This is a genomic window from Streptomyces sp. NPDC052109, assembly GCF_040680195.1.
Lineage (GTDB): Bacteria > Actinomycetota > Actinomycetes > Streptomycetales > Streptomycetaceae > Streptomyces.
Genome location: NZ_JBFAWF010000005.1, coordinates 115344 through 230686, shown reverse-complemented (window position 1 = coordinate 230686; position 115343 = coordinate 115344). Strand labels below are relative to the sequence as shown.

96 protein-coding genes, 1 tRNA gene and 2 pseudogenes (2 of these 99 cut by a window edge) are annotated in these 115343 nt (G+C 73.1%); 52 read left to right on the top strand and 47 right to left on the bottom strand.

Going from position 1 to position 115343, the window contains the following annotated elements; genetic code table 11:
• The 11 genes from AB0L59_RS13940 to AB0L59_RS13890 all read left to right on the top strand — a co-directional run.
• On the top strand, positions 1–134 hold the final stretch of the coding sequence (locus AB0L59_RS13940; protein ID WP_365582533.1) for an NAD-dependent epimerase/dehydratase family protein. Its footprint begins 862 nt before the window's first position; 134 of the gene's 996 nt are visible here — the last part of the coding sequence; its start codon lies off the left edge, out of view; its stop codon occupies positions 132–134.
• Between the two features lie 26 nt (positions 135–160).
• Positions 161–1795: a carbamoyltransferase C-terminal domain-containing protein gene (locus tag AB0L59_RS13935; RefSeq protein ID WP_365582532.1), complete on the top strand. Its 1635-nt coding sequence runs from the start codon at positions 161–163 to the stop codon at positions 1793–1795.
• Positions 1792–2787 (top strand): glycosyltransferase, encoded by a 996-nt coding sequence (locus AB0L59_RS13930; protein WP_365582530.1) that lies wholly within the window; start codon positions 1792–1794, stop codon positions 2785–2787. The genes AB0L59_RS13935 and AB0L59_RS13930 overlap by 4 nt, the downstream gene beginning before the upstream one ends.
• Positions 2784–3338: an HAD family hydrolase gene (locus tag AB0L59_RS13925; protein WP_365582529.1), complete on the top strand. Its 555-nt coding sequence runs from the start codon at positions 2784–2786 to the stop codon at positions 3336–3338. Before AB0L59_RS13930 ends, AB0L59_RS13925 begins: the two co-directional genes overlap by 4 nt.
• Positions 3335–4342 (top strand): glycosyltransferase family 9 protein, encoded by a 1008-nt coding sequence (locus tag AB0L59_RS13920; RefSeq protein ID WP_365582528.1) that lies wholly within the window; start codon positions 3335–3337, stop codon positions 4340–4342. The genes AB0L59_RS13925 and AB0L59_RS13920 overlap by 4 nt, the downstream gene beginning before the upstream one ends.
• Complete coding sequence (locus AB0L59_RS13915; protein ID WP_365582527.1) at positions 4339–5301, top strand: glycosyltransferase; 963 nt, start codon at positions 4339–4341, stop codon at positions 5299–5301. Before AB0L59_RS13920 ends, AB0L59_RS13915 begins: the two co-directional genes overlap by 4 nt.
• The gene (locus AB0L59_RS13910) at positions 5298–6536 is read left to right on the top strand and encodes a glycosyltransferase (RefSeq protein WP_365582526.1); all 1239 of its coding nucleotides are present in this window, start codon (positions 5298–5300) and stop codon (positions 6534–6536) included. The genes AB0L59_RS13915 and AB0L59_RS13910 overlap by 4 nt, the downstream gene beginning before the upstream one ends.
• Positions 6533–7132 (top strand): SIS domain-containing protein, encoded by a 600-nt coding sequence (locus tag AB0L59_RS13905; protein WP_365582525.1) that lies wholly within the window; start codon positions 6533–6535, stop codon positions 7130–7132. The genes AB0L59_RS13910 and AB0L59_RS13905 overlap by 4 nt, the downstream gene beginning before the upstream one ends.
• Positions 7129–8547: a PfkB family carbohydrate kinase gene (locus AB0L59_RS13900; RefSeq protein ID WP_365582524.1), complete on the top strand. Its 1419-nt coding sequence runs from the start codon at positions 7129–7131 to the stop codon at positions 8545–8547. The genes AB0L59_RS13905 and AB0L59_RS13900 overlap by 4 nt, the downstream gene beginning before the upstream one ends.
• A complete protein-coding gene (locus AB0L59_RS13895) occupies positions 8544–9611 on the top strand; it encodes a glycosyltransferase family 9 protein (RefSeq protein WP_365582522.1) in 1068 nt (355 codons plus the stop codon). Before AB0L59_RS13900 ends, AB0L59_RS13895 begins: the two co-directional genes overlap by 4 nt.
• Positions 9612–9699: 88 nt before the next feature.
• Positions 9700–10464, top strand: a complete 765-nt coding sequence (locus tag AB0L59_RS13890; protein ID WP_365582520.1) for a GAF and ANTAR domain-containing protein — start codon at positions 9700–9702, stop codon at positions 10462–10464.
• A gap of 196 nt (positions 10465–10660) precedes the next feature.
• Here AB0L59_RS13890 and AB0L59_RS13885 read toward each other — a convergent pair whose 3' ends face one another.
• Positions 10661–12196 carry an FAD-dependent oxidoreductase gene (locus AB0L59_RS13885; protein ID WP_365582519.1) on the bottom strand — a complete coding sequence of 512 codons (1536 nt, stop codon included), beginning with the start codon at positions 12194–12196 and terminating at the stop codon, positions 10661–10663.
• A 237-nt stretch (positions 12197–12433) separates the two neighbouring features.
• Entirely contained in the window at positions 12434–13255 is an 822-nt protein-coding gene (locus tag AB0L59_RS13880; RefSeq protein WP_365582518.1) for a helix-turn-helix domain-containing protein, read from the bottom strand.
• Between the two features lie 192 nt (positions 13256–13447).
• Here AB0L59_RS13880 and AB0L59_RS13875 point away from each other — a divergent pair, with 192 nt between their 5' ends.
• Entirely contained in the window at positions 13448–14800 is a 1353-nt protein-coding gene (locus AB0L59_RS13875; RefSeq protein ID WP_365582516.1) for a S53 family peptidase, read from the top strand.
• Positions 14801–14858: 58 nt separating this feature from the next.
• Here AB0L59_RS13875 and AB0L59_RS13870 read toward each other — a convergent pair whose 3' ends face one another.
• The 4 genes from AB0L59_RS13870 to AB0L59_RS13855 all read right to left on the bottom strand — a co-directional run bounded on the left by AB0L59_RS13870 (position 14859) and on the right by AB0L59_RS13855 (position 20694).
• Positions 14859–17036 (bottom strand): transglycosylase domain-containing protein, encoded by a 2178-nt coding sequence (locus AB0L59_RS13870; RefSeq protein ID WP_365582514.1) that lies wholly within the window; start codon positions 17034–17036, stop codon positions 14859–14861.
• A gap of 160 nt (positions 17037–17196) precedes the next feature.
• Positions 17197–19425 (bottom strand): bifunctional polysaccharide deacetylase/glycosyltransferase family 2 protein, encoded by a 2229-nt coding sequence (locus AB0L59_RS13865; RefSeq protein ID WP_365582513.1) that lies wholly within the window; start codon positions 19423–19425, stop codon positions 17197–17199.
• Between the two features lie 14 nt (positions 19426–19439).
• Entirely contained in the window at positions 19440–20156 is a 717-nt protein-coding gene (locus tag AB0L59_RS13860; RefSeq protein WP_365582512.1) for a hypothetical protein, read from the bottom strand.
• A gap of 70 nt (positions 20157–20226) precedes the next feature.
• Positions 20227–20694: a DUF1877 family protein gene (locus AB0L59_RS13855; protein WP_365582511.1), complete on the bottom strand. Its 468-nt coding sequence runs from the start codon at positions 20692–20694 to the stop codon at positions 20227–20229.
• A gap of 277 nt (positions 20695–20971) precedes the next feature.
• On the opposite strand from AB0L59_RS13855, the gene AB0L59_RS13850 reads away from it, so the two are divergent.
• Both AB0L59_RS13850 and AB0L59_RS13845 read left to right on the top strand, forming a co-directional pair.
• Complete coding sequence (locus AB0L59_RS13850; protein WP_365582509.1) at positions 20972–21604, top strand: RNA polymerase sigma factor; 633 nt, start codon at positions 20972–20974, stop codon at positions 21602–21604.
• A gap of 118 nt (positions 21605–21722) precedes the next feature.
• Entirely contained in the window at positions 21723–22610 is an 888-nt protein-coding gene (locus AB0L59_RS13845) for a hypothetical protein (RefSeq protein WP_365582508.1), read from the top strand.
• 127 nt (positions 22611–22737) lie between these two features.
• On the opposite strand, the gene AB0L59_RS13840 is transcribed toward AB0L59_RS13845, so the two are convergent.
• Entirely contained in the window at positions 22738–23925 is a 1188-nt protein-coding gene (locus AB0L59_RS13840) for an FAD-dependent oxidoreductase (protein ID WP_365582506.1), read from the bottom strand.
• A 113-nt stretch (positions 23926–24038) separates the two neighbouring features.
• Positions 24039–24983: an RNA polymerase sigma factor SigJ gene (gene sigJ, locus AB0L59_RS13835; protein WP_365582504.1), complete on the bottom strand. Its 945-nt coding sequence runs from the start codon at positions 24981–24983 to the stop codon at positions 24039–24041.
• Positions 24984–25071: 88 nt separating this feature from the next.
• Between sigJ and AB0L59_RS13830 the strand changes: the two genes are divergently transcribed.
• Complete coding sequence (locus AB0L59_RS13830) at positions 25072–27072, top strand: protein kinase (RefSeq protein WP_365582502.1); 2001 nt, start codon at positions 25072–25074, stop codon at positions 27070–27072.
• A gap of 61 nt (positions 27073–27133) precedes the next feature.
• Here the strand turns inward: AB0L59_RS13830 and AB0L59_RS13825 are convergent, their stop codons facing one another.
• Together AB0L59_RS13825 and AB0L59_RS13820 are read right to left on the bottom strand one after the other, a co-directional pair.
• Positions 27134–29194: a cell wall-binding repeat-containing protein gene (locus AB0L59_RS13825; protein ID WP_365582501.1), complete on the bottom strand. Its 2061-nt coding sequence runs from the start codon at positions 29192–29194 to the stop codon at positions 27134–27136.
• Between the two features lie 430 nt (positions 29195–29624).
• Positions 29625–29870: a hypothetical protein gene (locus tag AB0L59_RS13820; protein ID WP_365582500.1), complete on the bottom strand. Its 246-nt coding sequence runs from the start codon at positions 29868–29870 to the stop codon at positions 29625–29627.
• A gap of 194 nt (positions 29871–30064) precedes the next feature.
• Between AB0L59_RS13820 and AB0L59_RS13815 the strand changes: the two genes are divergently transcribed.
• Complete coding sequence (locus AB0L59_RS13815; RefSeq protein WP_365582498.1) at positions 30065–31192, top strand: hypothetical protein; 1128 nt, start codon at positions 30065–30067, stop codon at positions 31190–31192.
• Here AB0L59_RS13815 and AB0L59_RS13810 read toward each other — a convergent pair.
• Entirely contained in the window at positions 31179–31370 is a 192-nt protein-coding gene (locus tag AB0L59_RS13810) for a hypothetical protein (protein ID WP_365582496.1), read from the bottom strand. The genes AB0L59_RS13815 and AB0L59_RS13810 overlap by 14 nt on opposite strands.
• Before the next feature lie 224 nt (positions 31371–31594).
• Here AB0L59_RS13810 and AB0L59_RS13805 point away from each other — a divergent pair, with 224 nt between their 5' ends.
• Positions 31595–32179: a DUF2269 domain-containing protein gene (locus AB0L59_RS13805; protein WP_365582495.1), complete on the top strand. Its 585-nt coding sequence runs from the start codon at positions 31595–31597 to the stop codon at positions 32177–32179.
• 13 nt (positions 32180–32192) lie between these two features.
• Here the strand turns inward: AB0L59_RS13805 and AB0L59_RS13800 are convergent, their stop codons facing one another.
• Entirely contained in the window at positions 32193–32966 is a 774-nt protein-coding gene (locus AB0L59_RS13800) for a VOC family protein (RefSeq protein WP_365582493.1), read from the bottom strand.
• 229 nt (positions 32967–33195) lie between these two features.
• Here AB0L59_RS13800 and AB0L59_RS13795 point away from each other — a divergent pair, with 229 nt between their 5' ends.
• The gene (locus AB0L59_RS13795; RefSeq protein ID WP_365582491.1) at positions 33196–34035 is read left to right on the top strand and encodes a hypothetical protein; all 840 of its coding nucleotides are present in this window, start codon (positions 33196–33198) and stop codon (positions 34033–34035) included.
• A gap of 170 nt (positions 34036–34205) precedes the next feature.
• A complete protein-coding gene (locus AB0L59_RS13790; protein WP_365582489.1) occupies positions 34206–34751 on the top strand; it encodes a hypothetical protein in 546 nt (181 codons plus the stop codon).
• 114 nt (positions 34752–34865) lie between these two features.
• Here AB0L59_RS13790 and AB0L59_RS13785 read toward each other — a convergent pair whose 3' ends face one another.
• Entirely contained in the window at positions 34866–39668 is a 4803-nt protein-coding gene (locus AB0L59_RS13785; protein WP_365582487.1) for a DNA repair ATPase, read from the bottom strand.
• 178 nt (positions 39669–39846) lie between these two features.
• Positions 39847–42036: a flotillin family protein gene (locus AB0L59_RS13780; RefSeq protein WP_365582486.1), complete on the bottom strand. Its 2190-nt coding sequence runs from the start codon at positions 42034–42036 to the stop codon at positions 39847–39849.
• Positions 42037–42310: 274 nt separating this feature from the next.
• Here AB0L59_RS13780 and AB0L59_RS13775 point away from each other — a divergent pair, with 274 nt between their 5' ends.
• From AB0L59_RS13775 to AB0L59_RS13765, 3 genes are all read left to right on the top strand, one after another.
• Complete coding sequence (locus AB0L59_RS13775; protein ID WP_365582484.1) at positions 42311–43390, top strand: helix-turn-helix domain-containing protein; 1080 nt, start codon at positions 42311–42313, stop codon at positions 43388–43390.
• A 204-nt stretch (positions 43391–43594) separates the two neighbouring features.
• Positions 43595–44059, top strand: coding sequence for a hypothetical protein (locus AB0L59_RS13770; RefSeq protein WP_365582482.1), 465 nt, complete (start codon positions 43595–43597; stop codon positions 44057–44059).
• A complete protein-coding gene (locus tag AB0L59_RS13765; RefSeq protein WP_365582480.1) occupies positions 44056–44406 on the top strand; it encodes a transcriptional regulator in 351 nt (116 codons plus the stop codon). The genes AB0L59_RS13770 and AB0L59_RS13765 overlap by 4 nt, the downstream gene beginning before the upstream one ends.
• A gap of 28 nt (positions 44407–44434) precedes the next feature.
• Here AB0L59_RS13765 and AB0L59_RS13760 read toward each other — a convergent pair whose 3' ends face one another.
• The 3 genes from AB0L59_RS13760 to AB0L59_RS13750 all read right to left on the bottom strand — a co-directional run bounded on the left by AB0L59_RS13760 (position 44435) and on the right by AB0L59_RS13750 (position 46914).
• On the bottom strand, positions 44435–45382 hold the full coding sequence (locus AB0L59_RS13760) for an MIP family channel protein (RefSeq protein ID WP_365582479.1): 948 nt from the start codon (positions 45380–45382) through the stop codon (positions 44435–44437).
• Positions 45383–45464: 82 nt separating this feature from the next.
• Positions 45465–46130 (bottom strand): SDR family NAD(P)-dependent oxidoreductase, encoded by a 666-nt coding sequence (locus AB0L59_RS13755; RefSeq protein ID WP_365582478.1) that lies wholly within the window; start codon positions 46128–46130, stop codon positions 45465–45467.
• A gap of 82 nt (positions 46131–46212) precedes the next feature.
• Positions 46213–46914, bottom strand: a complete 702-nt coding sequence (locus AB0L59_RS13750) for a DUF4328 domain-containing protein (protein ID WP_365582476.1) — start codon at positions 46912–46914, stop codon at positions 46213–46215.
• A gap of 200 nt (positions 46915–47114) precedes the next feature.
• Here AB0L59_RS13750 and ctaD point away from each other — a divergent pair, with 200 nt between their 5' ends.
• Positions 47115–48833: a cytochrome c oxidase subunit I gene (ctaD, locus tag AB0L59_RS13745; RefSeq protein WP_365582475.1), complete on the top strand. Its 1719-nt coding sequence runs from the start codon at positions 47115–47117 to the stop codon at positions 48831–48833.
• Positions 48830–49174 (top strand): cytochrome C oxidase subunit I, encoded by a 345-nt coding sequence (locus AB0L59_RS13740; RefSeq protein WP_365582473.1) that lies wholly within the window; start codon positions 48830–48832, stop codon positions 49172–49174. The genes ctaD and AB0L59_RS13740 overlap by 4 nt, the downstream gene beginning before the upstream one ends.
• 29 nt (positions 49175–49203) lie before the next feature.
• Here the strand turns inward: AB0L59_RS13740 and AB0L59_RS13735 are convergent, their stop codons facing one another.
• Positions 49204–49890, bottom strand: coding sequence for a DUF6445 family protein (locus AB0L59_RS13735; protein WP_365582472.1), 687 nt, complete (start codon positions 49888–49890; stop codon positions 49204–49206).
• 207 nt (positions 49891–50097) lie between these two features.
• On the opposite strand from AB0L59_RS13735, the gene AB0L59_RS13730 reads away from it, so the two are divergent.
• Positions 50098–50838 carry a DUF4142 domain-containing protein gene (locus AB0L59_RS13730; RefSeq protein WP_365582739.1) on the top strand — a complete coding sequence of 247 codons (741 nt, stop codon included), beginning with the start codon at positions 50098–50100 and terminating at the stop codon, positions 50836–50838.
• A gap of 9 nt (positions 50839–50847) precedes the next feature.
• On the opposite strand, the gene AB0L59_RS13725 is transcribed toward AB0L59_RS13730, so the two are convergent.
• The 3 genes from AB0L59_RS13725 to thrS form a co-directional block, all read right to left on the bottom strand.
• Positions 50848–52494: a glycoside hydrolase family 13 protein gene (locus tag AB0L59_RS13725; protein WP_365582471.1), complete on the bottom strand. Its 1647-nt coding sequence runs from the start codon at positions 52492–52494 to the stop codon at positions 50848–50850.
• 86 nt (positions 52495–52580) lie between these two features.
• Positions 52581–53549: a nucleoside hydrolase gene (locus AB0L59_RS13720; protein ID WP_365582469.1), complete on the bottom strand. Its 969-nt coding sequence runs from the start codon at positions 53547–53549 to the stop codon at positions 52581–52583.
• A 40-nt stretch (positions 53550–53589) separates the two neighbouring features.
• Positions 53590–54816, bottom strand: a complete 1227-nt coding sequence (thrS, locus tag AB0L59_RS13715; RefSeq protein ID WP_365582467.1) for a threonine--tRNA ligase — start codon at positions 54814–54816, stop codon at positions 53590–53592.
• Between the two features lie 376 nt (positions 54817–55192).
• On the opposite strand from thrS, the gene AB0L59_RS13710 reads away from it, so the two are divergent.
• Positions 55193–55984 carry a hypothetical protein gene (locus tag AB0L59_RS13710; RefSeq protein ID WP_365582465.1) on the top strand — a complete coding sequence of 264 codons (792 nt, stop codon included), beginning with the start codon at positions 55193–55195 and terminating at the stop codon, positions 55982–55984.
• A gap of 6 nt (positions 55985–55990) precedes the next feature.
• Here the strand turns inward: AB0L59_RS13710 and AB0L59_RS13705 are convergent, their stop codons facing one another.
• Positions 55991–57334, bottom strand: coding sequence for a tetratricopeptide repeat protein (locus AB0L59_RS13705; RefSeq protein WP_365582463.1), 1344 nt, complete (start codon positions 57332–57334; stop codon positions 55991–55993).
• A 412-nt stretch (positions 57335–57746) separates the two neighbouring features.
• Between AB0L59_RS13705 and AB0L59_RS13700 the strand changes: the two genes are divergently transcribed.
• Entirely contained in the window at positions 57747–58046 is a 300-nt protein-coding gene (locus AB0L59_RS13700; RefSeq protein ID WP_365582462.1) for a hypothetical protein, read from the top strand.
• Between the two features lie 119 nt (positions 58047–58165).
• The gene (locus AB0L59_RS13695) at positions 58166–59038 is read left to right on the top strand and encodes an AraC family transcriptional regulator (protein WP_365582461.1); all 873 of its coding nucleotides are present in this window, start codon (positions 58166–58168) and stop codon (positions 59036–59038) included.
• 62 nt (positions 59039–59100) lie between these two features.
• Here the strand turns inward: AB0L59_RS13695 and AB0L59_RS13690 are convergent, their stop codons facing one another.
• Entirely contained in the window at positions 59101–59289 is a 189-nt protein-coding gene (locus AB0L59_RS13690; RefSeq protein WP_365582459.1) for a DUF397 domain-containing protein, read from the bottom strand.
• Complete coding sequence (locus AB0L59_RS13685; protein WP_365582458.1) at positions 59249–60097, bottom strand: helix-turn-helix transcriptional regulator; 849 nt, start codon at positions 60095–60097, stop codon at positions 59249–59251. The genes AB0L59_RS13690 and AB0L59_RS13685 overlap by 41 nt, the downstream gene beginning before the upstream one ends.
• Before the next feature lie 75 nt (positions 60098–60172).
• Between AB0L59_RS13685 and AB0L59_RS13680 the strand changes: the two genes are divergently transcribed.
• Complete coding sequence (locus tag AB0L59_RS13680; protein ID WP_365582456.1) at positions 60173–61417, top strand: amidohydrolase; 1245 nt, start codon at positions 60173–60175, stop codon at positions 61415–61417.
• 26 nt (positions 61418–61443) lie between these two features.
• Here AB0L59_RS13680 and AB0L59_RS13675 read toward each other — a convergent pair whose 3' ends face one another.
• Positions 61444–62733 carry a hypothetical protein gene (locus AB0L59_RS13675; protein ID WP_365582454.1) on the bottom strand — a complete coding sequence of 430 codons (1290 nt, stop codon included), beginning with the start codon at positions 62731–62733 and terminating at the stop codon, positions 61444–61446.
• 73 nt (positions 62734–62806) lie between these two features.
• The gene (locus AB0L59_RS13670) at positions 62807–63970 is read right to left on the bottom strand and encodes a PP2C family protein-serine/threonine phosphatase (RefSeq protein WP_365582452.1); all 1164 of its coding nucleotides are present in this window, start codon (positions 63968–63970) and stop codon (positions 62807–62809) included.
• A 143-nt stretch (positions 63971–64113) separates the two neighbouring features.
• Between AB0L59_RS13670 and AB0L59_RS13665 the strand changes: the two genes are divergently transcribed.
• The 6 genes from AB0L59_RS13665 (at position 64114) to metG (ending at position 72662) form a co-directional block, all read left to right on the top strand.
• Entirely contained in the window at positions 64114–64596 is a 483-nt protein-coding gene (locus AB0L59_RS13665; protein WP_365582450.1) for a hypothetical protein, read from the top strand.
• A gap of 239 nt (positions 64597–64835) precedes the next feature.
• Positions 64836–65777: a hypothetical protein gene (locus AB0L59_RS13660; protein ID WP_365582448.1), complete on the top strand. Its 942-nt coding sequence runs from the start codon at positions 64836–64838 to the stop codon at positions 65775–65777.
• 72 nt (positions 65778–65849) lie between these two features.
• On the top strand, positions 65850–66806 hold the full coding sequence (locus AB0L59_RS13655; RefSeq protein ID WP_365582446.1) for an endonuclease/exonuclease/phosphatase family protein: 957 nt from the start codon (positions 65850–65852) through the stop codon (positions 66804–66806).
• 59 nt (positions 66807–66865) lie between these two features.
• Positions 66866–68815: an FUSC family protein gene (locus AB0L59_RS13650; protein WP_365582444.1), complete on the top strand. Its 1950-nt coding sequence runs from the start codon at positions 66866–66868 to the stop codon at positions 68813–68815.
• 73 nt (positions 68816–68888) lie between these two features.
• Entirely contained in the window at positions 68889–70808 is a 1920-nt protein-coding gene (locus tag AB0L59_RS13645; RefSeq protein ID WP_365582443.1) for a VWA domain-containing protein, read from the top strand.
• Positions 70809–70952: 144 nt separating this feature from the next.
• On the top strand, positions 70953–72662 hold the full coding sequence (metG, locus tag AB0L59_RS13640) for a methionine--tRNA ligase (protein ID WP_365582441.1): 1710 nt from the start codon (positions 70953–70955) through the stop codon (positions 72660–72662).
• A gap of 182 nt (positions 72663–72844) precedes the next feature.
• Here the strand turns inward: metG and AB0L59_RS13635 are convergent, their stop codons facing one another.
• On the bottom strand, positions 72845–73192 hold the full coding sequence (locus AB0L59_RS13635; RefSeq protein ID WP_365582440.1) for a DoxX family protein: 348 nt from the start codon (positions 73190–73192) through the stop codon (positions 72845–72847).
• A 94-nt stretch (positions 73193–73286) separates the two neighbouring features.
• On the opposite strand from AB0L59_RS13635, the gene AB0L59_RS13630 reads away from it, so the two are divergent.
• Positions 73287–74018 carry a nucleotidyl transferase AbiEii/AbiGii toxin family protein gene (locus AB0L59_RS13630; RefSeq protein ID WP_365582438.1) on the top strand — a complete coding sequence of 244 codons (732 nt, stop codon included), beginning with the start codon at positions 73287–73289 and terminating at the stop codon, positions 74016–74018.
• A gap of 87 nt (positions 74019–74105) precedes the next feature.
• Here AB0L59_RS13630 and AB0L59_RS13625 read toward each other — a convergent pair.
• Together AB0L59_RS13625 and aspS are read right to left on the bottom strand one after the other, a co-directional pair.
• Positions 74106–74471: pseudogene (locus AB0L59_RS13625) on the bottom strand (dioxygenase); the annotation flags it as partial.
• A gap of 144 nt (positions 74472–74615) precedes the next feature.
• Positions 74616–76379 carry an aspartate--tRNA ligase gene (aspS, locus tag AB0L59_RS13620; RefSeq protein WP_365582437.1) on the bottom strand — a complete coding sequence of 588 codons (1764 nt, stop codon included), beginning with the start codon at positions 76377–76379 and terminating at the stop codon, positions 74616–74618.
• 234 nt (positions 76380–76613) lie between these two features.
• On the opposite strand from aspS, the gene AB0L59_RS13615 reads away from it, so the two are divergent.
• Positions 76614–78806 carry a SpoIIE family protein phosphatase gene (locus tag AB0L59_RS13615; RefSeq protein WP_365582435.1) on the top strand — a complete coding sequence of 731 codons (2193 nt, stop codon included), beginning with the start codon at positions 76614–76616 and terminating at the stop codon, positions 78804–78806.
• On the opposite strand, the gene AB0L59_RS13610 is transcribed toward AB0L59_RS13615, so the two are convergent.
• Positions 78698–79822, bottom strand: a complete 1125-nt coding sequence (locus AB0L59_RS13610) for an AI-2E family transporter (protein ID WP_365582434.1) — start codon at positions 79820–79822, stop codon at positions 78698–78700. The genes AB0L59_RS13615 and AB0L59_RS13610 overlap by 109 nt on opposite strands.
• Before the next feature lie 101 nt (positions 79823–79923).
• Between AB0L59_RS13610 and AB0L59_RS13605 the strand changes: the two genes are divergently transcribed.
• Positions 79924–80559: a MerR family transcriptional regulator gene (locus AB0L59_RS13605; RefSeq protein ID WP_365582432.1), complete on the top strand. Its 636-nt coding sequence runs from the start codon at positions 79924–79926 to the stop codon at positions 80557–80559.
• 34 nt (positions 80560–80593) lie between these two features.
• Here the strand turns inward: AB0L59_RS13605 and AB0L59_RS13600 are convergent, their stop codons facing one another.
• A complete protein-coding gene (locus AB0L59_RS13600; RefSeq protein ID WP_365582430.1) occupies positions 80594–81571 on the bottom strand; it encodes a pirin family protein in 978 nt (325 codons plus the stop codon).
• A gap of 605 nt (positions 81572–82176) precedes the next feature.
• Positions 82177–82650, bottom strand: a complete 474-nt coding sequence (locus AB0L59_RS13595) for an SseB family protein (RefSeq protein ID WP_365582429.1) — start codon at positions 82648–82650, stop codon at positions 82177–82179.
• 132 nt (positions 82651–82782) lie between these two features.
• On the opposite strand from AB0L59_RS13595, the gene AB0L59_RS13590 reads away from it, so the two are divergent.
• The 4 genes from AB0L59_RS13590 (at position 82783) to AB0L59_RS13575 (ending at position 87191) form a co-directional block, all read left to right on the top strand.
• On the top strand, positions 82783–83523 hold the full coding sequence (locus AB0L59_RS13590; protein ID WP_365582428.1) for an alpha/beta fold hydrolase: 741 nt from the start codon (positions 82783–82785) through the stop codon (positions 83521–83523).
• A gap of 132 nt (positions 83524–83655) precedes the next feature.
• A complete protein-coding gene (locus tag AB0L59_RS13585; RefSeq protein ID WP_365582426.1) occupies positions 83656–85482 on the top strand; it encodes an acyl-CoA dehydrogenase in 1827 nt (608 codons plus the stop codon).
• Positions 85483–85571: 89 nt separating this feature from the next.
• Positions 85572–86870 (top strand): M18 family aminopeptidase, encoded by a 1299-nt coding sequence (locus AB0L59_RS13580; protein ID WP_365582425.1) that lies wholly within the window; start codon positions 85572–85574, stop codon positions 86868–86870.
• Between the two features lie 66 nt (positions 86871–86936).
• Complete coding sequence (locus AB0L59_RS13575; RefSeq protein ID WP_365582423.1) at positions 86937–87191, top strand: DUF6458 family protein; 255 nt, start codon at positions 86937–86939, stop codon at positions 87189–87191.
• On the opposite strand, the gene AB0L59_RS13570 is transcribed toward AB0L59_RS13575, so the two are convergent.
• From AB0L59_RS13570 to AB0L59_RS13560, 3 genes and pseudogenes are all read right to left on the bottom strand, one after another.
• The gene (locus AB0L59_RS13570) at positions 87167–89023 is read right to left on the bottom strand and encodes a thioredoxin-like domain-containing protein (RefSeq protein ID WP_365582422.1); all 1857 of its coding nucleotides are present in this window, start codon (positions 89021–89023) and stop codon (positions 87167–87169) included. The two genes, AB0L59_RS13575 and AB0L59_RS13570, sit on opposite strands and share 25 nt — an antisense overlap.
• 90 nt (positions 89024–89113) lie before the next feature.
• Positions 89114–89206 (bottom strand): annotated as a pseudogene (locus AB0L59_RS13565) (calcium-binding protein); the annotation flags it as partial.
• Between the two features lie 172 nt (positions 89207–89378).
• Complete coding sequence (locus tag AB0L59_RS13560; RefSeq protein ID WP_365582420.1) at positions 89379–89774, bottom strand: cupin domain-containing protein; 396 nt, start codon at positions 89772–89774, stop codon at positions 89379–89381.
• Between the two features lie 52 nt (positions 89775–89826).
• On the opposite strand from AB0L59_RS13560, the gene AB0L59_RS13555 reads away from it, so the two are divergent.
• Both AB0L59_RS13555 and AB0L59_RS13550 read left to right on the top strand, forming a co-directional pair.
• Complete coding sequence (locus AB0L59_RS13555; protein ID WP_365582418.1) at positions 89827–90810, top strand: helix-turn-helix domain-containing protein; 984 nt, start codon at positions 89827–89829, stop codon at positions 90808–90810.
• Positions 90811–90841: 31 nt separating this feature from the next.
• A complete protein-coding gene (locus tag AB0L59_RS13550) occupies positions 90842–91336 on the top strand; it encodes an LURP-one-related family protein (RefSeq protein ID WP_365582416.1) in 495 nt (164 codons plus the stop codon).
• 55 nt (positions 91337–91391) lie between these two features.
• On the opposite strand, the gene AB0L59_RS13545 is transcribed toward AB0L59_RS13550, so the two are convergent.
• Entirely contained in the window at positions 91392–92186 is a 795-nt protein-coding gene (locus AB0L59_RS13545; RefSeq protein ID WP_365582414.1) for a carbon-nitrogen family hydrolase, read from the bottom strand.
• Positions 92187–92365: 179 nt separating this feature from the next.
• On the opposite strand from AB0L59_RS13545, the gene AB0L59_RS13540 reads away from it, so the two are divergent.
• A complete protein-coding gene (locus tag AB0L59_RS13540) occupies positions 92366–93190 on the top strand; it encodes a maleylpyruvate isomerase family mycothiol-dependent enzyme (protein WP_365582412.1) in 825 nt (274 codons plus the stop codon).
• Positions 93191–93344: 154 nt separating this feature from the next.
• Here AB0L59_RS13540 and AB0L59_RS13535 read toward each other — a convergent pair whose 3' ends face one another.
• Both AB0L59_RS13535 and AB0L59_RS13530 read right to left on the bottom strand, forming a co-directional pair.
• On the bottom strand, positions 93345–94655 hold the full coding sequence (locus AB0L59_RS13535; RefSeq protein ID WP_365582411.1) for an MFS transporter: 1311 nt from the start codon (positions 94653–94655) through the stop codon (positions 93345–93347).
• Positions 94652–95326, bottom strand: coding sequence for a GntR family transcriptional regulator (locus AB0L59_RS13530; protein ID WP_365582409.1), 675 nt, complete (start codon positions 95324–95326; stop codon positions 94652–94654). The genes AB0L59_RS13535 and AB0L59_RS13530 overlap by 4 nt, the downstream gene beginning before the upstream one ends.
• Before the next feature lie 189 nt (positions 95327–95515).
• Here AB0L59_RS13530 and AB0L59_RS13525 point away from each other — a divergent pair, with 189 nt between their 5' ends.
• Positions 95516–96427 carry a D-alanyl-D-alanine carboxypeptidase gene (locus tag AB0L59_RS13525; RefSeq protein ID WP_365582407.1) on the top strand — a complete coding sequence of 304 codons (912 nt, stop codon included), beginning with the start codon at positions 95516–95518 and terminating at the stop codon, positions 96425–96427.
• Between the two features lie 539 nt (positions 96428–96966).
• Here the strand turns inward: AB0L59_RS13525 and AB0L59_RS13520 are convergent.
• A complete protein-coding gene (locus AB0L59_RS13520; RefSeq protein WP_365582406.1) occupies positions 96967–97722 on the bottom strand; it encodes a hypothetical protein in 756 nt (251 codons plus the stop codon).
• 118 nt (positions 97723–97840) lie between these two features.
• Positions 97841–99409 carry a murein biosynthesis integral membrane protein MurJ gene (gene murJ, locus AB0L59_RS13515; RefSeq protein ID WP_365582737.1) on the bottom strand — a complete coding sequence of 523 codons (1569 nt, stop codon included), beginning with the start codon at positions 99407–99409 and terminating at the stop codon, positions 97841–97843.
• A gap of 316 nt (positions 99410–99725) precedes the next feature.
• On the opposite strand from murJ, the gene AB0L59_RS13510 reads away from it, so the two are divergent.
• The 3 genes from AB0L59_RS13510 to AB0L59_RS13500 all read left to right on the top strand — a co-directional run bounded on the left by AB0L59_RS13510 (position 99726) and on the right by AB0L59_RS13500 (position 102528).
• A tRNA-Arg gene (locus AB0L59_RS13510) sits at positions 99726–99797 on the top strand.
• A 2-nt stretch (positions 99798–99799) separates the two neighbouring features.
• On the top strand, positions 99800–102154 hold the full coding sequence (locus tag AB0L59_RS13505; protein ID WP_365582404.1) for a hypothetical protein: 2355 nt from the start codon (positions 99800–99802) through the stop codon (positions 102152–102154).
• Between the two features lie 86 nt (positions 102155–102240).
• Positions 102241–102528 carry a hypothetical protein gene (locus tag AB0L59_RS13500; protein ID WP_365582402.1) on the top strand — a complete coding sequence of 96 codons (288 nt, stop codon included), beginning with the start codon at positions 102241–102243 and terminating at the stop codon, positions 102526–102528.
• An 83-nt stretch (positions 102529–102611) separates the two neighbouring features.
• Here the strand turns inward: AB0L59_RS13500 and AB0L59_RS13495 are convergent, their stop codons facing one another.
• From AB0L59_RS13495 to AB0L59_RS13480, 4 genes are all read right to left on the bottom strand, one after another.
• On the bottom strand, positions 102612–104006 hold the full coding sequence (locus AB0L59_RS13495) for a dihydrolipoamide acetyltransferase family protein (RefSeq protein WP_365582400.1): 1395 nt from the start codon (positions 104004–104006) through the stop codon (positions 102612–102614).
• Between the two features lie 10 nt (positions 104007–104016).
• Complete coding sequence (locus AB0L59_RS13490) at positions 104017–104994, bottom strand: alpha-ketoacid dehydrogenase subunit beta (RefSeq protein ID WP_365582398.1); 978 nt, start codon at positions 104992–104994, stop codon at positions 104017–104019.
• 1 nt (position 104995) lies between these two features.
• A complete protein-coding gene (gene pdhA, locus AB0L59_RS13485; protein WP_365582396.1) occupies positions 104996–106186 on the bottom strand; it encodes a pyruvate dehydrogenase (acetyl-transferring) E1 component subunit alpha in 1191 nt (396 codons plus the stop codon).
• 735 nt (positions 106187–106921) lie between these two features.
• Positions 106922–108067, bottom strand: a complete 1146-nt coding sequence (locus tag AB0L59_RS13480) for a hypothetical protein (RefSeq protein WP_365582395.1) — start codon at positions 108065–108067, stop codon at positions 106922–106924.
• Positions 108068–108295: 228 nt separating this feature from the next.
• On the opposite strand from AB0L59_RS13480, the gene AB0L59_RS13475 reads away from it, so the two are divergent.
• Positions 108296–109339, top strand: coding sequence for a phosphotransferase (locus tag AB0L59_RS13475; RefSeq protein WP_365582393.1), 1044 nt, complete (start codon positions 108296–108298; stop codon positions 109337–109339).
• 88 nt (positions 109340–109427) lie between these two features.
• Here AB0L59_RS13475 and AB0L59_RS13470 read toward each other — a convergent pair whose 3' ends face one another.
• Positions 109428–111080 (bottom strand): protein kinase, encoded by a 1653-nt coding sequence (locus tag AB0L59_RS13470; protein WP_365582391.1) that lies wholly within the window; start codon positions 111078–111080, stop codon positions 109428–109430.
• 343 nt (positions 111081–111423) lie between these two features.
• On the opposite strand from AB0L59_RS13470, the gene AB0L59_RS13465 reads away from it, so the two are divergent.
• On the top strand, positions 111424–113052 hold the full coding sequence (locus AB0L59_RS13465; RefSeq protein ID WP_365582390.1) for a protein kinase: 1629 nt from the start codon (positions 111424–111426) through the stop codon (positions 113050–113052).
• 364 nt (positions 113053–113416) lie between these two features.
• Here AB0L59_RS13465 and AB0L59_RS13460 read toward each other — a convergent pair whose 3' ends face one another.
• Positions 113417–113959 (bottom strand): bacterial proteasome activator family protein, encoded by a 543-nt coding sequence (locus AB0L59_RS13460; protein ID WP_365582388.1) that lies wholly within the window; start codon positions 113957–113959, stop codon positions 113417–113419.
• Positions 113960–114111: 152 nt separating this feature from the next.
• Here AB0L59_RS13460 and AB0L59_RS13455 point away from each other — a divergent pair, with 152 nt between their 5' ends.
• Positions 114112–114903, top strand: a complete 792-nt coding sequence (locus AB0L59_RS13455) for a hypothetical protein (RefSeq protein WP_365582386.1) — start codon at positions 114112–114114, stop codon at positions 114901–114903.
• Between the two features lie 53 nt (positions 114904–114956).
• Here AB0L59_RS13455 and AB0L59_RS13450 read toward each other — a convergent pair whose 3' ends face one another.
• Positions 114957–115343, bottom strand: partial view of an NAD(P)H-quinone oxidoreductase gene (locus AB0L59_RS13450; RefSeq protein WP_365582384.1) — the end only. It continues 594 nt past the right edge of the window; the window shows 387 of its 981 coding nt (coding positions 595–981); the start codon falls outside the window, past its right edge; it ends in the stop codon at positions 114957–114959.

Below are 115343 nucleotides of genomic sequence, written 5' to 3'. Positions count from 1 at the left end.
GCCGCCCCGACACCCGCCTGGCCCGCGAACTGCTGGGCTGGGAGCCGAAGGTGCCCTGGGAGGAGGGGATCAAGCAGACGATCGCCTACTTCGCGGCGGCACGACCGGCGCGGGAGCACCTCCAGCAGGCCTGATCCGACGTCCGCCACGGAGGCACCGTATGCGCGTCCTGGGAATCAACGCCCTCTTCCACGACCCGGCCGCCGCCCTCGTCCTGGACGGCCGTGTCGTGGCCGCCGCGGAGGAGGAGCGCTTCAGCCGCCGCAAGCACGGCAAACGGCCCGTCCCGTTCTCCGCCTGGGAACTGCCCGAGCACTCCGCCCGGTGGTGCCTGGAACAGGCCGGCGTCACCCCGTCCGACCTGGACGCGGTCGCCTACTCCTATGATCCCCAACTCGCCCTGCCCGCAGCCGAGTTGGGCCTGCACGACCCCTGGGACCACCTGCGTCAGGAGTACGCGCGCCGGGCCCCGGAGTTCCTCGCCGAGGCCCTGCCCGGCCTCGACGCGGACAAGGTCCGCTTCGTCCCGCACCACGTCGCCCACGCCGCCTCGGCCGGACAGGCCTCCCCGTATCCGGACTGCGCGGTCCTCGTGCTGGACGGCCGCGGCGAGTGCGGCTCCCATCTCGCGGGGCGCTACGCGAACCGGGAACTCACCGTCCTGGGCACCCAGCGGCTGCCCGACTCCCTCGGCCTGTTCTACGAGGACCTCACCGAGCACCTCGGATTCCTGCGCAGCAGCGACGAGTTCAAGGTGATGGCCCTCGCCTCGTACGGCAGGCCGTGCCTCGTCGACCGGCTGCGCGAGTACGTCCGCCCGGACGGCCGCGGCGGATTCCGGGCCCGGCCCGTCCCCTGGCCGTCCCTCGTCCCGCCGCGCGCACCGGGCTCACCGTGGACGCAGGAGCACGCCGACGCGGCCGCGAGCGCGCAGGCGTGCCTGGAGGAGGTCCTGCTGGGCCTGGTGCGGTGGCTGCACGACCGTACGGGGGACGAGGTGCTGGCGCTCGCGGGCGGTGTGGCGCTGAACTGCGTGGCCAACACCCGGCTGCACCGGGAGGGGCCGTTCCGCCGGATCTGGGTGCAGCCCGCGGCGGGCGACGCGGGCACGGCGCTCGGCGCGGCCCTCCATGTGGCGAACGCCAAGGAGGCGGTGGAGGCGATGCCGACCGCCGCCCTCGGCCGGGGCTGGAGCGACGCCGAACTGCGGGCCTGGCTGGAGCGGGCGGCCGTACCGTACGAGGAGCCCGAGGACATCGCGGAGAGCGTGGCCGAGGAGCTGGCCGCGGACGGGATCGTGGCCTGGTTCCAAGGACGCAGCGAGTACGGGCCCCGGGCGCTCGGCCACCGGTCGCTGCTGGCGCACCCCGGACACGCGGGCAATCTGGAGCGGCTCAACGCGGTGAAGGGCCGGGAGGAGTTCCGTCCCGTGGCCCCCATGGTTCTGGCGGAGCGCGCCGCCGACCTCTTCGACGGGCCGCTGCCCAGCCCGTACATGCTGTTCGTGCACGACGTGGCCGACGAGTGGCGGGAACGCATCCCGGCGGTCGTCCACGTGGACGGCACGGCCCGTATCCAGACCGTGGACCGGGCGGACGAGCCGCTGGTGGCCCGGCTGATCGACGGCTTCGAGCGGCGCACGGGGCTGCCCGTCGTGGTCAACACCAGCCTCAACACCGCCGGCCGGCCGATGGTCGACGATCCCAGGGACGCCCTGGAGTGCTTCGGGTCGGCGCCGGTGGACCTGCTCGCACTCGGACCGTTCGCGGTCCGCCGCCGGGAGGTGTTCGCATGACCGCCGCCCCCGGCTACTCCGTGGTGATCCCGACGATCGGACGGCCCTGCCTCGCCGACTGTCTGCGCGCGCTCGCGGCGGCCGGCGGGCACCCGCCCGAGGAGGTCGTCGTGGTCGACGACCGTCCGGCGCCCGTCGGGCCGCTGCCGCTCGACGCGGCCGGCGTCCTGCGCGGGCGGACGCGCACGGTGCGGACCGGGGGCCGGGGCCCGGCGGCCGCCCGCAACGCGGGCTGGCGAACGGTCGGCACGCCCTGGACCGTCTTCCTGGACGACGACGTCCAGGTGCTGCCCGACTGGTCCCACCGCCTCGCCGAGGACCTGGCGACGGCCGGCGCGCGCACGGGCGGCATCCAGGGGCGGCTGACCGTCCCGCTCCCCGGCGATCGCAGACCGACGGACTTCGAGCGCGGCACGGCCGGGCTGGAACGGGCCGCCTGGGCCACCGCCGACATGGCCTACCGCACGGCCGCGCTGCGCCGGACCGGCGGTTTCGACGAGCGGTTCCGCCGGGCGTTCCGGGAGGACGCCGACCTGGCCCTGCGGGTACGGGGCGCGGGCTGGCGGCTGCGCCGGGGCAGGCGCACGACCCGCCATCCCGTCCGGCCGGCCGACCGCTGGGCGTCGGTGCGGGCCCAGCGCGGCAACGCGGACGACGTCCTGATGACCCGGCTGCACGGCCGCGACTGGTGGACCCGCGCCGAGGCGCCCCGGGGCCGGCTCCCCCGGCACGCGCTGGTCACCGCGGCCGCGCTCACCGCGCTCGGCTGCACGCTGACCGGCCGCCGCCGCGCCGCCGGGGCGGCCGGCGGGCTGTGGGCACTGGGCACGGCCGAGTTCGCGCTCGCCCGTATCGCGCCGGGCCCGCGCACCCCGCCCGAGATCGCCGCCATGCTCGCCACCAGCGTGCTCATCCCGCCGCTCGCCGTCCGCCACTGGATCGACGGCCTGGTACGCCACCGCCGGGCCCGTCCCCTGGGAGGCACGCCGTGACCCGGCCCGCCGCCGTGCTCTTCGACCGTGACGGGACCCTCGTCGAGGACGTCCCCTACAACGGCGACCCCGACCGGGTCCGTCCGCTGCCCGGCGCCCGGCGCGCCCTGGACCTGCTGCGGGCCGCCGGCGTCGCCACCGGAGTGGTCAGCAACCAGTCGGGCATCGGCCGCGGGCTGCTCACCGACGCGCAGGTCCGGCGGGTCAACGAGCGGGCGGACGCGCTGCTCGGCGGCCTCGGCACGTGGGTGTACTGCCCGCACCCGCCCGGCGCCGGCTGCGCCTGCCGCAAGCCCCGCCCGGGGCTGGTGACCGAGGCGGCACGGCGGCTGGGCGTGGCACCGGCCGACTGCGTGGTGATCGGCGACATCGGCGCCGACGTGCTGGCCGCCCGTGCCGCGGGCGCGCGGGGCGTGCTGGTGCCGACCGCCGCGACGCTGCCCGAGGAGATCGAGGCGGCACCCCGCACCGCGCCCGACCTGCTGACGGCGGTGCGCCTGCTTCTCGCGGAGAGCGCCACGGGACCGGAGAGCGGAGGTGAGCCGGGGTGAAAGCCCTCGTCGTACGCCTCGACAGCTTCGGCGACGTGCTGCTCGCCGGACCCGCCGTCCGCGCGGTCGCCGCGCACAGCACCCATGTCACCCTGCTCTGCGGTCCGCTCGGCGAACCGGCGGCCCGGCTGCTGCCCGGTGTCGACGAGGTGCTGGTGTGGGCGGCGCCCTGGGAGGGCTTCGACCCGCCCTCGGTCGACCCCGCGGACGTCGACGCGCTGGTGGGCCGGCTGCGCGAGGCCGCGTTCGACTCCGCGCTCGTGCTCACCTCCTTCCACCAGAGTCCGCTGCCCACGGCGCTGCTGCTGCGGCTGGCGGGCGTCGGGCGGATCGGTGCCGACAGCGTCGACCATCCGGGCCGGCTGCTGGACGTGCGCCACCGGCGACTGCCCGGCCGCCACGAGGCCGAGGCGGCGCTGGACACCGCGGCCGCCCTGGGCTTCCCGCCGCCCCCCGGGGACGACGGCAGGCTGCGCGTCGTACCGCCGCCCGACACCGTCTCACTGACCGGCAACGGCCCCTATGTCGTCGTCCACCCCGGGGCGAGCGCGCCCGCCCGCGCCTGGAGCCCCGAACGCTGCGCCCAGGCGGTGGCCCTGCTCACCGACGCCGGGCACCGGGTCGTCGTCACCGGCGGCCCCGGCGAGAGCGGCCTGACCCGGCGGGTGAGCGGTGACACGGCGGTGGACCTGGGCGGCAGGACCGACCCCCGCGCGCTGGCGGGCGTGCTGCGCTCGGCCGACGTCCTGGTGAGCGGCAACACCGGCCCGGCCCATCTGGCCGCGGCCGTCGGCACCCCGGTCGTGTCCCTCTTCGCGCCCGTCGTACCGGCGGAGCGGTGGGCACCCTACGGAGTGCCGAGCGTGCTCCTCGGCGACCAGAACGCGCCCTGCGCGAACAGCCGCGCCCTGCGCTGCCCCGTCCCGGGCCATCCCTGCCTGGAGGAGGTGACGCCCGACGACGTGGTGAGCGCGGTCGGCAAACTGGTCAAGGAGTGCGTATGAACATCCTCGTCTGGCATGTGCACGGTTCGTGGCTGACGTCGTTCGTCCAGGGGCCGCACACCTTCCTCGTCCCGGTGACGCCCGACCGCGGCCCGGACGGCCTCGGACGGGCGAGAACCTGGCAATGGCCCTCGTCGGTACGGGAGTTGAGACCCGACGAACTGCGCGAGGCCGACCTCGATCTGATGGTGCTGCAACGACCGCACGAGCTCGCGCTGGCCGAGCGGTGGACGGGCCGCCGGGCCGGTGTCGACGTGCCGGCCGTGTACGTCGAGCACAACTGCCCGCACGAGTCCGCAGTGGACACCCGTCACCCGCTCGCCGACCGCGGCGACGTACCCCTGGTCCACGTCACCCACTTCAACCACCTGATGTGGGACAACGGCCGCGCCCCGACCGAGGTGATCGAGCACGGCGTCATCGACCCCGGCCCGCTGTGGACCGGCGAGGAGCGGCGTGCGGCGGTCGTCGTCAACGAGCCCGTACGGCGCGGCCGTACGACCGGCACGGACCTGCTGGCGCGGTTCGCGCGCACGGTCGGGCTGGACGTCTTCGGCATGCGCACCGAGGGACTGGCCGGCCATCTGGGACTGTCCCCCGAGCGCTGCCGCAGCCGGGACCTGCCGCAGGGCGAACTGCACCCGGCGATGGCCCGCTGCCGCCTGTACCTGCACCCGGTGCGGTGGACGTCGCTCGGTCTGTCCCTGCTGGAGGCCATGTTCCTGGGAATGCCGGTGGTGGCACTCGACACCACCGAGGTGCGGGAGGCCGTGCCGGAGGGTGCCGGTGTGGTCTCCAACCGCCTCGACGTACTCGAGGACGCCGTCCGCACCTTCCTCGTGGATCCCGCCCACGCCCGGCGAACCGGGGAGGCCGCCAGGGCCGCGGCGCTGGCCCGCTACTCAGAACGCCGTTTCCGGGACGACTGGGAACGTCTGATCAAGGAGGTCACCCGATGACTGCCAGTCGCCCGTCCGCCGGCCGCGTCGCCATGGTCTCCGAGCACGCCAGCCCGCTGGCCGAGCTCGGCGGCCCCGACGCGGGCGGTCAGAACGTCTACGTGGCCCGGCTCGCCGGCCGGCTGGCGCGACGCGGTCACGAGGTCGTCGTCTACACCCGGCGCGACGATCCCGGACTTCCCGGACGGGTCGTCACGGACGACGGCGTGCAGGTCGTCCATGTGCCCGCCGGACCGCCTGCGCCCATTCCCAAGGACGAACTCCTGCCGTACATACCCGAGTTCGGCGCCTGGCTGGCCCGGCGGTGGGCGTTCGAGCCGCCCGACGTGGTGCACGCCCACTTCTGGATGTCGGGGATGGCGGCGGTGACCGGCGCGCGCGCCCTGGGCGTGCCCGTGGTGCAGACGTACCACGCGCTCGGCACCGTCAAGAGGCGCTACCAGCGGGACGCCGACACCAGTCCCCGGGAACGGATCGCCGTCGAGAAGGCCGTGGGCCTGGAGTGCGCCGGCATCATCGCCACCTGCGCGGACGAGGTGTCCGAACTCGTGGCCATGGGGCTGCCGCCCGAACGCGTCCACGTCGTGCCCTGCGGGGTGGACCCCGAGCAGTTCAAGCCGGTCGCCGGGGCCCGCCGGGCGCCGTCCGCGCCGCGCCGGCTGCTCACCGTCGGCCGGCTCGTCCCCCGCAAGGGCTTCGACCGCGCCATCCGTGCCCTGGCCGGCGTCCCCGACGCCGAACTCCTCGTCGCCGGTGGACCCGAACCGGCCCTGCTCGGCGCCGAGCCGGAGGCGGAACGGCTGCGGACGATCGCCGCCGAGTACGGGGTCGCCGACCGGGTGACCCTGCTGGGCGGGGTGAGCCCGGCGCGGATGCCCCGGCTGATGTCCGGCGCCGACCTCGTGCTGTCCGTGCCCCGCTACGAGCCGTTCGGCATCGTCCCGGTCGAGGCCATGGCGTGCTGCGCGCCCGTGCTGGCGACCGCCGTCGGCGGGCAGCTCGACACCGTCGTGGACGACGTCACCGGCGTCCTGATCCCCGCCGACGACGACCACCACCACCTGGGCGCCGCCGTCCGCGGCCTGCTCGACGACCCCGCCAGGCTCGCCCGCTACGGCGCCGCCGGACGGCGCCGCGTCCTGGCCCGCTACACCTGGGACCGCGTGGCCGACGGCGTGAGCCGGGTCTACGGCGCCGTCTCCGCCGTCCCCTCGCTCTCGGGAGTGGTCCGATGACACTCGCCACCGACGTCACGCACTGCGACGACCTGATGAAGGCGCTCGAGGGGTTCCGCGGGTACGCCACCCCCGTCCTCGAACGGTGGGGGTCCTGCCTCGCCGCCCGGCTGGGCGCGGGCTGCCGGCTCCTGGTCGCGGGCAACGGCGGCAGCGCGGCCCAGGCCCAGCACCTGACCGCCGAGCTGGTCGGCCGCTACCGCGACGACCGCCCGCCGTTCTCCGCCCTCGCGCTGCACGCCGACACCTCCTCGACGACCGCCATCGCCAACGACTACGGCGTCCAGGAGATCTTCGCCCGCCAGGTGTGCGCGCACGGCCGGGCCGGCGACGTGCTCATGCTGCTGTCGACCAGCGGGGCCAGCGCCAACCTGCTGGTCGCCGCGGAGGAGGCGCATCGCCTCGGGCTGAGCGTGTGGGCCCTGACCGGTCCGGCGACCAACCCCCTGGAGGGAACCGCGGACGACCGCGTGTGTGTGGACGCGGCGACGTCGGCCACGGTGCAGGAGCTGCATCTGGTGGCCGTGCACATGCTCTGCGAGTCCTTCGACCGGGCGGTCGAACGGGCGGGCCGGCTCGAGGAGGCGGGCCGGTGACCGCCCCGGCCCCGCTGCTCGTCGTCGGGGACGCGCTGCTCGACCACGACCTGTGCGGACGGGCCGAACGCCTCGCGCCCGACGCGCCCGTGCCGGTGCTCAGCGGGAACCGGCGCACCAGCCGGCCGGGCGGCGCCGCGCTCGCGGCCTGCCTCGCGGCGGCCGACGGCCGGCCCGTCACGCTGGTCACCGCCGTCGGCGAGGACGACAGCAGCACCTGCCTGGTCCGTCTCCTGGGCGACCGGGTGCGGCTGGTGCGGCTGCCCCTGCGCGGCGCCCTGTCCACCAAGACCCGCGTCCTCGCCGAGGGCAGGCCGCTGCTGCGCCTGGACGACGGCGACGGCCGGGCGCGGGAAGCCACGGCCGAGGCGTGCCGGGCGGTCGCCGACGCCGGTGCCGTACTCGTCGCCGACTACGGGCGCGGCACCGCCGACGAACTGCGCGAGGCGCTGGCGGCGGCGGCCGCGCGGGTCCCCGTGGTCTGGGACCCGCATCCGCGCGGCGGCCCGCCGGTGCCGGGCGTCCGGCTGGCCACGCCGTCCGCGGCCGAGGCACGTTCCCTCGCCGGCCGCCCGGTCACCGTCCCGGACGGCGACGGCTCCAGCGCGCTGCAGAGCGCGGCCCGGGACGCCGGCACCCTGGTGCGGGCGTGGCGGGCGGCCGCCGTGGCGGTCACGCTGGGTGGCCGCGGCGCCCTGCTGTCGCACGGGGAGACGCCGCTGCTCGTGCCGACGCCGGTCACGGCCGAGGGGGACGCCTGCGGCGCCGGTGACCGGTTCGCGGCGACCGCCGCCGGGCTGCTGGCGGACGGCGGGTTCACCGAGGCCGCGGTGCGGGCCGCCGTGCACGCGGCCACCCGGTGGGTCGCCGAGGGCGGCGTCCGCTCGCTGTCGTCGCAAGGGGATGCCCGGCCGGGTTCGGCGGCCGACGACGCCCTGGGCACGGTGGGCCGGGTCCGGGCGGCGGGCGGCACGGTCGTCGCCGCGGGCGGCTGCTTCGATCTGCTGCACGCCGGGCACGTCTCCCTGCTGCAGGCCGCGCGCCGGGCCGGTGACTGCCTGGTGGTGTGCGTCAACTCGGACGCCTCCGTGCGCCGCCGCAAGGGCCCCGGCCGGCCGCTCGTGCCGCTGGCCGACCGGATCCGGGTGCTGCGGGCGCTGGAGTGCGTCGACGCGGTCGCCGTGTTCGACGAGGACACCCCGGAACGGCTGCTCGGCGAGCTGCGCCCGCACATCTGGGCGAAGGGCGGCGACTACGCCCTCGGCCGGCTGCCGGAGGCCTCGCTGGTGGAGAGCTGGGGCGGCCAGGTGGTGCTCTTCCCCTACCTGGACGGCCGTTCCACCACGGGCATCGCCCGGCGTGCGGCCTCGGAGGCGGAGCCGGCGCGGCGCCCCTCGGAGCGGGAGCGCCGGTGAGCGGTACGAGCCCGCCCCGGGTGCTCGTGCTGCGCGCACTGGGGCTGGGCGACCTCCTGGCGGGGGTGCCCGCCCTGCGCGGCATCCGGCGCGCCTTCCCCGGTCACCGCGTCGTCCTGGCCCTGCCGGCGGCGCTCACCGAGGCCGCGCTGGCCACCGGCGCCGTCGACGCGGTCCTCCCGGCCGAGGCGCCCGGTCGGGGGGTGCCGCCCCTGACCGGATGGCCGGACGGGCCCCCCGACGTGGGGATCGACCTGCACGGCAACGGCCCGCAGAGCCGTGACGCGCTGGCCGCCCTGGCCCCCCGCCGCCTGCTCGCGTACGCCGGCTCCGGCCCGTCCCCCGCCCGCCCGCCCGTGTGGCGGCCGGACGAACACGAGCGGGACCGGTGGTGCGGCTTCCTCGCGGCCCACGGCATCGACGCCGACCCGGACGACGTACGGCTGCCCGTGCCGGCCACCGCCTCCCCGGCGCCCGGAGCCGTGGTCGTGCATCCCGGCGCCGAGTCCGCCGCGCGGCGCTGGCCCGCCGACCGCTTCGCCGCCCTCGTGCGACGGCTGCGAGGGGCGGGTCACCGGGTGGTCGTCACGGGCGGCCCGAAGGAGGACGAGCTGGTCCGGGAGGTCGCCCGCCGCGCCGGCCTGCCGGCCGGGGACGAGCTGCGCGGCGGGCTGCCGTTCGCCGAGCTGTCGGCGCTCGTCGCCCACGCCCCGCTCCTGGTCAGCGGGGACACCGGCCTCGCGCATCTCGCGGTGGCCCACGCGACCCCGTCCGTGACCCTGTACGGCCCCGTGTCCCCGCGCCTGTGGGGTCCGCCGCCCCTCGAACGGCACGTCGCCCTGTGGACACCGGGCCCGCCCGGCGACCCGCACGGCGACCGTCCGGACCCCCAGCTGCTGCGCATCGGCGTGGCGGAGGCGGCCGGCGCGGCGCTGACCCTGCTCGGCCCGCGCGGACGGGGCACCCTGCCCGCGTCTGGTTTCCCCCGGTACCCGGCGGAAACCCGGTCGGTGGCGACGGGGCCGACGCGGGCGGACGTCGGAAACGCCGTACGGCGGTGTTGACCGACCGCGTGCCGCGGCGGTGGCGCAGGCGGTCGGTGCCTCGTACCAAGATCGGACCGAGCCTTTTGCGGCGTGGGAGTTGAGAGTCATGACAGGCGACGACGTCCTGGGCGACGGAGACGCCGAACAGAAGACGGACGTCCAACGTGCGCACATCGCCCATGAACTCATCGCAGCGGTGCGGGGTCTGGCCCCGGCGAGAGTGCCCGAGGCACTGTGTCAGACCTGTGTCGCGCTGCTCCCGGTGGCCTCGGGGCTGTCCGTGTCGATCCTCGGCGGCGGCTCGGAGCTCGGGATCGTGCTGTGTGCCAGCGACAGCGTCGCCGCGCGGCTCGCGGAGATCCAGTACACCCTCGGCGAGGGTCCCTGCGCGGAGGCGGTCCGGCTGCGTGCGCCGGTGTTCGCGACGGACCTCACCCGGGCCCCCGACACCCGCCGCTGGCCCCTGTTCGCCGTGCAGGCGGCCCAGGCCGGGGCGCAGGCGTCCTTCTCACTGCCGCTGGCCGGTGCCGGGACCGCGCTGGGCACCCTCGACCTGTACCGCGAGCGGCCCGGCTCCCTGGACAGCGCCCAGGTCCGCACCGCCCTGCTGGTCGCCGACGCGCTCACTCTGGCCGTCATCGCCCTCGATCGCGCTTCTCCGGATCCCGAAGGAGTCGTGACGTGGCTCGCAGGAGCGGAGGCCGACCGGGAGGAGGTGCACCAGGCAACCGGCATGATCATGGTCCAGCTCGGGGTGAGCGCCGAGGAGGCCCTCCTGCGTCTGCGTGCCCGGGCCTTCGCCCAGGGCAGTACCTCTGTCGGAGTCGCGCGGGCCATCATCGGCCGCTCCTTGGACCTCCGCGACGACTGAGCGACCACGACTGAGCGACCACGCGCTGGTGGCGCAGGCCCTCGCGGACCGCGCGACGCCGGCTCTGATGCACCGGCCGACCGGGCCGGCCCCGCAGCGACGACGCCGGAGATCGCGAAGGGCAGGTGGCCGCGCGGCAGGGCTGAGGTTCCGGGCGGAGGCCGTGTGCGTCGCTCGTGGCCGGACACCGTGCGTGTCAGGGCGAGTGGATCTCGCGCTGCTCCAGCGGCCGCACGGCGGGGCCCTGGAGGATGCGGCCGTCGGGGGCGAAACGGGAGCCGTGGCACGGGCACTCCCAGGCCTGCTCCGCGCGGTTGAAGGCGACGAGGCAGCCGAGGTGGGTGCAGCGGGCCGAGACGGCCTGGAGCCGGCCACTGTCGTCCCGGTGGACGGCGCACTGGTGTCCGCCCACCCGGATGACGGCACCGTCTCCCGGGGCGAGGTCCTCGGGCGAGGGTGCCGTGACGGGCGGCAGCCGGTCGCCGACGAAGTGCTTGGCCACGTGGGCCTGGTGCTTGAGGAACGACATGCCCTCGCGGACCACGGAGGCGAGCCGGCGCGGGTCGTACAGGCCCGCCCACTCGACCGTGTGCCCCTCGACGAGGTCGCTGATCAGCCGGCCGGCCATGATGCCGCCGCTCAGCCCCCAGCCGCCGAATCCGGTGGCCACGTAGGTGTGACGACTGCCGGGGTGGAGCCGTCCGACCAGGGGCACCGAGTCGGTGGAGTCGTTGTCCTGGGTGGCCCACCGGTGGGTGACCGTCAGGCCCGGGAAGCGGCTGCCGGCCCAGGCGGTCAGCCGGTCGAACCGTTCCTCGACGTCGGCGGTGCCGGGGGTGAAGTGCTCGCCGGTGACGATCAGCAGACGTGTGCCGTCGCCGTACGGGGCGCTGCGGACGGACCGGGTGTTCTGTTCGGGCGTGATGTACATGTCCCGCGGCGCACTGCCGGCGTCGAGGGTGCCCGCGACGACCAGCTCACGGCGCGGGGAGAGCCGGGTGAAGAGCAGGGCACGGTCGAAGACGGGGTAGTGCGTGGCGACCACGACCTCGCGGGCGCGCACCGACACGCCCGCGTCGGTCGTCAGGACGCAGGGTTCGCCCTCGGTCAGGCCGGTGACGCGCGTCCCCTCGTACACGGCGCCGCCGCGTCGGCGCAGGTCGTCGGCCAGGGCGAGCAGGTACTTCACGGGATGGAACTGCGCCTGGCCGGTCACCCGCACCGCACCGGCCACCGGGTAGGGCAGCTCCGTCCCGGTGACGAACTCGGCCGGCAGCCCCGCCTCGCGCGCCGCCTCGGCCTCCGCCCGCAGCTGTGCGACACGCTGCGGACTCTCGGCGTACGTGCAGGCCGCCGCCTCCTCCCACTCGCACTCGATGCGGAGGTCGGCGACGATCTCGGCGGCACGGCGGAGCGCGGCCGACTGCGACGCGGCGTACAGCCGCGCGCCCTCACGGCCACGGGTGCGGCGGAGGTGGTCGTAGACGAGCGTGTGCAGAGCGGTCAGCTTGGCCGTCGTGTGGCCGGTGACCCCGGCGGCGATCCGGCCGGCCTCCAGCACGGCCACCTCGCGGCCCCGCCGGGCCAGCTCCCAGGCGGTGCTGAGCCCCGCCATACCGCCGCCGACCACCGCCACGTCGACGGAGAGGTCACCGGTCGGCGGGGGAGCGGGGTCGCCGCCCGGCGCGGTCTCGATCCAGTACGACCCCCGGGTTCCTCGCTCAGCGTTCATGACCGCCGAGTTCCCGCCACGAGAGGTGACACGCACGTCCGCGCCGGAGTGCCCGTGAACCGGCCGTGAGCCCCGCTCCCGATCACCGCACGGCCGACGACGCCGGCCCACGGCGCCGGCCGCGGGAAGCCACCCGCCTCGGCGGGCCCCGCCGGGCGCGCCCGCGGGGGCGGCCTCCGCGGACCGACCTCACCTCCCACCAACTGCTGTGTCAGCACGTGCAGTTGACATCCGCCGTCAGGGTGCCATGCCCGCTTCCGGGCCGGGTGCGGCCTCTTTCCACATGCTGTGGAAGGCCAGCCGCAGGCAGCCCGCGAGGGCCGGATGCTCGATGAAGAGGGTGGTGGTGGAGCCGGCACCGGCCACCGGGTCCGGCATGTCGCACAGGACGAGGGAGGCGTCGGCTATGACGAGTTTCAGCGGCAGTTCGGGGGCGAAGCGGGCCTCCTCCCCCGCCGCGGCGAAGCGCCGCACGTGCTCCACCGTCTCGGGGTCGCCGAGGGCGTCGTCGAGGTAGATCGCCCGGACGGTGCCGCCCGCCCGGTGGAGCCGGTGGACCACCGCCAGGCCCTCCGCGTTCTCCGCGGGGGCGACGAACGGCGGTTTGCAGAAGGTCAGCAGTTCGTGCCGTGCCTGCCGCTGGATGTCGGCGAAGCGCTCGGAGATCGCCCTCGGGTCGCGCAGGATCTCGATGTAGTCCAGCGGGTCGGTGTGGTCCCGCCCCTGGGACCACAGGGGCTGCAGCAGACCAGCCAAGCTCTGCGAGACCCGTTCCAGCCGGTCGACGGACTCCCGCTGGGCGGCCATCAGCCGGGCCAGGGCCAGTTCGGGGGTGACGGCGGAGTACGTGGCCACGCGCCCGGGATGGGTGGTGGCCAACTGCCGCCGCACGAGCGCGTCCAGCACGTCGTACACGCGCTGGCGCGGCACATCCGCCTCCCGGGCCACTTCGGCGGCCGTGTAGGAACCTCGCCTGACGAGGGCCAGGTAGACCCGTGCCTCGTACCGGGCCAGGCCCAGCGACATCAGATCGTTGATGGTTCCGACTTCAAGCTCCATGACCGCACAACGTACCGGGCGGGCCGGGGGCGTTGGAATCGAGGTTTTTACCAACTGCCCCTGTTCTCTTCGGCAAATTGTCCATAGCCTCAGGGATGGCCACCACTGACCGGGGTGGCAGCATCGGCACGATGCCCGACTCCGGACTCCACCCGGCCACCCCCAACGGAAAGCGATTGTCATGCACACGACATGCACATCGCCTCCGGCCGCCGGCGTGGAGCCACCCATCCCCCCACGGAGGGCAGTTCATTGCAGTCCCACCGCAGAAGGAACCCGATACGCCGCGCGGCGCCCGCGCTCCTGTCCGCAGCGGCTCTGATCACCGGCGGCCTGGCCGTCGGCGCCCAGTCGGCGGCCTTCGCCACGACCACCACCGCCTCGCACCCGACGGCCCACACCTCGTCCACGACGACCAGCGCGTCGGGCCCGGCCGCCGCCGTGCACACCCGCCAGCTGTGTTCGCAACCGAGCAAACCCGGCTACATGGCCTGCCAGGCGGTCGTCCGCACCGACCTGAAGGCGCAGAAGTCCCTGGGCCGCCACGACGCCCCCAAGGGCTTCGGGCCGGCCGACCTGCAGGCCGCCTACAACCTGCCCAAGGACGGCGGCAAGGGCGCCACCGTCGCGATCGTCGACGCGAACGACGACCCGAACGCCGAGAAGGACCTGGCGGCCTACCGGACCCAGTACGGCCTGCCGGAGTGCAGCACGGGCAACGGCTGCTTCAAGAAGGTCGACCAGGACGGCGGCACGAACTACCCGACGCCGGACTCCGGTTGGGCCGGGGAGATCTCGCTCGACGTGGACATGGTCAGCGCGGCCTGCCCCCAGTGCCACATCCTGCTCGTCGAGGCCAAGTCCGCCAACATGGAGGACCTCGGCGCGGCCGTGAACCAGGCCGTCAAGCAGGGCGCCAAGTACGTCTCCAACAGCTACGGCGGCAGTGAGGAGGCCAACGACACCTCCGCCGACGACACGTACTTCAAGCACCCCGGCGTCGCCATCACCGTCAGCTCCGGCGACAGCGGGTACGGCGTCGAGTACCCGGCCGCCTCGCCGTACGTGACCGCCGTCGGCGGCACCTCGCTCAAGAAGGACAGCAGCACCCGCGGCTGGTCCGAGTCCGTGTGGGGCACGTCCGCCGGTGGTGACGGAGCCGGCTCGGGCTGCTCGCAGTACGACGCCAAGCCGTCCTGGCAGAAGGACACCGGCTGCACCAGGCGCGCCGTCGCCGACGTCGCGTCCGTCGCCGACCCGGCCACGGGTCTCGCCGTCTACGACACCTACCAGGCGAGCGGCTGGAACGTGTACGGCGGCACCAGCGCCTCCGCGCCGTTCGTCGCCGGCGTCTACGCCCTCGCCGGCACCCCGGGCGCCGGTGACGTGCCGGCCTCCTACCCCTACGCCCACCCGGACAAGCTGAACGACGTCACCGACGGCTCCAACGGGACCTGCACCACCTACCTCTGCAAGGCGGGCAAGGGTTACGACGGCCCGACGGGTCTCGGCACCCCGAACGGCGTCGCGGCCTTCACCAAGTAACACGCGGAACGGAACGGATCACTTCGCCCCGTCGGCCTTCCGGCGGGGCGAAGTGCTGTCAACGGCACTTGTGCGGACGGCACTTGGGGTGACCGCCCGGCAGCCCCGGCCGGGGAGCGGCCGGAGCGGTCGTCCGCCTGCCCGGCCTGCCGTCGTGCCTGGCGTGGGCCGGGGCGGGCGAGGGGGAGGGGCTGGGGAGGCCGGGCTCGTCGGTTCCGTGGCCCAGGGACGGCGGGGCGGGGAACGGCAGGTCGGGCAGGCCGGCCAGGGCGTCACGCATGTACCGGGTCCAGATCTCGGTGGGGATGTCGCCGCCGAACACCTTCCGCAGCCCGCCGACACCGACCAGGGACCGGAGCTGGGGGTGGGCCGGGTCCTCCTTGAACAGGACGACGGAGGTGGCGAGTTGGCGGGTGTAGCCGATGAACCAGGCCGACCGGTAGTCGTCGGTGGTTCCGGTCTTGCCCGCCGCCGTACGGCCGAGGGCCTGGGCCCTGGTGCCGGTGCCCCGGGTGATGACGCCCCGCAGGACACCGGTCACGTTGTCGGCGACCGCCGCCGGCAGGGCCCGTACGGGCGCGGGAGCCGTGAATCCGGGCAGGACGGCCCCGTCGTGGGTCACCTTGGTCACCGAGTACGGCGCGGCCCGCATCCCGGAGGCGGCGAACGTCGCGTACGCGCCCGCCATGCGGATGGCGCTCGGGGTGGAGGTGCCGATGTAGAAGCCGGCGCTGGGCGCGGCGAGGCTCGCCGACCGCAGGCCCAGGGCCCTCGCGGTGCGGGCCACGTCACCGTAGCCGACGTCCTCGCCCAGCTGCACGTACGGCGTGTTGACCGACTGCTCCATCGCCTGGCGCAGGGTGATGTACCCCCACCGGTGCGCGGTGTCGTTGTGCTGGTGGAGGAGACCGGTGGGGTCCTTGTCGTCGGTGACGTAGTCGCCCTGCTGGTCCTTGATCCTGATGCCGTCGTCGCCGTCGAACCTGCTGCCCGGGGTGATCGGCGCCGGGGACGTGCCCGGTTTCAGGACGGCCCCGTAACGGAGCGCGGAGGCCAGGACGACCGGTTTGAAGGTCGACCCCACCGGGACGCCCGAGGTGTCGGCGTTGTCCGCGTAGTGGGCCCGCTGATAGCCGGGGCCGCCGTAGACGGCCAGGATCCGGCCGGTCGCCGGGTCCACCGAGGCGGCGCCGGCCTGGACGTCCCGGTCGGCCGCCCGGTGAGCCGGGTCGAGGCGCTCCGCACGCACCTCGGCGACGGCCTTGGCCAGCTGCGCCGTCCTCCTCCGGTCGAACGTGGTGTGGATCTGGTAACCGCCCCGGCTCAGACCGCTGTCGGTGATGCCGGGGTCGTGCTCCTGGACGTACGACCGGGCCAGCTGGACCAGATAGCCGCTCTGGCCGGTGAGCCCGGAGCCGGAGGTCCACTTCCTGGGCGCGGGGAAGCCGGCCGCCGCGATGCGGTCGTGCTTCTGCCGCGTCAGCCTGCCGGTCCCTGCCATCCGGTCGAGCACCCAGGACCAGCGGGCCTGCGCCCGCGCCCGGGCCCGGGGGTCCGTGTCGGCGTACTGGAAGAGGCTCGGCTCGTTGACCGCGGCGGCGAGGAACGCGCCCTGGCTCACGGTGAGCTTCTCCACCGGGAGGCCGTAGTAGACCCGGGCCGCGGCCTCGATGCCGTTGGCCTGCCGGCCGAAGTAGCAGGTGTTCAGATAGCCCTGGAGGATCCGCTGCTTGCTCATGCTCGCGCCGATCTTTGCGGAGATCAGCAGTTCCCGGAACTTGCGCGAGAGCGTCTGCGACTGGTCGAGGTAGGTGTTCTTGACGAACTGCTGGGTGATGGTCGAACCGGACTGGACGGAGCCGCCCCCGGCCATGTGCACGACGGCGCGCGCGATGCCCTGCGGGTCGATGCCGGGGTCGGTGTAGAAGGAGGCGTTCTCGGCGGCGATGAAGGCCCCCTGCACGTCCGGGGGCACCTGGGCCAGGGTGACGTTCTGCCGGTTGACGCTGCCGTCGGTGGCCAGCACCGTGCCGTCGGACCAGTAGTAGACGTTGTTCTGCAGCAGTGTCGAGGGGTTGGGGTCGGGGATGGTCACCGTGGCGTAGGCGTACCCGACGGCCGCGGCCACCGCGCCGACGCACGCCAGGAACGACCCCAGCACCTGACGCCACGACGGCAGCCAGCGGCGCGGGCCGGTCCGGCCCGCCCTCGGATAGTCGATCCGGCGTGTGCGCACGCCGGTACGGCGCGTGCCGCGGTGCCCCGCCGCGCGGCTGCCGGCGGTTGCGCGCCGCGGCGGTCGGCGCCGGGTTCCGCTCATGGCTCGGATCACTGTCCTTTCGGTACCACTGGCTGGTGTCGTGGGCGGTGGACTGCCACGCCCGCGTACGGGTCCGTCATGGGCCGGCCGGCGGGACGGCCGCGTGCGGGTCCGGTTGCCCGGGAGCCGGGGTGCCCTGGTCGCCGGGGGACCGCGTGCCCGCCGGGGCCCGCAGGCTGCCGTAGCGCTCCATGCGCTGCCAGCGCAGGCGGGAGCCGGACACGGCGGTGTAGACGGACTGGATCACCACCAGGTACATCAACTGGCGGTAGACGAACTGCTGGAGCGGCAGACTCCACAGCGGGCCGGGGCGTTCACCGTCCAGGCGGAAGGCGTACAGGCCCATGCCGAGCTGCAGCAGCAGGAAGGCCAGCCAGAGTCCGGTGATCCGCACCGGGTCGAGGAAGACCAGGCCGTACACGGCGAAGATGTCCACGACCGGCGCGAGCAGGGGCAGCAGGACCTGGAAGAGGAGGAGATACAGCAGGCCCCGGCGGCCCAGTTTGCCGGCGGCGCCGCGCTGGACCACCGCGCCGCGGTGCTTCCACATCGCCTGCAGCGTGCCGTAGCACCAGCGGTACCGCTGCCGCCACAGGGCGCTCAGGGACGCGGGCGCCTCGGTCCAGGCCACCGCGCCCTCCTCGTACACCACGCGCCAGCCGGCCCGGCACAGCGCCATGGTGAGGTCGGTGTCCTCGGCGAGGGTGACGTCGCTGACGCCGCCGAGGGCGAGCAGCGCCCGGCGGCGGAAGGCGCCTACCGCGCCGGGCACGGTCGGCATGCACTCGCCGAGGTCGAACAGGCGGCGGTCGAGGTTGAACCCGACCACGTACTCGATGTGCTGCCAACGGCCCAGCAGCCCGCCCCGGTTGACGACCTTGGCGTTGCCGGAGACGGCACCCACGCGCGGGTCCGCGAAAGGCTGCACGATCGTGCGGACGGTGTCCGGTTCGAAGACCGTGTCACCGTCGACCATGACCACCAGCTCGCAGGTGGCGGCGGCGAGCCCGGTGTTGAGCGCGGCCGGTTTGCCCGCGTTCTCCTGCCGGATCACCCGCACGCCCGGCAGGCGGAGCGACTCCACCAGGTCGGCGGTGCCGTCCGTGGAGCCGTCGTCCACCACGATGATCTCCACCGGATGGTCCGAGGCGAGCAGGGACCGCACGGCCGCCTCGATCCCCGCGCTCTCGTTGTACGCGGGGACGATCACGCTGACCGGCTCGGTCACCGGCGGCCCCCAGCCCCCGCGCCGGCGGCCCGACCGCTGCCGTCGGTGCCGGCGGGCCGCGACCAGCACGACCGCCGCCCGCAGCACGCTGAGCGCGCCGGCCGCGTACATCAGCGCATCCAGCAGCCGGACGGCCCCGTCGCCGGCCCGCAACGCGTCGATGAGGGCCATTCCCTGCAGGTGGTCGCCGAGGCCGGCACGCTGGACCGGCCCGGCCATGCCGACGGCGGCGCCGACCGTCTCGAACCGGAAACCCCGCGCCTTGAGCCGGGGGATCAGGGCGTTCAGCGCGGCGACGGTCTGGGACCTGTCACCGCCGCCGTCGTGCATCAGCAGGATCTGTCCGGCGTCGCCGCGCGGTGTCGCGTTCGCCAGGACGCGGTCCGCACCGGGGCGCTGCCAGTCCTCGGCGTCCTGGGTGGAGAGCACCGTGACGTAGCCCGCCGCGTCGGCCTGCCTCAGGACGGACCAGTCGGCGTCGTCCAGCGCGTCGTTCTCCGAGGAGTACGGCGGCCTCAGCAGTGCGGTGGTGACCCCGGCCGCGCCGGCCACGGCCAGCTGGGTCTCGCGCAGTTCCAGGGAACGCTGCCAGGGAGCGAGACGGGACAGGTCGGGGTGGGTGAAGGTGTGGATACCGATCTGGTGGCCGTCGGCGACGATCCGGCGGACCAGGTCGGGGTGGGCCACGACCTCGGTCCCGACGACGAAGAAGGTCGCGTGCACGTGGTTGCGGCGCAGCACGTCGAGGATGCGCGGCGTCCACACGGGATCGGGGCCGTCGTCGAAGGTGAGGGCGAGGGTACGGGGCTTCGGCCGGGCGGTGTGCGCGGAGGTCGCGGCGTCCGCGATCACGGGGCCGCCGTGGGCCACCCGGGCGGGCACCGTGCCGCTCCGGCCGCGGGCGCCGGTCACGTCGTCCGAGGTGATCCCGAACATGTGGTGCGTGTAGCCCTGCAGCAGCAGGGTCGTCGACAGGGTCACCGCGAGCACGCACAGCAGCAGCCAGTGGGCGCGGGGGGTGATCGGGCGGCTACGGCCGCGGCGGGCGGGAGCGGTGCGGCGGGAACGGTCGGTCACGTGGGGGCCTTGGATCACTTCACGGGTCGGTGGGACGCGCCGAGGGCGCGCCCCTTCGGAGAGCGGGCCGGGGTGGCGGCGGAGGACGCGGAGGCGGTCGTGGTCGGCGCCGCGGTGGGCCCGGGGGCGGCGGCGGTCGGGGCCGTGGAGGCGGTCGCGGCCGGCGAAGCGCTCGGGGCGGTCGGCCGGCCGGCCGGGCCGGAGGGCGCCTCGCGCCCGACGGGGCCGGAGGGCGCCTGCCCCGCGTGGGAGCCCCTGCTCCCCGCCGAGTGGCCGGTGCCGGAGCGGGAGCCGGGACTGCTCACGCGGTGCGTGGCCGGGTGTGCGGGGTCCGGCCGCGGGACGAAGGGGGCGCTGACGGTGGGGCCGCCCAGCATGGTGCTGACCAGCAGGGCGACATAGGCGACGGCGGGGACCACCAGCAGCCGGGCGGCGCGCAGCACATGGCGCTGGCGCTGCCCCGAGGAGTCCACGAAGACCGGCCGCACCGGCTCGCCCGCCGGCGCGGCCGGCTCCGTGCCGGAGTCCGGTTCAGGTTCCGGTGCCGCCACGACGGGGAGGGGTTGGGTGCCCTTCCCGGTGTCCGTCTCCGGGGACGGCACGGTGAGGACGTCACCGTGCGCGGCGGCAAACGACCTGCCGCTGTCCTGCCGGCCGCGGGCCTGCGCGTACCCGGTACCGCCGTACGGCCCCTCGCCGCACGCTGTGCCGTCTTCGTCCGTCCACTGCACGAGTCGTGTCCCCTGTCCCGGCCGACCGACGTGGTCGTCCGCAAGGAGAGAGCGCCGCGGGCCGGAACTGTTACACCTCACGTCCGGGCAGCCACTTCACCACCGCGTCACCGCGCTCGGCCGTGTGCGTGTAGAACGTCTTCAGCTCCTGGTGCGCGGCCGCGAACGCCCGCCAGATCTCGGGCTCCGCGGTCACGCCGCCGTAGTGCGGCAGCAGTGCGTCCCGGGCGGCGTCCCACAGCGCGGCGAAGTGGGCCGTCGCCAGGAACCCGGCCACCCGGCGGGCCTGGGCCGCCGTCAGCACCAGCAGCGGCGGTCGGTGCCGGTCGGCGCGGAACACCGGCCGGCCGCCGAGCACCACCTGGGTCTGGGGACGGTTCCGGGCGAGGGGGTGCGGGGAAGCGCCGGCGTAGATGCGCTCCTGGTCCCGGTAGTGCCGGACGGTCTCCGAGTCGCCCTCGAAGAGCCGTTCCAGCCAGGTCGAGCTGTTACGCAGCGCCGACGCCGGCACCGCTCGCAGACGGAGGTACGCGCTCATGCCACAGGCAGCGCACGGGGGCGCCGAAGCATCACGCGGGCCGGCCGGGACCCCGTGAGCGGGCGGGGTCCCGGCCGCCCCGTCGCTCTCGGTGCCGCTCACGGGGGGGGGAGGCGGCGAACGACACGGAGCCGGTCACGAGCGGCCCTGTGAAGGGCTTCCGCCACGTTGTGACATTTCTGTGAGGACAGACGCTGGTCACTGTGGGGCCGTCGATGCGACCGGAGCGCAGCGGACGGTACGAGCCCGCAACGGACCGGCGCGAACGAGGACAGTCTTGGCCCAGGCACGGCACCCCCGGCGCGCACCGGCGTACGACGGGGAACTCGGCGCGGCGGTCGCGCGGGCCCAGGAGGGCGACGAGGCCGCCTTCGCGGTCGCCTACCGGTTGGTGCAGCCGAGCCTGCTCGGCTATCTGCGCGGCCTCGTCGGCGACGACGCCGAGGACGTGGCCGCAGACGCCTGGCTGGAGGTCGCCCGCGACCTCGGGCGGTTCAGGGGCGACGGCGCCGGGTTCCGCGGCTGGACCGCGACCATCGCCCGGCACCGGGCACTGGACCATCTGCGCCGCCGGCGCGTGCGGCCCAGGGCGGCCGGGACCGAGCAGGACGTACTGGACCTGCCCGGTCCGCACAGCACCCATGACCAGGCCCTGGAGTCCCTCTCCACCGAGCGGGCCCTGGAACTGGTCCGCGGGCTGCCCCGGGACCAGGCCGAGGCCGTGCTCCTGCGGGTCGTGGTCGGCCTCGACGGTCCCGCCGCCGCACGCGTCCTCGGCAAGCGCCCCGGAGCGGTGCGCACAGCGGCCCACCGAGGCCTGAAACGCCTCGCACGCCAACTCGGCGTCGGCGGCGAGGCGGAGGAGAGTGTGACGGATGGGGCTTCCGGGACGCTGGGGGAGTCGACGTGAACGGCTCCGGCCACGGCGGCCGGCCCCGGACGGCGACGGACGGGACCGGACGACGCCGGGCCCGGTGCGCGGAAGGCATCGACACGGCCGGACGAACAGGACGGGAACGGAAGCGGACATGGGTGAACGGCTGAGCGGCGACGGAGCACCGGGCCGTCGGCCTGCGCAGCCCCGCACCGGGTCCGGCGCTTCGGATGCGACCGGGTCCGCCACGCTGGAAACGGCGCTGGCCGCCGTCCTGCGCGCCGGGGATGTCGACCCCGGGGCCGAGCGGCGGGCCGTGGCCGCGTTCCGGGCCGCTCGCGTCTCGGGCACGCACCGGGCGCGCACCCGGCGGCGGGACGACTGGCGGCCGGCCGCCGAGCGGCGCGTCCTGCGTCCCCTGAAGACGACCTTCGGTGTGGTGTTCGCCAGCCTCACCCTCGGCGGCGTCGCCGTCGCGGCCATCGGCTCCGCCGGCTCGTCGGCGGACGGTGCCGTCGCCGGCCGGCCAACCGCCCACCCGGCGACGGTCGCCCCGGACCGCGCGGGCGGGGCGGCGTCGTCGGCTCCCGCCGGCGGCTCCCGCCCGGTGGACCGCCCGGCGCCGGACCGGGGCACCGAGGCCCACTGCCGTGCCTACGAGCAGGCACGGCACCGGGTCAGGGCGCTCGACGCGAGAGCCCGGCAGCAGCTCGTCACGGCGGCCGGCGGCGAGGCCGGTGTCTCCGCGTACTGCTCCGAGCAGCTGGCGCGGGCGACCGCCACGCCGCACAGGCCGGCCGGCACGGGCAGGTCCGGCCAAGCCGGGGGCGTCGGCAACGGCAGGAAGGACAGGACCGGCACCTCGGGCGACGACCCGTCCGGGAAGGCGGGAACGCCCGGGAAGACCGGCACGCCCGGGAACTCCGGCACCTCCAGGAGGACCGGCACCTCCGGCAACGGCACTGCGAGCGACGGCCCCTCCGGCGGCACGGCCGGGAGCGGCCAGGTGAGCGACGGCCAGGGCGGCGGAAGGCACAGGTAGCCTCCGCCTGGCCCTGCTCGCAGGCCGCCCGTCCTCACGATGGTGCGCGCCCGGCCGCCGTCGAGGGCGCGGGCGCGGCGTGCGCCCCGAAGCGCGCCGCCGGCCTCCGAGCCCCGTGGGCCGGCCGTCAGTTGGGCGCCGCCTCGGCCCGGGCCGGCCGCCGTACGACGCGGCGGCGCCGGACCGGCATCCCGATCGTCGGGTTGGCGACGCCCCAGGCCGCCCCCTTGCAGACCAGCTCCTTGTAGAGGGCGGCGAGCCGTCCGGTCAGGGCCGCCCGGACGGCGCGGTCGTCGGCGGTGACGTACTGGATCAGACCTTCCCTTCGGCCCAGAGAGATGCACTGGTTGAAGTAGCGCAGCGGGGTCTTCGGCACCTTCGTGCCGGTCAGGCGGGCCGCGATGGCGTCGGCGGCCTGCCAGGCGGTGGGGACGCCCGAGGCGCACGACATCCGCAGCGGCTGGTCACCGGGGCCCATCGCCATCGCCGCGTCGCCGATGGCGTACACGTCGGGGTGCGAGACCGAGCGCATGGTCCGGTCGACCACGATCCGGCCCGTGTCGGTGACCTCCAGGGCGGTGGCCGCGGCGATCGGGTGGACGGCGAAGCCGGTGGTCCACACGGTGACCGCGGCCGGGACGGCCGTGCCGTCGGCGAGGGTGACGCGGTCGGCCTCGACTGCGGTGACGGCTGCGTGCTCGTGCACGGTGATGCCGAGCCTGCCGAATACCTTCCGCAGGTGCCGGCGGCCCTTGGGCGAGAGCCAGTCGCCGAGTCCGGCGCGGGCGGCGAGGGCGACGTCGAGGTCCGGGCGGGCCTCGGCGATCTCGGTCGCGGCCTCCACGCCGGTGAGGCCGCCGCCGACCACGACCACGGACCGTCCGGCGTCCAGGCCGGCCAGGCGCTCGCGCAGCCGGAGCGCTCCGGGGCGGCCGGCGAGCTCATGGGCGTGCTCGGCGGTGCCGGGGACACCCTGGTCGTTCCAGCCGCTGCCGAGGGCGTACACGAGGGTGTCGTACGCCAGTTCCTCCGTGCCGCCCGCGCCGACGACCGTGACGGCCCTGCGGTCCACGTCCACTCCGGTGACCTCGGCCGGCTTCAGTTCCACGCCGGTGCCCGCGAACACCTCGCTGAAGGGCCGGGACCTGAGGTCCTCGCCGGCCGCGAGCTGGTGCATCCGCACGCGCTCGACGAAGTCGGGTTCGGCGTTGACGACGGTGATGGCGGCGTCTTCGCGGTGCAGCCGCCTGGCGAGCCGCCCGGCGGCGGTCGCTCCGGAGTATCCGGCTCCGAGGACCACGATGCGGTGCTGCATGTCCGTTCTCCTGTCATCGAGCTCTTCAGCGGGTCGGCCCTTGAACCGGGCGGCCCGCCGATTCCTGACAGGAAGACGGTGTGAAGCAGCTCACATCGAGACCCGCATCGGGGTCAGAAGACACGGAGCAGGGGCTCGCCGTGGTCGGTGGCGGCCCACCGCCTGGTCGCGCGTTCGAGCTTGTCGGGGTTGACCTGGTTGCGGAACGCGGCGATGCCCTCGGCGGTGATCTCCAGGCACATGACGCCGACGACCCGGCCGTCGACGACCGCCACGACGGCGGGTCGGCCGTTGGCGGCCGTGACGTGGATCTCGGGCGAGCCGCCGGCGTACGCGCGCTTGGCCTCGCCGGGTTTGAACAGGCCCCGGATGAACGTCGCGACGGCAAGGGCGCCCTCGAAGGCCTTGGCGCGGGCCGGGATCTTGCCGCCGCCGTCCCCGACGGCGATGGCGTCCTGGGTGAGCAGCCGTACCAGCGGCTCGGTCCTGCCGCTGGTGGCGGCCGCGAGGAACTCGTCGATGACCCGCCGCGCGGCGGCCTCGTCGACCTCGGTACGGGGCTTTCCGTCCGCGACGTGCTTGCGGGCGCGGTGGAAGATCTGCTGGCTGGCGGACTCGGTGATGTCGAGGATCCCGGCGATCTCCCGGTGCGGGTAGTCGAAGGCCTCCCGCAGCACGTACACCGCCCGCTCGTTCGGGGAGAGGCGCTCCAGCAGCACCAGCACCGCGTACGAGACCGACTCGCGCTGTTCCGCGGTGTCGCCGGGGCCGAGCATCGGGTCCCCGGCGAGCAGCGGCTCGGGCAGCCATTGGCCCACATAGGTCTCGCGGCGTGCGCGGGCCGAGGTGAGCTGGTTGAGGCACAGGTTGGTGAGCACCTTCGTCAGCCAGGCCTCGGGGACCTCGACGCGGTCGACGTCGGCGGCCTGCCAGCGCAGGAACGTCTCCTGCACGGCGTCCTCGGCCTCGCTCGCGGAGCCGAGCAGACGGTAGGCGATGGCCTCCAGACGTGGCCTGGACGCCTCGAACCGGTCCACGTCGCTCAGGGTCAGGGCCATGGCCGGGATCCTAGCCCGCACGCCGTCGTACCGGCGGGACCCGTGATGCAATGGGGGGCGACGGAGTGGATTCGGGGCGGGGTGACGTGTGTTCAGCAACGGTGGGCCCGATGCGGGAAGTCTGGAGCCACTCGGGGAGGGCGATCCGCGAACCGTGGGCGGCTACCGGCTGGTGGCCCGGCTCGGGTCCGGCGGCATGGGCCGCGTCTACCTCTCGCACACCCCGGGCGGACGGGCCGTCGCGGTCAAGGTGATCCGGGCCGAACTGGCCGAAAGCACCGAGTTCCGGCTGCGGTTCCGGGCCGAGGTGGCCGCGGCGAGCCGGGTCCACGGGATCTACACGGCCGCGGTCGTGGACAGCGACACCGAGGGACCCGTCCCGTGGTGCGCGACCGTGTACGTGCCCGGGCCCTCCCTCTCCGACGCGGTACGCGACCACGGGCCACTGCCCGTCGACACCGTGCTGCGGCTGATCGCCGGGGTCGCCGAGGCACTGCAGGCGGTGCACCGCGAAGGCATCGTGCACCGCGACCTCAAGCCGTCGAACGTGCTCCTCGCCGCCGACGGCCCCCGCGTGATCGACTTCGGTGTGGCGCGCGCGGCGGACGCCACGTCGCTGACACAGAGCGGTACGGCCCTGGGCACGGTCGCCTACATGGCGCCGGAGCAGGTGCTCGGCGCGGAGGCCGCCCCCGCGGCCGACGTGTTCGCGCTGGGACAGACCGCCGTGTTCGCGGCGACGGGCGGCGCGGCGTTCGGGGACGGGGATCCGCACGCGGTGCTGTACCGGGTGGTGCACACGGAGCCCGACCTCGGCCGCGTCCCGGGCGAGATACGGGAGCTGGTGGCACGGTGCCTGCGCAAGCCCCCCGCGGAGCGGCCCACCGTCGAGGAGGTCATCCGCTCCGTCCAGGAGATCCAGGCGTACCGCGGTGACGAGGCGCGGTACGCGTCCGGGGCGTGGCTGCCGGGCGAGCTGGCCGCGGGCATCGAGGCGAGGGCCGCGGACGCGGACCAGGCCCGGGCGGGGACGGCGGCTCCGGCCGCGGCCCCCGCCACGCCCCCCGCGGGCACGTTCGGCGCCGCCGGTGCGTACGGGGCGGCACCGCCTGCCGCCGCTCCCGGCTACTTCGGCGCACCATCGGGCCCCTCCGGGACCCCCGGCGCTCCGGGCGCCCCCGGCGCGTACCCGCCGGCCGGTCCCGTCGGCCCCGGCGGCTTCGGACCGGCCCCGGACCACTACCCCACCTCGCCGTCCTCCCCTGCCGCGCTGCCCGGACCCTTCGTCATGGGGCCGGGGGCCGCACCGGGGACGTACCCGCCGGCCGGCGGGCCGCACGGTCCGGCCGGCGCACCGACCGCCCCGGTGGCCGCCGGCGGCCAGGGCCGCAGGGCGCGGCCCTGGCTGCTGTCCGCGGCCGCCGTCGTCCTCGTCGCCTGCGGTGCGGCCGTGACCCTGCTGTTCGTTCCGGGCAACGGCGACGACGGCGGCGCCCGGGCCCAGGACGTGGCCGCGTCGCGGTCGGCCACCTCGGCCGGGCCGTCGGCGTCGCCGTCCGCCTCACCGACCGCCCGGGCCTCGAAGAAGGCGAAGGCCACCAAGCCGGCCGTGCCGCCCGGCCCTTCGGGGCCGCCGACGCCCGGGCGGACCGCGTCCTCGGTCCCCTCGGCCACCGCGCCGAGCAGGCCCGCCGCCTCGCGGGTCCCGGTCCCGGTGACGTATGCCGGGATCCGGATGACCAAGAGCCACGACCTGTACCTGGCGGACACCCCGGTGCGGGCCAAGGCGGACACCGGCACCTCCGACGAGGACCTGACGTACGCCGTCTACTCCGCGGGCGCGCTCCTCGCCCCCGGCACCACCTCCGGCAGCTCGCTCGCCCTGCTGCCCGTGGGCCGGCAGGGCAGCCTGGAGGCCTGCAAGGCGGCGACCGGCTACAAGAGCTACATCTGGATCAAGGACCTGACCGTCGGCGAGCAGATGTGCGTCATCAGCGGGACGGGACACGTCGGACTGGTGACCTACCGGGGCTCGTCCGGGACGACGTACGCCACTTTGGACGTGAAGGTGTGGCGCGACGCCGCGTGAGGCCCGGTCGGACGCGAAACCCCCGGGTCGGCGACCCGGGGGTGTGCGTGACGCCGTCGCGTCAGTGGGCGGTGCTGTGTGCGTCGGGTGCGGGGAGGTGCTGTCCGGGGAGCACGCGGGAGGCTGCCGGGCGGGCGGGTGCCGCGGGGGCCGTCGGGGCGGCCAGGGCGGAGCGGGCCGCGGTGGCCGTGGCCGGAAGGTCGCCGTTCGCCGCCCAGTGGGTGGTCGTCCAGGCGCTGCTCGCGGCGATCGCCGAGGCGATGGCGGTGCGGTTGGCGGTCGGGTACGACGTGTTGCCGCCGAAGGTCTGCACGACCCAGATGCTCGCGGCCTCCTGGCCCAGGTAGGACGAGGCCGGTGCCGAGAGCGTGGACTCGGCGGACCAGAGCATCGGGCCGTACGTGGCCGTGGCGGCGCCGCCCGCGACGGCGTTCTGCCAGGTCCAGGTGTCCTCGACCGTGGCCTGCGTGGGCGAGGTCCACCAGAAGCGGGCCAGGTTGGCGGCGACGTCCTCATGGGTCTTGCCGCCGACGGTCCAGAAGCTCCACTCCTTGTTGAGAGTCACGTGCTCCATCGCCTGGGTGGCGTTGGAGCCGACCGTCACCATGTCGGTGGTCTTCGCGTTCAGGGTGTTGAGGTAGTTCTTGACCGAGGTGGGGACGGTCTTGCCGTTCGTCAGCAGGACCACGCCGGTGCCGTGGTAGCCCAGCGCGCCGGCGGCCGTGGAGGCGGCGATCGGGTCGTGGTAGTCGCTGCCGTCGGCGACGAAGATCCAGCTCGGGGTCGCGCTGACCTGCTTGGCGACCCGGACCGACAGCGAGGAGAGGTCGGGGGCGTCGAGCCGCAGCGGCTTGTAGCCGAGCGCCTGGACCTGGCTCGCCACCTTGGAGCCGAGGATGCGGGTGCCGCCGTTCAGGTAGACGGTGCTGCCCTTGGGCAGCGACCGCTTGAGCTCCTTGGCGGCGGACGAGTCCAGGCCGCCGGAGGAGGTCAGCAGGACCGGGGCCTGCTTCTCGGCGGCCAGCGCGATCGCCGGGGCCGAGTAGGTGGCGTTGCCCTTGTTCACCAGCACCGCGGACTTGGCGGTGAGGAGGCCGGGTACGTGCGTGACGCCGACGGTGTCGAACGTCCAGCGGGAGGCGGCGGCGTCGATGCCGGTGGAGCCGGTGCCGTAGACGCGGACCAGGGTGTTCTTGCGCAGCGGCTGCCAGGCCGGCCTGGCGCCCTTGCCGGCTCCGGTGACCTGCGCCGACGTGCCGCTCGCCAGGTCGAGGACGCGCACCGTCTGCACGTCGTCGGACCAGCCGGCGTGCGAGGTGTGGGCCTCGTAGGCGATCCGTCCGCCGGCCGGGTCCCAGGTCGGGGACCCGTGATCGGACGCGTCGGCGGTGACCTGCTTGACGTTGCCGCCGTCCGCGTCGGCGGTGAACAGCTGGGTCCAGCCGTCCACTTCGCGCGTGAAGACCAGCTGGGTGCCGTCCGCCGAGAACACCGGCGAGGAGCCGGAGGCGATGATGTTCTTCAGCGCCTTGGTGGACGGGTTGTAGGTCCAGATGCCCTGGCTGTCGTAGCAGCCGTAGTTGTGCCGCCGTTCGAAGGCGAGCGTGCCCGCCGGGCTCGCCGTCGGGTGGACGTCACAGACCGACGCCGGCTCCTGGGTGTCCGTCAGCAGCGGCACCGGCGCCCAGGAACCGTCCGAGGGCCCGTAGGCGAGCTGACCGCCCGTGCTGAACACCACGTACCGGCCGTCCAGCCAGTAGGCCGGGTCCTCGTACGACGCGCTGGAGCGCACCTTGGTCGCCCACGGCAGGGTGACGAGCGAGGTGGTGCCGGTGACCCGGCCGGTGGCGAGCTGGCTCCAGCCCGCCACCACCCGGCTGCCGTCCGGCGCCCAGTTCGGGGTGTAGCCGTAGTTGGGAATGTTGGGGACGGAACGCGGTCCGGTTCCGTCCGCGTTGACGGTCTCGATCCCCGTCGAGCCGCCGTACAGGCTGATCTGACCGGCCGTCACGTCATTCGTGGCGGCCTGCGCGCCCGGTGCCGCCGCACCGAGCAGGCCGGCCGCCGCCAGAGACGCGGCCGACGTGAGCGCCGCGAGACTGCGGCGCGTGCGAGATCTCAACGAGAAGCCCCCTGAAGTGTGCCTGCGTGTCTCCGCCGCGAGCGTCTCGACCCCTCCCGTCCCGGGGGCGTGTGCGCCCAGCCCGGCCGGTCCCGGCGCCCGCACGTACCGCGCGGCGCTCCAGTGCCAGTGGTCACTCGTCGGCAGCAGGACGCTATGTGATGACACGCCGGGGGCACCGGAAAGCAGGTTCGAACATTGGGTGAACAAATGGGCGGCGTGCGGCGGGCCGTTGCCTGCGGATGCGGGCGTCCGTGGCCACCGGCCCGCTGGTCAGCCCGGTCGACTCACCGGCCGCGCCGGCGAAGTCCTGGGCCGGCTGGGGCGTTTGGCGCATCCGGGCTTCCCGGCCCCGCCGGCCGGCCTCGGCGCGACGCTCGCCGCGACGCCGCTGACCGCCCACGGGCCGGCCCGGCGTCCGGCGCACGCGTCACCGGGACCCGGCCGGCGCCTCCGCGGCTCCCGCCTGCTGAAGCAGCAGACGAGCCAGGCCGCGTGCCTCGTCGGGGGTGAGGGCCGCCCAGACTCCCGGCTCGCCGCCCTTGGCCTCGCCCACGTCCAGCGTGATCCGGCCGACGGGCCGCTCCGGACGCCCGAACCACAGGCAGCGCACCTCGATCCGGCGCCCGCACCTGGTCACCAGGGGGTCCTGTGCCGTCTCTCCTGCCGTTGTCATCGCTCTCAGCTCCTCCTCCGGCGACCCGAGGGCCCGATACCCGACCGGATACCGTGAACAGCGCTTTCCCTGCCGGAATTGTTCCGCGGCCGCGATGCCGCCGGCGGCCGGGTACGAGGGCGGTCGAGGCGCCGCGGCCGCCTGTGTGATGATGCGTGCCGCACGACACCGGCCCTGGGGAGGGGCCGGTCGAGATGAGCGAGAAGGGGCGGGAGCGCGGCGTGGGCAACGGCGGGGAGTCGTCCATACCGGACGAGGAGTGGGAGCGGTTCCTGCGAGAGGCCGAGGCCGGGACGCGGGGCGCACCCGAGGAACCGTCGGCCAGGGCCCGGATGGTGGCGCGGCGGCTGCGGGAGGAGCAGGCCCGCCCGGACGCGTGGCGCGCCCATGAACCGCCCCGGCGCCGTGGCGGCAAGGCCCGGTACGTGGCCGGTCTGCTGGTCGCGGCCGGTCTGCTGGTCGTGGCGCTGAATCCGGGACGGGTGACCGGATGGTTCGGGGGCGGTGGCGGAGGCGGCCAGGGTGCGCCGACGGCCGTGGAGTCCACGCGCCCGGACCAGCCGCCGCCCACGGCGGCGGCGGACCAGCAGCCCACCCTTCAGCAGCCGTTCCGGGGCTCGCCCGCGGCGCGCTGGGCCGACGGGACGGCCGGGATCGGGCTGCCCGCCGCACGGGCGACCGGCTGGATGAGCAAGGCCCAGGTCGCACAGGCGCTCGACCGGAGCCGGGACTTCCTCGCCGCGTCGAGCCTGGACCCCGGTGTGCTGCGCGGGGAGCGCCCGAAGCGGGCGATCGCGCTGATCAACCCCCACCAGAAGGACGTACGGACCTACCTGGCGGCCGCGTTCCGCGCGCCCAGCCGCACGAACGACCCCCTGCTGCTGTTCAGCCGGTTCGACAAGACGAAGGTCCGGCGGGTAGGGGACGTGGTCAAGACCCGGGGGCGGATCACGTACCGGGAGGGCGAACGCGGCGCGGTCGAGGTGACCGCCGACGTCACCTTCGTCTACCCGGTCGCACGCGTCGGCGCGGGCGGCGACGACGTCGAACGCACCATCGTGCGCCGGGAGATCGTCATGAGCTGGGACGACCCGGCGAAGGTCATCACCGAGCGCGGGACCTTCTCCCTCCTGTCCTACAAGAGCGACACCACCAACGGCGGCTGCGGCACCTACACCGGCTACCTCACCCCCGACTTCGGCGACCGGAGCGCGAGCCCGGACGACGGCCCGACCATCGACCCCTACGACCGGAGCACGTCGATCGAGGCGGGCGGCCGGGGCAAGGGCGGCACGGCCTGCGGGACCGCTACCCGGTCGTGAGCGGTGCCGTGCGCGAAGTCCGCAGCGGTGAGAGGTAGTTCGGCAGGCAGCTCAGCGTCATGCCGGCCGCGCCGGCCCACAGCGTGGCCGGCGCTCCGAACACCGAGCCCGCGGCACCGCCCAGCACCCCGCCGAGCGGAAGGCCGCCCCAGGACACGAACCGGGCCGTCGCACTCATGCGGCCCAGGAGCGGGCCCGGGGTGAGGGCCTGCTGGACGCTGGACTGGGCGACGACGCGGGCTACTTCACCCGGCCAGGGCTACTGGAGCAGCACTGCGCTGCGTGGTCGCCGTACTCGTCTCGGCGCAGCCGGCGTTACTTCCCCCGGCGGACGCGACCGGGCGCCGGGGCGGCGAGGCTGGTCGTACGCCCCGGTCCCCGATCCCGACGAGGTGAAGTGAGGTGCCTGTGCGCCGGTTGTCCCCGACCGCCCGCAAGAGCCTGGTCGTCCTGCACACGGTCGCCTCGGTCGGCTGGCTCGCCCTGATGCTCTGCCTGCTCGCCCTCGGGGCCACGGCACTGGCCACGGACGACGCCGGCACGCTGCGGACCGCGTACCGGGCGATGGGGATGCTGGGGGACGCGCTGATCCTCCCGCTCAGCCTGCTCACCCTGGTCAGCGGGGTGGTGCTGGCGCTCGGCACGCCCTGGGGCCTGTTCCGGTACTCCTGGGTCGCCACCAAGTTCTGGGTGACCCTCGCGGCCACGGTCGCCTCGGTCCTCGCCCTCACCGCGCGGCTGCACGACGCGGTGCACGCGGTGGACCGGCATCCCACGGGCCCGATCGCGGCCATGCACCTGGGGTTCATCCGGTACAACACCGTGATCGTGCCGGCCGTGGCGCTGCTGCTGTACCTCGCGATGGTCGTGCTGTCCGTCTTCAAGCCGTGGGGACGGCGGCCGGCCGGGGCAGGGGCGGTCAGGCGCCGGGGCGGAGGCGGCGCCGGCGACAGGGCGTCGTCGCCGGCGCCCGACCGGGCGTCCTGAGGCGCCGGTCCCCTCAGAACGGGCGCGGGTCCGGCCTGAGCACCGCGAACACCGCCCCGGCCGGGTCGGTCAGCCAGGCGATGCGGCCGACGCCGGGGACGTTCGCCGCAGGCATCAGCACCGAGCCGCCGTTGCCGCCCACCGCGGTGACGATCGCGTCCGCGTCGGCCACGGCGAAGTACGGCACCCAGCGCGCCGCCTCCCGGTCGTCCCGCAGCGGGGCCACACCGCCGAAGGAGCCCACCTGCTGGTCGCCCTCGGCGATGCTCAGCACCTGGTACGCCATGCCGGGCGCCTGCATCCGCTGGGCGCGCCAGCCGAACAGCCCCTGGTAGAAGCCGACGGCCGCCGCCGGGTCGCCGGCGTGCAGTTCCACCCACACCAGCGTGCCGTCCTCCGACGCCCGCTGCAGGCCCTGCCCGGACTGGAGCACCGCGAACTGCGCGCCCTGCGGGTCGGTGAACTGGGCGAAGGCGGAGTCCCCCAGGGTCACCGGCTCGGCGCGCAGCGCACCGCCGGCCCCGGTCACGGCACGGGCGGTGGCCTGGACGTCGCCGGTGCGGAAGTACGTCATCCAGGCGGACCTCGCTCCCGGTTCGGTCAGCGGGCCGAGCGCGGCGACCGTGCCGCCGTGCTTCTGGAGGTAGCCGTAGCCGCCCGTCTCCGGGCCGGCGGACACGAACTCCCAGCCGAAGACGGCGCCGTAGAAGGCGGCAGCGCCGCGGATGTCGGGGCTGCCGAGGTCGAGCCAGATGGGCGACCCGGTGCGGAAGTCTGTGCCGAGCATGCGTCTCCTCTGCCGGTCCGTGCGAAGCCGCCCGCCACTATGCCGACGGACCCGGCCCCGGCCCGCCCGCCGGACCGGACGCGCGCCCGGTTTCACCCGGCCGGGGACGAGAACCCCGAGAATCTGCGCAGGAGTGCCACACGGGCTGCACACAGCCTTTCGAAAGGCTCGTTAGCGTGACTGCTCGCCCTTGACCTCATCGTTCCCCCTGGACTCAGGAAGACCACACATGGACTACTGCTCCTCGTGCCGCCGGCACCTCAACGGCGCCCTGGTCTGTCCGGGGTGCGGTGCCTACGCCCCGGACATAGCCCCGCCCCGCTCCACCGTCGGTGTCACGGCCGCGCCGACCGCCGCCGACGGCTGGTTCGGCACCGAGGCGCCCACCGCCGTGCCGCCCGCCGACTTCGAGGACATGCCGTCCGCCGACGTCGAGGACGCTCCGCCCGCCCCGCGGGGACGCGCGGCCCGGCGCCGGCAGCGGGCCCGATGGAAGAAGAGCCAGCGCCGGGCCGTGGTGGCGACCGCCGTCGCGCTCGTCGGCGGCGGCCTGACGCTCGCCTCCCTGGACCGCGGCGGCTCCGGCGACCGCGCCCAGGCGGTCGGCGCGCCGGACAACCGCAGCATGGGCCTCACCGACGAACCGTCGGCCGCGCCCAGCGGGCCGGCGTCCACGCCGACCCCGCCCACCGCCACACACCGGCACGCCCCCGCGACGTCGACGGCGCGGACGCCCGCCGTCGACGTCCCCCGGCAGCAGACCCTCGCGGCCACGCCCCGCACGGCACAGTCCGGCGGCCGGCCGCACACCGCGGCGGTGGCCCCGCGCCCGGCCGCGTCGGCCACCCCGGCCGCCCCGCAGCCGCGGACCACCGCCCCGTCCTCCTCGGGCACGGGAACGAGCACGAACACCGGCACGTCCGGCACGACGGGCACGGCGGGCACGACGACCCAGCCGGCGTCCTCCTCCGGCGACGGCACCGGCGGCAGCACCTCCGCGTCCACCCCGTCCCCGTCGTCGACCTCCTCCTCGGGCCGGCTCTGCCTGGTGGTGCTCTGCCTCGGCTGACCCGAACTCGCCTACGGCATCCGCGTACAGGGCCGACGTACGCGAGCGTGTCCTCGCCCGGTGGGCCGGCGGGTACGGCTGTCCGCAGCGGCCGGAACAGCGGGCGCTCGCCGTCGGAGCGACTCGCGGCGACGGGTTAGGCTACGCGTCCGACGACGGGGGAGAGACACGTGTTCGGCACCATGGGCGGGCGGCTGGGAGCGGTCGGCGCGACGGCGGTCCTGCTGGCCGCGCTCGCCGCGTGCGGCGGCGGCCGCACGAGCGGCACCGCCGCCCCGCACACGGGCGCCACGAGCGGGACCTCCTCCGCGCCCTCCCCGGCCCCGGAGCCCGTCCACGGCCTGAAGGACACACTCCGCCACGTCACCCGCCGGACCACCCCCGCCACCCGGCCGCACCTGGTCCAGCGGTGCACGACGGGCTCCCACCGGGTCCGCCACTCCTCGACCTCCGGGACCGGCAGCCACCGCCGCACCCGCACCTGGTACACCACCGACCACTACCGCGACTGCCGCAAGGTGCGAAGCGGCACGGAGACGTACCGCAAGGAGATCCGCCCGGAGCGCTGGTGCGTCCGCCTGGACCACGTCAACGGCAACCGGAAGCAGGACGACGTCTGGTTCCGCGTCGACCGTCTCGACTACGACCGTGTCCTGGACGCCGACGACCACGCCCGCGTGCAGTTCACGCCGGTGTTCCCGGACACCGGCTGCTGACCGGCCCTCACTTCCGGTACCGGCGTGCCGACCGGCGGTCCCGGCGGACCAGCGCCGCCGTGCTCAGGGCGACGAACGCCAACGCGGCCGACAAGGGTGTGAGGAAGTAGAGCATCACCGCTCCCTGCTCCCGGAGTCCGTCCGCGCGCGGGTGATGGCGGTCTCCACGGCCGCCACCCGGTCGGCGAGCAGGCCGAGAGCGGCGATCGCGCGGGTGAGGGGATCGTCGTCGCGGCCGCCGAGGGTGCGCGCCCGGACGTGGGCGGTCTTCACCTCGGCCCAGCGGGCGGCCTGGACGGCGTCCAGCGTGCCGCGCAGCTCCGCCAGCTTCAGCAGGTTGGCCTCGGCGCCCGTGGCGAGGGTCTGGGCCTCGGCCGTGTAGTGGTCGGCCAGGACGGCCTCGCGCTCGGCGTCGTTCATGACCGGCCGCAGCCGCTGGGCGATCTTGTTCATGTCGCGGTACGAGCCCTGGAGCCGGAAAGGGGGTTCCGTACGGGCCTCCTCCGACTGCGCGGCGGAGGCGATGTAGGCGGCGTTGACCCTCAGCACGGTCTCCCGTACCGCCATCACGTGACGCAGCACGGCGACGCAGGCGTCCAGTTCGGCCCGTGGCATCGGCCGGCTCAGCCGGTCGGCGCGGGCCGTGGGGTCGGCGGCGGCCAGCCGGACCAGCAGGTCCAGGTCGGCGCGGTCGCGGGCGGCGAGCGGGGCGAGCACCGGGCTGGCGGTGAGGGCGTTCTCCACGAAGCTGAGCGCGAAGACGTCCTCCTTGCCGGTGAGGACGTCGCCGAGGTTCCACACGTCGGCCCGGTTGGCGAGCATGTCGGGGATGCGGAAGCGCTCGCCGGACTCCGTGTAGGGGTTGCCGGCCATGCAGACCGCGAACCGCTTGCCGCGCAGGTCGTAGGTGCGCGGTGCGCCGTCCCACACGCCGTCGACGCGCCGGGTGGCGTCGCACAGCGGGATGAACTTCTGCAGCAGCTCGGGCGAGGTGTGCTGGATGTCGTCCAGGTGGAGCAGGGTGTTGTTGCCGGCCGCCAGCGCGAAGTTGATCTTCTCGATCTCGCGCCGGGCGGTGGCGTCCGGGGCGTCGGCCGGGTCCAGCGAGGTGACGGTGTGACCGAGCGCCGGGCCGCTGACCTTGACCAGCATCAGACCGAGCCGGTCGGCGACGTACTCCATGAGGGTCGTCTTGCCGTAGCCGGGCGGGGAGACCAGCAGGAGCAGGCCGCCGGTGTCGGTGCGCTTGGACTCACCGGTGGTGCCGAGCTGGCGGGCCAGGCTGTCGCCGACCAGGGGGAGGTAGACCTCGTCGACGAGGCGGTTGCGGACGAACGCCGACATCACCCGGGGGCGGTGGTCGTCCAGGCGCAGGCGGTCCCGTTCGGCCGCCACCAGGGCCGTACGGCGGCGCTGGTAGGCGCGGAAGGCGGGCACCTCCTCGGCCGCGAACCGGGCGGTGCGGGCGAGGAACTCGTCCAGCCGCAGGACCAGCCGGCCGCCGGAGACCCGTGGGTGGGTGCCCAGCAGGCCCTCCGCGGTCGCGGTGAGCGGGGCGGCGCCGTCGTAGCGGGGCAGGCCGGGGCACAGCTCTGCGGCGACCGCCTCGGCCAGGTCGCCGGGTGCGGCCTCGGTCCCGGTGGCGGCGGCGTACGCGCCGAGCCACGCCTGCACCACCTGCCGGCGCGCGGCCAGGTCGGTCAGCCCCTGCACGTCCTCGCGGTAACTCCCGCCCGCGTGCCGGAACTTCTCCAGCAGGGTGCGCGCCGTGACCCCGAGGACGAAGCCCTCCGGGCCACCGGTCAGCTCTTCGAAGAGGTACGCGGCGGCCGGCCCGCCCGCCACCGACGCGTCCCAGGCGCCGATCGCCCCGGCCAGCTCCCGCTGCAGCTCCGCGACGGCCGGTACGCCGCCGAAGGCCTCCCGGGCCCGGGCCAGCGACACCGCCCGCCGGGCCCAGGCGGTGCGGGCCCCGTCGGTGGTGCCGTGCGCCCAGAACAGCTGGGCGGCGGCGCGCGCGGCCGGTTCGTGGCGCAGGGTGCCGGCGCCCTCGTACAGCGGCAGCAGGGCGCGCAGGACGACCGTCGCGTCATGGTCGTGGACCCCGCGCTCATAGCCCTCGTCGTACGACTCCTGTGCCGCCCGGCGGACCAGGTCCGGCAGGTCGTCGGCGGCGGCGAGGGAGTCGGGGCCGTGCTCGGCGAGCAGGCGGGCAGCGAGGTGCTCGGCGCGGTAGACCTCCGGCGACTCGGAGGGCAGCCGGCGGTCCCAGTGGGCACGGGTGTCGGCGAAGCCGGGGTCGGTGACCGGGGCGCGGTAGTCCGTGCCGGTCACCGCGAAGGCGAGGGAGTCGCCGTGCGGGACGAGGGTGAGGTCGAGCGGCTGGGTGTTGACGGCGAAGCGGTGGCCGCCGAGCAGCAGGGTGCGGCCGTCCTCGGCGTACAGGTCGGCGCGGTCGCGCAGGGCCCGGGCCGCCTCCTGGCCCGCGGACTTCAGCCGGCCGTCGAGCTCCTCGGCGCGCACGCCGTCGCCGAGGGCGCGCAGCTCGTCGGCGGTGCGGCGGACCTTGGCGACCAGCGGGTCGGACGCGAAGTACGTGGTGACCGCGTCGGTGTCGGCGAGCGTGGCCGCCCGCCGGGCGACCGTCCGAAGCACCCGGTCGGCGGAGACGGCGAGCTGTTCGGCGCGCCGGGCGCGGGCGTCGGCGAGGGACTGCTTGCGGGCGGCGAACGCCTCGTAGATCTCGGTGCGGCGGTCGGCGAGTTCGGCGAGGAAGTCGTCGGCCTGGGCGAAGCGGCCGTCCAGGTCCTCCAACCGGGCGGACACGGCGGCGAGTTGGTCGTCGCACTCCTCCGGAGTGCCGGACGCGGCGAGCGCGGCGGTGACGGCCTGGGCGAGCAGGGCCGTCTCGGCCGCGAACTCGGCCCGCCCCTCGCGGTCCCGGAGGCTGCGGCGGCGGGCGTCCAGCGTCGCCCGGGCCCGGTTGACGCCGCCCAGCACGTCGGCGATCCGCTCCAGCACGGCCGTACGGACCGTGGCGTCGGCGATGTCGAGGCCGGTCACGACCTCGGTGACGGTGCGCAGTCCGTCGGCGAGCTCGTCGAGCCGGGCGGCGACGGGGGCCCCGCCGGCCACGGTCTCGACGGCCGCCGCCTCCGCGACCAGCCGCTCGACCTCGTCCTGTTGGCCGGCGAAGGCGTCCTCCCGGGCCAGGAACGCCACCGCCCGCCGCCCGAACCCCGCGAGGTCGTCCTCGGCGGCGGCCGCCAGCTCCGCCACCCGGGCCGTGTCGACGTACCGCAGCTCCCGGAGGGTGAGCAGGTGCCCGTGCGCGTGCCGCAGTTCGGTGAGCCCCCGCACCCAGGCGGCGGCCTCGCGCGGGGCCTCGCCGCGCAGCCGACGCACCACCGCGCCGATCCGCTCGGCGGCCTCGTCGAGTGCGTCGGCGGCCTGCCGGGTCAGCTCCCGCACGGTCTCGAACTCGGCCAGCACCTGCTCGGCGGTGCCCCGTACCTCACCCAGCGGTCCGGCCAGCCCGCCGAGTTCGGGTTCGGCGAGCCAGTGATGGGTGTCGGCGGCGCGCACGCAGGCCGCCACCAGCGCCCGGTACCCCTCGCTCGTCCGGATGCCGTCGGTCACCAGCCGGGCCACGGACAGACAGTCGGCGAGTCCGCGCACGAGGTCGGCGTTGCCGACCCGGGCGAGCGCGCCGGTGCCGGTGCGCAGGGCGGCCGCGTGGGTGTCGGAGACGTACGGCGAGGTCCACCACTGGACCGGATGGGTGTGCGCGGGCTCGTCACCGCCGGCCCTCAGCACGGCGAGCGCGCCGTCCTCGAACAGCGCCCAGCCCCGGCACAGCAGGGGGTTGGCGACCTCCTTGCGCAGGGTGTTGTACGACAGCAGCAGCGCGCGCCCCTCGGCGCGGGACCGGAAGGCGTACAGCACGTCCTCGCCGTTGGGAGCGCGCACCTCCCGCTCGAACTCCAGGCCGGTGACGTCGACTTCGTACGACTTGTGGGTCCCGCCCGCCAGGCAGTACCCGCCGGGGAAGACGATCCCCTGCTCCTCGGGCAGCCGCCGGCACGCCTGCCCGATGCCGTCCAGCCGCACCACCGTCCGGCTCAGCGTGTCGAACACCAGATACCGGTCCGCGTCCTCCTTGTACGGCCGCACCCGCAGCAGCACCAGCGCGCCGACCCGGGCGTGCCCGACCGCCGCGTCCGCGAGCGACTGCAGCGGCTCCTGCACGGGCTCGCCGTACAGCGGCTCCCCGTCCGGGGTGCGCACGGTGAGGGAGCCGCCGACGGTCGTCACGCCGAGCCCGCCGGGGACGGCCACGTACGGGTCGCGGCCGAGGACGTGGTCCTCGCGGGTGGTCTCGGTCCAGGTCACGTCCTGGGCCGGCGGGAAGACGTCGTCGCGGTCACCGCGGGCGTCCAGGAACGCCACCCGGCCGTCGTCGGCGACGCTCCAGCGCAGGACGCGCACGTCGTCGGCCTTCTCGCCGGTGCGGAACACCGCCAGCAGCCGTCCGTCGGCCCGGCGCAGCCGCAGCAGCCTCGCCTGCCGGTAGTACCGGTGCAGCGCGGCGAACTCCCGCACGAACGACGGGTCGTCGAGCAGCCCGGGCACGGCGGCCTCGGGCAGGCGCTCGCCGTCGCGGTCGTAGAGCGCCAGTACGTCCGCGGCTCCCCCTGTTCCCCCGAAGAGCAGCGCGTCCCCTGCAGCCACGATGTCGCTCGGCACGCACGCCTGCTCGGTGCGGAGGCGAGCGGTGGCCGCGAGATCGAGCCGTGCCGAGCCGAACTCCCCGGCCCGGCGGGCGTTGAGCGCGTCCGCCCTTCGGGCCAGGTCTGCGGCGTGTGCGGCGAGCCGGTCGCGGAGCACCTCGTAGGTGCCGGCGTCGACGGTGGCCATGGGGGGTGCTTCCCTTCGTGGGCTGTGCGGCTGCCAGCGCGGGGCTGCGAGTCGTATGCCGGGTGCGGGTGCGTGACGGGCCGGTCGCACAGTTCTCCGTGCCCACGGGGAACTGCCGGGCCGTCGGCTTCGAGGCACCGCCGCGAGCGGGGGCGGGCGCACCCGCCTCCGGCTCGCCTCAGTTCGGGCTCGCGCTCCCGTTCAGGGCGGTCACCGGCGTGTCCGCGAGGCCGAGTTCGCTCGCTCGGTCGAGGAGTTTCTGGAGCCGGCCCGCCTCCGGGCCGCCGCCCTTGATCTGCTTCATCAGCAGCGCCGACACCGTCAGGTTCCGGAGGTCCGCCGAGCCCAGCGAGCCGAGGACGCGGCTCAGGTCCTCCGTGAAGCTGCCCGAGCCGTCCAGCCACGACCTGGCGAGGGCCTGGGCGGTGTGGGAGCTGTCGAGGAAGCCGTCCACGCCCTTGCCGAGGGAGACGGAGGACACCAGCCGGTCGAAGAAGACGGACTCCCCGCCGACGATGTCGATGTCGGCGTGCTCGAGACCGGTCGCGAGGACGGTCGCCTGCGCCTCGGCCACCTTGCGCTGGGTCTCCAGTCCGGCCAGCCGGACCTCCTTCTCCGCCTGCAGCCGCAGCCGGTACTCCTCGTGCCCGCGCGAAGCCTCGTCCAGCGCGGCCATCGCGGCGGCCTTCTCGGTCAGCCCGGCGGCCTCGGCCTTCAGCTTCTCCCCGATCGCGGCGGCCTCCGCGAGCGCCTTCGCCTTGGCCCCCTCGGCCTCGGCCAGGCCCTTGGCCCGCGCACCCTCCGCCTCGGCCTTCAGCCGCGCCTCGGTGGCCTCCGCCGCCGCCCGTGCGCCCTCGGCCTCCGCCAGGCCCTTGGCCCGCGCACCCTCCGCCTCGGCGAGCGCCTTGGCCTGGGCGCCCTCGGCCTCGGCCCGCAGCCGTGCCTCGGTGGCCTCCGCCTCCGCGCGCCCGGCCTTGACGGTGACCTCGGCCTCCTTGTCGCGGACCTGTACGGCGGCGAGCCCCTCCGCGGCGGACTCGGCCTGGATGCCCTCGGCGAGCCGCAGCTTCGCCCGCGCGTCGAGGTCGGCGGTCTTCAACCGGGCCTCGGCCAGGGTCAGTTCCTCGGCGGCGCGGTGCGTGGCCGCCTGTTCCGCGGCCTCGGCGGCCTTGATGTCCTTGACCAGCTTCTCCTGCGCCTCCGCCTCGGCGGCGATGACGAGAGCCTGCCGCTCCCGCTCGGCCTCCTCGACCACGCGCAGCTTCTTGATGGACTCCTCCTGCTCGGCGACCGTACGGTCCACCGCGACCCGCTCCCGGACGACCTCGGCGATGTCCCGCTTCTCCGCCTCGACCTCCTTCTCGGCGGAGATCCGGGTCAGTTGCGTCTCCCGTTCCCGGGCGATGACCTCGAGCAGCCGGTCCTTCTCGATGCGCTCGTTCTCGACGGCGATGACCCGCTCGCGGTTCTTCGCGGCGACGGCGATCTCGCGGGCCTGGTTCTCGCGCTGCACGCCGAGCTGTTCCTCGGTGCGCAGGAAGGCGCCCTGGGCGCGCAGCCGTTCCTCCTCCACCACGCGGGCGGTCTCGGCCTCCTCGCGGGCCCGGGAGGTCTCGATCTCCCGCTTCTGCTTGATCTCCGCGTCCGCCTGCCGGCGCTCCAGCTCCAGGATGGCCTCGCGGGCGTCCACGTTCTGGCGGGTGATCTCCTTCTGTTCGGTGCGCTGGGCCTCGTTGGTGCGCACGTGCTCGATCGCCGTCAGCTCGGTGATCTTGCGGATGCCCTGGGCGTCGAGGACGTTGGCCGGGTCGAGCTGGGTGAGCGGGGTCTGCTCCAGGTAGTCGATCGCCGCGTCCTCGAGGTGGTAGCCGTTGAGGTCGACGCCGATCAACTCGATGATGTGGTAACGCAGTTCCTCGCGCTTGGTGTAGAGGTCGGTGAAGTCCATCTGCTTGCCGACGGTCTTCAGCGCCTCGGAGAACTTCGCGTGGAACAGCTCCTGGAGCGTGTCCTGGTGGCTGGCACGCTCGGTGCCGACGGACTGGGCGACCTTGATGACGTCCGGAACGGTCTTGTTGACCTTGACGAAGAACAGGATCCGGATGTCGGCGCGGATGTTGTCGCGGCAGATCAGTCCGTCCCGGCCGGAGCGGCTGATCTCGATCGTCTTCACCGAGATGTCCATGACCTCGGCCTTGTGCAGGATCGGCAGCACGACCTGGCCGGTGAAGGACACGTCGACCCGTCGTGTCTTCGACACGATCAGGGCCTGGCTCTGGTCCACCTTGCGGTACAGCCGGGAGAACGCCAGCAGCGCGAGCAGCACGAAGACGAGACAGGCGGCGACGAGCACGCCGAGGGCTTCCATGGCATACGTCCTTGCGTCAGACGATGAGGTACGGAGCCCCCCGGGGCCGCGGTGCCGGACGTCCGTCCCGGACCCCCGTGCCGGCCGTTTCTCCCGGTCATGTGCCGGTGCCCGGCACCGCGACCCTCCGTAGTGCTCCCCGCAGAGGATGGTGCGACGGCGGCAGCCACCCGCGCATTGCCGGTTTCCGGCAGTGTTCACTAGGGTCTGTGTGCCGGACATGCGTCAAGAAGTCGTCACCGGCGCGTCAAGACGACGGGGGACGGGGCCCGGCATGGGGGACCAGCACGGCGAACACGACGTGTCCGCGCACTACCTGGACGGCTTCACCAGAACGCTGGCCGAGGTCGCCGTCACCGGCCGACGGCTGACCAGGGAGGAGCTGAAGCTCCGGCGGACCCTGGGCGAGCAGGCCGCCGACGCCGGGCACGGACTGCGCGCGCTGGTCGTCGCCCACCTCGCCGCCACCCGCGCCGCCTGGTCGGACACGCACGGCTCGGCCGAGAGCGGCCTGGCCACGCTGGCCGCCGTGGAACAGGCGATCGACGCCTTCGCCGAGGGCTACGAACGCGCCCAGCGGCTCGCCGTACGCCGCGACGAGGCCGCGCGCCGGGAGTTCATCGACGACCTGCTGTACGGCCGCAGCGACCTGGGCCGGCTCGCCGAGCGCGCCGAACGCTTCGGCCTGCGCCTGTCCCAGGCGCACGCGGTGGCCGTCGCCGAGGGCCCGTCCGCCTATGTCGAGGGCGGCCCGGTCGCCCGCCGGGTCGAGTCGGCCGTCCTCGCCCGCTTCGACTCCCGCAGCATCCTGCTCACCACCAAGAGCGGCCGGCTGCTGTGCGTCGCCCCCGGCGACGAGGACGAGATCCTGCTGCACTTCGCCCAGCAGGCGTACGCGGCGACCGACGGCGGCCGGGTCGCCATCGGCCGCCCCCAGCACGGCGCCGGCGGGGTCGTGCAGTCGTACGAGGAGGCCCTCGCGGCGCTGGAGATGGCGGCCCGTCTCGATCTGGCCGGGCCGGTGCTGCGCGCGGCCGACCTGCTCGTCTATCCGGTACTGGCCCGGGACCGGCAGGCGCTGGTCGACCTGGTCTCGCACACCCTCGGCCCGCTCGCCGCCGCCCGTGGGGGAGTCGTACCGCTGCTGGAGACGCTCGGCGCCTACTTCGACTCGGGATGTGTGGCCGCCGAGGCCGCCCGCCGGCTCTCCCTCAGCGTCCGCGCGCTCACCTACCGCCTGGAGCGCATCCACCAGCTCACCGGCGCCGACCCGGCGGACCCGGCTCACCGCTACATGCTCCAGACCGCCGTGATCGGCGCCCGCCTGCTGGACTGGCCGAACCGCACCCTGTGAGGCACGGCCGCGCCCGTCCGCCCCTGAACCGGGGCCTGGCGGTGGGCGGTTCCACCCTCGAGCGATGCCGGTGCCACGGAAAACGCGTGGGCGTGGCGACGCGGGAAAGTACTTGCATTATTGGAAAGTGCCGTCCATGCTTTCGGTATGCACCGGGGGCGGCCCGACCACCCGCCCCCTCCCTGCCACACGGGAGGAACACACATGAACGGCACGGGGGACCCGATGGACGCCCGGCAGGCGCGGGACGCGCTCGCGGCCGTCTGCGCCGCACGCACCGCGGCACGCAAGGCGAGCGGGCGCGGCATGCCCCGCAGTTACGCCGTCGGCCAGGGCCTGACCTGCGCGGCCGGTTTCACGGCACTGGGACTGGCCGACCGGGAGCCGCGGTGGGGGGACTGGCTGGTGGCCGCGGGCGGGGTGAGCCTGATCGCCTTCCTGGTGCTGATGTGGGTCGGCTCGCACAAGGGCGGGGTGACACGCCGGTTCAGCCGGGACCGCGGGTCCGGCCGCCCGCGCTGGTATCCCTGGGTGGTGCCCTTCATCCCCCTGGCCGTCGGCCTGCTGGCCGCGATCCCGTACGGCACGACCGGCTGGCTCGTCGGCTTCGGCCTGGCCTCCGGTGCGGACTACGTCCTGCGCGCGAACCGGCAGGCCGGTACCGCATGACAGGCCCCACGGGCGGCGCGCCCCCCGCTCTCGACCGCGAACTGCACCACCCGAACCGGCTGGCCCTCGCCGCCTACCTCTCGGCCTGCGGCGAGGCGGAGTTCGCGGTCCTGCGGGACTACCTTCAGGTCTCCGACTCCACGCTGAGCAAGACCCTCTCCGCGCTGGAGAAGACGGGCTACGTCAGCATCCGCAAGGGCCACCTCGGCAAACGCCCGCGCACCTGGGCCGCGCTCACGCTCACCGGCCGCAGGGCGCTCGCCCGCCATCTGGCGGCGCTGGAGGAGATCGCGGCGACGGCCCGCCGGGCCGCGGGTGCCGCCGCGCAGGACAGCCCCGGCTGCTGACGGCCCGTCGTCCGCGGTGCCCGCGCGCCTACTCCTCGTCGGTGGTCCGCACCGAAGTCGCCCGCCCCGGCTCCGGCAGTCCGCCCGTCTCCGCCCGCACCAGCAGGACATCGCCGACGAAGAGGTCGTACACCACGATCCCGATCACGCCGCCGATCAGCGGCCCGACGATCGGGATCCACCAGTAGCCGCTGTACCCGCCGGACACGCTGCCCGGGAACGCCAGACTGTTCCAGCCGGCCGCATAGGTGAGCAGGCGCGGCCCGAAGTCACGGGCCGGGTTGATGGCGTATCCCGCGTTGGCGCCGTAGGACATGCCGATCGCGACGACGACGAAGCCCACGATCAGCGGCGCGAGGTTGGCCCTCACCGCCTGGTTGCGCACGTCGAGGACGGCGGCGATGAGCATCAGCAGGAACGCCGTACCCGCGATCTGGTCGATCAGCGGTCCCCAGACGCCGCCGTGGAAGTACGCGGCCGGGAACGTCGCGAAGATGGAGAAGGTGGCGTTCGTGTGCCCGTTCACCTTGGGGCCCGGTGCCGCGTGGTCGTAGGCGCTGATCGCGTCGTGGTACACGAGATAGACGAGCGCCGCGCCGGTGAGCGCGCCGACGAGCTGCGCGAACCAGTACGGCAGGACCTTGGCCCAGGGGAATCCGCGGCGCACCGCCATGGCCAGCGTCACCGCCGGGTTCAGATGGGCGCCGCTCACACCGCCGCCGACGTAGACGCCGAAGGCCACGGCGAATCCCCAGCCCCAGGCGATGAGCAGCCAGTCACCGGCCGCCAGGAAGATCGTGGTGGGCGTCGCGGCACGACCGGAACCGGGCAGCGAGGCGACCGCCATGGCGACCACACCGCAGCCGAAGCAGATGAGCACGAAGGTCCCGAGGAACTCGGCGAGGCACTCGCCCAGCAGACCGCCCCGGCTTCTGAGCCGGGACGGTTTGATGAGCGCGGGGATTTCGACAGCCACGGCGGCCCCCTCGAAGAGAGCAATACGGCCAACATCGCCATCTTGGCGTACAAACCCCCACCCCGCAGGCCGACAGCGCCCGTCAGCTGTCGAGATCGTCGGCGAAGTGGCGGAAGCCGTGCCGGTCCCGGTGCAGGCCCCACAGCGTCTCGGCGAGCACGGCCGGATCCTTGCGCGCGTGCCCCGCGGTGATCGCGCCGGGGATCACCAACTGCGCCACGTGGATGCCCTCCCCCGCGAGCCGCTCGTGCAGCAGATGCCCGTACGCGGTCTCCGCGGCGAACGCGATGGACGTCCCCGCCCGCTCGATGTGCGGTACGGCGGCGGTCCCGCCGTTGACGAACAGGATCGTCCCGCGCCCCAGCCGCCGCATCCCCGGCAGCACCTGCTGCACGGCGGCGACCGGCCCGTACACCGAGAACTCGATCGGCCCGACGAGCTCCCGGTGCCCGGTGTCCAGCACGGACCGCATGAAGTCCCGGTGCGGCACCGGGCTGTACTGCAGCACCTCTACGGTCCCCACCTCGTCCGCCGCACGCCGCAGCGCCGTCGCCAGTTCCTCGGGCCTGCGCACATCGGCGACGAATCCGCGGGCCCGGACCCCGTCCGCGCCGAGGTCCCGCACCAGCTCGTCGAGCCGCACCCGGTCCCGGGCGAAGAGGGCCACGTCGAACCCCTCCCGCCCGAACCGCCGCGCGACGGCGGCCCCGAGCCCCGGTCCGGCACCCACAATGGCGACACTGCTCATGCAGGCATCCGTACCGCGCCCACCACCGGCCCACACCCGCCGGACACGGCCCACGACCCCGCGCCCGCCGAGCGGTAGGCCGCTACGCGGCCCCGGCCGGCTCGGCGACGGCCTCCCGCGCCGCACGCATCCGCTCCACCTGTACGGCGGTGACGGCCCGCACCGCGAAGGCGCCTGCGACGGCCGCCCCCACCACGGCCGCGTCCGCCAGGAGCAGCGGCCACACCTCGCTGTAGGCCCGCCCGATCATCTCGTCCGTGGAGTCGCGGTACACGATCCCCACCCCACCGAGCATCCCGATCAGCCACAGCGTCCACCACACGTTGACGGAGCCGGGAAGCCCCCGCCCGGGAGCGCTGCCGCGGAAGGCGTCGGCGACGATCCCCCGCGGGATCCACAGGTTGAACACGGGGAGAACCCACCCGAGATACACCCAGAACCCGAGGTACTTCGGCGTCCGGCCGGACAACGCCCGCGCGTTGTCCCGCAGCCGCCACAGCCAGGACAGGAAGAGCAGCGCACAGACGAAGGCGGCCCCGGTACCCACCGCGGTCACCCAGTGGTACGAGTCCTCCAGCGCGTCGAGCGGCCGGTGCGCCCCGTCCTCCCGCACGGGCGGCCCGGCGCTCGGCTCCCCCGCGACAGCGAGCCGGGCCTCCCAGACTCCGCGTGCGATCCAGGCGAGCCCGGCGAACAACAATCCCCCTGCGGCCAACTGCCCGGCCACCTGAACGGGCCGGTACGCAAGCGAGTGAGCAGCTGACTGGTCTATCCGTTCGGTCACCACGCCATCCTGACGGACCGAGGCCGCCGGCCACCAGGAAGCCCGGCGAGGGGGGCCGTTGCGCCGTCCGGGTGCATCCGTCACTCGATCGGCCGCGCCTCGGCCGCTCAGCGCCTCGTGCGCGGCGTCCCACGGCAAGTATGGCGAGTAGCCCACGTCATGGCGTGCGCGGACCGCGAGCATCAGGAGACAGACGAGTTGTGAGCATCCTCAACGAACCCCATGGTGCCGCCACGGCCGAGGAAGCCTACGAGAGCGAGGTGCCGGTCCGGCGCCAGCGGCCCGGCAGTGTCCTGGTGAAGTGGCTGACGACCACCGACCACAAGACGATCGGCACACTCTATCTGGGCACGTCCTTCGCCTTCTTCCTGTTCGGCGGCGTGATGGCGCTGATCATGCGCGCCGAGCTGGCCCGGCCGGGCCTGCAGATCATCTCCAAGGAGCAGTACAACCAGCTGTTCACGATGCACGGCACGATCATGCTGCTGATGTTCGCGACGCCGCTGTTCGCCGGCTTCACGAACTGGATCATGCCGTTGCAGATCGGCGCGCCGGACGTGGCGTTCCCCCGGCTGAACATGTTCGCCTACTGGCTGTACCTGTTCGGCTCGCTCATCGCGGTGGGCGGCTTCCTCACCCCGGACGGCGCGGCCGACTTCGGCTGGTTCGCCTACGCCCCGCTCCACGGCCCGGTGTACTCGCCCGGTCCCGGCCCGGATCTGTGGATCATGGGTCTGGCCTTCTCCGGCTTCGGCACCATCCTCGGCTCGGTCAACTTCATCACCACGATCATCTGCATGCGCGCCCCGGGCATGACCATGTTCCGCATGCCGATCTTCGTGTGGAACGTGCTGCTGACCGCCGTCCTGGTCCTGCTCGCCTTCCCGGTGCTGGCCGCCGCCCTGTTCGCCATCGAGCTGGACCGGAAGTTCGGGGCGCACATCTACGACTCCGCGACCGGCGGCGCGTTGCTGTGGCAGCACCTCTTCTGGTTCTTCGGCCATCCCGAGGTGTACATCATCGCCCTGCCGTTCTTCGGCATCGTCTCCGAAGTGATCCCGGTGTTCTCGCGCAAGCCGATGTTCGGCTACATGGGTCTCATCGCCGCGACCATCTCCATCGCCGGCCTGTCCGTGACCGTGTGGGCCCACCACATGTACGTCACCGGCGGTGTGCTGCTGCCGTTCTTCTCCTTCATGACCTTCCTGATCGCCGTGCCGACCGGTGTGAAGTTCTTCAACTGGATCGGCACGATGTGGAAGGGCAGTCTGTCCTTCGAGACGCCGATGCTCTGGGCGACGGGCTTCCTGGTGACGTTCCTGTTCGGTGGTCTGACCGGTGTCATCCTGGCCTCGCCGCCGATGGACTTCCACGTCTCCGACTCGTACTTCGTGGTGGCCCACTTCCACTACGTGGTCTTCGGCACGGTCGTCTTCGCGATGTTCTCCGGCTTCCACTTCTGGTGGCCGAAGATGACCGGCAAGATGCTGGACGAGCGGCTCGGCAAGATCACCTTCTGGACGCTGTTCGTCGGGTTCCACGGCACCTTCCTGGTCCAGCACTGGCTGGGCGCCGAGGGCATGCCGCGGCGGTACGCGGACTACCTGGCGGCCGACGGCTTCACCACCCTGAACACGGTCTCCACGATCGCCTCGTTCCTGCTCGGCCTGTCGATGCTGCCGTTCCTCTACAACATGTGGAAGACCGCCAAGTACGGCAAGCCGGTCGGCGTGGACGACCCCTGGGGCTACGGCCGTTCGCTGGAGTGGGCGACCTCCTGCCCGCCGCCGCGGCACAACTTCGTCACCCTGCCGCGGATCCGCAGCGAGTCCCCCGCCTTCGACCTGCACCACCCCGACATCGCGATGGCGGAACACGAGCACCAGCTCCCGGTGCGGACCGACCGGGGACAGGGGTGAGCGGCCTGCCGAACCGGGGGGCGGACGGTGTGCTCGGCAACGAGGTCGAGGGCTACCTGCTCTGGCAGGCCCGGATCGCCGAGGCGGAGCAGCGCGCCCAGGAGTTCGTCGCGCCGATGGACTGGCTGACCACCGCCCAGCGCGAGGACATCGAACGCCGCTACATCGCCGACAGCCTGCAGCGGGCCCGGTCGGACCTGGAACGCGTGGCGGCCCGCTGCAGGTCCCTGCGCGCCGAGTACGAGCACCGCTACCAGGAACTGAAGCGCCGCTGCCTGGCCGTGACCCTCGCGGTGTGCGCGGGCTGCATGGCCGTGGGGACGCTGCTGCTGGTGCTGTGAGGGGGCGCGGAACACGCGCCCCGGGCCGGTCAGGCCATCCAGAAGAAGACCGCCGTCATCCGCTTCTCCTCCAGCGTCGTGCCGTGGTAACCGGTCGCGCTGTGCACGAGGTTGGCGTTGTAGAGGAGCAGGCGGTTGTACCGGTGCGGGACGCGGACGTCCTCCTCGAAGTGGTCGCCCGGGACGAACCGGGTGCCGAGGGCCTCGACGAGGTTGGTGTGCGGGGCCTGGACGATGTTGCCGCCGAGCCGGCCGCCGGGCAGCGACTGGCGGTAGAAGGCGGTGCCGCAGTCCTTGGGGACGCCGGGGTTGAGGTAGAGGACGGCCGCGTACCGGCACAGGGCGCGGGAGTCGGTGTGCGGGCGGGGCTCGCTCTCGCCCTCGCCGACCACCTGGACGCAGTTGTGGTTGAGGGTGCCGCCGCCGGGCGTCTGCTGCACCCAGAGCTTCTTGGCGCCGGTGGCCTTCTTCACCAGGCTCTCGACGCGGGCGAGTTCGGCGGGCTCAAGGCCGGGCATGGCGCGCAGACCGGGCCAGGTCTCGGAGGTGTAGGGGTAGCCCTTGACCCAGTCGTCCTTGGCCAGGCAGCGCTCCCGTACGGCGTCGACGTCGGGCAGGGCGTCGTCGATGACCCAGTAGTCGCGGCCCCTGGTGGGCTTGCGGTAGGGCAGGACGGGAAGGGCCGCGGGCATGCGGGGCGGTGGCTGTGGGGGCATGCGGCGAATCTAGGCCAGCGTTTCGCCTGCCTTCTCCCGGGAATTGGTCAACTCTCCTGAGGATTGGTCAACTCTTCTTTACCCGCACCACCGATACGAACGGCTTCCGGATCCGTACTGCTGTGTGTCCGAACCGCCGCACGGCGGCTTCACGACCGGGCAGGAGGCACGGTGCGCTTTTCGCGGAACGCGACGGGAACCCTCTTCGTGGGAGGGGCGATGGCCATGACCCTCGTAGCGCTCGCCTACCCGGGCATGCTCGGGCTGAACAAGGTCACCACGGCCCAGGACCGCGTCATCGCCAACACCCAGTGGGGGCCGCTCACCGAGCAGGACCGGGACTTCGTGGTGAAGGTGCGGGCGGCAGGCCTGTGGGAGTACCCGGTGGGGCAGATGGGGCTGCAGAAGGGCACCACACCGGGGGTCATCACGGCCAGCAAGCACCTGGTCGACGGGCACGCGGCGCTGGACACCACCTGCCGCAAGATCGCGCCGATGCTCAACATCACGCTGCCCGACCTGCCGAGTCCCCAGCAGCAGGGTTTCGTCAGCCAGCTGAAGGCGGACAGCGGCAAGAAGTTCGACAGCGACTTCGCCAACATCCTGCGGATGACGCACGGCGCGATCTTCAACACGATCTCGAAGATCCGGTCCACCACCAAGAACACGCTGGTGCGCGCCCTCGCCGACCAGGCCAACAACACCGTGCTGGACCACATGACGGTGATGGAGAAGACCGGTCTGGTCGACTTCGACCAGACCATCTTCCAGCAGACCACCCCGCCGAAGCTGCCCAACTCCGACCTGACCCCGCCGCCTCCGGCCCCCGGGCAGCCCGAGATCGTGCTCACGCCGCCGCCGAACCCGACCTCGACGCCGGTCGACCTCAGCGGACTCCTCGGCGGCAACGCGTCGGCACAGCCGGGCCCGGGTCCGACGACGGGCTGAGCACGCCGCTCAGCCGAGCCAGACCGTCGTGTCCGGGGGCAGGGTGCGGGCCGCGGGCAGGGGGGTGCTGGCCAGCAGCACCTCCCCCGGCGGCAGCGGTACGGGATCGCCGCCGAGGTTGGCCAGGCAGCGCCAGCCCTCGGAGCGGGTGAAGTCGAGAACTCCGGCGGGGCCGTCGGCGGCCCACGTCAGCGTCTCGCCGTCCAGCAGCTTGCGGCGCAGCCGCAGGGCGGTGCGGTACAGCTCCAGGGTCGAGCCGTCCGTCCCCGCCTGCGCCTCGACGGCGTACGACGCGAAGGACGGGGGCTGCGGCAGCCAGGCGGCGCCGGGCCCGAAGCCGTACGACGGCCCGCTCGTCGTCCACGGCAGTGGCACCCGGCAGCCGTCGCGGCCTTTGCGGACATGGCCGGTCTGCTCCCAGATCGGGTCCTGGAGCACCTCGGTGGGCAGGTCGGCGACCTCGGGCAGACCGAGCTCCTCGCCCTGGTAGAGGTACGACGATCCGGGCAGCGCGAGCATGAGGAGGGTCGCCGCGCGGGCCCGGCGCAGGCCCGCCCCGGGGTCGACCGCGGGCGCGGTGCCGCCGGACAGCAGCCAGGCGTCCTGGTCGGTGCCGGGCGGCAGCATCAGGCGGGAGGCGTGGCGGACGACGTCGTGGTTGGACAGCACCCAGGTGGCCGAGGCGCCGGCGGCACGTGCGGTGGCCAACTCGTCGGTGATGACCCGGCGCAGGTCCGCCGCATCCCAACGCGCCTCCAGATACTCGAAGTTGAAGGCCTGGCCGAGTTCGTCGGGGCGTGCGTACAGGGCGCGGCGGGCGCCCGGGACCCAGGCCTCGGCCACGGCGGAGCGCGGCGGGCTGTAGGCGTCGAAGACCTTGCGCCAGTCGCGGTAGATCTCGTGGACCTCGTCGCGGTCCCAGTACGGGTGGCTGCCCGGCGGGACGAGCGGCAGGGCCTCCTCGCCGGTGGCGCCGAGGTTCCCGGTGTCCCGCAGCGGCTCGGCGAGGTCCTTGGCGAGGCCGTGGGCGACGTCGACGCGGAAGCCGTCGACGCCCCGGTCGGACCAGAAACGCAGGGTGGTGCGGAAGTCGGCGCGGACGTCGTCGTTGTCCCAGTTGAGGTCGGGCTGCTCGGGGGCGAAGAGATGCAGGTACCACTCGCCGTCCGGGGTGCGCTGCCAGGCGCTGCCACCGAAGACGGACTGCCAGTCGGTGGGCGGGAGTGCGCCGTGCGCGCCCCGGCCGGGGCGGAAGACGAAGCGGTCGCGGGCCGGGGAGCCGGGGGCGGACCGCAGGGCCTCCTGGAACCAGGGGTGCTGATGGGAGGTGTGGTTCGGGACGATGTCGACGACGACCTTCAGGCCGAGCCGGTGTGCCTCGGCGACCAGGGCGTCGAAGTCGTCCAGGGTGCCGAGGCGGGGGTCGACGTCCCGGTGGTCGGCGACGTCGTAGCCGCCGTCGGCCAGCTCCGACGGATAGAAGGGGCTCAGCCACAGGGCGTCGACGCCGAGGGCGGCGAGGTGGTTCAGGCGCTGGGTGATGCCCTTCAGGTCACCGAGGCCGTCGCCGTCGGCGTCGGCGAAGCTGCGGGGGTAGACCTGATAGATGACGGCCTGGCGCCACCAGTCGGGGCTCCTGGGGGAGAGGTCTGCCATACGGGATCCCTTCGGACGGGAGGACAGTACAGGGAATCTGTCCACATTGCCCGAAAAGGAACCCTTCGGTCTCTCGGCGGGCCGGCCTACGGCCGTTCCACCGTCTCCAGGTACAGCTTCACATAGCGGGCCACGTCGACCTCCAACGCCACGTCCACCAGCGCCTGTTCACGCCTGCCCTCGTGGATCTCGGACTCGCCGGGCCGAGGGCGGCGGTCGACGATCGTCTGGCCGCGGCCCGGGCCGGGGGCGAGGGAGACCTCGACCGGGAACAGCCGGGTGATGATGCCCTGCGGGTCGGCGACCGCGCACACCGCGCCGGCGTCGCCGAGGCCGCCCGCCTCCTCCGCCTCCGGGGCCTCGCCCTGCGTGGTCGGCCGGTGCGCGAGGAGTTCACCGGCCAGCCGGGTGCCGGGGTCGCCGCTCCGCCGCAGCCGGTGCACGTCCGCGGCGTCCACCACGACCTGCATGAACACGTCCAGGCCGTACATGGTGACCGGTACCCCGGCCGTGAGCAGGATCGCGGCCGCCTCCGGGTCGTGCCAGACGTTGAACTCGGCGACCGGCGTGGCGTTCCCCACGGACACCGCGCCACCCATGAAGACGATCCGCTCGATGTTGCGGGTCACCTCCGGGTGGGTGCGCAGGAGCAGGGCGATGTTGGTCAGGGGCGCCGTGGGGATGAGGGTGACCGGCCGCGGGGAGGCCAGGATCTCGCGGCGCAGCAGGGTGACGGCGTCGACGTCCGCCGGGGACCGGGTCGGCGCGGGCAGACCCAGGTCGCCCATGCCGTCGGCGCCGTGGACGTGCCGCGCCGAGCGCGCCGGTTCGATCAGCGGACGTTCCGCGCCCCGGCCCACCGGGATGCCGGGGGCACCCGCCTGCTCCAGCACGGTCAGGGTGTTGCGGACCACGCCGTCGACGTCCGTGTTCCCGGCCACACAGGTCACCGCCCGCAGATCGAGCCCCGGGTGGCGCACGGCCAACAGCAGGGCGAGGGCATCGTCGACGCCGGTGTCGCAGTCGATGATCACGGGGATGGGCTGACCGGTCACGGCGGACTCCTTCCGTCAAGCCGACCTTAGATCACCGCGGTCACTCCCACAGGGCGGTACCGCGTGCGGCGACCCGGGCGGCGATCCTGGACAGCAGCTCCGGCACCGGCAGTTCGCCCGGCCGGCGGCCGTCCCGCAGGCGTACGGCGGCGAGGTCCGCCCCGGCCTCGCGGGCCCCGATCACCGCCTGGTACGGCACCAGGCGCGCGGCGCGGATCCGGGCGCCCAGGGTGCCCTCGGCGGGGTCGGCGAGTTCCGCCCGCAGGCCCCGGTCCCGGGCCTCGCGTACGACCGCCGCCGCCCGTTCCCGCTGCTCCTCGGCGACCGGCAGCACCACCAGCTGGACGGGGGCCAGCCAGGCCGGGAAGGCCCCGGCGTGGGCCTCGACGAGGTGGGCGACAGCCCGCTCGACGCTGCCGATGACGCTGCGGTGCACCATCACCGGGCGGTGCCGGGCGCCGTCGGCGCCGGTGTAGTGCAGGTCGAAACGGGCCGGCTGGTGGAAGTCGATCTGCACGGTGGACAGGGTGGACTCGCGGCCGGCCGGGTCGGCGATCTGCACGTCGATCTTCGGGCCGTAGAAGGCGGCCTCGCCCTCGGCCTCCTCGTGGCCGATGCCCGACTCGCCCAGCACCTGCCGCAGCAGTTCGGTGGCCCGCCGCCACAGTTCGGGGTCGGCGACGTACTTGCCGCCCGCGCCGGGCAGCGACAGGCGGTGCCGTACGGCCTCGATGCCGAGGTCGGCGTAGGCGCGGGTGATCAGCTCCAGCGCGGCGCGGGCCTCCTCGACCGCCTGGTCGAGGGTGCAGAAGATGTGCGCGTCGTTGAGCTGGATGGCACGGACGCGGGTCAGGCCGCCCAGCACGCCGGAGCGTTCGGCGCGGTGCATGCCGCCCAGCTCGGCGATGCGCAGGGGAAGTTCACGGTGGCTGCGGGAGCGGGAACGGTAGATCAGGGCGTGGTGGGGGCAGAGGCTGGGCCGCAGCACGACCTCCTCCGCCCCGAGTTTCATCGCCGGGTACATGTAGGCGCTGTAGTGGTCCCAGTGCCCGGAGATCTCGTACAGCTCCCGTTTGCCGAGGACGGGCGAGTACACGTGCCGGTACCCGGCCCGGCGTTCGGTCTCGCGGATGTACTCCTCCAGGGTGTGCCGTACGACCGCGCCGTCGGGCAGCCAGTACGGCAGGCCGGCGCCCATCAGCGGATCGGTGTCGAACAGGCCGAGCTCGCGGCCGAGGCGGCGGTGGTCGGGGGGTGAGGCGTTCATGGGGTCTCCTCGCCTGATGGCGGCGAACGCCCACGGCACGCCGAAGCCCCGGGGCGTTCGCCCCGGGCCTTCGATGCTGGTCAAGTGTCAGCGCGCCGGGACGGTCTCCGGCGTCGTCGTGCTCTTCGGGCACTGCTGGGCGCGCTGCATGCGGCGACCGTAGCAGTGCGCCGAGCGGCAGGTCGAGGCATTTCCGGCGGCCGTTCACCCGGATCCGGGGAGCCACTCACCCGGACGGCCCGGAGCGCTGGTGGGGCGGGCGGGGCGGTGATGCCGTGAGAACAGCACCACCGGAACAGGCACCACGAGCCGGCACCCACCGACGGGCATGCCACCGGCAGGCGCGCCGCCGGCCCGCAGCCCAGGAGGCACCGCGATGATCTCTCTGTCCGACGCGATACGTCCCCGCGGCGTTCGGCTCGCCCTCATCGCCGCCGGACTCGTCGCCGTGGGCGGCTACGCGGCCTTCGGTCTGAAGCAGCCGGAGACCGCGACCCAGCCCCTCCCGACCATCGACAAGCCCTCCCCGACCGGCAAGGCGTCCCCGCGGGCCAACGGTTCCACGCTCACCGCCGAGCAGGCACAGGCCGCGCTCATCAACCAGAACGACCTCGGCACCCCCTGGACGGCCACCCGTGGCGCGGCCACCTGGCGGGACATGCTGCTGAAGGCGACCACCACGGCCGGCGACTGCCAGCCGCTGCTGGAGGCCCTCTACACCGACGAACTCCTCGGCGGCCCCGCCCGCGCGGCCGTCGGCCTGGACGACGACGACACCAATGCCCAGCTCCGCTACCAGATCGCCGCCCGCCGCCCCGCCGACGTGGACAAGGCGCTCGCCTGGCTGAGGACCATGCCGGCGCGGTGCGCGCGGTTCACGGCCAGTACGGAGACCGGGATCACGGAGGACGTCCAGGTGAGCGACGCCCCGCTGCCGAAGGTCGGGGACGCGCGCCAGGGCCTGCGGATCACCCTCGCCGCCACGCGGGGCGACGGGGCGCACGCCCTGCTCACGCTGGAGGTGGCCGCCGTCCGGGTCGGCCAGGACGCGTTCGCCCTCACCAACGGCGGCCTGGGCGACGTACCGAACAACGCGACCCAGGCCGCCGTCCAGATCGGCGCCCTGCGCCTGGGGGACATCCGTAAACAGGGGCGGGCCCAGGTGTAGCCCCGCTCACAGCGGCGGCTGGGCCGGGGCGGGGCCCAGGGTGGTGGTGCCCGGGGTCGTGCGGTGGCCGAGGCCGGTGCGGTAGGCGTCCAGGGCCGCCTCGATCCGGCCCGTGCGGCGCAGCAGGTCGCCCAGGAGCCGGCACAGGTCGGCCAGGTCGCCCGCAGCGCCCGCGCGTTCCAGCAGGCTGAGCGCGCGGACGTAGTGCTCCTCGGCGGCCTCGGTGTCCCGGCCGTCCTCGGCGATGATGCCGAGCAGCCGGTGGGCCGCGGCGGCGTGCACCGCACCGCGCTCGGAGGAGAAGTCACCGAGGACGCCCTCGAGCAGTCCGGCGGCCTCGGCGGACTTGCCGCGCCGGTGCAGCACGTCGGCCAGTTCGACGGCGGCCTGGCTGAGGTAGAGGGCGGCCCGGCTCTCCGCGAGCATGGTGTGCGCCTGACGCAACTCCGCCTCCGCGCGCTCCAGTTCACCGTTCTGCGCGCAGACGTATCCGCGCATCCAGTGGCAGTTGGCCAGCTCGGTGCGCAGGCGCAGCTGCCGGTACAGCTCGGCCGCCTTGGCGAGGGAGGCGTCGGCCTCGGCGACCCGGCCCTCGGCGAGCAGGGTGCGGGCCACCGAGCGGTGCATCCGGGCGATCAGCGCGGGGTCGGCGGCCTGCGGCGCGAGGGCGAGGGCGAACTCGGCGGCCTGTGCCGCGCGGGCGTGCGCGCCCATGTCCATGTACGGGCCGATGACGCTGGCGTACAGCAGGAGCAGGGCGTCGGGGTCGTGCAGTCCGCCGCGGTTCAGTTCGTCGAGGGTCGACTCCAGGAGGTAGACGGCGTACCGGAGTTCACCGGCGAGGTAGTGCGAGACCGCGCGGCCGCGGACAGCCGGTACGCGCACCGGCAGGGACTCGTCCGCCAGGTGCGCCTCGGCACGTTCGAAGAACTCCCTGGCCCGCGCCAGCTCGCCGGTCTCCAGCGCGCATTCGCCGAGCCCCAGCAGCGCGGTCGCCTCTTCGTGCCCCAGTCGGTGGGTCGCCGCCTCCGCGCAGAGGCCCGCGTACTGGACGGCGGCCTCCTCGGCCCTGCCGTCGGCGAGCACCCGCTGGGCCTCGGTGAGCCGCAGCCTGAGATCGGTGGCGAGGTGGGCGGGCCGGCCGACGGCCAGCTCCTCGAAGGCCACGCCGAGCCGGGCCGCGATGTGCCGCAGCGCCTCGTCGGAGGCCCGCACCCGGCCCGCCTCCAGGGTGGAGATGTAGGCGGGCGTGTAGGCCGGCTCCGCCAACTGCCGCTGCGTCAGTCCGCGTTCCGTGCGCAGCTGCTGTACGCGCCGTCCGATGACCGCCGGATCGTCCCGCTCCCGCATACCCCTGGTCCCCCCAACTCCCTTGGCCCCCCTTGCCGTTCGCCCCGCTCAGCCCCTAGGTTAAACGGCGGATTAAGTGTGCTTAATACGTCGCTGTTGTGTTGCGAGGTCGCTGTGCCCGGACGTACATCCGCACCTTACGGAAACTCCACGACACGGAGGGCCGTCACCGCCGCCGTGATCGCCGCGACCGCCCTGATCCTCGCGGCGAACGCCGGGCCGGCCCGGGCGGCGGCCCCGGCGCACACCGCCCAGCACCAGCAGGCGGCACCGGCACAGCACGGCTAGACCCAATGCCAGTGACTTAACGGCTGCCGGACGGTTCACTCATCGACGTTTCTGCAGGTCAGGGCTCCGAAGGACGCGTTAAGTCACTGGTATTGCGGCTAGACCGCTTGTTTCCGATCACCTGATGCGTCTGCCCGCCAAGTCCCGCCGCTCGTGGAAGGGCGTCTGCACCCTGCGGGGCCGGGCGGTCGACGGCACCTGGGAGCACGTCTTCACCGCCCTGCCCACCCGGGCCGATGCCGCAGCCGACCTGGACTGGGGCGTCGCCGTGGACTCCACCATCGTCCGCGCCCGCTCTGGCGGACCTCACTTCCAGGCCGGGCCGACGAGGCGCCCGCACGGTGATCCCGCGGCCTGCCGACCAGGTCGCCGACCGCAAGCGCAAGGACCGCAGCGGTGGCCGCCCGCCTGCGTCGCCCGCTGATCTGCTAGGGCGCCTGGCTCGGTGGGCCTGCGGCACCCGACAGGAGCGGGCACAGGATGTCGGGTGCGGCAGGCTTGGTCCTTCCTAACGTGGGTGACCGGAAGGGAAGGAGGCCGGGGGTGCTGGATCGGCTGAACCAGGCCATGGAGCACATAGAGGGTCACCTCGACCAGCACATCGAGGTGGCCGCGCTGGCCCGGATCACGGTCACGTCCGAGTACCACTTCCGGCGGCTGTTCTCGTCACTGGCGGGGATGCCTCTGTCGGAGTACGTCCGGCGTCGGCGGCTCACCGTCGCGGGGGCCGAGGTGCTGGCCGGGGAACCGTCCCTGCTGGAGATCGCGGTCCGCTACGGCTACACCTCGGGGGAGGCCTTCGCCCGGGCGTTCCGCGCCGTGCACGGTGTCGGTCCCGGTGAGGCCAGGCGTACCGGCTCGGCTCTGAACTCGCAGCCCCGGCTGTCCTTCCGCCTCACCGTCGAAGGGAACAGCACCATGCGGTACCGCATCGTGAAGAAGGAAGCATTCCGGGTCGTCGGCAGGAAGGCCCGCGTCCCGCTGATCTACCAGGGCGTCAACCCGCACATCGCCGAGAGCGTCCGGAGCGTCTCGCCGGAGACGATGCTGCGGATCGCCGGCCTCTCGGACCAGGACCCGGAGGGCGTGGTGTCGGCGACCGTGCGCCTGTCGGACGGCTTCGAGGAGGGCAGCGAACTCGACTACTACCACGCTGTGGTGACCACTGCCGCCGAGGTGCCCGAGGACCTCGACGTGCTGGACTGCCCGGCGGGCACCTGGGCCGTGTTCGAGAACACCGGGCCGTTCCCGCAGGCGCTGCAGCAGATGTGGGCTGACGTGGCCGCCCAGTGGATCCCGTCCAACCCGTACGAGTACCGTCCGGGGCCGGAGATCCTGCGCACTCGCCCGTCTGAGGACGACCCGGCGCAGTCCGACGCGCAGCTGTGGATCCCGGTGATCCGCACCACGGTCTGAGCCTGACGCCGAGTGACGCTCCGGGGGCGAGGCGCCCGGCCCCGGAACGTGCGGATCCCGGCTCAGAAGGCCCGAACGAAGGCGTCCCAGGCGTGGGGGGTTACGGAGAGGTGAGCCGCGTCGGGGTTCTTGGAGTCGCGTACGGCTACGAGGGCGCGGAGATCGGCTACCTCGACGCAGTCACCGCCGTTGCTGCTGCTGTAGCTGGACTTACGCCACGTCGCGCCCTTCAGCTGTCGGCTGGTCTCCATAGCGCTCCTCCATCACGTGGGCGATCAGCTCTGCCGAGTCCCTCACCGAGAGCGCGGCAGCCTGTAGCTGATCGTAGTTGAGCCACCCCTCGCCGACGCCGTCCGGATTGGCGGTCATGTGGCCCTGGATGAAGTCCTCCGTGTAGACGATGTCCGGATGGTCGTTGAAGCGCAGGAGATTGAAGGCGCCCGGCAGGCCCGGGTGTTCTCCTGCCGAGTACGGCAACACCTGGATCTTCACACGGCGTTGATCGCGAAAGCTCAACAGGTGCGCGAGTTGCTCCCGCATCGCCTCCCGACCGCCCATCGGCCGGTGCAGCACTGCCTCGTCCAGCACGACCCACACCAACGGTGGCTGCTCCTTCCGCAGAAGGCGCTGCCGCTCCAACCGGGCGGCGACCAATTCGTCGAGGTTCTCCGGCTCCGGTGCGCCGAGCACCGCCCGCGCGTACTTCTCGGTCTGCAGCAGTCCGTACACCACCTGCGCCTGATACGTGGAGATGTACGCCGCCTTGGCCTCCATCTCGGCATACGGCTGAAACCACGTCGGCAACTGGCTCCGCAGCACCAGCCCCACCAACCGCGAGAAGAAGCCCTCCGTCACCAGCGCCGCGTCCACACGCTCGGCGAACTCGCGCGTCGGCACCTTCATCGCCGTCTCGATCTGGCCGACCAGTGACCCCGTGCAGAAGACGATCGCCCCCAGCTCCTTCTGCGTCAGCCCCGCCGCCTCACGCTTGCGGCGCAGCTCGTAGCCGAAGTAGTCCAACGGCGAGGCCGCGGGATCCAGTTCACGGATGTTCACCACGCACTGAGCGTAGCCAAACGACCGCACACAGGTGGGCCTGTCGGCGAAACCGCCGGAGGCCTACCCTGACGGACCATGACCTCTGCCGCCGCCCGTACCACCCTGGACCTGACCGCCGACCTGCCCGTTCCCGCGCTGGAGGACCTCTACCGGGACCTGCACCGCCACCCCGAGCTGTCCCTGCGCGAGCACCGCACCGCCGGGAAGCTCGCCGAGCGGCTGGAGGGGGCCGGGTTCGAGACCGCCACCGGTGTCGGCGGCACCGGGGTCGTGGGCCGGCTGGTCAACGGCGACGGGCCGACCGTCCTCCTCCGCGCCGACATGGACGCGCTGCCGGTGCAGGAGGAGACCGGGCTGCCGTACGGCTCCACGGTGGACGGCGTGATGCACGCCTGCGGGCACGATCTGCACGTCACCTGGCTGACCGGGGCCGCCGAGGCGCTGGCGGCCGGGCGGGACACCTGGGACGGCACCCTTCTGGTCGTCGGTCAGCCCGCCGAGGAGACGGGACAGGGCGCCCAGCGGATGGTGGACGACGGGCTGTACGAGCGGTTCGGCCGCCCGGACGTGCTGCTCGGGCAGCATGCCGCGCCCGGCCCGGCGGGCCTGTACCCGCACGTGCCGGGCCTGATCATGTCGGCGGCGACCGACGTGGACATCGTGGTGCACGGGCTCGGCGGCCACGGCTCGCGGCCCGAGGCGACCGTGGACCCGGTGGTGACCGCCGCCTATCTGGTCACCCGGCTGCAGACCGTCGTCTCCCGGGAGATCGCCGCCGGTGACGCGGCCGTCCTGACCGTGGGCCGGATCGAGGCCGGCACCCGGCACAACATCATCCCGACCGAGGCGCGGATCTCGCTGAACCTGCGCAGTCAGTCCGAGGCCGTACGGCAGCGGATGCTGGACGCCATCCGGCGCATCGCGCGGGGCGAGTGCCTGGCCGCCGGCTGCCCGCGCGAGCCGGAGATCACCATCGGCAACACCTTCCCGGTGACCGTCAACGACGGCGACACCGACAAGGCCGTGGCCGCCGTGCACACGGAGGTCTTCGGCGCGGGCACGGTGTTCGACCCGGGCCCGGCGATGGGCAGCGAGGACTTCCCGCAGCTCGCGCTGGAGAACGCCATCCCGTACTCGTACTGGTTCGTCACCACGACCCCCGCCGAGGTCTGGGACCGGGCGCCCGGCGACACCCTTCCGGAGAAGTTCGCGGCCGTGCCGAGCAACCACAGCCCGCACTTCGCACCCGACCTGTCCGTGATCGCCCCCGGTGTCCGCACCCTCGTCTCCGGGGCGCTGGCACTGCTGGCGGCGGTCTGATCCCGAGAGGGGTGACCTTCGCGGGCCTATGGGGCCGCCTGGAGCCGGCACAGTTGCCGCTGGACGTTCTCCAGCGCACCCTGCCGGCGGCCCGGCACCCGGAGCCGCAACTCCGCGAGCGCGGGCCCGAGTTCACGGGCCGGCGCCACGTCCGTGATCCGGCCCCACTGGTGGTGCGCCCGGTCCACGGCCGCCTCCACGGCAGGTGCGTCCACGGCCTGCCCGGCGGCCAGCCGCACCCCGGCGACCGCGAGCCACGCCCGGCAACTGCGCACCGCGTCCCCCGCGAACATGGCCAGATCCGCCCGGACTTCGGCCCAGTGCAGCGCCTCGTCGGACGCCGGCCCATGCACCCGCACGGCGAGCTGCTCAAGCCGAGCGGCCAGCACGTCGGCCTCCCCGTGCCGCCCGCCCCGCACAGCGGCACTGATGGCGGCATGGGGGTCCTGCGGACCGACGGCGACGTGCGGCGCCGCGAGTTCGCCGGGACGGCGCGACCACTCACCGGCACGGGGGGTCGCCGCGATGCCGGGCGGGGTCTGTGCGAGGCCCGGTGAGACCTGGGCGGCCACGCCCGGCGGGATCCGGTCGGGGCCGGCGAACTCCTGGCTCGTGGTGTGGGGGACGTGCCCGTTGCCGGGTGGGGCGGTGGCCTGATGGGGGAACGGGAGGCTGGGGGCGGGGCCGCCGGGGAGGGGCAGTATCAGGTCGCGTCCGGCGCTCGACTCCGCGATCCGCGCCAGCGCCTGCTCGTGCAACGCGGCGAGTGCCGGCCGGTGCCCGCTGCGCAGCAACGTCGCCACGGCCTTCATGTACAGCGGTTCTGCCGGGCCCCGCCGGCCTGGCGCCGGGGCGACGCGACCGAAGACGGCGGTGTTCCGGCCGCAGTCCAGCCCGCGCTCGACCACGTACCGCCAGGCCTCCGCGTCCGCGTGCAGATCCACCACGAGCGCGGTGTCCGCGGCGGACCGCAACCGCAGCTCCTCCCGTATCCAGTGCCAGGGCAGCGCGGTGTAGCGCACGGTCGCCGCGCTGGTGCGCGCCAGCGCGAGGTGCGGCAGCCGCTGCCGCCGGTCCAGCTGGAGCTGCCCGGCGATGTACACCGTCAGCGGCCCGGGCGCGGCCGCGGCGGCGCGCAGCCGGGTCAGCACGGCCTGGGGCTCCAGCGGGTCGGCGAGCTCGACCACGTTGGCGGTGTCCGTGCCGGACAGCACGGCGGGCGCGACGGCGGCCAGCACCGGCAGCACACCGGCCGCGTCCACCAGGCGCCCCCGGCCCAGCGGCGAGGCCGCGAGCAGCAGCACGGTTCCGGGCATCGTCCCTCCCCCTGTTCGACCCTGGTCCGCTCTCCAGCCAGCACCGTAACCGCTGCGGCTGCAAACGCGCGCCTCAGGACCGCAAACGTCCCTCTTCGCGGTCTTCGCCCGCCGCTTCCCGTATCCGCCGCACGGCGAACACCGTGGTGTCGTCGCCGAGCCTGCCCCTGCTGTGCCGCAGCACGCCGTCGCGCACCCGGCGGACCAGTCGCCGCGGCTCGGCGTCTCCCGGGTCGGCGGCGACCGCGGAGGCGACCTCCCGGTCCAGTGGATAGAAGGCGCCCTTCCGGTCGCGGGCCTCGGTCACCCCGTCGGTGACCAGCAGCAGCGTCTCGTCGGCGGCCAACGGCACCCGGTGCTCGGGCGGCACCCCGCCCGCGAGGTCGCCGAGGCCGAGCGGCAGCCCGTCGCCGCTGGGCAGTTCGCGCACGCCGCGCGGGCCGACGGCGAGCGGGGCCTCGTGACCGAAGTTGACGATCTCGATGGTGTCCGGGGTGTCCTCGGGAAAGCCGATCAGCACGGCGGTGGCGAACCGGTCGCCGTCGTCGCGGCCGAGGTCGGTGGTGTGCCGACGGTGCCGCAGCATCCGGATCTCGAGGCGTTCGGCGACGGTCCCCAGGTCCTTCTCGTGGTAGCCGGCCTCGCGGAAGGTGCCGAGCAGCGCGGCGGCGGTCTCCACCGCGCCCAGGCCCTTGCCCTGCACGTCGCCGACGAGCAGACGGGTGCCGTTCGGGCCGGGCTGGATGTCGTAGAAGTCGCCGCCGACCCGGGCGTCGACGTCGGCCGCCAGATACACCCCGGCGTGCTCCAGGCCGGCCCAGCGCGGCGGCAGCGGGCGCAGCACGGTACGGCGGGTGGTCTCGGCGATGTCCTGGATGTGCAGGGCCTCCTGCTCCTTGCGCAGGCGCACCGCGGAGGCGATCGTGGCCAACAGGCCACCGAGCGCGACCAGCACGAAGTCGCCGAGTCCGGCCTGGTACTCGCCCGGCCAGGCGCTGTCGACGGCGACGTACGTCACCACCGCCAGCGCGGCGAAGGCGGCCGTCGTCCACACCCCGCAGATCGCGGCGGCCGTGCCGGGGACCAGCACGATCCAGGTGATGATCCGGAACCGCTCGGTGGTGTTGAGATCCAGCAGCACGATGCCGGCGAGCAGCAGCAGGGGCGGCACCCAGGCGACGCTGTGGCCGCGCACGCGCAGCAGCTGGCGACGCCGCCCGTAGTCCACCTCCGTCACGGCGCGCAGCCCTCCATGTCCTTCAGGGAAACACGGCGGGGAGACGGCCGCATCCGGGCTCTCGTCACTCTCCCGGCCGACTTGCCAGGCCGTGCCCCCCGGTGTGCGCTGGAAGGCGGGGAAGAGGAGAGAGGAGTGCTCCCATGGCTCAAGCGGCACCCGCGCCGAGCGGCATGCCCCGCCGCGGCGGCGGGCCACAGATCGAGGGCCGGGCTCCCGGGGTGCGCATCCGTCCGCCCGACGTCTTCGGCACGCGCACCCACCGCGCCGCCCACATCGCGGTTCCGGTGGTGCTGGGCCTGATCTACGGCTACTGGGTCGCGGCCGACGCGCGCCAGGGCGGCTCCATCACCGGCGGCAACCTGCTGCTCGGCTGGCTCAGCGCCCTGGTGTTCGCGGTGGTGTCCGTCGCCCTGCTGCGGCTGGCCCCGCGGATGACGCGGGAGCTGCACGCCCTGCTGTGGTCGGCGTTCGTCGGCATCGCGTTCGGCTTCCTGTACATCCAGACGCCGCACTCGGTGTGGCGGTCCGTGCTGATGTCGGCGCTCGTCGCGGGGTGCACCTTCGGCGCGTTCTTCTACCGCTACTACACGCGCGAGGACGCGTTCGGGCGCCGGATCCGCTGAGCGCGGCCGGCGCGGCTTTCGGCGTGGGTCCCGGACGGCCGGGACCCACGCTCCCCCGTGTTCCCCGCTTCCCTCACCCGGCCTCGTACCGGCTCCTCCCCCTCGACACCAGGAAACACCCGTTCGGGTGAACCCTCCACCGGAGATCGGAATCCCCAGTTCCGCCAAGGGAGACGGCGCTTCGCCCGAATGCACGCGCCCCGCTCGCGCCCGCGCGCAGGGGGCCTTTCTCTGGAAGCGTGCCCACACGCCTCAGGAGCGCCCTGTCGGACGTACTCATCGCCCTGTCCTGCCTGCTCGTGCCGTTCGGCGCGCTGGCGGCCTGGGCGGCGTACGGGCTCGCCGACACGGGCCGGTACGTCACCACGATGGCGCCGCTCGCCACCGACCCGGACGTGCGGGAGCTCATCGCGAACACCGTCGGAGACGACATCGTGCGCGCGGTGGACCACCGTCTGGACGTCCGACCGGTAGGCGGCTCCGTCCGTCCGTTCGTACGCGACGTGGTGCGCTCCTTCACCCAGACCAAAGCCTTCCGGCTCGCCTGGGACACCGGCAACCGGATCACCCACGACGCGGTGCTGCGCGCCCTGCGCGACGAGGGGGACGGCGACCCGGCCGGGCACCCGGTCACCGTCGACCTCGCCCCCGTCACCGACCAGGTCAAACGTCAGCTGGCCCGGGACCATGTGCCGCTCGCCGCCCGGATCCCGGTGGAGCACACCGCGGTCGCCGTGCTCCCGGCGGGCGAACTGGTCTCCCTGCGGAAGGGGTTCCACGTGCTCGAAGTCGCCGGTTTCTGGCTGCCGGTGGCAGCCGTCGCCTTCGCCGCCGCCGGCATCGCCCTGGCCGCACACCGCCGCCGCGCCGTCACCGCGATCGCGCTGGGCACGGCCCTGGGCGGCGGACTGCTCGCCCTGGCCCTCGCCATCGGCCGCGAACTCACCCTCGCCGACCTGCCCGCCGACCTGCCCCATCCGGCCGTCGCCGCGGTCTACGACGCCCTCACCGGCACCCTGCGCACGGTGTCCTGGCTGCTGCTCGGCCTGGGCCTCACGGTCGCCCTCACCGCATGGCTGACGCGGCGGCTGCGCCCGGGCCGCCCGGCGCCGCGGCGGCAGGCGGCCGTTGCGCCCGCACCGACGCCGACGGCCCCGCCGGTTTCCACAACCTGTAGATGACGCCCGCGACTTGAACCGGACGCCGAGGGATTCTCCTGGCGGCCGGCGGACGGCCGACCGTAGGCTCGGTGCGTGAACCGACGCCCCGCACGCAGGTTCGGCGCCTGGTGCGCCGGGCTGCTGCTCGCCGGAGTCGGCGTGGTGGTCGGCTGCCGGGCCGCCGGCACCGACGGCATCACCCCCGTGCCCCAGCTGCTCGCCTTCCTGCCCTGGCTGCTCGTGCCGACCGGCTTCGCCCTGCTGTGCTCCCTGCTCGCCCGCTGGTGGCCGGGCCTGGTGTGCGGCGTCGCCGTACTCGGCCTGCTCGCCTGGTACCTGGACCCGTACGGCAGGACCCCCGACCCCGCCGGCCCGCCGCTCGACACCTTCCGCGTCCTCACCTCCAACGTGGAGTTCGGGCGCGGCACGCCCGCCCTCGTCCCGCGGATCCGGGAGCGCCGGCCGGACGTCGTCTTCGTCGAGGAGTGCGAGTACGGCTGCCAGGCCACGCTGGAGGGCGACTTCGCAACCGACTACCCGTACCGGCAGGCGGTCCGCGCGGCCGGCTCGCACGGCTCCATGATCCTCAGCCGATTCCCGCTGCGGCCGACCGCGGGCGTCCGGGGCACGATGGGCATGCCCGGCGCCGTCGCCGACGTGCACGGCCACGCCGTACGCCTCCAACTCGCCCACCCCATGCCCCCGCTCCCCGACCAGGTCGGCCTGTGGCAGCGCGAACTCGGCCGGCTCCGCACCTTCGCCGCCGCCGACCCCCGCGCCCCCACCGTCCTCGCCGGCGACTTCAACGCGACCCAGGACCACACGGCCTTCCGCCGCATCCTCGACACCGGCCAGACCGACGCCGCCCGGCTCGCCGGAGCCGACCGCGCCGCCAGCTGGCCCGCGCGCACCGCCTCCGTCTTCGGCGCCCAGATCGACCACGTCCTGGTCTCCCCGGACTTCACGGCGACCGACGCGCGCTTCCTGCGTGTGGCCGGCACCGATCACCGTGCCCTCGTCGTGGACGTCACCCTCCACCAGCGCCGATGACCCGAGGGAGCCCGGGGACGGCTCCGGGTGGCCCGCGGCGAACCGGCGATAATGGCCGCATGTCGCGAGAGTTCCCCACCGGCCTCACCCCTCCCGACTGGCTGGTCCGGAACCTCCGCCCTCAGCCCGCCCCCGTCCACAAGGCCGCCGTGGCCCGCGCCGCCGTCGCGATGACCCTCCCGCTGGTGATCGGCCTCGCCACCGGCCGCCCGGCGTACGGCGCCCTCGCCTCCATGGGCGCCCTGTCCGGCGTCATCGGCGACACCGCCGACGCCTACCGCATGCGCATCCTCAACATCGCCGTACCGCAGCTGTTCGGCGCGGTCGGCGTGACGCTGGGCACGCTGGTCTACGGCCACGGCTGGTACGCCGTCGCCGCGCTGACCGGGGTCGCGCTGCTCTCCGGCATGATCTCGACGATCGGCGCGGTGGCCTCGGTCTCCGGACTGCTCCTGCTGCTGAACTGCGTGGTGGGCGCGGGCCTCCCGCTCCCGCGCCCCTGGTGGCTGGCCCCGGCCCTGATGACGGGCGGCGGCCTGCTGGTCCTCCTCCTCGCCCTGCTGGCGTGGCCGTTGCGCTCGGGCGTCCCCGAACGCACGGCGGTGGCCGCCACCTACCGCACGGTCGCCGCGCTCCTCACCGTCTCCGGCACGGACCGCACCGAGGAGTACGAGGACGCCCGCCGCACGGTCACCCAGTCCCTCGACCAGTCCTACGACCTGATCCTGGCCCGGCGCGCCCGCCACCACGGCCGGAGCCGGGAACTCACCCGCCTGCTGGCGCAGTTGAACGCCATCACCCCGGTGGTGGAGGCGGCCCCCGCGGCCCACCTGGCGGGCCGCCCGCTGCCGCCCCGGATTCCCGAGGCGGTCCGGCACCTGGCCCAGGCGGTGGAGACCGGCTACACGGGCCCGATAGCGCTGGACCTCCCGGTCCCGACGACGGAGACGGCCCGCGCGGTGGACCACGCCCTGTGCCACACGGCCGAGGTCGTCACGGCCCCCGACGTCGACCCCCGAGGCATCGACGACCGCCTCGGCCGCCCCGCGGCACTGGGCATCCGCACGGCGAGGGCGGCCCGCAACGTCGTGCTGTCGGCCAACTCCTGGCGCTACGGCCTGCGCCTGGCGGTCTGCGTCGGCGTCGCCCAGGCCCTGGTCTCCCTGATCCCGGTCCCGCGCTCCTACTGGGTGGCCCTGACGATCACCTTCGTGCTGAAGCCCGACTTCGGCTCGGTCTTCTCCCGCGCGCTGCTGCGCGCCCTCGGCACGGTGGCCGGCCTGGTGATCGCGGCGGTGGTCCTGGCGGACGTCCCGCTCGGCTGGTGGGACGTCCTCGCGATGCTGGTGCTGGCCCCCCTGATCCCGGCCCTGACCCCCCGGGGCTACGGCTACCAGACGGCGGCCATCACCCCGGTGATCCTCCTGCTCTCCGACATCCTGAACCACCTGGGCACGGCCCTCCTCCTTCCCCGCCTGACGGACTCCCTGCTCGGCTGCGCGATCGCGCTGACCGCCGGCTACCTCCTCTGGCCGGAGAGCTGGCGCACCAGGGTCGGCGACCGCTTGGCGGACGCGGTGGCGGACACGGCGGCGTACCTGGAGGCGGCCTTCGTCACCGAGCCGACCCCGGACCCCGCGGGCCGGGCCCGCATGCGCCGCCGCCTCTACCGCGACCTGTCGGCGATCCGTACGGAGTTCCAGCGAGCCCTGACCGAACCGCCGCCGACCGGCCGGCGCGCGGCCGCCTGGTGGCCGCTGGTCGTCGCCGTGGAGCGCATCGTGGACGCCACGACGGCGGCCCGCGTCCGCGTCCGGCACGGGGCGCCGCCCCCGTCCACGGCCGAGATCACCCAGATCGCCCTGCAGCTCAGGGAGCTGTCGGAGGGCGTCCGCAACGCGGAAACGCTGAGCCCGGTCCGCACCGACCTGACCGGCCCCGCGGGCAGCGTCCTGGAGCCGCTCCGCCAGGAGGTCGCCGCGGCCCGGTCGATCGCTTCCCCTCACTGACCGCTTCGCTAACCTTACGTGTCCGTCCTGGCCAGGGATCAACGGGCATCAACTCACGCGAAGGGTTGCGCACATGGGCATTCTCACTCTCCTGCGGAACGCATTCGGCCGCTCACGCAAGGCACGCGCCGCCGAGGCAGAGGGTGCGAACCGCCTGCCGGCACAGCCGCCCACCTCCACGCCGGCGGACCCGGCGCCCACCGCGGCGGCTCCCGCCCCCGCCGAGCCGACACCCACGGTTCCCGAGCCCCGAACCTCGTCCCCCGACGAACACGAACTGGTCTCGGCGGCCTTCGACAACGTAAAGGTCCCCCACCCGTCGGAAGAACCGAACCCGCCCACCGAGGCAAAGCCCGAGGACACCGCCGATCGGCCGAACGAGGCAAGCGCCGAGCCGGCGGCTGCCGAGACAGCGCCCGAGGAAGGCGCCGAGCCGACGGCTGCCGAGGCAGGGGCCGAGGAGCGCACCGCGGTGACGGCTGCTGAGGCAGTGGCTGAGGAAGGCACCGAGGCGGTGGCTGCTGAGGCAGTGGCTGAGGACAGCGCCGAGCCGGTGACCGAGGCGAGCACCGAGCCGGTGGCTGCTGAGGCAGTGGCTGAGGAAGGCACTGGAGCGGCGGCTGCCGAGGAAAGCGCCGAGCCGGTGACCGGGGCGAGCACCGAGGCGGCCGCTGCCGAGGCGGCAACCGACGAGCACGCCGAGCCGACGGCCGCCGGGACAGCGCCCGAGGAGCGCACCGAGGTGACGGCTGCTGAGGCAGTGGCTGAGGAAGGCACTGGAGCGGCGGCTGCCGAGGAAAGCGCCGAGCCGGTGACCGGGGCGAGCACCGAGGCGGTCGCTGCCGAGGCGGCAACCGACGAGCACGCCGAGCCGACGGCCGCCGAGACAGCGGCCGAGGAAGGCGCCGAGCCGGTGACCGGGGCCGACGAGCACGCCGAGCCGGCGGCTGCTGAGGAGCGCGCCGAGCCGGTGACCGGGGCGAGCACCGAGGCGGTGGCCGGGGAGACGCTCGAGCAGGAGGTGGCTACCGAGCCGGAGGCTGGAGAGACGGTCGAGGCGGTCGCGGAGGAGGCCGAGGCCGAAGAGCTCGCCGAACCGGAGGTCGCCGAGACGGCCGAGGGTAGCGCCGAGAAGCCCGGAGGGACGACGGGCCCGCAGGCCGCCGACGGCGAGGACGCCCCCGAGGGGCCACCCGCAGCCGACGACGAAAGCCGCACGGGTGGTGCGGGTGGGAACACGGACGCCGAAGGCGAAGCCGAGGCGGACACCGCACCCTTCGACACCCCGCACGCCCCCACCGACGAGGACCAGAAGACCCCCGCCACCCCCCTCGCCAAGCTCAAGTCCCGCACCCCCTCCCTCGCCACCGCCTACAAGGCCGCCACAGCCGCCCTCAGGAAGACCGACCTCACCGGCACCCGAGCGAAGCTCTACCTCGTGCTCGACCGCTCCGCGAGCATGCGCCCGTACTACAAGGACGGCTCCGCCCAGGCCCTCGCCGACCAGACCCTCGCCCTCGCCGCCCACCTGGATCCCGAGGCCTCGGTCCACGTCGTCTTCTTCTCCACGGAGGTCGACGGCACCACCGACCTCACCCTCTCCCCGGACCACGAGACGAAGATCGACGACGTCCACGCGGGCCTCGGCCGCATGGGCCGTACCAGCTACCACGCCGCCGTGGAGGCCGTACTCGCCCACTACGAGCAGTACGAGAAGGACGCCACCCCCGCCACCCCGGCCCTCGTCGTCTTCCAGACCGACGGCGCGCCGGACGCGAAGACCCCCGCCACCCAGGCCCTCACCGACGCCGCGAAGGACCACCCGTCCGTCTTCTTCTCCTTCGTCGCCTTCGGAGAGCACGACAACAAGGCCTTCGACTACCTCCGCAAGCTGAAGACCGGCAACACGTCCTTCTTCCACGCGGGCCCCACCCCCCGCGAGCTGACGGACACGGAGCTCTACCAGGGCGTGCTCGCCACCTGGCGCCCGTAAAGAGCAGTCACCCTCGGTAACCCCGGGGCCGCCCCTTCCCCTCCGGTCCCACCCAGCAAAACGGGAAGCGGGCGGCCCACCCCTGTCGGCTACGATTTCAAGGTTCGAAACCGCAGAAAACGCAGCGACCTGGGAGCAGCCACGATGGCTCGACACCTCATCACCAGCGCCCTTCCGTACATCAACGGGATCAAGCACCTGGGCAACATGGTGGGGTCCATGCTCCCGGCGGACGTGTACTCCCGGTACCTCCGCCAGCGCGGCCACGACGTCCTGTACATCTGCGCCACCGACGAGCACGGCACCCCCGCCGAGCTGGCCGCCAAGGAGGAGGGCCTGCCGGTCGACGAGTTCTGCGCCCAGGCGCACGACGCGCAGAAGGCGATCTACGACGGCTTCGCGCTGGCCTTCGACTACTTCGGCCGCAGCTCCAGCCCGCAGAACGTCGACATCACCCAGCACTTCGCCCGTAAGCTGAACGAGAACGGCTTCATCGAAGAGCGCGCCATCCGCCAGGTCTACAGCCCCGCCGACGGCCGCTTCCTGCCGGACCGCTATGTCGAGGGCACCTGCCCGCACTGCGGCTACGACAAGGCCCGCGGCGACCAGTGCGAGAACTGCACCCGCGTCCTGGACCCGACCGACCTGATCAACCCGCGCTCGGCGATCTCCGGCTCCACGGACCTGGAGGTCCGCGAGACCAAGCACCTCTTCCTCCTGCAGTCGAAGCTGGAGAACGAGGTCCGCGAGTGGGTGGCCCGGCACGACAAGGACTGGCCTCAGCTCGCCTCCTCCATCGCCCACAAGTGGCTGACCGAGGGCCTGCACGACCGCGCGATCACCCGGGACCTGGACTGGGGCGTCCCGGTCCCCGCCGACACCTGGCCGGAGCTGGCCGCCGAGGGCAAGGTCTTCTACGTCTGGTTCGACGCCCCGATCGAGTACATCGGCGCGACCAAGGAGTGGGCGGACCAGGACCCGGAGAACCGGGACTGGAAGTCCTGGTGGTACGAGGCCGACGACACCGTCCGCTACACCGAGTTCATGGCGAAGGACAACGTGCCCTTCCACACCGTCATGTTCCCGGCCACCGAGCTGGGCGTGCGCGAGCCGTGGAAGAAGGTCGACTACGTCAAGGCCTTCAACTGGCTGACGTACTACGGCGGCAAGTTCTCCACCTCGCAGAAGCGCGGCGTCTTCACCGACCACGCCCTGGAGATCCTCCCGGCGGACTACTGGCGCTACTTCCTGATCGCGAACGCGCCCGAGTCCGACGACTCCTCCTTCACCTGGGAGCACTTCACCGCCACGGTCAACAAGGACCTCGCCGACACCCTCGGCAACTTCGTCAACCGTGTGCTGTCCTTCTCGAAGAAGCGCTTCGGCGACGAGGTTCCGGCGGGCGGCGAGCCCGGCGAGGCGGAGGTCCGCCTCGGCGAGGAGATCGCCCGTCTGCTCGCCGAGTACGAGCAGCAGATGGAGGCGCTGCAGTTCCGCAAGGCCGCCGCGGCCCTGCGCGCCCTGTGGTCGGCCGGCAACTCCTACCTCGAGGAGAAGGCTCCCTGGCTGCAGATCAAGACCGACAAGGACGCCGCGGCCCTCACCCTGCGTACGGCGATGAACCTGATCCACCTGTACGCGGTGGTCTCCGAGCCGCTGATCCCGGCCACGTCCGCCGCCATGCGACAGGCCTTCGCCCTCCAGGCCGACACGGCCGCCTGGGTCACCTCCGACGAGGCGAAGTCCCTGACCACCGTCCCCGCCGGCACCCCGTTCACGGTCCCGCCGGTCCTGTTCGCCAAGCTCACGGACGAGGACCTGGCGGCGTACAAGGAGCGCTTCGGCGGCGAGTGAGGCCGATCCCGCCGGACCGACCCGCGTAGGGGCGCCGAGCGCGTGCTCGGCGCCCCTACGCATGCCTGCTTCAGGACGCCGGCGCCGGTCGTGGTCGGCGGGTGCGCCGGCGGGTTCTTGGCGGACGACTCCAGGCGCGCACGGAGAAGTCGCCGCCCACCGGAAACGTCCGGTGTCCCCGGTCAGGCGGCGTACCCGAGGACGAGCGCGCCGACGACGGGGGCCGCGTAGACGAGGGGGAACGGGATGTGGGAGTACCAGCGGGCGCGGGCCACGGTGACGGCGGCCCCGAGGAAGTAGAGCACCAACCCGATCCCGGCCAGCACGCCGATCACCGGTACGAACAGCCCGGCCACCAGCCCTACGGCGCCGGCGGCCTTGGCCACGCCGAGCAGGGTCCACCAGCTCCGCGGCACCGAGTAGTCGGTGAGGGCCTTCACGATCCACTGGGCCCGCAGCAGCAGCACGGCACCGGAGAAACCGGCCATCAGCGCGGCGAGCAGGGTGACGACGATCTGAGCGGTACGCATGAGAGGCTCCCATCGAGCATCGAGCGGTCGAAGAACTGCGGACACCTCTCTGAACCCCCGGCCCCCGCCCGTGTGACAGGAACCCGGAAAAATCTTGAACCTCCCCGAACCCCACCACCGGCTCCTCGCCGACGTCGTCACCGCGGGCGGCCCGTACGGGCTGGTGCTCGCCGGTGGATATGCCCTGCAGGCGTACGGCCTGGTGGCGCGTCCGCACGCGAATCTCGACTTCGCCACGGAGAGTTCCGAGGACATGGACCGGATCGCCGGTGCCGTCGGCACGGCCCTCGAGGCGCGCGGCCGGCAGGTGCGCCCCGGGCCCGCCAGTGTGCTCACCGCCCAGCTGACCGTCACCGACCCGCCGACCGGCGAGTCCTGCGCCCTCGCGCTGCACAAGGAAGCCTTGTGGCAGCCGCCGGTGCTCACCGCGTACGGGCCGGCGCTCTCCCTCGAGGACGCCGTCGGTACGAAGATCCGGGCGCTGTACGACCGGGGCGCGGCCGTCGACCTGATCGACGCGCGAGCGGCCGCGTCCCGGTTCTCCCTGCCCGCCCTGGAGGAACTGGGCCGCCGGCACGCCCACGACCCGTTCGACCTGCCCACCCTGCAGTCCCGGCTGACGGGCACGGACTTCTACTCCGACGGGGACTTCATCCGGTACGGCCTGGCCGAGGCGGAGGTGGGCGCCCTGCGCGCCTGGGCCCAGCAGTGGTCCGACGACATCGCGGAGCGGCTGCTGGAGGACGGCGCGTCCCCCGACGGGGACGACGACGAGGACGACGAGAGCGGGGTCTCCGCCGGGGAGGACGGGCAGGGCGGCGACTGAGCCGGATCAGCCGCCGTCGTGCGTCGCGTCCGGCGCCACGCCCAGCGTCAGACCGGCCCGTACGCCGTGCGTGATGTGCTGCCTGTCGGGCGAGCCGGTCGGGGCCGGGCCACCGCCCCCTCCGCCGCTGCCCGAGGCCTCGTATCCGGAGTAGACGCCCACCGCGTTGCAGTGCCAGATGTCGACCGCCGCGTTCTTCAGCGGCCTGCAGGTCTCGGCGTCGATCACCTTGAGCGTCAGCGCGAGGGGGATGCCCGCCTGGTCCTCGGTGACGTTCTGGCGGATCTTGTCGGCGTCGATGTAGTAGGGGCCCTCGACGGCTTCGGAGGTCAGCGCGTAGCAGGCCCCGGTCGCCGTGTCGTCCTCCGCGGAGGCGTCGACGGCCAGGGCGCCGACCAGGCCCACGGCCACGGCGGTGGCACCGCCCGCCACGAGCACCGTACGGCGGTTCAGGTCACGGGGTCTGCGGTTGTCTTCCGGGGTATCGGTCACGGGCCGGGACCGTAGGGACGGAAACTGTCACCGGGCTCAGAGACGGCTGTGCGCGCCGATCGTCAAGACGGAGGCAGGACAGATCGGCGCGCACGGCGGGGCCTGTTACTTCGGCTGCGGCTTCCTGATGTCCAGGTGCAGCTCGCGCAGGCGGGCCTCCTCCAGCTCGGTCGGGGCGCCCATCATCAGGTCCTGGGCGTTGCCGTTGAGCGGGAAGGCGATCGTCTCGCGGATGTTGGGCTCGTCCGCGAGGAGCATGACGATGCGGTCCACACCGGGGGCGATGCCGCCGTGCGGCGGAGCGCCGAAGCGGAAGGCGCGGAGCATGCCGGCGAACTTCTCCTCGACGGTCTCATGGTCGTAGCCCGCGATCTCGAAGGCCTTGAGCATGATGTCCGGCTCGTGGTTCCGGATCGCGCCGGAGGACAGCTCGACGCCGTTGCAGACGATGTCGTACTGCCAGCCCAGGATGTCCAGCGGGTCCTGGGTCTGAAGGGCCTCCAGGCCGCCCTGCGGCATGGAGAAGGGGTTGTGCGAGAAGTCGATCGCGCCGGTCTCCTCGTCCTTCTCGTACATCGGGAAGTCGACGATCCAGCAGAACCGGAAGACGTTCTCCTCGAAGTGGCCGGCACGCTTGGCAGCCTCGACGCGGACCGCGCCCATGATCTTGGAGACCTCGTCGAACTCGCCCGCGCCGAAGAAGACCGCGTGACCGGGGGCCAGGGAGAGCCGCTTGGTCAGCTCGGCGACGTTCTCCTCGGTGAGGAACTTCGCGATCGGACCGGACAGCGCGCCGTCCTCGCCGACGCGGACCCAGGCAAGGCCCTTCGCGCCGAGGGAGACGGCGAAGTCGCCGAGCTGGTCGAAGAACTTGCGGGGCTGCGCCGAGACGTCCGGCACCGGCAGCGCACGCACGTGCTTGCCGGCGAACGCCTTGAACTCCGAGCCCTCGAAGACATCGGTGATGTCCACCAGTTCCAGCTTGGCGCGCAGGTCCGGCTTGTCGGAGCCGTACTTCAGCATCGCCTCGCGGAACGGGATGCGCGGGAACGGCGAGGTGACGTGGCGGCCGTTGCCGAACTCCTCGAACAGCTCGGTCATCAGCTGCTCGATCGGCTGGAAGACGTCCTCCTGCTCGACGAAGCTCATCTCGACGTCGAGCTGGTAGAACTCGCCCGGCGAGCGGTCCGCACGGGCGTCCTCGTCGCGGAAGCAGGGCGCGATCTGGAAGTAGCGGTCGAAGCCGGAGATCATCAGCAGCTGCTTGAACTGCTGCGGGGCCTGCGGCAGGGCGTAGAACTTGCCCGGGTTCAGGCGGGAGGGGACCACGAAGTCACGGGCGCCCTCGGGGGAGGTCGCCGACAGGATCGGGGTCGCCATCTCGTTGAAGCCCAGCGCCGTCATCTTGTGGCGGATGGCCGAGATGACCGCCGTACGCAGCATGATGTTGCGGTGCATGCGCTCGCGGCGCAGGTCCAGGAAGCGGTACTCCAGGCGCCGCTCCTCGTTGACGCCGTCCTCGGCGTTGATGGTGAAGGGCAGCGGGGCGGCGGCGCCCAGCAGCTCGACCTCGGCGACCTCGACCTCGACCTCACCGGTGGGCAGGTCGGGGTTCACGTTCTCGGTTCCACGTGAAACAACGCGGCCGTCGACGCGGACCGTGGACTCCTTGGAGATCTTGTCCAGGGCCTCGTACGCGGGCGTGCCGGGGCGGGCGACCAGCTGCGTGATGCCGTAGTGATCACGCAGATCGATGAAGAGGATGCCGCCCAGGTCGCGCCGATTGTGCAGCCAGCCACTCAGCCGGACGTCGGTGCCGACGTCAGAGGCGCGGAGCTGGCCGCAGGTGTGGGACCTGTACCGATGCATCGTCGTTCATCGTCCTTCGTGTGTGTGGTCTGCGGGGGTGCTCTCCCCGGCGAGAACGGGCACGGGGCCCGGACCCATCAAGGGTACCGGGCACGCCAAGATCGGCTCCCCACCATTACCGGGGCCGACCCGGCTACGGCCCCGGATCTTCGTCGATACCTCCAACAGTGACCCCGGTTCCATCAGATCTACTTACAGTGGCACCTTTCAAACACATCTCCATAAAGTAGGGCAATGCGCACACGCGAGCCCCTCCCGCCCGTCGGGGACGTCCTCGCCGCCCTCGCGACCGGGCTGTGGCACTGGGACACGGCCGCCGGACTGGTCACCGTGGACGCGGAGGCGGCGAGACTGCTCGGGCTGCCCGCCGAGGCGACCACCCTCACCGAGGTCCAGACCCGGGCCCGGCTGCACCCGGAGGACTGGAACGAGATCACCGGCGTGGTCCCGCTGGCCGTCGACGAGGGCACGCTCGCCGAGGTGCGCATCCGGATCATGGACGAGCAGGGGAACGTCCTGCGGGTCGTCCGCAGCCGGTCCAAGCCGTCCTTCGACCCCGAGCGGCGGGCGTACGAGCTGATCGGCACCCTCCAGGAGGTCACCGAGCCGATCCCGGGCACACGGGCCGCCCGCAGCGCGGTCACCGGCGACTGGCGGCGCTCGCGGGAGGCGTTCCTGCTGGACGCGGGTCGGGCGCTGGCGGAGGCGCGGTCCACGGCGGAAGTCCTGCGGGTGGCCGGCGGCCTGTCGATGCCGGGGTTCTCCCCGGACGGACTCGTGGTGTTCGGGGTGCAGGGCGACCGGCTGACGATCATCGGCCAGCACGGGCACCAGCCCAGCGACATGGGCCCCTTCTCGCACATGCCGCTCTCCACCTCCTATCCGGCGGCCGAGGTCGTCCGCACCGGCCGCGCGGTCTATCTGTCCTCCCCCGAGGACTACAAGACCCGCTATCCGGTGACCTGGCCGCTCGCCCGGCGCTTCGGCCGCCGCTCGTGGGCCTTCCTGCCGCTGACGGTGGCCGGACGCACCATGGGCGCCTGGTTGGCGGCCTTCGCCTATCCGGTGGCGTTCACTCCCGACGAGCGCGCCGTCCTGACGACGGTGGCCCGGATGCTCGCCCAGGCGCTGTCCCGGGCGGAGGTCGCCGAGTCGGAGCGGGAGCTGACGGAGGGCCTGCAGCGCTCCATGCTGCCCTCGCTCGGCCCGGAGATCCCCGGGATGCGGGTGGCCGCCCGGTACATCCCGACCGGCGGCGGACTCCAGGTCGGCGGCGACTGGTACGACTTGATCCCGCTGCCCTCCGGCCGCATCGCCCTGGCCATGGGGGACGTCCAGGGGCATGACGTACGGGCCGCCGGACTCATGGGCCAGCTGCGCATCGCCCTGCGCGCCTACGCCGCCGAGGGCCACCGCCCGGACGCCGTGCTCTCCCGCGTCTCCCGGTTCCTGCACGGCATCACCCACGACGACGGCATGACCGACCTCCGCTTCGCGACCTGCGTGTACGTGGAGGCCGACCCGGCGACCGGGATGCTGGAGATCGCCCGTGCCGGGCACCCGCACCCGGCGATCCGAATGGCCGACGGCACGGTGATGATGCGGCCGACGGCGGGCGGGCTGCCATTGGGCGTGGATCCGGACGCGGACTATCCGACGACCCGGTTCACTCTGGAACCCGGCGAGACGCTGATGCTGTGCACCGACGGTCTGATCGAGACCGGCGGCCACGACCTGGAGAGCGGCTGGCACCGGCTGCGCGCGATCCTGGAGGCCACCCCGGGGGACGACGGCGTCGATCTGGAGTCGCTGGCGGACGCGCTGGTGCAGGCCGTGCACGGGCCCTCCTCGCACCACACCACCGGCCCCCTGGCCGACCGGCGCGAGGACGACATCGCTCTGCTGCTGCTGTCGCGGCCCCTGGAGGGCGCGGCACAGCCCACGGTCCGGCGCACGCTGCTGTCGGTGGCGCAGGACGAGCCGGACCGGATCGCCGAGGCCCGCGGCCACCTGCGCGACCTGCTGCACGACTGGGCCTCCTGCGAGCAGGTCGACTCGGCGGTGCTGCTGGTGTCCGAGATGGTCACCAACGTCCTCGTCCACACCGACGCCGACGCGCTGCTGTTGGCCGAGGTGACCGGCGGAACGCGGGGACGGCGGCTGCGGGTGGACGTCACCGACGCGGGCGACGACCTGCCGCACAAGCGGCGGCCCGGCGAGCTGGCCTCCTCCGGGCGCGGCCTGATGCTGATCGAACTGCTCGCGGACGCCTGGGGGGTGCAACCGCGGGGCGAGGGCAAGAGCATCTGGTTCGAGCTCTACGAGTCGGGGGCGGCGTCGGCCGAGGGCTCGGAGGACGAGGTGCCGGAGCCGGATGCGTCGGAGGAGGGCGGGCCTGACGACGACATGTCGGAGGGCGCCGCGTAACGCGTCCGCAGTTCCTGTAGGACGCCGAAGGCGGCCGCGGTCAGCGGGACCGCGAGCAGCATGCCGAGGATCCCCGCGACGGACGCCCCGGCGGTGATCGCGAGCATCACCGCGGCCGGGTGCATCTGCACGGTACGGCTCTGGATGACCGGCTGGAGCACATGCCCCTCCAGCACCTGCACGGCGAGCACGACCCCGACCGCCCACAGCGCGATGACGAAGCCGCGGTCGGCGAGCGCGACCAGGATGGCCACCGCGCCGGAGATGAAGGCGCCGAGATAGGGGATGTAGGCGCCGACGAACACGAGCGCGCCGAGACCGATCGCGCCGGGCACCCGGAGGATCAGCAGGCCCGCGGTGATGCACACGGCGTCGATGAGCGCGATGACCGTCGTCCCGCGCATGAACCCCTCCACCGCCTCGAAGGCACGCCGGGCGATGGCCTCCAGTGTGTCGGCGGAGCCGCCGGGCGCGAGGGACCGCAGGGTCTCCATGGCCCGGTGCGAGTCGCGCAGGAAGAAGAAGACGAGCAGCAGGGCGAGCACGGCCATCGCGATGCTCTCGCCGACGACGCTGACTCCGCTGATGACGTTGGAGGCGGCCGTGCCCCCGAACCTGCTCAGCAGCTGCCGCGAGTTGGCGGCGAGGTCCTCGAGGCCGGTGCCGGCGGCCCCGAAGTGCGCCGAGACGCTCTTGGCGGCGTTCCGCAGCGAGGCGACGATCTGGTCGCCGGTGTCGATGAGCGCGGCGACGACGACATAGACGGCGCCGCCGACGACGGCCACGACGGCGACACAGGTGAGCCCGGCGGCGATCGACGCCTGCACCCCGGTTCGCACGAGCCTGCGGTACAGCGGCCCGAGCAGCGCGGTGCCGAGCAGCGCGAGCAGCACCGGGGTGACGGCCGTACGGAACGCCCCGCACAGCCGCACCCCGACCCATCCCACCCCGGCGACAAGCAGCAGCACGGCGCACCAGGCGGCGAGCCGTCGGACCGGGTCGGGCAGCAGCTGCACGCGTCCAGCGGATCACGGGCGCCGGCGGGTGTCCTGCCGCGCGGGGCCGGGTGGGTGAGCTGTGCCGCGCCGGTGGGCCGGGAGGCTCGTATCCTCGCCCCATGCGCATCGGAGAGCTGGCGGGGCGTACGGGAGTCCCGGTCGCGACGATCAAGTACTACGCGCGGGAGGGCCTGCTGCCGCCCGGTGAGCGCATCAGCCCCAACCAGGTCCGCTACGACGACCGACACGTCCACAGGCTGAAGCTGATCCGGGCGATGCTCGAGATCGGCGCGATGTCCGTGACCACGGTCGGACAGGTACTCGCCCGGATAGACGCGCCGGACCGGTCCGTCCACGGGCTGCTCGGCGCCACGCGGACCGCCGTCAGCCGGACCGCCGCGGAACGGGACACCCCGCAGGACCGCGAACGGGCCGAGGCGGAGGCGGCCGAGCTGGTGCGCCGGCACGGCTGGAGGGCCGGGCCGGAGAACCCCGGCTGGGCGGCGCTGGTCCAGCTGATCGTGACGTACCGGGACCTGGACCGGGAGGACCTGCTGGCGCTGCTCGAGGAGTACGCCTCGGCGGCCGGCCGGCTCGCCGGCGCCGAACTGGCCGCGGTGGCCCGGGTGCCGACCGTGGACGGCAAGATCGAGGCCGCGGTGCTGGGCACGGTGCTGGGCGATGCCGCGATGGCCGCCCTGCGCCGCATCGCCCGGGAGGACGCCGCCACCACAATGCCGACGCCGTCGGCCTAGCCGGCCCAGCAGCGCCCCGCCGTTGCCGGTGCCGTCAGCCCTGCGGACCCTCGGCGCTCATCCCGTGCACCGCGGGAACCGTCCCCAGCCGGCCCTTCTGGAAGTCCTCGAAGGCCTGCATCAGCTCTTCCTTGGTGTTCATGACGAACGGGCCGTAGTGGGCCATGGGCTCACGGATGGGCTGTCCGCCGAGGAGGACGACCTCGAGGTCCGGCGTGTGGGAGTCCTGCTTCTCGTCCGCGCGGACGGTCAGCGAGGAGCCGGCGCCGAACACGGCGGTCTGGCCGAGGCGGATCGGCCGGCGGTCCGTGCCGACGCTGCCGCGGCCGGCGAGGACGTAGGCCAGGCCGTTGAAGTCCTCCCGCCAGGGCAGGGTGACCTCGGCGCCCGGGGCGAGGGTCGCGTGGATCATCGTGATCGGGGTGTGGGTGATGCCGGGGCCCTTGTGGCCGTCGAGTTCGCCCGCGATGACCCGCAGCAGCGCACCGCCGTCCGCAGTCGTCAGCAGCTGGACGTTGCCACCGCGGATGTCCTGGTAGCGCGGGGCCATCATCTTGTCCTTGGCCGGGAGGTTCACCCACAGCTGCAGGCCGTGGAAGACGCCGCCGGACACGACGAGGGACTCCGGCGGGGCCTCGATGTGCAGCAGGCCGGAGCCCGCGGTCATCCACTGGGTGTCGCCGTTGGTGATGGTGCCGCCACCGCCCTGCGAGTCCTGGTGGTCGAAGATGCCGTCGATGATGTAGGTGACGGTTTCGAAGCCGCGGTGCGGGTGCCAGGGGGTGCCCTTGGGCTCGCCCGGCGCGTACTCCACCTCGCCCATCTGATCCATCATGATGAACGGGTCGAGATGGCGGTAGTTGATCCCCGCGAACGCCCGGCGCACCGGGAAACCCTCACCCTCGAAACCGCTCGGGGCGGTCGTGACGGCCAGCACGGGACGTGCCACGGCGTCGGCGGGAGCGGTCACACGGGGCAGCGTCAACGGGTTCTCGACGGTCACTGCAGGCATGGTCGGTACCTCCTTGTGGACCCAGTTTAGTTGAGCATTGAACTTTCTGCCACCCCCAACAGAGCGGGCCCGGAGGGAATTCCCTCCGGGCCCGGGAGCCGGATGTCATCCGAAGGCGACGAACACGGCCAGTCCGGCCGCCACCGCGCAGCCGGCCGGCACCGGAATCCCGATCAGCAGCAGGACGGCACCGAAAGACGAACATCCCGGTGGTACCGGTGCCGACCTGGCTGCTCGCGTCGGGATCCGCGGGGTCGTACAGGATCGGCGCCCACGCGGTGCCGCGCGTGTCGATGCCCGTACACGTGCGCGACTCACCGCTCAGGTCGCTGTAGGAGTAGACGTGGCGCCGCACCAGGGTGTCCTCGACCCACTCCGAGGAGGACGACCCCAGCCGTCCCTCCGCCACGGCCCCCCGCAGGCGCAGCACCACGACCTCCGCCACCAGCCGCCGGCCGGCCCAGGCGGCCCACCCGCCGCCGGGCCCCACGGTGAGGGCGAAGAGCCAGATCACGACGGGCACGACCCCGCCGACCACCCCCAGCACACCCGCCGTCAGCGCGACGGCCGCGACGCCGGCCCACCCCCAGCGCGACCAACGGCGGCTAGCCGTACATCCGGCGCATCGCGAAGTCGACCATCTGCTCGACCGCCTTCGCGTCGAAGACCATCCGGTGCTCGCCCTCCATGTCCAGGACGAAGCCGTAGCCGGTGGGGAGCAGGTCGATCACCTCGGCGCCGGTGATCACGAAGTACTTGGACTCCTTGCCCGCGTACCGGCGCAGCTCCTTGAGCGAGGTGAACATCGGGATCACCGGCTGCTGGGTGTTGTGCAGGGCGAGGAAGCCGGGGGTGTCGCCGCGCGGGCAGTACACCTTCGACGTGGCGAAGATCTGCTGGAAGTCCTCGGCGGACATCTGCCCGGTGGTGAAGGCGCGCACCGCGTCGGCGAGGGAGGGCGGGGACGGCTCCGGGTAGAGCGGCGGCTGCTGGCCGTACCCGCCGACACCGCCCGGCATCTGCTGCTGCGGCGGGGCGTACTGCTGCTGAGCGCCAGCGTTCTGGTCGTAGCCGTACATAGGCGCAAGAGTACCGAGCGGGCGCGGCGCGCCGGAGCGCCCGGGAGAATTTCCGCCGGTCTTTCTGTAGTGCTCGATATAAATTCCTGTTTTTGTGTCGACCGCTATGGATATCGACCCCGGAGGTCCCTCATGTCCGGTGCCGGTCCGCGTCCCGCCCTGCTCCTCGCCCACGGAGCCGGCGGCTCCCTCGCCGCCGGCTACGGACCGGTGATGGACGAGTTGTCCGCCCGGTACGGGGTGATCGGCGTGGACTGCCCGGGCACAGGCGACACCCCGCGCGCCACCGGGCCGCTGGAGCTGGACGACCTGGCCGACCGGCTGACGGCCGCCGCCGACGCGCAGGGCGCCGAGCGGTTCGCCGTGTCCGGGTTCTCCTCGGGCGGGGCGGTGGCGATACGGCTGGCCGCCCGCCATCCGGAGCGGGTCACGGCCATGGTCCTCACCGCGCCCTTCGCCCGCGCCGACGCCCAGGTCCGGCTCACCGCGCGGGTGTGGCGGTCGCTCATCGCGGCCGGGGACACGCTCGGCCGGTTCCTGATGGCGCACCGCCTGAGCCCGGCCGCGCTGGAGGCGATGGGCGCGGAGGAACTGGAGACGGCGGCGAAGGCGACGGGCGGGGGCGTTCCGGTGGGCTCGCCGGAGCACGTGGAGCTGGTGGAGCGACGGGACGTGACCGCAGACCTGACCCGGACCACCGCGCCCACCCTGGTCGTCTCGCCGGTCGACGGCGCGCAGATCCCGCCCCGGCTGCACCGTGCGGTGGCGGCGGGGGTCCGCGGAGCCCGGCCGGTGGAGATACCGGGCGGTCACCTGCCTTTCGCCGAGCACCCGGCCCGGTGGGCGGCCCTGCTCACCAGCGAGGAGGAGTAGACCCTTCTCACACTTGCACCGGCGGGGGTTGCTTCTTATTACCGACGGGTAGCATCATCGGAGCTACTTGTTGGTACGTGAACTAGGTGCGAGGAGTCAGTGCCTCGCCGATCTCTCTACGGAGCCGTCGCCATGGGGCACTACAAGTCGAATCTCCGCGACATCGAGTTCAACCTCTTCGAAGTACTGGGGCGCGACAAGGTGTACGGCACCGGCCCGTTCGAGGAGATGGACGTCGAGACCGCCAAGAGCGTCCTGGAGGAGCTGACCCGCCTCTCCGAGAACGAGCTGGCCGAGTCCTTCGCCGACGCCGACCGCAACCCGCCCGTCTTCGACCCCGAGACCAACACCGCGCCGGTCCCGGCGTCCTTCAAGAAGAGCTACCAGGCCTTCATGGACTCCGAGTACTGGCGGCTCGGCCTGCCCGAGGAGATCGGCGGCACCACCTCGCCGCGCTCCCTGATCTGGGCCTACGCCGAGCTGATCCTGGGTGCCAACCCCGCCGTGTGGATGTACTCCTCGGGCCCGGCGTTCGCCGGCATCCTCTTCGAGGAGGGCAACGAGGTCCAGAAGCACATCGCCAAGATCGCCGTGGAGAAGCAGTGGGGCTCCACGATGGTGCTCACCGAGCCGGACGCGGGCTCCGACGTGGGCGCCGGCCGCACCAAGGCGATCCAGCAGGAGGACGGCTCCTGGCACATCGAGGGCGTGAAGCGCTTCATCACCTCCGGTGAGCACGACATGTCGGAGAACATCCTCCACTACGTGCTCGCCCGTCCCGAGGGCGCCGGTCCCGGCACCAAGGGCCTCTCCCTCTTCCTCGTGCCGAAGTACGAGTTCGACTTCGAGACCGGCGAGCTGGGCGAGCGCAACGGCGTCTACGCCACCAACGTCGAGCACAAGATGGGCCTGAAGGCCTCCAACACGTGCGAGATGACCTTCGGCGACAAGCACCCCGCCAAGGGCTGGCTGATCGGTGACAAGCACGAGGGCATCCGCCAGATGTTCCGCATCATCGAGTTCGCCCGCATGATGGTCGGCACGAAGGCGATCTCCACGCTGTCCACCGGCTACCTGAACGCGCTGGAGTACGCCAAGGAGCGCGTCCAGGGTCCCGACCTGGCGAACTTCCTGGACAAGACCGCGCCCAAGGTCACCATCACCCACCACCCCGACGTGCGCCGCTCGCTCATGACGCAGAAGGCGTACGCGGAGGGCATGCGCGCCCTGGTGCTGTACACCGCCTCGGTCCAGGACGCGATCCAGGTCAAGGAGGCGAACGGCGAGGACGCCTCCGCCGAGCACGCGCTGAACGACCTGCTGCTGCCGATCGTCAAGGGCTACGGCTCCGAGAAGGGCTACGAGCAGCTGGCCCAGTCGCTGCAGACCTTCGGCGGCTCCGGCTTCCTGCAGGAGTACCCGATCGAGCAGTACATCCGGGACTCCAAGATCGACACCCTGTACGAGGGCACCACCGCGATCCAGGGCCAGGACTTCTTCTTCCGGAAGATCGTCCGCAACCAGGGCGCCGCGCTGAACTCCCTCGCCGAGGACATCAAGAAGTTCCTGGCGCTCGGCACCGGCGGCGAGGAGCTGGCCGGCGCCCGTGAGCACCTGGCCAAGGCGGCCGTGGAGCTGGAGGCGATCGTCGGCCTGATGCTCACCGACCTCGCGGCCACCGAGCAGGACACCAAGAACATCTACAAGGTGGGCCTGAACACCACCCGCCTGCTGCTGGCCTCCGGTGACGTCGTCGTCGGCTACCTGCTGCTGAAGGGCGCCGCGATCGCCGCCGAGAAGCTGGCCACGGCCTCCGCGAAGGACAAGGCGTTCTACACCGGCAAGATCGCCGCGGCGAAGTTCTTCGCGGCGAACGTCCTGCCGGGCGTCACCCTCGCCCGCAAGGTCGCCTCCGGCGTCGAGCTGGACCTGATGGAGCTGGACGAGGCCGCGTTCTAGGAACGTTCCTTCTGATACGTCCCTGTAGATCCTGTGCGGGCCCGCTCCCTTTCCGGGAGCGGGCCCGTGCACGTCGTTAAGGTGAATCCATGAGCGCAGCATCCCGCTTCGACCGCGGCCACACCGACGACCTGATGTCCTTCCTGGCGGCCGGTCCGTCGCCGTACCACGCGGTGGCGGTCGCCGCAGAGCGGCTGGAGAAGGCAGGCTTCCGGCAGGTCGCCGAGACGGACGCCTGGGACGGATCGAGCGGCGGCAAGTTCGTGCTGCGCGGCGGCGCGATCGTCGCCTGGTACGTCCCCGAGGGCGCCGAGGCGCACACGCCGTTCCACATCGTCGGCGCGCACACCGACTCGCCGAACCTGAGGATCAAGCCGCGTCCGGACAGCGGGGCGCACGGCTGGCGTCAGGTCGCCGTCGAGATCTACGGCGGACCGCTGATGAACTCCTGGCTGGACCGCGATCTGGGCCTGGCCGGCCGGCTGAGCCTGCGTGACGGCTCCACGGCCCTGGTCAATGTGGACCGGCCGCTGCTGCGCGTGCCCCAGCTCGCCATCCACCTGGACCGTTCGGTCAGCAGTGAGGGGCTCAAGCTCGACAAGCAGCGTCATCTGCAGCCGGTCTGGGGCCTCGGCGACGATGTCCGGGACGGCGACCTGATCGCCTTCCTGGAGCAGGAGGCGGGACTCGCGGCCGGGTCGGTCACCGGCTGGGACCTGATGACGCACCCGGTGGAGGCCCCGGCCTACCTCGGCCGGGACCGGGACCTGGTCGCCGGGCCCCGGATGGACAACCTGCTGTCGGTGCACGCGGGCACGGCCGCACTGGCCGCCGTCGCGACCGGCGGTGCCGCGCTCACCCGCATCCCCGTGCTGGCCGCCTTCGACCACGAGGAGAACGGCTCCCAGTCGGACACCGGCGCGGACGGCCCGCTGCTCGGATCCGTGCTGGAGCGCTCGGTGTTCGCCCGCGGCGGCTCGTACGAGGACCGGGCCCGGGCCTTCGCCGGCACGGTGTGCCTGTCCTCCGACACGGGCCACGCCGTCCACCCCAACTACGCGGAGCGGCACGACCCGACGCACCACCCGCGGGTCAACGGCGGCCCCATCCTGAAGGTCAACGTCAACAACCGCTACGCCACGGACGGTTCGGGCCGCGCGATCTTCGCCGCCGCCTGCGAGAAGGCCAACGTCCCCTTCCAGACGTTCGTCTCCAACAACTCCATGCCGTGCGGCACCACCATCGGCCCGATCACCGCGGCCCGGCACGGCATCCGGACCGTGGACGTCGGCGTCGCCATCCTGTCGATGCACAGCGTGCGCGAACTGTGCGGCGCCGACGACCCGTTCCTGCTGGCGAACGCCCTGACGGCCTTTCTGGAGGGCTAGCCGGGAGTTCACCGGGTACCCGGACGGCACCGGAGATTCCGGAACCGAAAGGGGAGGCGAGTTCTCATGGGGCTCGGAGGATGCATCATCCTCATCGCCGTGGGGGCCATCCTCACGTTCGCGACCGACTGGCACATGCACGGGGTCAACCTCACGGTCGTCGGCCTGATCCTGATGGCCGTGGGCCTGATCGGCGTCGCCACGTTCAGCGGGATCGCGCGGCGCCGCCGGGTCGTCATGCCGCCGACACCGGTGGTGGAGGAGGAACCGCACCATCACCACCACCACGTCGACGGCTACAGCGACGGGTACGGCGTCTGACGCGCCGTCCGGCTACCGCGGTCCATCCCCGCCAGCACGAGCGGCAACCGGTCCGTCGCGCCCTCGGCGAGGCGGACCGGGACGCCCCAGTCCTGCTGGTGGACGTGGCAGGCGGGGAATTCGTTGGCGGGGTCGTCGTCACACGAGGCCGCCATCGCCGACACGTGCAGGACGCCCTCCGTGACGGACGGGTTCAGCTCCAGGTCGCGGGAGAGGTCCGTGTCGGCACCCTCGCCCTTGAGCAGCAGCTCGGGCGGGGTCGAGGAGACCAGCAGGCGGGTCGAGGGGCCGTAGCGGGTGTCCAGCTTCTGGCCCGCCGGCGCCTGGAAGACGACGTCGAGACGGAGTCTGCCCGGGCTCACCTCGGTGGCCGCGCGCCGGGTGCGGTGGGCGACCGATTCCACGCGCACCGCCTCCTCTGGCAGCCGCAGCCGGGTCAGCCGGTGCCGGGCCGACTCCACGACGACGACGTCCTCGCCGACGAGGACGGCGTCGCTGGGCTCACGCAGGTCGGTGGCGAGCGTCGTGACCTCACCGGTGGCCGGGTCGTAGCGGCGCAGGGCGTGGTTGTAGGTGTCGGAGACCGCCACCGAGCCGTCCGGCAGGGCGGTGACCCCGAGGGGGTGCTGGAGCAGGGCCTGCCCGGCGGGGCCGTCGCGATGGCCGAAGTCGAACAGGCCGGTGCCGACCGCGGTGTGGACCTCGCCGTCCAGGTCCACCCAGCGCAGGGCGCTCGTCTCGGAGTCGGCCAGCCACAGCCGCTCGGCGGTGGCCGCGAGACCGGAGGGCTGGGCGAACCAGGCCTCGGCGCCGGGGCCGTCGACCAGGCCCTCGTTGGTGGTCCCGGCCGCCGCCCCGACCGTGCCCGCCGCGGGGTCGTACGTCCACAGCTGGTGGACGCCCGCCATGGCGATCCACACCCTGCCGCCGAAGACCGCCACGTCCCACGGTGAGGAGAGGTCGACCTCGCGGGCCGGGCCGAAGGTCGCGGACCCCTGCCACCACTGCTTTCCGGTGCCGGCCAGGGTGCTCACCGCGCCGGTGGCCAGGTCGAGGCGCCGCAGGGCGTGGTTGACGGTGTCGGCCACGATCACCGAGCCGTCCTCGCCCAGCGCCAGACCCTGGGGCTCGTTGAAGGACGCCTCCGTCGCGCCGCCGTCCGCGAAACCACGCGTGCCCGAGCCGATGCGCCGTACGACGGTCTCGGCGTCCTCGGCCAGCTCCACCAGCTGGTGCCGGGTGGTGTCGCTGACCAGGAAGTGCCCGGACGGCAGCAGCAGCGCCTTGCCGGGGAAGCGCAGCGTCGTCGGCTCGGGCTCCGGCGGCACGTACGGACCGTCGCCGCGGCGCAGGGTGCCCTTCGCCTCGTGCTCGGCCTCCAGCTCTTCCACCAGCCGCTCGATGGCGTGCGCGTGGCCCTCGCCCGCGTGCTGGGCGACGACGTACCCCTCGGGGTCGATGACGACCAGCGTCGGCCACGCGCGCACCGCGTACTGCTTCCAGGTGGCGAGCTCCGGGTCGTCCAGCACCGGGTGCTCCACGCCGTAGCGCTCCACCGCGTCGACGACCGCCCGGTGCTCGGCCTCGTGCACGAACTTCGGGGAGTGCACGCCGATGACCACCACCGTGTCCCGGTGTCTGTCCTCCAGCTCGCGCAGCTCGTCCAGGACGTGCAGGCAGTTGATGCAGCAGAAGGTCCAGAAGTCCAGGACTACGATGCGTCCGCGCAGGTCGGCCAGCGTGTACTGCTTGTCTCCCGTGTTCAGCCAGCCGCCCTCGCCGATCAGCTCGGGGGCGCGGACGCGGGCGCGTCGGGGTGCGGAGTGGGTCATGGCTCCAAGGGTGCCACCCGACTCCCACACCGGCTCCGGCGCCTGTGGACAACCGCCCCGAGGGCAGCCGCCCTGTGGACAACCGGGTCCTCAGTCCTGGTGGATCACATCCGTGCCGGGGCCACCGGAGAGCGTGTCCCGGCCGGCGCCGCCGTACAGCCTGTCGTTCCCGCTGTTGCCGTACGTATCGAGGGCGTGCGCGTCATGCGGGGCCTCCGGGAGGAACGTGCGGATCGTGGTGAGGGCTTCCGCACGGTTCGACTCGGGGACCCCGGCCCGGATTGGCCAACTCGCCCGCCCTCACGGGACGTTCACCTGACCGACACCCGTCGGCCCGGTGGATTCCGGTGCCCGGTCAGGTCAGGGCGTGGCCGGTGGTGACGTCCACGTGGGCGGGCACCTCCTCGTGCCGGTCGCCGACCGAGAGGGTGCCGGTGGGCTCGAAGAGCAGGACCTCGGCGCGCCGGGGCGCGGACGGCTTGTGCTCGGTGCCGCGCGGGACGGTGAACACCGACCCCTTGGTCAGCACGACCGTGCGCTCGCCGGCCGGCTCGCGCAGGCCCAGGTGCACCTCGCCGTCGAGCACCAGGAAGAACTCGTCAGTGTCCTCGTGCACGTGCCAGACGTGCTCGCCCTCGAACTTGGCGATACGGACGTCGTAGTCGTTGACGGCGGCGACGATGCGGGGGCTCCAGCACTCGGTGAAGGAGGCGAGCGCCTTGTCCAGGGAGATGGGTTCCTTGGGTTCCATGAGGTCATCGTGCGGGGTTCCGGTACCGCCGCACGAGTGCTAGGAATCGCATATGCCGCAAGAATCCTCTCAGGCGCCCCACCGGGTCGTCGTGATCGTGGACGAGGGCACCAACCCCTTCGAGGTCGGCGTCGCGACCGAACTGTTCGGGCTGCCCAGACCCGAGCTGGGCTTCCCGGGCCCGCTGTACGCGGTGACGCTGTGCACGCCCGCCCCGCGGACCCTGATGAACCACGGCTTCTTCACCCTCTCCGGCGTGCCGGGCCTGGACGCGGTGGACGAGGCCGACACCCTCGTCGTACCGGGGCGCCCCGACAACGTCGTACCGCGCGGCGCCGACGTCCTGGAGGCCATCCGGCGCAGCCACGCGCGCGGGGCCCGCGTCGTCAGCTTCTGCACCGGCAGCTTCGCCCTCGCCGAGGCGGGACTGCTCGACGGGCGCCGGGCCACCACCCACTGGATGTGGGCGGACACCTTCCGTGACCTGCATCCCAAGGTGCTGCTGGAGCCGGACGTGCTGTTCGTCGACGAGGGCGATGTCCTCACCGCCGCCGGCAGCGCGGCCGCGCTCGACCTCGGGCTGCACATCTGGCGCCGCGACCACGGGGCCGAGCTGGCCAATGCCGTCTCCCGGCGCCTCGTCTTCGCCGCCCACCGCGACGGCGGGCAAAGGCAGTTCGTGGAGCGCCCGGTGCCCGACGTACCCGACGCGTCGCTCGGCCCGCTGCTGGCCTGGGCGCAGGAACGGCTGGGCGAGCCGCTGACCGTGGCGGACCTCGCCGCGCGTGCGGCCGTCAGTCCCGCGACGCTGCACCGCCGCTTCCGCACCCAGCTGGGTACGACCCCGCTGGCCTGGCTCACCGGGGAGCGGGTCGCGCTGGCCTGCCGGCTGATCGAGCGGGGCGAGGAGCGCCTGGACGTCGTCGCGGCCCGCTGCGGCCTGGGCACGGCGGCCAACCTGCGGGCCCGGCTGCGCCGGGGCACGGGGCTCAGCCCGTCGGCGTACCGCAGGCGCTTCGGACCGGCCGCACCGTGATGTTCGACGCGCGGCGGGGAACGGTACCCGCATGAGACTCCTCGTACACGACCGGCTGCTCGGCATCGGTGACGACTACTGGATCGAGGACGAGCACGGCCGGAAGGTCTTCCTCGTCGACGGCAAGGCCATGCGGCTGCGGGACACCTTCCAGCTGAAGGACGCCCACGGGCGCGTGCTGATCGACATCCACCAGAAGATGTTCGCGCTGCGCGACACCATGGTGGTCGAGCGGGACGGCGAGGGTCTGGCCACCATCAGGCGCAAACGGCTGTCCCTGCTGCGCAACCACTACCGGGTGTCCCTGGTCGACGGCACCGAGCTGGACGTCAGCGGCAAGATCCTCGACCACGAGTTCGCCGTCGAGTACGACGGCGAACTCCTCGCCGTGATCTCCCGCCGCTGGCTGTCGCTCCGGGACACCTACGGCGTCGACATCGTGCGCGAGGACGCGGACCCGGCCCTGCTCATCGCCGTGGCGGTGTGCGTGATCCACCTGGCGCAGAAGGAGCGGGAGGACCACTGAGGTCCGAAAAGGCCTCTCCCGCGCCGGGGCGGCTGCGGACCCAGTACGGGTTCCTTCAGCGCCTGGGCGGCTCCAGGCCCAGCACACGGTCCTTCAGCGCCGGGAACTGCTCGCGTGTCGTCGCCACCTTAGCCGGATCGAACTCGACGGTGAGGACCTCCTCGTCCGCACCCGCCTCGGCGAGCACCTCGCCCCACGGATCCACCACGATCGAGTGACCGGCCTGGGGAACTCCCGCATGGGTCCCGGCCGTTCCGCAAGCGAGCACGAACGCCTGGTTCTCCACCGCCCGCGCCCGAGCCAGCAGCGTCCAGTGCGCGCGCCGCCGCTCGGGCCAGCCCGCCGGGATCACCAGGGTCTCGGCGCCCGCGGCGACCAGTCCACGGAAGAGTTCGGGGAAACGGAGGTCGTAGCAGGTGGCCATGCCGAGCGTGGTCCCGGGCAGCCGGACCGTCACCAGGTCCCGTCCGGCACCCATCAGCACGGCCTCGCCCTTGTCGAAGCCGAAGCGATGGATCTTGCGGTAGGCGGCAGCGAGCTCACCGGAGGGGGAGAAGACCAGAGAGGTGTTGTAGAGCGGCCCCTCAGGGTCCCGCTCGGGAATCGACCCCGCGTGCAGCCACACGCCCGCGTCGCTCGCGGCCTTTGCCATGACCTCGTACGTCGGCCCTTCGAGCGGCTCGCCCTCGCGGCCGAACTCCTCGTAGGCGAAGGCGCCGGTGGTCCACAGCTCGGGCAGGACCACGAGATCGGCACCGGACTGCTCCCGCACCAGCGCGGCCACCCGCCGCCGCCGGGAGTCGACCGATTCGTCCTCGTTCACGGCGATCTGGATCAGCGAGGCGCGCACACTACCACCGTCCTGGCATTCGAGTCGTCCACACGGGCCTACGATCGTCACACGAAAGCACTGCCGGGCTGCCTGGAGGCAGCGTAACTTAGCGTTCCAGACACCCGCCGCCGTGCCGCCGCCCGCTGGCAACGCCGCCACATCCTGCCCGTGTACCGACCGCCGAGGGGTCCCGTTCCGTGAGTCTGCATCCCACCCTCCAGCCCTACGCCGACGCCTGGACGCACTCCATCGAAGCGATATCCGAGATGGTCCAGTCGCTGGCGGACGGCGAGTGGAACCGGCGGACCCCCTGCCCCGGCTGGTCGGTCCGGGACATCGTGTCGCACGTCATCGGCATGGACTGCGAGCTGCTCGGCGACCCGCGCCCCATCCACTCGCTCCCCCGTGACCTCTTCCACGTCACCACCGAGCACCAGCGGTACATGGAGATGCAGGTCGACGTCCGCCGCCACCACACGGCGCCGGAGATGACGGCCGAGCTGGAGTACACGGTCATCCGCCGCAACCGCCAGCTGCGGGGCGAGTCCCGCGATCCCGGCACCACGGTGCGCGGTCCGCTGAGCACGGAGATCACGGTGGAACAGGCCTACCGTGACCGCGCTTTCGACGTGTGGGTGCACGAGCAGGACCTGCGCACCGCCCTCGGCCGCCCCGGCAACCTGGACTCGCCCGGCGCGTACGTCGTGCGGGACGTCCTTCTGGAAGCACTCCCCAAGGTCGTGGCGAAGGACGCGGGGGCGCCGCGCAGTTCGGCGATCGTGTTCGACGTGCACGGCCCGGTGGAGTTCCTGCGCACGATCCGCGTCGACATCCAGGGCCGGGGCACTCTGGAGACCGCCCCGGCCCTCGGCCCCGCCGCCACCCTCACCCTCGACTGGGAGACCTACGTCCGCCTCGCCTGCGGCCGCGTCACCCCGGAGGCGGTGGCGGACCGGGTGAAGACAGAGGGCGACCCGGATCTGACGACCGCGATCCTGCGCCACTTCACGGTGACGCCGTAACCGAGACCGCGCCGCTTCCGCACGGCTTCGGGGGCCCCGCGGGCGGAACCTCACGTGACGCCGTGGCGGGAAGTCGCCGGCGGTGGGGAGCCGAGCGGATCGTCCGGCTTCTCGGGCGGGTGGAAACAGGTGGTGCGCGGGCGCAAGAGCACGGCTAGGCCGCGGGGACGTGCACCGTCTCCACCCGGCTCGCCACCAGACGCTCACGCTCACGCCGGGCAGCCCGCCCACGAAGCCGCAGGATCTGGGACACCCCGAGCGCCTGCAGCACGAACACCGCCGAAAACGCCACGGAGTAGTCGTCCCCGGTGGCATCCAGCAGCACCCCTACCGCGAACAGCGTCGTCATCGAGGCGACGAAACCACCCATGTTGGTGATACCGGACGCCGTTCCCTGTCGCTCGGGCGGGTTGGCGGGCCGAGCGAAGTCGAAGCCGAGCATCGACGCCGGCCCACACGCCCCGAGCACCGCGCACAACACCACCAGCAGCCACATCGGCGCATGCGCGCCCGGACACAGCAGCGTCACCGCCCACAGCAGCGCCGTCGCCCCCACCGTCCCCAGCGCCAGCGGCAGCCGCGCCTCATGGTGCCGGGCGACGATCTGGCCGTAGACCAGCCCGATCACCATGTTGGACAGCACGACCAGGGTGAGCAGTTCTCCGGCCGTGGCCCGGCTGAGGCCCTGCGCCTGGACCAGGAACGGCAGGCCCCACAGCAGCAGGAACACCATCGCCGGGAACTGGGTGGTGAAGTGCACCCACAGCCCGAGGCGCGTGCCGGGCTCCCGCCAGGCCGCCGCGATCTGCTTGCGGACGTAGGCCGCGCCCTGGTGCGCGACGGGCTCGGGCTCGTACCCCTCGGGATGGTCCTTGAGGAGGAGCAGGGTCAGCACGAGGACGACGACTCCCGCGAGCGCGCTGCCGGCGAACGCCGGGGTCCAGCCGATGCCGTGCAGGAGACGGGCGATGACCAGCGTGGAGACCAGGTTGCCCGCCATGCCGACCAGCCCCGCGAGCTGGGCGACCAGCGGCCCGCGCCGGGCCGGGAACCAACGGGTGCCGAGCCGCAGCACGCTGATGAAGGTCATCGCGTCCCCGCAGCCGAGCAGGGCGCGGGAGGCGAGCGCGGTGCCGTAGGAAGGAGAGAACGCGAAGCCGAGCTGTCCGGCCGTGAACAGCACGGCGCCCATGCTCAGCACCTTCTTGGTGCCGAGCCGGTCGACCAGCAGACCGACGGGTATCTGCATCCCGGCGTAGACCAGGAGCTGGAGGATGGAGAACGTCGACAGCGCGGACGCGTTGACGTGGAAGCGGTCCGCGGCGTCCAGTCCCGCCACACCCAGCGACGTACGGAAGATGACGGCGACGAAGTAGACGGCGACGCCTATGGACCACACGGTGACGGCACGCCGGCCGCCCGGCGGATCACCCGGAAGGGTGAGATTGCTTCCCGAGCCGTTCATCGGACCTCACCTCGCGCGAGGTGCTCGAACCAGCTCACATGCCGGTGCACGACCTCGACGGCCGCCTCCGCGTCCCCGGAGCGCAGCGCGTCCAGGATCTCCTCGTGCTCGGCGAGGGTCTTGGCGATCCGGTCGGGGTGCGAGTGCATGACGGCGACCCCCATCCGCAACTGCCGGTCGCGCAGCTGGTCGTAGAGCCGGGACAGGATCTCGTTGCCGCCGCTGCGCACGATCTCGGCATGGAAGCAGCGGTCGGTGACCGCGGCCGCGGCCAGGTCACCGGCGGCGGCCTGCGTCTTCTGCAGCTCCAGCAGCTCGGTCAGCCGCTGCAGCAGGCCGGGCGGGGCGGGTACGGCCTTGCGCGCGGCGTGCTCCTCGACCAGCTGGCGGGTCTCCACCACGTCGGCGATCTCCTGCGCGGAGACGGGCAGGACCAGCGCGCCCTTCTTCGGGTAGAGCCGGATCAGGCCCTCGACCTCCAGCCGCAGCAGAGCCTCCCGCACGGGGGTGCGCGAGACTCCGACGGCCTCGGCCAGCTCGCCCTCGGTGAGCAGGGTGCCGCCCTCGTAACGGCGGTCCAGCACACCCTGCTTGACGTGGGCGTACACACGGTCGGCGGCGGGCGGCGGCTTGTCGTGTCGGCGAGTGGGGTGCTGTACGGCCGTCTCCATGGCCACAGGATAGATACAACACGTACGCAAGAGGCAGCGGCGTCCAGCATCCGGACGCGACGCACATCGCTTTCAGCGCCCGCACAACCTTCTGTGCTACTTACGTGTCTCACACGTGCGGCCCCTTGCTCTTGCCACCTCAACTCGGCCGCACTTCAGGGGCATTCAACTCAATCGGGGTATATCACTTTGATTACCGGCATTAAGGGCACCCGCAACACGCGCATCCGCAGAGCCGCCGCCGTCGCCGTCACCTCCGGCGCCCTGCTCGCGGCCGGTGCCCTCACCGCGGCGCCCGCTCAGGCCGTCACCACGCCCTCGATCGTGGCCAAGGGCGGCTACGTGATGAACAACGCGAACGCTTCGACGCTGTACACCAAGGCGGCGGACACCAAGCGCTCCACCGGCTCCACCACCAAGATCATGACCGCCAAGGTCGTGCTCGCGCAGTCGAACCTCAACCTCGACAAAAAGGTGACGATCCAGAAGGCGTACAGCGACTACGTCGTCAAGAACAACGCCTCCCAGGCGCACCTCATCGTCGGCGACAAGGTCACCGTCCGCCAGCTGCTGTACGGCCTGATGCTGCCGTCCGGCTGCGACGCCGCCTACGCGCTGGCCGACACCTACGGTTCCGGTTCCACCCGCGCCGCGCGCGTGTCGAACTTCATCGGCAAGATGAACGCGGCCGCGAAGAGCCTGCACCTGACGAACACGCACTTCGACTCCTTCGACGGCATCGGCAACGGCACCAACTACTCGACGCCGCGCGACCTGACGAAGATCGCCAGCAGCGCGATGAACAACTCCACGTTCCGCGCGATCGTCAAGACGAAGTCGTACACCGCCAAGACGATCACCAAGACGGGCAGCACCCGCACGATGGCTCCGTGGACCAACACCAACGGTCTGCTCAGCAGCTACAGCGGCACCATCGGTGTGAAGACGGGCTCCGGCCCGGAGGCCGGCTACTGCCTGGTCTTCGCCGCGACCCGGAACGGGAAGACGATCATCGGCACCGTCCTCGCCTCCACCTCCATCCCGAACCGTGAGGCGGACGCGAAGAAGCTCCTCACCTACGGCTTCGCCAGGCTCGGCTGAGTCACACCAGGCACTCACGGGCCCGTCGCGACAAGCGGCGGGCCCGTTGTCGTCTCTCCCGCGCGGCCAACCCCTGGCTGCACCTGCTGGCCGCGCCGACCGGCCTGGTCGCCGCCGGCACCGGGGTGGCCCTGGCCGTCCGCCTGGCCAACCCCGCCGCACTGTGGCCGCTGTGCGCGGGCTGGGGCCTCGCCTCCCTCGGCCGCGGCGATCTGCTCCCCGGCGCAGGCGAAGGTGTCGGAAACGGACCTGGAGGTGTCGTTCGGCCCGCTCGGGCCGGCCCGCCCGTCGCTGGCCCCCGGCCGCCATCGAGTCCGCCCGCGCCGAGCACTGGCTGCCGTCCCAGGTCGGCGGCTGGGGCTACCGCCTCAGCGGCCTCGGCGCCACGGTCATGCTCCGCGCCGGCGACTGTCTGGTCAGACGGCCGCGGGGTCGCCGTACGGACTTCGCGGTGAGCGTGGACGACGCCGAACGGGGCGCGGCCCGTGCTGAACGCGCTGCGGCGGCGGGCCTGAGCCGGGCTCTCTGTCCCTGCCGTCCTACTTCGCCGGGAGCGGGGCGTAGGTCTTGAAGGTGTACGAGGCGTCGTACGACAGCAGGTTTCCCGTGGCAGCCGGCAGGCCGAGCCGGTGGTTGAGCGTTCCGGTGAGCGGCCCGCAGTGTCCGGCGGCCGGGGCCGCGAACGTGTCGTCGTACGCCGAGAACTCGATCACCGGGGGATCCTGGGAGACCCACTTGGAGGGACCTGAGCGCTTCAGCTGGAAGTCGATGGGGGCGTCGGCCCCTATGGTGCAGCCGTGCGGCAGCAGCCGGCCCAGAAGCCGGAAACGGAGGCTGAACTGGCCGGTGTAGAAGTCGGACCGGCCGCCGTACTCCGGCTGTATCGCCAATCCCAGGACGGGCGTGCGATCGCCTGCGGGGGTGCCGGTCAGTCCTCCGGGTATGGCGGTGGGCGAGCTGTGCATCGCGCCCCACACCTGCCCGTTGCCGCCGTCCGGCATCGGGCCCTCGGCGTGCGTCATGGTGATCGGGGCGAGGTTCACCGTGACGCTGCCGAGGGTCAACCGCGGTGCGGCCGTATGCACTTCGCATCTCCATCGGGTCGAGTCGACGCCGTCGGGCAGTGGTGGGCAGTCACCGAAATCGGCAGCGGGCGCGACGGCGACGCGCGGCGCGGAGTAGGCGACACCCGGCGCGCACACCGCCGCCGTACCAGCGAGGAGGGCGGTGCCCGCGACGGCGGCGACACGGCGGACGGGAGAGGAACCGGGGCGAGCGGCAGCGGATTTCGTCATGTCACCAGCGTGCCGCCGTGGCCGTTCCCTCACCATCCGTGAAGTCCCCGACAGCACCCCGAGCCGTCCCTGATATGACGTCAGGGCCGCCCGCCGGGTGGCAGCGATGCGCCCGACGTCAGCGGAAACCGGGTATCCGCCGGAGTTCGCCGACCTTCAGCATCCTGGCCAGCAGCAGATGGACAACGGCGAGGGCCAGCGTGCCGACGGCGGTCGTCAGGACGGATCCCGCCGTACCGTTCCCCAGCACACCGGCGCAGCCCCGCGCCGCCGCCCAGCCCGCCGCCGCCGCGACGGCTCCGGCGCACAGCAGCTTGGCATAGGTGCCGCGCAGGGTGCCGTCGTCGAGCCGGCCGCCGGTGCGGCGGGCCAGCAGGCGGGCGGTGAGGACGAGTCCGACGAAGTAGGAGACGGTGTAGGCGCCGGCCATGCCGGTGACCGCCCACCGCACCGGCAGCAGCAGGTGGCAGGCGGTGGCGAGCGCGATGTTCACCAACTGGGTCCATACGGCCATCAGGAACGGCGTACGGGTGTCCTCGAAGGCATAGAAGCCGCGCAGCAGCAGGTACTGGGCCGAGAACGGGATCAGCCCGAGCCCGAAGGCCTGCAGCATGTGGCCGAGCGGCGCGGCGGTGGCCGGATCGGCGGCGCCGTGCGCGAAGAGGAGGACGGCGATGTCCGGCCCGAGCGCGGTGAAGAGGAAGGCGGCCGGGACGATGACGACCCCGCTGACCCGCAGTGCCCGGGACAGGTCGGCGCGCAGATCGCCGATCCTCCCCTCGGCCGCCGCCTTGCTCATGCGCGGCAGCAGAGCCGTGACCAGGGAGACGGTGACGATGGACTGGGGCAGCATCCAGATGGTCTGCGCGTAGCTGTACGCCGTGTAGCCGACGCCCGCCTTCGGCAGCCGTGCGTCCGCGGCGTTGGCGTAGTTGGTGACGACGGTGAGCCCGACCAGGTTGGTCAGCACGAACAGCAGCGTCCACTTGGCCGCGTGGATCCCGGAGCCGAGCCCCGCGCCCCGCCAGTCGAACCGCGGCCGGAACCGGAAGCCGGCGGCGCGCGCGAAGGGGATGAGGGCGAGGGCCTGGACGGCGATCCCGAGGGTCGTCCCCAGACCGAGCCAGCGGACCTGCGTGTCGGTGACGTCGGCGACGTAGTGGGGGACTGTCATCATCCCGAGATAGACACCGAACATGGTGACGAGGACGACGTTGTTGAGCACCGGCGTCCACATCATCGCGCCGAACTTCTCCCGCGCGTTCAGCACTTGCCCCAGAATGGCGAAAAGCCCGTAGAAAAAGACCTGCGGCAGGAGGAACCGGGCGAAGACGACCGTCAGCCGGAACGCCTCGTGGTCCTTGGGCGTATCCCTTATGTACAGGCTCACGATCTCCGGCGCCGCCCACACGGCAAGCACGGTCCCGACGGTCAGCACGCTGACGACGAGGGTCACGAGCCGTTGCTCGTACGCCCGCCCGCCATCGGCATGCGTGGCCCGGGCCCGCACCAGCTGCGGCACCAGCACGGCGTTGAGCGCGCCGCCGATCAGCAGGGTGTACAGGCTGGTCGGCACGGTGTTCGCCGTGTTGTACGTGGTGGCCAGCAGCCCGGTCCCGAGCGCGGCCCCCTGCAGCACCTGCCGGATCAGCCCACTGGCCCGCGATACGACGGTGCCGCCGGCCATGAGCACGGACGCCCGCCCGACCCCCGCCTTCGCCTGGGGTCTCGCGTGCCGAGCTGCGGTCTTCTCCCCCGTTACCATGCGGTAAATCTACGGCAGCCGGGCCCAACCACCGTGATCGAGGTGACCGGCGGAACGAACCCGTGTGGCGGTGCTCAGGACGAGCATCGGCCCGGGACTCGAATCAGGCTTGGTGGCGGTCGGCTTCCTCCTCGCTCTCCGGCCACGGCACGGACGAGGCCATGCCCACGCAGACCAGGTCCAGAGTGTCGGAAACCCGTTTGTATGAACGCACCGCCGCCCTCTACCGTCGCCCCATCGACGTGTAGCTCAGCAGCAGAGCACCGGGCTCCGGACCCGGAGGGCGCGGGGGCGGAACCCGCCACGTCGGCTATGAACGACGACGCTGAGCAGCAGCACCTCGCCCAGGCGAACCCCGCATTCGCGATCGACCAGCTCGCCGCCGCGCTCCGGGCGGCCGTCGCCCACCCGGATCCGGAGACCCGCCGACGCGGCGAGGAACGCCGCCGCAGGTGGCAGGCGGTGCTGACCGGAATGGCGAGCGGCCTGCTGACGATCGGCTCCCGCACGCCCGTCGCCGGGCTGCCCGCGTGGGTCACGCCCGAGGTCGTCCGGGGCGGCTTCGCCACCGGCGCGCCCAGCGCGGCCGGCCCGCTGCTCGACCACGAGATCGCGGCCGCCCGCCGGGCAGGTGTGCCGGAGGAACGGCGCGCGCTGTTCGGGCACTTCCTGTCCGAGGAGGGGCTCGCCCAGCTCTACGGGCTTCTCGACAGCGGCCGTTACGAGGTGACCGTTCCCGAAGAGGCCGCCCTGCTCACCGTGGCCTGGCTGGTCCGGGCCGGCGAGCCGGACGCCGCGCTGGACCTGGTCGAGGAGCTGGCGCCGTTCGCGGACCGGCTGCGGTTCAGCCCCCGCCCGTCCGACCGGCCCGCGCCCCGGCCCGATGCCGTACACCGTTCCACCGTCGCCGACGCTTCCGCCGCGCTCGGACGCCGGCGCCCCAGCACGGCCGTCGAGACCCAGCGCGAGGCCCTGGCCGTCTGGCACCCCTTCGGTGACCGACTGCTGCAGCACTGGCTGGAGGTGACGGATGACGAGGGATGCGTCCGCGTCCCCAGCCCCGCCGACGCCCCGGTCTGGCACGCCCGCTCCACCGAACTGCTGCGCCGCTACCGCGACCTGGCCCGGCGCCACACCCACTGCACCAAGCACCGCAGGCCCAAGGAGAACCTGGGCATCCTGCGCGGTGCGCTGGAGGAGACCGTCGCCGGACGGCCACTGGAGCCGCGGCGGCTCGGGCTGCTCCGGCACGCCGTCGACTCCATGCTCCGGCGGCGCGGCCGCCCCGGTTCCGAGGAGCACTCGAAGCTGCGCCGGGAGCAGGCCGCCCAGGCCGCGCTGCCCTCGCACCACGCGCTGGCCCGCGTGGTGCTGGGGCGTCTGTCCGGCCTGCCGCGGGACGGCGGGGTGAGCGACGTCGCGCCGGTCATCGCACCGGTGAGCGCCGAGGAGGCCCGCGAGAGCGGTGTGCCCGCGGGCGCGGACATCCCTCCCGCCGTACGCCGGCCCGTCGAGGCAGCGCTCAGCGCACCCGTCGGCACGCTCGTGGAGCGCGGTGTCGTCCCCTCCGCGGAGGTCCTGGCCGAGCTGGTTCCCCAGCTCGTCGCCGCGACCACCGCCGCGGCGCACGGGGACCCGGCACTGCGTTCGCTGGCCGCCGCGAACTACCGCGCGTTCCGCAACCGCCGCTCCCTGCTGCTGTTCAACCTCCAGCGGCAGGTGCGCGTCGAGGAGCTGCCGTGGGTGCTGGCCGTCACCGCCCAGCGCGCCGACGCGGGGGCGGACGAGGTGGCGAGCGCCGCGCTGCGGGAACTGGGCGGGCTCGCGGTGCGGGCCTTCCCCGACACGATCCTGCCCAACCCCCTGATCCGCGAGCTGTCCGTGCTCGCGCGCCAGGCCGAACTGGGGGCTCCCTTCGTCGAGGAACTCGCGGCGGACATCTTCATGGGCACGTTCACCCCGAAGTTCCTGGCAGCCGCACGGGTCGCCGCCGAACTCCTCGCCGGCTCCCTCTACGAGCGCTACTACGCCGTCGACTACCAGGCGGTGCGCAACCTCGCCGTCGTCGAGGCGGGGGAAGCCGCGCTCCGGTCCGGCGGGGTGCGTACGTCGCCCGGGTTCGCCGCGCTGTGCGCTCAGCGTGCCGCGGAGTTGGCGCCGGGCACGCGCAGTTCCGGCTCCTGGGTCGCCGGGAACGGCACGGTGATCGAGCAGGCGCAGATCCTCACCACCCACAACCTGGCCACTCTCGTCCACCGGGTCGGCATCGAGCCCGGCGTCGGCTGGGACGAACTGGCCCTGCGCTGCTTCGACTCCGTGTGTCTGCTGACGGGGCGTGTGCACCACAACCCGCGACCGCTCGGCACGATCAAGGATGTCGCCTACGCCTGGCGCCAGATGGTGTTCCACCTGTCGCTGTGCGACGCGACGGAGCAGCGACGTGTCCTGGACCGCCTGACCGAGGAGGCCGCCCGCCGCCCCTGGCACGTCGCGGCCCGTCTCGACCCCGCCCTCACCGGCCTCCACCAGGCCGTGGCCGGGACCCCCGCCGACGCGGGCACGGGCCGCCGGCTGCTGGGCTGGAGCACCGGCGGGCACTGGTTCCGCGCGGACCCGGCCCCGAACGGGCGGCAGCCGCCGAGGGGAAGCCTGCCGACGCCGGGCTGACGCGGCTGACGCGGCTGACGCGGCTGACGAAGAGACTGGCCCCCCCCCCGCAGCGGGTGTATGTCCGCACGGGACGGCTCCCGTCGATGAACGGTGGTCTCGGTGGCGTCCGTGCCGCCGTCGCGGCAGACGCGGCGGGCCGGGTCCGGCAGTTGGGGAAGGACTGGACGCAGGACGCCACCGGCCCGGAGGGCGGCTCGGCTTCCGCCCAGGAGGCCGGGGAGGCTCTGGCGGCCACCATGGCCATGGTGCGGGCGAAGGAACGGATCGCGGACCGGCTCGAGGTTCTCCTGCTCGACCGGCGGACGCCTGGAGGGCATGTCACGGTGCGAGCCGAGGACGGGGCACCGCTGTACGTGCTGAACCAGTCCTGAAACACCCAGAGGAAGAGGGGGACGGCCGCAACTCGATTTTGCGGCCGTCCCCTCGACGCTTCAAGGCTGTCGGCCCGAAGCCCTCACGCCCAGGTGATCAATCGCTTCGGCTGTTCCAGGATCGCCGCCACGTCCGCCAGGACCTTCGAGCCCAGCTCGCCGTCGACCAGTCGGTGGTCGAAGCTCAGTGCCAGCGTGGTGACCTGACGCGGCTTGACCTTGCCCTTGTGGACCCACGGCTGGAGCTTGATCGCACCGACCGCGAGGATCGCCGACTCTCCGGGGTTGAGGATAGGCGTGCCGGTGTCGACGCCGAAGACGCCGACGTTGGTGATCGTCACCGTGCCGCCCTGCATGGCCCCGGGGGAGGTCTTGCCCTCGCGGGCCGTCGAGACCAGCTCGCCGAGCGCCTCGGCCAGCTGCGGAAGCGTCTTCTCGTGCGCGTCCTTGACGTTCGGCACGATCAGGCCGCGCGGGGTGGCCGCCGCGATGCCCAGGTTGACGTAGTGCTTGAGCACGATCTCCTGGTTGGCCTCGTCCCAGGACGCGTTGATGTCCGGGTTCCGCTTGATCGCGACGAGCAGGGCCTTGGCGATCAGCAGCAGCGGATTGACCCGCAGCCCCTGCATCTCCTTGTCCTGCTTGAGCTCCTCGACCAGCTTCATCGTCCGGGTCACGTCGACCGTCACGAACTCCGTGACGTGCGGCGCCGCGAAAGCCGAACCGACCATCGCCGCCGCCGTCGCCTTGCGGACGCCCTTGACCGGAACGCGGGTCTCCCGCGCGCCGTCGTACGACGCGACCGGCGCCGGGGTCACGGGCGCGGCGGGGACGGCGGCCGGGGCGGCCGACGGCTCGGCGGCCGTGGGCGTGGCCGCCGCGTGGACGTCCTCGCGCGTGATGACGCCGTCCGGGCCGGAGGGGGTGACCAGGGCCAGGTCGACGCCGAGATCCTTGGCCAGTTTGCGCACCGGTGGCTTGGCCAGCGGGCGGGGCTTCTCGGCGAGCGCGGCGTGGCCGTGGCCGTTCAGCTCCGCCTGGATCGCCTGGGCCGGCGCCGGGACACTCACCTCGGGACCCTTTCGGGGGCGGCGCTTGGTGGAGGACGTCGACACGCCGTATCCGACCAGCACCGGCTGGCGGCCCTCCGGCTTGGCCTCCGGCTCCTCGGCGGCCGCCTTCGGCTGCTCCACCGGTGCCTCGGCGGGTGCCGCCCCGCCCGCGACGTCCACCGCGATGATGGCCGTGCCCACGTCCACCGTGGTGCCCTCGGGGAAGTGCAGGGCGCGGACCACGCCGTCGTAGGGGATGGGCAGTTCGACGGCCGCCTTGGCGGTCTCGACCTCGCAGACCACCTGGCCGTCGGTGACCGTGTCGCCCGGCTGGACGTACCACTTGAGGATCTCGGCCTCGGTGAGTCCCTCGCCGACGTCCGGCATCTTGAACTCGCGTACGGACGCTTCCGTCATCGTCGTCACGACCCTCTCCTCAGTACGCCAGCGAGCGGTCGACGGCGTCGAGCACGCGGTCCAGGTCCGGCAGGTACTCCTCCTCCAGGCGGGCCGGGGGGTAGGGGGCGTGGTAACCGCCGACCCGCAGGACCGGAGCCTCCAGGTGGTAGAAGCAGCGCTCGGTGATCCGGGCGGCGATCTCCGCGCCGGAACCGAAGAACACCGGCGCCTCGTGGACCACGACCAGGCGGCGGGTCTTCTCCACCGAGGCCTGGATGGCGTCGAAGTCGAGCGGGGAGACCGAACGCAGGTCCAGGACCTCGAGGTTCTTGCCCTCCTCGGCCGCCGCGGCGGCGACCTCCTGGCACAGCTTCACCATCGGGCCGTAGGCGGCCAGGGTGAGGTCGGTGCCCTCGCGGACGACCTGGGCCCTGTGCAGCGGGGCGGGAATCGCCTCGACGTCCACCTCGGCCTTGTCCCAGTAACGGCGCTTCGGCTCGAAGTAGATCACCGGGTCGTCGCTCTGGATGGCCTGCTGCATCATCCAGTACGCGTCGGAGGCGTTGGAGGGGCTGACGATCTTCAGGCCGGCCACGTGCGCGAAGAGGGCCTCGGGGGACTCGGAGTGGTGCTCGACCGCGCCGATGCCGCCGCCGTAGGGGATGCGGACGACGACCGGCATCTTGACCTTGCCCAGCGACCGCGCGTGCATCTTCGCGAGCTGGGTGACGATCTGGTCGTAGGCCGGGAAGACGAAACCGTCGAACTGGATCTCCACCACCGGACGGTAGCCGCGCAGGGCCAGGCCGATCGCGGTGCCGACGATGCCGGACTCGGCCAGCGGGGTGTCGATGACGCGGCTCTCGCCGAAGTCCTTCTGCAGGCCGTCCGTCACGCGGAACACACCGCCGAGCTTGCCGACGTCCTCGCCCATGACCAGGACCTTGGGGTCGGTGTCCAGGGCGCGGCGCAGCGACTCGTTGATGGCCTTGGCCATCGCCATCTTCTCGGCCATCTCAGTGACCCCCTTCTGCGTCCGCGAACGACGCCTGGTAGGCGGCGAACTGCGCTCGTTCCTCGTCGACGAGCGCGTGCCCGTCCGCGTACACGTTCTCGAAGATGGCGAAGTGGTCCGGGTCGGGCATGGCGCGGACCGCTTCGCGCACTCGCTTGCCCAACGCCTCGGACTCGGTCTCGAGTTCCGCGAAGAATCCCTCGTCCGCGTGGTTTGAGGCCTCGAGGTACCGGCGAAGGCGCAGGATCGGGTCCTTCGCCTCCCAGGCGGCCCGCTCCTCGTCGCCGCGGTAGCGGGTGGGATCGTCGGAGGTGGTGTGGGCGCCCATGCGGTAGGTGAACGCCTCGACCAGGGTGGGGCCCTCGCCGACGCGGGCGCGCTCCAGCGCCCACTTGGTGACCGCGAGGCAGGCCAGCACGTCGTTGCCGTCGACACGCACGCCGGGGAAGCCGAAGCCCTGGGCGCGCTGGTAGAGCGGCACGCGGGTCTGCTTCTCGGTCGGCTCGGAGATCGCCCACTGGTTGTTCTGGCAGAAGAACACCACGGGGGCGTTGTAGACCGCGGAGAAGGTGAACGATTCGGCCACGTCACCCTGGCTGCTCGCGCCGTCGCCGAAGTAGGCGATCACCGCACTGTCCGCGCCGTCCTTCGCCACCCCCATCGCGTAGCCGGTGGCATGCAGCGTCTGGGAGCCGATGACGATCGTGTACAGGTGGAAGTTGTTGCTGTTGGGGTCCCAGCCGCCGTTGTTCACGCCGCGGAACATGCCGAGCAGGTTGGTCGGGTCGACGTCGCGGCACCAGGCGACGCCGTGCTCGCGGTAGGTCGGGAAGACGTAGTCGTCGGCGCGCAGGGCCCGGCCGGAGCCGATCTGGGCGGCCTCCTGGCCCAGCAGGGAGGCCCACAGGCCCAGCTCGCCCTGGCGCTGCAGGGCGGTGGCCTCGGCGTCGAAGCGACGGGTGAGCACCATGTCGCGGTACAGACCGCGCAGCTCTTCGGGGGTGATGCCGGCGACGTAGGCGTCGTACTCGGCGTTCTTGACCCGCTTGCCCTCGGGCGTCAGCAGCTGGACGAGCTCCGGTTCGGTGCTCTTCTTCGCGGCGGCGCGGGTGGTGCGCTTGGCGCCGGTGGTGCCGGCCTTTTCTGCGGCGCTGCGTCGCGGCTTGCGCGCGGCACTGCTGTCCACGGTCACGTGTGCTCCTCCGTCGTTCCGGCCCCCGGGGTTGCCGGTAGGCCAGTGCGGCTCACCTGTTTCGACCACCGGGCACGGGGTGGGTGCCACTCGGCCGGGAACAGGCGTGACAGGTGCCCCGGCGAGCGCCCTGCAACCATCACGTTACCCAGTGCTCCACATTTCTGTGAAACCCCACCTGACCTGCGTTTTTGCTTGGATTTCCAAGTAAATCGAGGAGGGGTGGAAGCGTGCTGGTCACAGCCTTGCGAAAGGCCGGAGCAACCGCACGTTATCCCGCTGACCCAGGTCACGGGAAGAGTTTGCGTGTGAGACTGACTTCGCGCACGAAGAGGGGGAAAGCAGGATATTCGTCCCCGGCGATCACGGGATTGCCCGGCGGGGCGGCCACGGGATGCCGTCCGTCGAGCCGCACGTCGAGGCGGTCGGCGAGGCCGGCACGGCCGCCGACGCCTTCGTGCGCGCTGCGGCCACCCGCCCCGAGGCGGCGGTGCTGGACGTGCGGTCACCGGACCGCGAGGCCCGCTTCGACGCGATCACGGCGAGTTGGACCCGATCCCAGCGCGCGCCGAAGCCGCTGCGCGTCGCGGAGAAAACGATCAAGAAATCACGTCTCCGGTCCGCTTTCCCCACTCGCGGATCACGACGGCTGCTCAGGTCGCCCGAATGCGGGCGGGAAAAAACCGGAAGCCGAGAGAGCGACCATGCGTTCCCGATGTGCTCGCGACACGTTTCTCAGCACGGCCGCAGCGGCCCCGCGGTTCGTTCCACCTCGGAGCGCGGCGTGGGCCTGACCTGCTCGGTGAAGGCGGTGACGTACGGCCACATGACCGCCTCGCGCGCGTGGACGGCCGGTGTCCGCGCCCATACGACGCCGTTGCGGTCCGTCCAGTGCGGCCACCCGAAGGCGGCCCCCGCGGCCACGTCGGCGCTCAGGCGCGCGACCATGCCGTCGGGCACCCGGGTGACCCGGAGCGACGGGCGCCAGCCGGGCAGGGGGCCGCGGAAGCCGACCCCGTGGCGGCGGCGCAGCAGCCGGATCTCGGCCGCGGCGCTGATCGTCACCCCCACCGGGCCGGCGAACAGGGCCACCCAGTAGGCGGGCGTCGGGCGGGAGCCCGGGTACGCCTGGACCGCGTCGACCAGGACGAAGTGCGCGAACGCCGTCAGCCAGACCAGAGGGACACCGGCCAGCGGCCGGACCAGGGGATGGCCGCCGGTGCCGAAGCTGTTGCGGTGGATCAGGAACAGCACGCAGCCGAAGAAGACGACGAACCAGGGCCCGGCGAACACCCCCAGGACCGTCCAGGTCACACCGCTGGGCAGGTAGTCGTAGTGGCGGCTCATCCAGTACCCGAAGAGACCGCAGAAAGCGGCCGTGACCAGCGCGGTCAGCAGCGGGCGTAGACACAGACGCAGCACGCACGCGCGCGTGCCGGAACGGGCCAGGGCGACGAGCAGGCCGCAGGCCAGGAGCAGCGCCACCGGGCCCGTTCCGAGCATCAGCAGCGCGTCGGTGAAGCCCTGCTCGACGGGCTCGAACGCGCTCTCCCCGGTGAACAGGCCGACGACGAACGCGAGAACGCCGAGGCAGAGGAGGGTCCGGGGCAGCAGGAGCCGTTCGATGAGCGGATCGGCGGCCTGCTCGGCCAGGGTGGACACCACCGGGCGCCCGTACGGACCGAGGCCGCCCGTGCCCGGACCGACGAGGCCGAGGACATCGCCCGCACCGAACCGGAACATCCGGAAGGGCCCGTAGAGCCGCCGGGCCAGCCGCCACGGCAGCAGCACGTCCCGGGCCCACGCACCCGCACCGCTCTGCCGCGCGGGCGGGGCCGGGACGCGGTACGGCGGCCGGTCATAGGCGTCGGTCGTGTTCATGGCGGCTGTCGTTTCCCCCGAAGACGGCATCATGATCAGAGCGCGATCATCCTGGCAGGGTGTGTCATCAACGGCCAACCCCACCAACCGACTTGCCGCGGCGGCGGCCGTCCGGCGCCGTGGAGCGGACGCGCGACCCGGTCCATCGCGTGACCAAAAGCGACCGACGACGACTGCCTGTGACAAGCCCCAGCTCACAGCGGCTTTTCGTGCCCTAACATCTGCGGCGTGCCGCGCTCATGTGTACCACCCCCCGCGCCGCAAGCGCCCCCTCTTCGCACCCTGCTGCGCCTCTACGCGGCCGGTACCGCCCTCACCTGTGAGCCGGTCGACCAGGGCCTGCTCAACCGCGGCTACCGGCTGTGCACGACCCGCGGCCGCTATTTCCTGAAGCACCACTTCGACCCCGACACCGCCGACCCGGCGGCCATCGAGCACCGGCACCGCGCCACCCGGCGACTGGCCGACCTCGGCGTCCCGGTCGCCGTACCCTTCGCGCATCGTGAGGGCCGTACGGTCGCCGTCGTCGGCGGGCACGCCTACGCCCTGCACCCGTGGATCGACGGCAGGCACCGCCACGGCGGCCAGCTCACGCGCGGGGAGAGCGCACGGCTCGGGGCGCTCCTGGGCGCCGTGCACGCCTGCCTGGAGCGCGTGATGCCGCCCAAGGGGCGCACACGTCCGGCCACGAGCCCCCACCCGGTGGAGAGTGCCGACCCCGACGACACCTTCGCCCTCATCGACGACCTGCTCGCCCATGTGCGCCGGCACCGCCCCGCCGACGCCTTCGACGAGCTGGCCCGGCACCGGCTGCTGGAGCGCCGCGCGCTCCTGGAGCAGCACGCGGACCGGCGCCCGCCGCGCGGGGGCCCGGTGGGATGGGTGCACGGCGACTTCCATCCGTTCAACCTGCTCTACAAGGACGACGCCCCGGCCGCCATCGTCGACTGGGACCGGCTCGGCGTGCAGCCCCGCGCCGAGGAGGCCGTACGCGCCGCCGCGATCTTCTTCGTACGGCCCGCAGGCGCCCTGGACCTGCCGAAAGTGCGCGCCTACGCGCGGGCGTACCGGCGCGCGGCCGGTGCCACGCCCTCGGAACTGACGGCGGCCGTGCACCGGGTGTGGTGGGAGCGGCTGAACGACTTCTGGATGCTGCGCTGGCACTACGAACGCGGTGACACGCGCGCGGACTGCCAGTTTCCGGCCGCGTCGGCACTCGCGGTGTGGTGGACGCGCGAGTACGACGCGGTGTGCGACGCGTTCACCGGGTGACGGTCACGTATGACGTTCACCGGCTGACGGTGCGCGGCCCGTCGGCGGCCGCTCGGCCGGACGCCGTCACGGGTGCCGTGGGTGTCCTTCAACCGGTGGTGCCGGTGTCGGTGCCGCCGTCCGTCGTGGCGCCCGTGTCGGTACCGCCGGTCGTGGCGCCCGTGTCCGTGCCACCGGTCGTGGAACCCGTGGCCGTGCCACCGGTCGTGGAACCCGTGGCCGTGCCACCGGTCGTGGAACCCGTGTCCGTGCCACCGGTCGTGGAACCCGTGGACTGCGACGGGGAGGTCTGCGGGTCCGTCGGCTGGTCGGTCGGTCCCGTCGACTGCGACTGGGAGGTCTGCGGGTCCGTCGGCGTGTAGCCGGATCCGCCCGAACTCCCGTCCGAGCTGCTGTCGGTGGACGTGTCCGAGGGCTGGTCGGTGGTGTCGTCCGACGGGCTCGGTGAGTCCGAGTGGTCCTTCGTGGACTTCGAGTGCGTCGCCGGCGGCTTGGTGTCGGGGCTGTTGTCGCCACTGCCGGTGTTGTGGTTCATCGCCAGCGCGACGCCCGCCGCGATCGCGATGACCGCGAGGACGGCGAGGATCCACAACTTGCCGCGACCGCTGCCCTGGTTGCCGTGCCCCTCGAAGCCGCCGTCGTCGCCGTGGCCGTAGCCCTGCGGCAGGATCGGCTGCGGGATCTGCGCCGTGCCGGAGCCGAAGTCGCCCGGGTGCTGCATCGCGGTCGTGCCCGTGAAGCCGCCCGGCGGGGTGTGCCGCCCGTCGTGCGCCTCCACCGGGCCGGTGTTCCAGGTGCCGGTGTGCCCACCCGCCTCGTAGAGCATCTGCAGGCCGTACTGGACCAGGCCGCGCATCTCCTCGGCCGTCTGGAACCGGTCGTCCGGTTCCTTGGCGAGCGAGCGCATGACCAGGCCGTCCAGCTCCGGCGGGCAGCCGTCGGAGGCCTGCGACGGCGGGGTCGGCATGTCCTGGACGTGCTGGTACACCACCGACAGCGGGGTCTCGCCGGTGAACGGCGGCCGCAGCGCGAGCAGTTCGTACAGCAGGCAGCCGGTCGCGTACAGGTCGGATCGGTGGTCCACGGCCTTGCCGAGCGCCTGCTCCGGGGAGAGGTACTGCGGCGTGCCCATGACCATGCCGGTCTGCGTCATCGTCGTCGAGGCCCCGTGCAGGGCGCGCGCGATGCCGAAGTCCATCACCTTGACGGCACCGCTGTTGGTGATGATCACGTTGGCGGGCTTGATGTCACGGTGCACGATGCCGTGCTGGTGCGAGTAGGCGAGCGCCTCCAGCACCCCGGAGACGATGATCAGAGCCTGTTCGGGGCCCGGCGCCTCGGCGTTCAACAGCAGATCGCGGATGGTGCGGCCCTCGACCAGCTCCATCACGATGTACGGCACGGACTGCCCGCCGACGAAGTCCTCGCCGGAGTCGTACACGGCGACGATCGCGTGGTGGTTCAGGCCGGCGACCGACTGCGCCTCGCGCGTGAAGCGGGCCTTGGAGACCGGGTCCTCGGCCAGGTCCGCGCGGAGCAGCTTCACCGCGACCGTACGGCCCAGACGGACGTCCTCGGCCGCGAACACCTCGGCCATGCCGCCCCGGCCCAGCCGATGGGTCAGCCGGTACCGGCCGTCGCCGACGAGCCCTCCGTTGCCCCACATCTCCGGCGCGTCCGACATGCCGCCGCCAGACGCCTCGGGGTCGGACGGGCCCTGGGCGCTGTGCGTCTGTGCCATCAGTCCTCGCCGTCGTTTCTGCCCGCAGTGCGCGCGGTGTTGTCACGGTCTCCGTCGGCCACGCTACAGCCTCCGCGCGAGCCACCGGTCCGGAACCGGAACCGGGCCCGGCCGAAGCCGGACCGGCCATGAAACCTGTAGCACGCGCTGTCGTGCAAATCCTGTGAACCGGTCGTACGCCCCCTGTAACGCTTGCACGACGCTTCTTGCGCGTACGGTCACGGAACGGGCACCGCGCTTGACGTGTCAGTGCCCTGGGGCAGACTTGGCCGGGAATGACACATTCGATCAAGGCCTGTCCACGGGGTGACGGCGCCGGACGGCCAGTGGGGGACGCTGAGAGATGAGCCAGGACGGCGCACACGGCCGGTACGCGGGGCAGGCCCTGGCCGGTGGCCGCTACCAGCTGCGCGACTTGCTCGGCGAGGGCGGTATGGCCTCGGTGCACCTGGCGTACGACGCCGTGCTCGACCGCCAGGTCGCGATCAAGACCCTCCACACGGAACTCGGCCGGGAACAGGCCTTCAGAGAGCGCTTTCGCCGCGAGGCCCAGGCCGTGGCGAAGCTCACGCACACCAACATCGTGTCGGTCTTCGACACCGGCGAGGACGATCTGGGCGGCCTGACCGTGCCGTACATCGTCATGGAGTACGTCGAGGGCCACCCGCTGGGCTCGGTCCTCGAGGGGGATGTCCGGCAGTACGGCGCGATGCCCGCCGACCGCGCGCTGAAGGTCACCGCGGACGTGCTGGCGGCGCTGGAGATCAGTCACGAGATGGGGCTGGTCCACCGCGACATCAAGCCGGGCAACGTGATGGTGACCAAACGCGGCGTGGTCAAGGTCATGGACTTCGGCATCGCCCGCGCCATGCAGTCCGGTGTGACGTCGATGACACAGACCGGCATGGTCGTCGGCACCCCGCAGTACCTCTCGCCCGAGCAGGCCCTCGGCCGCGGCGTGGACGCCCGCTCCGACCTCTACTCGGTCGGCATCATGCTGTTCCAGCTGGTCACGGGCCGGCTGCCGTTCGACGCGGACTCGCCGCTGGCGATCGCCTACGCGCATGTGCAGGAGGAGCCGGTCGCTCCCTCCTCGATCAACCGGTCCCTGCCGCCCGCGGTGGACGCGCTGGTCGCCCGCGCGCTGAAGAAGAACCCGAACGAGCGCTTCCCGACCGCCGAGGCGATGCGCGACGAGTGCCTGCGCGTCGCCGCCTCCTTCCAGGCGGCCGCGCCGAGCATCGTGCCGGGCGCCGGACCGACGCAGAGCGGCGCGGGCGTCGGCTCAGCGGTGTTCCCACCGGTCGACCGGACCGCGCAGGCCGCCCCGGGGCCGGTCCGGACGCCGTACCAGCCGGGCCCGTACGGCGCACCGCAGACGCCCGCCCCGGCCTACGGCTACCCGCAGCAGGGCGGCTACCCGACGCCGCCTTCGATGGGCTACGGCCCGCACGCTCCGCAGACCTCGCCGACGCCGCCGTACACGATCTCGCCCCAGCAGGTCCCGCAGACACCCGGCGCCGGCGGCGGCAGGGGCAACAAGCCGGTGATCATCGGCTCGATCGTGGTGTCGCTCGTCGCGGTCGTCTCCCTGATCGCCGCGCTGACGATGAACAAGGGCAGCGACGACAAGGGCGGTGGCGCCGGCGCCTCGGCGTCCTCCTCCCACCCGGCGGGCTACCGCGGGCCGGACACCACGCGGCGGATCGACAAGACCAAGTGCACCGAGCCGACCGAGGCCTACGACGACGAGACCAAGGTCCTGCTGCCCGACTTCCGGTACAAGGACATCAACTCCGTGAAGGCCTGCTTCCAGGCCGCCCACTGGCAGTACAAGGTCACGCACCAGGACGACAACACCTGGGGCAAGGGCACCGTCCTGGACCAGTTCCCCGCCGCGAACACGGACATCGACGCGAAGAAGCCGGGCACCATCGAACTGACCGTCTCCACGGGCAACCCGCAGCAGTGACGGCGGGGACGACCGCGAGGACGACCTGAAAAGGACATCCGTGCATGCAAGTTGACGCGCCGGTCCTCGGGGCCGACGTCGACTGCAGCGCGTACCGGGCCTACGGGGACGGGACGTCGGCCTGGTCGAGCGGGACGAAGCCGACGTCGGTGGCCCTGCGGTTCAAGGACACCAAGGCCGACGGCCACAGCCAGGGGATCCGGCTCGTGACCGTCACGTCCGCCGGCAACGTGCCGCCTGCGGATCCGTGGATCCGCTCAACCCGGAGTACCGGCAGGCTGCGCAGAAGTCGGGCCCGGCACATCGCGTGCCGGGCCCTGTCGTTTCAGGTAGGCCTCAGTCGTTCCAGCTGCGGTCGGGGGTGTTACAGGTACGGACCGCCGGACCGGCCGCCCGCGCGCGGTTCGTCGCCCTCATGCCCCGACACACCGGGCGGAAGCGCGCGGCGCATCGACTCCAGCTGGGCCCGCGCCGCCATCTGCTGGGCGAACAGCGTCGTCTGGATCCCGTGGAAGAGACCTTCCAGCCAGCCCACCAACTGAGCCTGCGCGATACGCAGTTCCGCGTCGCTCGGGGTGACGTCGTCGGTGAACGGCAGGGAGAGCCGCTCGAGTTCCTCGACCAGCTCCGGCGCGAGGCCGTCCTCCAGCTCCTTCACCGAGCTGGCGTGGATCTCCTTCAGACGCACCCGGCTCGCCTCGTCCAGAGGAGCCGCACGCACCTCCTCAAGCAGCTGCTTGATCATGCTGCCGATGCGCATGACCTTGGCCGGCTGTTCCACCTGCTCCGTCACCGGGGTCTCACGGGACTCGTCGCCCCCGTTGCCGCCGCCGAGCGCCATTCCGTCCTGCCCCACGACGAGGATCTGGGGGTTCTCCGGCAACCGTTCGTTCCTCGGCATCTCCATGCCGCCATTCTCTCGCACCCGTACACCTCATCACCGTGGTGCCCCCTCATGGGGTTGATCCACCGTTTAGCCCCGACGGCGCACTCTGAAATGCCTTGTTTGCCACTGAATGTGACGCTTGTAGCCGTCGGTCATTCATCGATCAGGCGATCATGACATCCGGGCTCCGGGAGGTCACCGACGTGACTCCATGGCTGCGCACCTCGCTCCGCTGCACAGGCCTGCTGCTCACCCTCGCAGCGGCCCTGCCCGCGTACCGCTCCGGCACCGGGTACTCCATACCCGCGTACGGCTCCGGCACCGGGTACTCCATACCCGAGATACCCGCGCACGCCGCCGCGCCCCGCCCCGGCAGCCCCACGGGAGCGGGACACCCGTACCCCGCACCGCCGCCGCGCCCGGGCGGCCCGTACCGCCCGAACCACGCGGAGCCCACCCCCCTCGACCGCCCGCACGATCCCGGCTCCAGGCCCCCGGATGCCGCCGCCCCGGACCCCGCCGCTCATGCCGATCACCACGGCTCCCCCCTCACCGAGCCCGCGCCGGTCCCCATGCCCTCCGACTCCGCCTCGGCCTCGTACCGCCCGGCGGCGGCCGTCAAGCCGACCCGCGCGGGCAGCCGGGCCGGCGAGGGGCGGATGCGGCCGGGCCGGCCGGACGGGCCCGCGGCCGAGGTGGAGGGCGACGACGATCCCGCCCCCACCCGGGCTCCCGGCACCGGCCTGCCGGAGGAGCCGGAGACGGCGGACCTGCCCACCGCGACGCCGACGCCCTCGAACGCCCCCGACGCCGGCCTCGACCGGCCCCAGGCCCGGAACGCCGCCCCCCAGGAGCAGACCGCCCCCGGACCGGTCCTCCAGATACTCCCCCTGGGCAGCGGCCTGGTCCTCATAGGCCTGGGCCTGGCCCTGGCCTTCCTGGGCCTCAGACTCAGACGGGACTGACGAACACCGGCGGCCGGCCCGTGCCCCGGCAAGCCCTCCGTCTTCGCGCGGCCCTACGCGGTGACCAGCAGCACCTTCCCGATGTGCCCGCTCGCCTCCACCACGCGATGCCCCTCGGCCGCCTCCGCCATCGGCACCTCCCGGTCCACGACCGGCCGCACATGGCCGTCGGCCAGCAACGGCCAGACATGCTCCCGCACGGCCGCCACGATCGCCGCCTTCTCGCTCACCGGCCGGGCCCGCAGAGAGGTCGCACTGACCGCGGCCCGCTTGGTGAGCAGCGTGCCGATGTTCAGCTCGCCCTTCGCCCCGCCCTGCATGCCGATGATCGCGAGCCGCCCGTTGACGGCAAGCGCCTGGACGTTGCGGTCCAGATACTTCGCCCCCATGTTGTCGAGGATCACGTCGGCCCCCGCACCCCCGGTGGCCTGCTTGATCTC

Coding starts and splice junctions, on each gene's coding strand:
- AB0L59_RS13755 (WP_365582478.1), bottom strand. CDS start 46,130: ATGAGCAGTGTCGCCATTGTGGGTGCCGGACCGGGGCTCGGGGCCGCC.
- AB0L59_RS13890 (WP_365582520.1), top strand. CDS start 9,700: ATGACAGGCGACGACGTCCTGGGCGACGGAGACGCCGAACAGAAGACG.
- AB0L59_RS13645 (WP_365582443.1), top strand. CDS start 68,889: ATGGGCATTCTCACTCTCCTGCGGAACGCATTCGGCCGCTCACGCAAG.
- AB0L59_RS13480 (WP_365582395.1), bottom strand. CDS start 108,067: ATGAACACGACCGACGCCTATGACCGGCCGCCGTACCGCGTCCCGGCC.
- AB0L59_RS13800 (WP_365582493.1), bottom strand. CDS start 32,966: ATGCTCGGCACAGACTTCCGCACCGGGTCGCCCATCTGGCTCGACCTC.
- AB0L59_RS13535 (WP_365582411.1), bottom strand. CDS start 94,655: ATGAACGGCTCGGGAAGCAATCTCACCCTTCCGGGTGATCCGCCGGGC.
- AB0L59_RS13810 (WP_365582496.1), bottom strand. CDS start 31,370: ATGAGTGCGACGGCCCGGTTCGTGTCCTGGGGCGGCCTTCCGCTCGGC.
- AB0L59_RS13770 (WP_365582482.1), top strand. CDS start 43,595: ATGAACGGCACGGGGGACCCGATGGACGCCCGGCAGGCGCGGGACGCG.
- AB0L59_RS13675 (WP_365582454.1), bottom strand. CDS start 62,733: ATGCCCGGAACCGTGCTGCTGCTCGCGGCCTCGCCGCTGGGCCGGGGG.
- AB0L59_RS13520 (WP_365582406.1), bottom strand. CDS start 97,722: ATGACGAAATCCGCTGCCGCTCGCCCCGGTTCCTCTCCCGTCCGCCGT.
- AB0L59_RS13590 (WP_365582428.1), top strand. CDS start 82,783: ATGTCCGGTGCCGGTCCGCGTCCCGCCCTGCTCCTCGCCCACGGAGCC.
- AB0L59_RS13880 (WP_365582518.1), bottom strand. CDS start 13,255: ATGGAGCTTGAAGTCGGAACCATCAACGATCTGATGTCGCTGGGCCTG.
- AB0L59_RS13885 (WP_365582519.1), bottom strand. CDS start 12,196: ATGAACGCTGAGCGAGGAACCCGGGGGTCGTACTGGATCGAGACCGCG.
- AB0L59_RS13600 (WP_365582430.1), bottom strand. CDS start 81,571: ATGCCTGCAGTGACCGTCGAGAACCCGTTGACGCTGCCCCGTGTGACC.
- AB0L59_RS13560 (WP_365582420.1), bottom strand. CDS start 89,774: ATGGAACCCAAGGAACCCATCTCCCTGGACAAGGCGCTCGCCTCCTTC.
- AB0L59_RS13575 (WP_365582423.1), top strand. CDS start 86,937: ATGGGGCTCGGAGGATGCATCATCCTCATCGCCGTGGGGGCCATCCTC.
- AB0L59_RS13690 (WP_365582459.1), bottom strand. CDS start 59,289: ATGGAGACCAGCCGACAGCTGAAGGGCGCGACGTGGCGTAAGTCCAGC.
- metG (WP_365582441.1), top strand. CDS start 70,953: ATGGCTCGACACCTCATCACCAGCGCCCTTCCGTACATCAACGGGATC.
- AB0L59_RS13505 (WP_365582404.1), top strand. CDS start 99,800: ATGAACGACGACGCTGAGCAGCAGCACCTCGCCCAGGCGAACCCCGCA.
- aspS (WP_365582437.1), bottom strand. CDS start 76,379: ATGCATCGGTACAGGTCCCACACCTGCGGCCAGCTCCGCGCCTCTGAC.
- AB0L59_RS13780 (WP_365582486.1), bottom strand. CDS start 42,036: ATGGAAGCCCTCGGCGTGCTCGTCGCCGCCTGTCTCGTCTTCGTGCTG.
- AB0L59_RS13705 (WP_365582463.1), bottom strand. CDS start 57,334: ATGCGGGAGCGGGACGATCCGGCGGTCATCGGACGGCGCGTACAGCAG.
- AB0L59_RS13605 (WP_365582432.1), top strand. CDS start 79,924: ATGCGCATCGGAGAGCTGGCGGGGCGTACGGGAGTCCCGGTCGCGACG.
- AB0L59_RS13905 (WP_365582525.1), top strand. CDS start 6,533: ATGACACTCGCCACCGACGTCACGCACTGCGACGACCTGATGAAGGCG.
- AB0L59_RS13550 (WP_365582416.1), top strand. CDS start 90,842: ATGAGACTCCTCGTACACGACCGGCTGCTCGGCATCGGTGACGACTAC.
- AB0L59_RS13680 (WP_365582456.1), top strand. CDS start 60,173: ATGACCTCTGCCGCCGCCCGTACCACCCTGGACCTGACCGCCGACCTG.
- AB0L59_RS13765 (WP_365582480.1), top strand. CDS start 44,056: ATGACAGGCCCCACGGGCGGCGCGCCCCCCGCTCTCGACCGCGAACTG.
- AB0L59_RS13795 (WP_365582491.1), top strand. CDS start 33,196: ATGGACTACTGCTCCTCGTGCCGCCGGCACCTCAACGGCGCCCTGGTC.
- AB0L59_RS13650 (WP_365582444.1), top strand. CDS start 66,866: ATGTCGCGAGAGTTCCCCACCGGCCTCACCCCTCCCGACTGGCTGGTC.
- AB0L59_RS13935 (WP_365582532.1), top strand. CDS start 161: ATGCGCGTCCTGGGAATCAACGCCCTCTTCCACGACCCGGCCGCCGCC.
- AB0L59_RS13665 (WP_365582450.1), top strand. CDS start 64,114: ATGGCTCAAGCGGCACCCGCGCCGAGCGGCATGCCCCGCCGCGGCGGC.
- AB0L59_RS13840 (WP_365582506.1), bottom strand. CDS start 23,925: ATGCAGCACCGCATCGTGGTCCTCGGAGCCGGATACTCCGGAGCGACC.
- AB0L59_RS13465 (WP_365582390.1), top strand. CDS start 111,424: ATGAGCCAGGACGGCGCACACGGCCGGTACGCGGGGCAGGCCCTGGCC.
- AB0L59_RS13470 (WP_365582391.1), bottom strand. CDS start 111,080: ATGGCACAGACGCACAGCGCCCAGGGCCCGTCCGACCCCGAGGCGTCT.
- AB0L59_RS13580 (WP_365582425.1), top strand. CDS start 85,572: ATGAGCGCAGCATCCCGCTTCGACCGCGGCCACACCGACGACCTGATG.
- AB0L59_RS13460 (WP_365582388.1), bottom strand. CDS start 113,959: ATGGAGATGCCGAGGAACGAACGGTTGCCGGAGAACCCCCAGATCCTC.
- AB0L59_RS13700 (WP_365582462.1), top strand. CDS start 57,747: ATGCGTCTGCCCGCCAAGTCCCGCCGCTCGTGGAAGGGCGTCTGCACC.
- AB0L59_RS13735 (WP_365582472.1), bottom strand. CDS start 49,890: ATGCCCCCACAGCCACCGCCCCGCATGCCCGCGGCCCTTCCCGTCCTG.
- AB0L59_RS13915 (WP_365582527.1), top strand. CDS start 4,339: ATGAACATCCTCGTCTGGCATGTGCACGGTTCGTGGCTGACGTCGTTC.
- AB0L59_RS13555 (WP_365582418.1), top strand. CDS start 89,827: ATGCCGCAAGAATCCTCTCAGGCGCCCCACCGGGTCGTCGTGATCGTG.
- AB0L59_RS13455 (WP_365582386.1), top strand. CDS start 114,112: ATGACATCCGGGCTCCGGGAGGTCACCGACGTGACTCCATGGCTGCGC.
- AB0L59_RS13500 (WP_365582402.1), top strand. CDS start 102,241: ATGAACGGTGGTCTCGGTGGCGTCCGTGCCGCCGTCGCGGCAGACGCG.
- AB0L59_RS13820 (WP_365582500.1), bottom strand. CDS start 29,870: ATGACAACGGCAGGAGAGACGGCACAGGACCCCCTGGTGACCAGGTGC.
- AB0L59_RS13910 (WP_365582526.1), top strand. CDS start 5,298: ATGACTGCCAGTCGCCCGTCCGCCGGCCGCGTCGCCATGGTCTCCGAG.
- AB0L59_RS13930 (WP_365582530.1), top strand. CDS start 1,792: ATGACCGCCGCCCCCGGCTACTCCGTGGTGATCCCGACGATCGGACGG.
- AB0L59_RS13815 (WP_365582498.1), top strand. CDS start 30,065: ATGAGCGAGAAGGGGCGGGAGCGCGGCGTGGGCAACGGCGGGGAGTCG.
- AB0L59_RS13585 (WP_365582426.1), top strand. CDS start 83,656: ATGGGGCACTACAAGTCGAATCTCCGCGACATCGAGTTCAACCTCTTC.
- AB0L59_RS13725 (WP_365582471.1), bottom strand. CDS start 52,494: ATGGCAGACCTCTCCCCCAGGAGCCCCGACTGGTGGCGCCAGGCCGTC.
- AB0L59_RS13855 (WP_365582511.1), bottom strand. CDS start 20,694: ATGAGCGCGTACCTCCGTCTGCGAGCGGTGCCGGCGTCGGCGCTGCGT.
- AB0L59_RS13845 (WP_365582508.1), top strand. CDS start 21,723: ATGGGTGAACGGCTGAGCGGCGACGGAGCACCGGGCCGTCGGCCTGCG.
- thrS (WP_365582467.1), bottom strand. CDS start 54,816: ATGAACGCCTCACCCCCCGACCACCGCCGCCTCGGCCGCGAGCTCGGC.
- AB0L59_RS13570 (WP_365582422.1), bottom strand. CDS start 89,023: ATGACCCACTCCGCACCCCGACGCGCCCGCGTCCGCGCCCCCGAGCTG.
- AB0L59_RS13710 (WP_365582465.1), top strand. CDS start 55,193: ATGATCTCTCTGTCCGACGCGATACGTCCCCGCGGCGTTCGGCTCGCC.
- AB0L59_RS13635 (WP_365582440.1), bottom strand. CDS start 73,192: ATGCGTACCGCTCAGATCGTCGTCACCCTGCTCGCCGCGCTGATGGCC.
- AB0L59_RS13595 (WP_365582429.1), bottom strand. CDS start 82,650: ATGTACGGCTACGACCAGAACGCTGGCGCTCAGCAGCAGTACGCCCCG.
- sigJ (WP_365582504.1), bottom strand. CDS start 24,983: ATGGCCCTGACCCTGAGCGACGTGGACCGGTTCGAGGCGTCCAGGCCA.
- AB0L59_RS13490 (WP_365582398.1), bottom strand. CDS start 104,994: ATGGCCGAGAAGATGGCGATGGCCAAGGCCATCAACGAGTCGCTGCGC.
- AB0L59_RS13530 (WP_365582409.1), bottom strand. CDS start 95,326: ATGGAGACGGCCGTACAGCACCCCACTCGCCGACACGACAAGCCGCCG.
- AB0L59_RS13775 (WP_365582484.1), top strand. CDS start 42,311: ATGGGGGACCAGCACGGCGAACACGACGTGTCCGCGCACTACCTGGAC.
- murJ (WP_365582737.1), bottom strand. CDS start 99,409: ATGGCCGGCGGCACCGTCGTATCGCGGGCCAGTGGGCTGATCCGGCAG.
- AB0L59_RS13875 (WP_365582516.1), top strand. CDS start 13,448: ATGCACATCGCCTCCGGCCGCCGGCGTGGAGCCACCCATCCCCCCACG.
- AB0L59_RS13785 (WP_365582487.1), bottom strand. CDS start 39,668: ATGGCCACCGTCGACGCCGGCACCTACGAGGTGCTCCGCGACCGGCTC.
- AB0L59_RS13615 (WP_365582435.1), top strand. CDS start 76,614: ATGCGCACACGCGAGCCCCTCCCGCCCGTCGGGGACGTCCTCGCCGCC.